Annotated in this window: 98 protein-coding genes, 1 tRNA gene, 1 pseudogene and 1 riboswitch; of the genes and pseudogenes, 47 read left to right on the top strand and 53 right to left on the bottom strand. The window is 41.3% G+C overall.

What is annotated here, in order from left to right; translation table 11 throughout:
• Window positions 1-119: 119 nt before the first annotated feature.
• Together H6G92_RS21260 and H6G92_RS21265 are read right to left on the bottom strand one after the other, a co-directional pair.
• Window positions 120-1,340 (bottom strand): filamentous hemagglutinin N-terminal domain-containing protein, encoded by a 1,221-nt coding sequence (locus H6G92_RS21260; protein WP_190895589.1) that lies wholly within the window; start codon window positions 1,338-1,340, stop codon window positions 120-122.
• A gap of 557 nt (window positions 1,341-1,897) precedes the next feature.
• Window positions 1,898-2,185 (bottom strand): hypothetical protein, encoded by a 288-nt coding sequence (locus H6G92_RS21265; protein ID WP_190895590.1) that lies wholly within the window; start codon window positions 2,183-2,185, stop codon window positions 1,898-1,900.
• 268 nt (window positions 2,186-2,453) lie between these two features.
• On the opposite strand from H6G92_RS21265, the gene H6G92_RS40410 reads away from it, so the two are divergent.
• Complete coding sequence (locus H6G92_RS40410; RefSeq protein WP_277926768.1) at window positions 2,454-2,576, top strand: hypothetical protein; 123 nt, start codon at window positions 2,454-2,456, stop codon at window positions 2,574-2,576.
• Here the strand turns inward: H6G92_RS40410 and H6G92_RS21270 are convergent.
• From H6G92_RS21270 to H6G92_RS21280, 3 genes are all read right to left on the bottom strand, one after another.
• Window positions 2,569-5,016: a filamentous hemagglutinin N-terminal domain-containing protein gene (locus tag H6G92_RS21270; protein ID WP_190895591.1), complete on the bottom strand. Its 2,448-nt coding sequence runs from the start codon at window positions 5,014-5,016 to the stop codon at window positions 2,569-2,571. The two genes, H6G92_RS40410 and H6G92_RS21270, sit on opposite strands and share 8 nt — an antisense overlap.
• Window positions 5,017-5,471: 455 nt before the next feature.
• Entirely contained in the window at window positions 5,472-5,780 is a 309-nt protein-coding gene (locus H6G92_RS21275; protein ID WP_190895592.1) for a hypothetical protein, read from the bottom strand.
• 173 nt (window positions 5,781-5,953) lie between these two features.
• The gene (locus H6G92_RS21280; RefSeq protein ID WP_190895593.1) at window positions 5,954-6,781 is read right to left on the bottom strand and encodes a carbohydrate ABC transporter permease; all 828 of its coding nucleotides are present in this window, start codon (window positions 6,779-6,781) and stop codon (window positions 5,954-5,956) included.
• A gap of 180 nt (window positions 6,782-6,961) precedes the next feature.
• On the opposite strand from H6G92_RS21280, the gene H6G92_RS21285 reads away from it, so the two are divergent.
• From H6G92_RS21285 to folE, 5 genes are all read left to right on the top strand, one after another.
• A complete protein-coding gene (locus tag H6G92_RS21285) occupies window positions 6,962-7,660 on the top strand; it encodes an aldehyde oxygenase (deformylating) (protein WP_190895594.1) in 699 nt (232 codons plus the stop codon).
• Window positions 7,661-7,811: 151 nt separating this feature from the next.
• Entirely contained in the window at window positions 7,812-8,831 is a 1,020-nt protein-coding gene (locus H6G92_RS21290) for a long-chain acyl-[acyl-carrier-protein] reductase (RefSeq protein ID WP_190895595.1), read from the top strand.
• Between the two features lie 164 nt (window positions 8,832-8,995).
• Entirely contained in the window at window positions 8,996-9,976 is a 981-nt protein-coding gene (locus H6G92_RS21295) for an acetyl-CoA carboxylase carboxyltransferase subunit alpha (RefSeq protein ID WP_190895596.1), read from the top strand.
• A gap of 354 nt (window positions 9,977-10,330) precedes the next feature.
• Window positions 10,331-11,056 (top strand): SDR family oxidoreductase, encoded by a 726-nt coding sequence (locus tag H6G92_RS21300; RefSeq protein WP_190895674.1) that lies wholly within the window; start codon window positions 10,331-10,333, stop codon window positions 11,054-11,056.
• A gap of 107 nt (window positions 11,057-11,163) precedes the next feature.
• Complete coding sequence (gene folE, locus H6G92_RS21305; protein WP_190895597.1) at window positions 11,164-11,871, top strand: GTP cyclohydrolase I FolE; 708 nt, start codon at window positions 11,164-11,166, stop codon at window positions 11,869-11,871.
• A gap of 74 nt (window positions 11,872-11,945) precedes the next feature.
• Here the strand turns inward: folE and H6G92_RS21310 are convergent, their stop codons facing one another.
• A complete protein-coding gene (locus tag H6G92_RS21310; RefSeq protein ID WP_190895598.1) occupies window positions 11,946-12,590 on the bottom strand; it encodes a phosphoribosylanthranilate isomerase in 645 nt (214 codons plus the stop codon).
• 111 nt (window positions 12,591-12,701) lie between these two features.
• Between H6G92_RS21310 and psaK (H6G92_RS21315) the strand changes: the two genes are divergently transcribed.
• The 11 genes from psaK (H6G92_RS21315) (at window position 12,702) to H6G92_RS21365 (ending at window position 25,566) form a co-directional block, all read left to right on the top strand.
• A complete protein-coding gene (gene psaK / locus H6G92_RS21315) occupies window positions 12,702-12,956 on the top strand; it encodes a photosystem I reaction center subunit PsaK (RefSeq protein WP_190895599.1) in 255 nt (84 codons plus the stop codon).
• A gap of 267 nt (window positions 12,957-13,223) precedes the next feature.
• Window positions 13,224-13,502, top strand: coding sequence for a photosystem I reaction center subunit PsaK (psaK, locus tag H6G92_RS21320; RefSeq protein WP_190895600.1), 279 nt, complete (start codon window positions 13,224-13,226; stop codon window positions 13,500-13,502).
• Between the two features lie 288 nt (window positions 13,503-13,790).
• Entirely contained in the window at window positions 13,791-15,035 is a 1,245-nt protein-coding gene (locus H6G92_RS21325; protein ID WP_190895601.1) for a site-2 protease family protein, read from the top strand.
• A gap of 336 nt (window positions 15,036-15,371) precedes the next feature.
• Entirely contained in the window at window positions 15,372-16,742 is a 1,371-nt protein-coding gene (gene der, locus H6G92_RS21330) for a ribosome biogenesis GTPase Der (RefSeq protein ID WP_190895602.1), read from the top strand.
• Window positions 16,743-16,921: 179 nt separating this feature from the next.
• Complete coding sequence (locus H6G92_RS21335) at window positions 16,922-17,839, top strand: energy-coupling factor transporter transmembrane component T family protein (RefSeq protein ID WP_190895603.1); 918 nt, start codon at window positions 16,922-16,924, stop codon at window positions 17,837-17,839.
• 124 nt (window positions 17,840-17,963) lie between these two features.
• A complete protein-coding gene (locus tag H6G92_RS21340) occupies window positions 17,964-19,427 on the top strand; it encodes an anthranilate synthase component I (RefSeq protein ID WP_190895604.1) in 1,464 nt (487 codons plus the stop codon).
• Window positions 19,428-19,909: 482 nt separating this feature from the next.
• Window positions 19,910-20,188 carry a transcriptional coactivator PipX gene (gene pipX, locus H6G92_RS21345; protein ID WP_109010971.1) on the top strand — a complete coding sequence of 93 codons (279 nt, stop codon included), beginning with the start codon at window positions 19,910-19,912 and terminating at the stop codon, window positions 20,186-20,188.
• Entirely contained in the window at window positions 20,185-20,853 is a 669-nt protein-coding gene (locus H6G92_RS21350; protein ID WP_190895605.1) for a YggS family pyridoxal phosphate-dependent enzyme, read from the top strand. Before pipX ends, H6G92_RS21350 begins: the two co-directional genes overlap by 4 nt.
• Before the next feature lie 366 nt (window positions 20,854-21,219).
• Window positions 21,220-21,822: a cell division protein SepF gene (locus tag H6G92_RS21355; RefSeq protein WP_190895606.1), complete on the top strand. Its 603-nt coding sequence runs from the start codon at window positions 21,220-21,222 to the stop codon at window positions 21,820-21,822.
• Window positions 21,823-21,928: 106 nt separating this feature from the next.
• On the top strand, window positions 21,929-22,747 hold the full coding sequence (proC, locus tag H6G92_RS21360) for a pyrroline-5-carboxylate reductase (RefSeq protein ID WP_190895607.1): 819 nt from the start codon (window positions 21,929-21,931) through the stop codon (window positions 22,745-22,747).
• A gap of 140 nt (window positions 22,748-22,887) precedes the next feature.
• Entirely contained in the window at window positions 22,888-25,566 is a 2,679-nt protein-coding gene (locus H6G92_RS21365) for a DEAD/DEAH box helicase (protein WP_190895608.1), read from the top strand.
• Window positions 25,567-25,787: 221 nt separating this feature from the next.
• Here H6G92_RS21365 and H6G92_RS21370 read toward each other — a convergent pair whose 3' ends face one another.
• Window positions 25,788-26,162 carry a hypothetical protein gene (locus H6G92_RS21370; RefSeq protein ID WP_190895609.1) on the bottom strand — a complete coding sequence of 125 codons (375 nt, stop codon included), beginning with the start codon at window positions 26,160-26,162 and terminating at the stop codon, window positions 25,788-25,790.
• A gap of 693 nt (window positions 26,163-26,855) precedes the next feature.
• Here H6G92_RS21370 and H6G92_RS21375 point away from each other — a divergent pair.
• The 8 genes from H6G92_RS21375 (at window position 26,856) to H6G92_RS40415 (ending at window position 35,972) form a co-directional block, all read left to right on the top strand.
• On the top strand, window positions 26,856-28,847 hold the full coding sequence (locus H6G92_RS21375; protein WP_190895610.1) for a heavy metal translocating P-type ATPase: 1,992 nt from the start codon (window positions 26,856-26,858) through the stop codon (window positions 28,845-28,847).
• Window positions 28,848-28,958: 111 nt separating this feature from the next.
• Window positions 28,959-29,636 carry a hypothetical protein gene (locus tag H6G92_RS21380; protein WP_190895611.1) on the top strand — a complete coding sequence of 226 codons (678 nt, stop codon included), beginning with the start codon at window positions 28,959-28,961 and terminating at the stop codon, window positions 29,634-29,636.
• Between the two features lie 230 nt (window positions 29,637-29,866).
• Window positions 29,867-30,853: a hypothetical protein gene (locus tag H6G92_RS21385; RefSeq protein WP_190895612.1), complete on the top strand. Its 987-nt coding sequence runs from the start codon at window positions 29,867-29,869 to the stop codon at window positions 30,851-30,853.
• The gene (locus tag H6G92_RS21390; RefSeq protein WP_190895613.1) at window positions 30,838-31,773 is read left to right on the top strand and encodes an AAA family ATPase; all 936 of its coding nucleotides are present in this window, start codon (window positions 30,838-30,840) and stop codon (window positions 31,771-31,773) included. Before H6G92_RS21385 ends, H6G92_RS21390 begins: the two co-directional genes overlap by 16 nt.
• Window positions 31,760-33,202: a hypothetical protein gene (locus H6G92_RS21395; protein ID WP_313889986.1), complete on the top strand. Its 1,443-nt coding sequence runs from the start codon at window positions 31,760-31,762 to the stop codon at window positions 33,200-33,202. Before H6G92_RS21390 ends, H6G92_RS21395 begins: the two co-directional genes overlap by 14 nt.
• A gap of 74 nt (window positions 33,203-33,276) precedes the next feature.
• Complete coding sequence (locus H6G92_RS21400) at window positions 33,277-35,298, top strand: CHASE2 domain-containing protein (RefSeq protein ID WP_190895614.1); 2,022 nt, start codon at window positions 33,277-33,279, stop codon at window positions 35,296-35,298.
• A gap of 354 nt (window positions 35,299-35,652) precedes the next feature.
• Window positions 35,653-35,790 (top strand): hypothetical protein, encoded by a 138-nt coding sequence (locus tag H6G92_RS21405; RefSeq protein ID WP_190895615.1) that lies wholly within the window; start codon window positions 35,653-35,655, stop codon window positions 35,788-35,790.
• Window positions 35,791-35,837: 47 nt separating this feature from the next.
• Entirely contained in the window at window positions 35,838-35,972 is a 135-nt protein-coding gene (locus H6G92_RS40415) for a hypothetical protein (protein WP_277926769.1), read from the top strand.
• Window positions 35,973-36,396: 424 nt separating this feature from the next.
• Here the strand turns inward: H6G92_RS40415 and H6G92_RS21410 are convergent, their stop codons facing one another.
• Complete coding sequence (locus H6G92_RS21410; protein WP_190895616.1) at window positions 36,397-37,485, bottom strand: aromatic ring-hydroxylating dioxygenase subunit alpha; 1,089 nt, start codon at window positions 37,483-37,485, stop codon at window positions 36,397-36,399.
• A gap of 338 nt (window positions 37,486-37,823) precedes the next feature.
• Between H6G92_RS21410 and H6G92_RS21415 the strand changes: the two genes are divergently transcribed.
• Window positions 37,824-38,249, top strand: a complete 426-nt coding sequence (locus H6G92_RS21415) for a heavy metal-responsive transcriptional regulator (RefSeq protein ID WP_190895617.1) — start codon at window positions 37,824-37,826, stop codon at window positions 38,247-38,249.
• Between the two features lie 241 nt (window positions 38,250-38,490).
• On the opposite strand, the gene H6G92_RS21420 is transcribed toward H6G92_RS21415, so the two are convergent.
• The 3 genes from H6G92_RS21420 to H6G92_RS21430 form a co-directional block, all read right to left on the bottom strand.
• Window positions 38,491-38,718 carry a hypothetical protein gene (locus H6G92_RS21420; protein ID WP_190895618.1) on the bottom strand — a complete coding sequence of 76 codons (228 nt, stop codon included), beginning with the start codon at window positions 38,716-38,718 and terminating at the stop codon, window positions 38,491-38,493.
• A 19-nt stretch (window positions 38,719-38,737) separates the two neighbouring features.
• The gene (locus H6G92_RS21425) at window positions 38,738-41,014 is read right to left on the bottom strand and encodes a heavy metal translocating P-type ATPase (RefSeq protein WP_190895619.1); all 2,277 of its coding nucleotides are present in this window, start codon (window positions 41,012-41,014) and stop codon (window positions 38,738-38,740) included.
• A 174-nt stretch (window positions 41,015-41,188) separates the two neighbouring features.
• Entirely contained in the window at window positions 41,189-41,386 is a 198-nt protein-coding gene (locus tag H6G92_RS21430; protein WP_190895620.1) for a heavy-metal-associated domain-containing protein, read from the bottom strand.
• 220 nt (window positions 41,387-41,606) lie between these two features.
• Here H6G92_RS21430 and H6G92_RS21435 point away from each other — a divergent pair, with 220 nt between their 5' ends.
• Both H6G92_RS21435 and H6G92_RS21440 read left to right on the top strand, forming a co-directional pair.
• Window positions 41,607-42,578: an RtcB family protein gene (locus tag H6G92_RS21435; RefSeq protein WP_242059264.1), complete on the top strand. Its 972-nt coding sequence runs from the start codon at window positions 41,607-41,609 to the stop codon at window positions 42,576-42,578.
• 3,586 nt (window positions 42,579-46,164) lie between these two features.
• Window positions 46,165-46,620, top strand: coding sequence for a response regulator (locus H6G92_RS21440; protein ID WP_190895621.1), 456 nt, complete (start codon window positions 46,165-46,167; stop codon window positions 46,618-46,620).
• A gap of 33 nt (window positions 46,621-46,653) precedes the next feature.
• On the opposite strand, the gene H6G92_RS21445 is transcribed toward H6G92_RS21440, so the two are convergent.
• The 4 genes from H6G92_RS21445 to H6G92_RS21460 all read right to left on the bottom strand — a co-directional run bounded on the left by H6G92_RS21445 (window position 46,654) and on the right by H6G92_RS21460 (window position 50,657).
• Window positions 46,654-47,778, bottom strand: coding sequence for a hybrid sensor histidine kinase/response regulator (locus tag H6G92_RS21445; RefSeq protein ID WP_190895622.1), 1,125 nt, complete (start codon window positions 47,776-47,778; stop codon window positions 46,654-46,656).
• Between the two features lie 35 nt (window positions 47,779-47,813).
• Window positions 47,814-49,148 (bottom strand): ATP-binding response regulator, encoded by a 1,335-nt coding sequence (locus H6G92_RS21450; RefSeq protein ID WP_190895623.1) that lies wholly within the window; start codon window positions 49,146-49,148, stop codon window positions 47,814-47,816.
• A gap of 284 nt (window positions 49,149-49,432) precedes the next feature.
• Window positions 49,433-49,666: a hypothetical protein gene (locus tag H6G92_RS41170; RefSeq protein ID WP_390625427.1), complete on the bottom strand. Its 234-nt coding sequence runs from the start codon at window positions 49,664-49,666 to the stop codon at window positions 49,433-49,435.
• 325 nt (window positions 49,667-49,991) lie between these two features.
• The gene (locus tag H6G92_RS21460) at window positions 49,992-50,657 is read right to left on the bottom strand and encodes a hypothetical protein (RefSeq protein ID WP_190895624.1); all 666 of its coding nucleotides are present in this window, start codon (window positions 50,655-50,657) and stop codon (window positions 49,992-49,994) included.
• Between the two features lie 321 nt (window positions 50,658-50,978).
• On the opposite strand from H6G92_RS21460, the gene H6G92_RS21465 reads away from it, so the two are divergent.
• The gene (locus H6G92_RS21465) at window positions 50,979-51,701 is read left to right on the top strand and encodes a response regulator transcription factor (RefSeq protein WP_190895625.1); all 723 of its coding nucleotides are present in this window, start codon (window positions 50,979-50,981) and stop codon (window positions 51,699-51,701) included.
• Between the two features lie 81 nt (window positions 51,702-51,782).
• Here H6G92_RS21465 and H6G92_RS21470 read toward each other — a convergent pair whose 3' ends face one another.
• The gene (locus H6G92_RS21470) at window positions 51,783-53,147 is read right to left on the bottom strand and encodes a lipid-A-disaccharide synthase-related protein (RefSeq protein ID WP_190895626.1); all 1,365 of its coding nucleotides are present in this window, start codon (window positions 53,145-53,147) and stop codon (window positions 51,783-51,785) included.
• A 139-nt stretch (window positions 53,148-53,286) separates the two neighbouring features.
• On the opposite strand from H6G92_RS21470, the gene H6G92_RS21475 reads away from it, so the two are divergent.
• The gene (locus H6G92_RS21475) at window positions 53,287-55,365 is read left to right on the top strand and encodes a BamA/OMP85 family outer membrane protein (RefSeq protein ID WP_190895627.1); all 2,079 of its coding nucleotides are present in this window, start codon (window positions 53,287-53,289) and stop codon (window positions 55,363-55,365) included.
• A 23-nt stretch (window positions 55,366-55,388) separates the two neighbouring features.
• On the opposite strand, the gene H6G92_RS21480 is transcribed toward H6G92_RS21475, so the two are convergent.
• Window positions 55,389-56,126: a DUF3598 family protein gene (locus tag H6G92_RS21480; RefSeq protein WP_190895628.1), complete on the bottom strand. Its 738-nt coding sequence runs from the start codon at window positions 56,124-56,126 to the stop codon at window positions 55,389-55,391.
• Between the two features lie 408 nt (window positions 56,127-56,534).
• Here H6G92_RS21480 and H6G92_RS21485 point away from each other — a divergent pair, with 408 nt between their 5' ends.
• Window positions 56,535-58,139 (top strand): serine/threonine protein kinase, encoded by a 1,605-nt coding sequence (locus tag H6G92_RS21485; RefSeq protein ID WP_190895629.1) that lies wholly within the window; start codon window positions 56,535-56,537, stop codon window positions 58,137-58,139.
• A gap of 114 nt (window positions 58,140-58,253) precedes the next feature.
• Here the strand turns inward: H6G92_RS21485 and H6G92_RS21490 are convergent, their stop codons facing one another.
• Both H6G92_RS21490 and H6G92_RS21495 read right to left on the bottom strand, forming a co-directional pair.
• A complete protein-coding gene (locus H6G92_RS21490) occupies window positions 58,254-59,426 on the bottom strand; it encodes a CapA family protein (RefSeq protein WP_190895630.1) in 1,173 nt (390 codons plus the stop codon).
• A gap of 192 nt (window positions 59,427-59,618) precedes the next feature.
• Window positions 59,619-59,703 (bottom strand) — tRNA-Ser (locus H6G92_RS21495).
• Window positions 59,704-59,942: 239 nt separating this feature from the next.
• Window positions 59,943-60,086: riboswitch (cobalamin riboswitch) on the top strand.
• Window positions 60,087-60,473: 387 nt separating this feature from the next.
• On the opposite strand from H6G92_RS21495, the pseudogene H6G92_RS21500 reads away from it, so the two are divergent.
• From H6G92_RS21500 to H6G92_RS21515, 4 genes and pseudogenes are all read left to right on the top strand, one after another.
• Window positions 60,474-60,716 (top strand): annotated as a pseudogene (locus H6G92_RS21500) (DUF1636 domain-containing protein); the annotation flags it as partial.
• 17 nt (window positions 60,717-60,733) lie between these two features.
• Window positions 60,734-61,198 (top strand): hypothetical protein, encoded by a 465-nt coding sequence (locus H6G92_RS21505; RefSeq protein WP_190895632.1) that lies wholly within the window; start codon window positions 60,734-60,736, stop codon window positions 61,196-61,198.
• A gap of 12 nt (window positions 61,199-61,210) precedes the next feature.
• Complete coding sequence (locus tag H6G92_RS21510) at window positions 61,211-62,077, top strand: class I SAM-dependent DNA methyltransferase (protein WP_190895633.1); 867 nt, start codon at window positions 61,211-61,213, stop codon at window positions 62,075-62,077.
• A gap of 212 nt (window positions 62,078-62,289) precedes the next feature.
• On the top strand, window positions 62,290-63,294 hold the full coding sequence (locus H6G92_RS21515; protein WP_190895634.1) for a 2-hydroxyacid dehydrogenase: 1,005 nt from the start codon (window positions 62,290-62,292) through the stop codon (window positions 63,292-63,294).
• Window positions 63,295-63,333: 39 nt separating this feature from the next.
• On the opposite strand, the gene H6G92_RS21520 is transcribed toward H6G92_RS21515, so the two are convergent.
• From H6G92_RS21520 to H6G92_RS21550, 7 genes are all read right to left on the bottom strand, one after another.
• The gene (locus H6G92_RS21520) at window positions 63,334-63,588 is read right to left on the bottom strand and encodes a hypothetical protein (protein WP_190895635.1); all 255 of its coding nucleotides are present in this window, start codon (window positions 63,586-63,588) and stop codon (window positions 63,334-63,336) included.
• 2 nt (window positions 63,589-63,590) lie between these two features.
• Window positions 63,591-63,776: a hypothetical protein gene (locus tag H6G92_RS21525; RefSeq protein ID WP_190895636.1), complete on the bottom strand. Its 186-nt coding sequence runs from the start codon at window positions 63,774-63,776 to the stop codon at window positions 63,591-63,593.
• Entirely contained in the window at window positions 63,776-64,519 is a 744-nt protein-coding gene (locus H6G92_RS21530; RefSeq protein WP_190895637.1) for a M50 family metallopeptidase, read from the bottom strand. The genes H6G92_RS21525 and H6G92_RS21530 overlap by 1 nt, the downstream gene beginning before the upstream one ends.
• 523 nt (window positions 64,520-65,042) lie before the next feature.
• Window positions 65,043-65,924 carry an FHA domain-containing protein gene (locus tag H6G92_RS21535; protein WP_190895638.1) on the bottom strand — a complete coding sequence of 294 codons (882 nt, stop codon included), beginning with the start codon at window positions 65,922-65,924 and terminating at the stop codon, window positions 65,043-65,045.
• A 271-nt stretch (window positions 65,925-66,195) separates the two neighbouring features.
• Window positions 66,196-66,918, bottom strand: coding sequence for a 6-phosphogluconolactonase (gene pgl, locus H6G92_RS21540; RefSeq protein ID WP_190895639.1), 723 nt, complete (start codon window positions 66,916-66,918; stop codon window positions 66,196-66,198).
• A 273-nt stretch (window positions 66,919-67,191) separates the two neighbouring features.
• Window positions 67,192-67,935: a ribonuclease PH gene (gene rph / locus H6G92_RS21545; RefSeq protein ID WP_190895640.1), complete on the bottom strand. Its 744-nt coding sequence runs from the start codon at window positions 67,933-67,935 to the stop codon at window positions 67,192-67,194.
• Window positions 67,936-68,130: 195 nt separating this feature from the next.
• On the bottom strand, window positions 68,131-68,754 hold the full coding sequence (locus H6G92_RS21550) for an adenylate kinase family protein (RefSeq protein WP_190895641.1): 624 nt from the start codon (window positions 68,752-68,754) through the stop codon (window positions 68,131-68,133).
• A 332-nt stretch (window positions 68,755-69,086) separates the two neighbouring features.
• On the opposite strand from H6G92_RS21550, the gene H6G92_RS21555 reads away from it, so the two are divergent.
• Both H6G92_RS21555 and dcd read left to right on the top strand, forming a co-directional pair.
• Entirely contained in the window at window positions 69,087-69,623 is a 537-nt protein-coding gene (locus tag H6G92_RS21555; protein ID WP_190895642.1) for a P-loop NTPase family protein, read from the top strand.
• Between the two features lie 86 nt (window positions 69,624-69,709).
• Window positions 69,710-70,279, top strand: coding sequence for a dCTP deaminase (dcd, locus tag H6G92_RS21560; RefSeq protein WP_199344915.1), 570 nt, complete (start codon window positions 69,710-69,712; stop codon window positions 70,277-70,279).
• A 96-nt stretch (window positions 70,280-70,375) separates the two neighbouring features.
• On the opposite strand, the gene H6G92_RS21565 is transcribed toward dcd, so the two are convergent.
• From H6G92_RS21565 to thyX, 4 genes are all read right to left on the bottom strand, one after another.
• A complete protein-coding gene (locus tag H6G92_RS21565) occupies window positions 70,376-70,711 on the bottom strand; it encodes a XisI protein (RefSeq protein WP_190895644.1) in 336 nt (111 codons plus the stop codon).
• On the bottom strand, window positions 70,699-71,115 hold the full coding sequence (locus tag H6G92_RS21570; protein ID WP_190895645.1) for an element excision factor XisH family protein: 417 nt from the start codon (window positions 71,113-71,115) through the stop codon (window positions 70,699-70,701). The genes H6G92_RS21565 and H6G92_RS21570 overlap by 13 nt, the downstream gene beginning before the upstream one ends.
• 497 nt (window positions 71,116-71,612) lie before the next feature.
• A complete protein-coding gene (locus H6G92_RS21580; RefSeq protein WP_190895646.1) occupies window positions 71,613-72,473 on the bottom strand; it encodes an Rpn family recombination-promoting nuclease/putative transposase in 861 nt (286 codons plus the stop codon).
• Window positions 72,474-72,575: 102 nt separating this feature from the next.
• Complete coding sequence (gene thyX, locus H6G92_RS21585) at window positions 72,576-73,298, bottom strand: FAD-dependent thymidylate synthase (RefSeq protein WP_190895647.1); 723 nt, start codon at window positions 73,296-73,298, stop codon at window positions 72,576-72,578.
• A 200-nt stretch (window positions 73,299-73,498) separates the two neighbouring features.
• On the opposite strand from thyX, the gene H6G92_RS21590 reads away from it, so the two are divergent.
• Both H6G92_RS21590 and H6G92_RS21595 read left to right on the top strand, forming a co-directional pair.
• Window positions 73,499-73,714, top strand: coding sequence for a chlorophyll a/b-binding protein (locus tag H6G92_RS21590; RefSeq protein WP_190895648.1), 216 nt, complete (start codon window positions 73,499-73,501; stop codon window positions 73,712-73,714).
• Window positions 73,715-73,855: 141 nt separating this feature from the next.
• Window positions 73,856-74,437 carry a thioredoxin family protein gene (locus H6G92_RS21595; RefSeq protein ID WP_100898998.1) on the top strand — a complete coding sequence of 194 codons (582 nt, stop codon included), beginning with the start codon at window positions 73,856-73,858 and terminating at the stop codon, window positions 74,435-74,437.
• Window positions 74,438-74,516: 79 nt separating this feature from the next.
• On the opposite strand, the gene H6G92_RS21600 is transcribed toward H6G92_RS21595, so the two are convergent.
• The 5 genes from H6G92_RS21600 to H6G92_RS21620 all read right to left on the bottom strand — a co-directional run bounded on the left by H6G92_RS21600 (window position 74,517) and on the right by H6G92_RS21620 (window position 78,330).
• Window positions 74,517-75,029 carry a hypothetical protein gene (locus H6G92_RS21600; protein ID WP_190895649.1) on the bottom strand — a complete coding sequence of 171 codons (513 nt, stop codon included), beginning with the start codon at window positions 75,027-75,029 and terminating at the stop codon, window positions 74,517-74,519.
• A 1,182-nt stretch (window positions 75,030-76,211) separates the two neighbouring features.
• The gene (locus H6G92_RS21605) at window positions 76,212-76,532 is read right to left on the bottom strand and encodes a YdhR family protein (protein WP_190895650.1); all 321 of its coding nucleotides are present in this window, start codon (window positions 76,530-76,532) and stop codon (window positions 76,212-76,214) included.
• A gap of 64 nt (window positions 76,533-76,596) precedes the next feature.
• Window positions 76,597-76,890 (bottom strand): Asp-tRNA(Asn)/Glu-tRNA(Gln) amidotransferase subunit GatC, encoded by a 294-nt coding sequence (gene gatC / locus H6G92_RS21610; RefSeq protein WP_190895651.1) that lies wholly within the window; start codon window positions 76,888-76,890, stop codon window positions 76,597-76,599.
• Between the two features lie 97 nt (window positions 76,891-76,987).
• Window positions 76,988-77,509, bottom strand: a complete 522-nt coding sequence (locus H6G92_RS21615; RefSeq protein WP_100902961.1) for a photosystem I assembly protein Ycf3 — start codon at window positions 77,507-77,509, stop codon at window positions 76,988-76,990.
• A 119-nt stretch (window positions 77,510-77,628) separates the two neighbouring features.
• Window positions 77,629-78,330 (bottom strand): SOS response-associated peptidase, encoded by a 702-nt coding sequence (locus H6G92_RS21620; protein ID WP_190895652.1) that lies wholly within the window; start codon window positions 78,328-78,330, stop codon window positions 77,629-77,631.
• Between the two features lie 197 nt (window positions 78,331-78,527).
• On the opposite strand from H6G92_RS21620, the gene H6G92_RS21625 reads away from it, so the two are divergent.
• Entirely contained in the window at window positions 78,528-79,139 is a 612-nt protein-coding gene (locus H6G92_RS21625) for a glutathione S-transferase family protein (protein WP_190895653.1), read from the top strand.
• Between the two features lie 123 nt (window positions 79,140-79,262).
• Here H6G92_RS21625 and H6G92_RS21630 read toward each other — a convergent pair whose 3' ends face one another.
• The 5 genes from H6G92_RS21630 to H6G92_RS21650 all read right to left on the bottom strand — a co-directional run bounded on the left by H6G92_RS21630 (window position 79,263) and on the right by H6G92_RS21650 (window position 82,360).
• On the bottom strand, window positions 79,263-79,490 hold the full coding sequence (locus H6G92_RS21630) for a DUF167 domain-containing protein (protein ID WP_190895654.1): 228 nt from the start codon (window positions 79,488-79,490) through the stop codon (window positions 79,263-79,265).
• A complete protein-coding gene (locus H6G92_RS21635; protein WP_190895676.1) occupies window positions 79,468-79,884 on the bottom strand; it encodes a ribosomal maturation YjgA family protein in 417 nt (138 codons plus the stop codon). Before H6G92_RS21635 ends, H6G92_RS21630 begins: the two co-directional genes overlap by 23 nt.
• Before the next feature lie 185 nt (window positions 79,885-80,069).
• On the bottom strand, window positions 80,070-80,621 hold the full coding sequence (locus tag H6G92_RS21640) for a DUF2231 domain-containing protein (protein ID WP_190895655.1): 552 nt from the start codon (window positions 80,619-80,621) through the stop codon (window positions 80,070-80,072).
• Window positions 80,622-80,656: 35 nt separating this feature from the next.
• Window positions 80,657-81,397: an LmeA family phospholipid-binding protein gene (locus tag H6G92_RS21645; protein WP_190895656.1), complete on the bottom strand. Its 741-nt coding sequence runs from the start codon at window positions 81,395-81,397 to the stop codon at window positions 80,657-80,659.
• Between the two features lie 387 nt (window positions 81,398-81,784).
• A complete protein-coding gene (locus H6G92_RS21650; protein ID WP_190895657.1) occupies window positions 81,785-82,360 on the bottom strand; it encodes a Uma2 family endonuclease in 576 nt (191 codons plus the stop codon).
• 485 nt (window positions 82,361-82,845) lie between these two features.
• Here H6G92_RS21650 and H6G92_RS21655 point away from each other — a divergent pair, with 485 nt between their 5' ends.
• The 3 genes from H6G92_RS21655 (at window position 82,846) to H6G92_RS21665 (ending at window position 85,541) form a co-directional block, all read left to right on the top strand.
• Window positions 82,846-83,382, top strand: coding sequence for a hypothetical protein (locus tag H6G92_RS21655; protein WP_190895658.1), 537 nt, complete (start codon window positions 82,846-82,848; stop codon window positions 83,380-83,382).
• A 220-nt stretch (window positions 83,383-83,602) separates the two neighbouring features.
• Entirely contained in the window at window positions 83,603-84,439 is an 837-nt protein-coding gene (locus tag H6G92_RS21660; RefSeq protein WP_190895677.1) for a CheR family methyltransferase, read from the top strand.
• A gap of 322 nt (window positions 84,440-84,761) precedes the next feature.
• Window positions 84,762-85,541: a hypothetical protein gene (locus H6G92_RS21665; protein WP_190895659.1), complete on the top strand. Its 780-nt coding sequence runs from the start codon at window positions 84,762-84,764 to the stop codon at window positions 85,539-85,541.
• A 132-nt stretch (window positions 85,542-85,673) separates the two neighbouring features.
• Here H6G92_RS21665 and H6G92_RS21670 read toward each other — a convergent pair whose 3' ends face one another.
• From H6G92_RS21670 to H6G92_RS21695, 6 genes are all read right to left on the bottom strand, one after another.
• Window positions 85,674-86,276 (bottom strand): cytochrome c oxidase subunit 3, encoded by a 603-nt coding sequence (locus H6G92_RS21670; protein ID WP_190895660.1) that lies wholly within the window; start codon window positions 86,274-86,276, stop codon window positions 85,674-85,676.
• Between the two features lie 108 nt (window positions 86,277-86,384).
• Window positions 86,385-86,690 (bottom strand): hypothetical protein, encoded by a 306-nt coding sequence (locus tag H6G92_RS21675; RefSeq protein ID WP_190895661.1) that lies wholly within the window; start codon window positions 86,688-86,690, stop codon window positions 86,385-86,387.
• Window positions 86,691-86,758: 68 nt separating this feature from the next.
• On the bottom strand, window positions 86,759-88,420 hold the full coding sequence (ctaD, locus tag H6G92_RS21680) for a cytochrome c oxidase subunit I (RefSeq protein ID WP_190895662.1): 1,662 nt from the start codon (window positions 88,418-88,420) through the stop codon (window positions 86,759-86,761).
• Window positions 88,421-88,433: 13 nt separating this feature from the next.
• The gene (locus H6G92_RS21685) at window positions 88,434-89,360 is read right to left on the bottom strand and encodes a cytochrome c oxidase subunit II (protein ID WP_190895678.1); all 927 of its coding nucleotides are present in this window, start codon (window positions 89,358-89,360) and stop codon (window positions 88,434-88,436) included.
• A 59-nt stretch (window positions 89,361-89,419) separates the two neighbouring features.
• On the bottom strand, window positions 89,420-90,037 hold the full coding sequence (locus tag H6G92_RS21690; protein WP_190727991.1) for a DUF2231 domain-containing protein: 618 nt from the start codon (window positions 90,035-90,037) through the stop codon (window positions 89,420-89,422).
• A complete protein-coding gene (locus H6G92_RS21695) occupies window positions 90,034-90,534 on the bottom strand; it encodes a DUF2231 domain-containing protein (RefSeq protein ID WP_190895663.1) in 501 nt (166 codons plus the stop codon). The genes H6G92_RS21690 and H6G92_RS21695 overlap by 4 nt, the downstream gene beginning before the upstream one ends.
• Window positions 90,535-91,289: 755 nt before the next feature.
• On the opposite strand from H6G92_RS21695, the gene H6G92_RS21700 reads away from it, so the two are divergent.
• From H6G92_RS21700 to H6G92_RS21710, 3 genes are read left to right on the top strand one after another with little or no spacing between them, the layout of a single operon-like run.
• The gene (locus H6G92_RS21700) at window positions 91,290-93,254 is read left to right on the top strand and encodes a Mu transposase C-terminal domain-containing protein (RefSeq protein ID WP_190895664.1); all 1,965 of its coding nucleotides are present in this window, start codon (window positions 91,290-91,292) and stop codon (window positions 93,252-93,254) included.
• Window positions 93,255-93,257: 3 nt separating this feature from the next.
• Window positions 93,258-94,064: a TniB family NTP-binding protein gene (locus tag H6G92_RS21705; protein ID WP_190895665.1), complete on the top strand. Its 807-nt coding sequence runs from the start codon at window positions 93,258-93,260 to the stop codon at window positions 94,062-94,064.
• Window positions 94,065-94,093: 29 nt separating this feature from the next.
• A complete protein-coding gene (locus H6G92_RS21710) occupies window positions 94,094-94,603 on the top strand; it encodes a TniQ family protein (protein ID WP_190895666.1) in 510 nt (169 codons plus the stop codon).
• Between the two features lie 74 nt (window positions 94,604-94,677).
• Here the strand turns inward: H6G92_RS21710 and H6G92_RS21715 are convergent, their stop codons facing one another.
• The gene (locus tag H6G92_RS21715) at window positions 94,678-94,980 is read right to left on the bottom strand and encodes a hypothetical protein (protein ID WP_190895667.1); all 303 of its coding nucleotides are present in this window, start codon (window positions 94,978-94,980) and stop codon (window positions 94,678-94,680) included.
• 263 nt (window positions 94,981-95,243) lie between these two features.
• On the opposite strand from H6G92_RS21715, the gene H6G92_RS21720 reads away from it, so the two are divergent.
• Entirely contained in the window at window positions 95,244-95,462 is a 219-nt protein-coding gene (locus tag H6G92_RS21720; RefSeq protein ID WP_242059265.1) for a helix-turn-helix domain-containing protein, read from the top strand.
• 606 nt (window positions 95,463-96,068) lie between these two features.
• Here the strand turns inward: H6G92_RS21720 and H6G92_RS21725 are convergent.
• From H6G92_RS21725 to H6G92_RS21750, 6 genes are all read right to left on the bottom strand, one after another.
• Entirely contained in the window at window positions 96,069-97,526 is a 1,458-nt protein-coding gene (locus tag H6G92_RS21725) for an ATP-binding protein (RefSeq protein WP_190895669.1), read from the bottom strand.
• A 198-nt stretch (window positions 97,527-97,724) separates the two neighbouring features.
• The gene (locus H6G92_RS21730) at window positions 97,725-103,061 is read right to left on the bottom strand and encodes a DEAD/DEAH box helicase (RefSeq protein ID WP_190895670.1); all 5,337 of its coding nucleotides are present in this window, start codon (window positions 103,059-103,061) and stop codon (window positions 97,725-97,727) included.
• Window positions 103,062-103,172: 111 nt separating this feature from the next.
• Window positions 103,173-103,355: a hypothetical protein gene (locus H6G92_RS21735; protein ID WP_190895671.1), complete on the bottom strand. Its 183-nt coding sequence runs from the start codon at window positions 103,353-103,355 to the stop codon at window positions 103,173-103,175.
• Window positions 103,356-103,394: 39 nt separating this feature from the next.
• The gene (locus H6G92_RS21740; RefSeq protein WP_190895672.1) at window positions 103,395-104,186 is read right to left on the bottom strand and encodes an Rpn family recombination-promoting nuclease/putative transposase; all 792 of its coding nucleotides are present in this window, start codon (window positions 104,184-104,186) and stop codon (window positions 103,395-103,397) included.
• A 16-nt stretch (window positions 104,187-104,202) separates the two neighbouring features.
• The gene (locus tag H6G92_RS21745; RefSeq protein WP_190895673.1) at window positions 104,203-108,027 is read right to left on the bottom strand and encodes an Eco57I restriction-modification methylase domain-containing protein; all 3,825 of its coding nucleotides are present in this window, start codon (window positions 108,025-108,027) and stop codon (window positions 104,203-104,205) included.
• 64 nt (window positions 108,028-108,091) lie between these two features.
• Window positions 108,092-110,863: a helicase-related protein gene (locus H6G92_RS21750; RefSeq protein WP_242059266.1), complete on the bottom strand. Its 2,772-nt coding sequence runs from the start codon at window positions 110,861-110,863 to the stop codon at window positions 108,092-108,094.
• Between the last annotated feature and the right edge of the window lie 98 nt (window positions 110,864-110,961).

The following is a 110,961-nucleotide window of genomic DNA, read 5'->3' on the forward strand; positions in this document are numbered from 1 at the left end:
TCTCCTTAAGAGCCTGCTGTAGCTGAGTAATTTGTTCCGAAGTTAAAAAGTTTTTGGCTGGTGGTGGCATAGTTAATTTCAATCTATTCTGCATTTATATTATGCAGCTTAAATGCCGATTAGCTTATCAATGCAATTGATGCTGTTTGTACCTGTCCTCCATCCTCGATACGCAACTTTCCAGTGGTGATTGTTATGTCACCGGCCTTTCCAGCAACAGCAGTTGAACTAGACAATGTACTACGTAGCTGGAAATTCTCGAATAAGCGAAAGCTACCAATCACCTTCACAGATTCAGAGGCGGTCACCGTTAAATTTCCCCCTTTCCCCTCAGATGTAGTAGCAGTACTTACTTGTGCACCATCCTTAACAATTAAGTTCTTGCTGGTAATAGTTAATTCTCCTCCATCCCCTCTACCCGTAGCACGAGTTGTCACTAATACATTTCCACCAATAATTTCTACGTTGTTACCCCGCATCTGGATATTGCCTGGACTACCATCTTTGTTACTAGCATCTACCCGAGATGGAATTTCAGAACCGTTAACAGTTCGCCGGATTAGTTGAATGTTCTTGAAATTTTGGATACCTTCATATCCCAAATGCCAACCTTGGTTTGTTGGTTTCAGCTGGACTAAACTATTACTACCAACACTTCCTAACTCAATTTGCCCCGACACTACTGTTAAATTTCCGCCCTCCAGTATTATGTCACCACCTACAAGTGCCAATGTGTTGCCTGGTTTAATTTGTAGACCAACAGGGTTCGTTAGGCCATCTGGATTTGCTTGAGATTGATTGCGGATCTCACCTACAACTGCTCCGAATTGTAAACCAGTGGGAGCACTAACTGTAAGCAGGGGTGTGGTTTGAGGCTCTGTGGCACTAAACTTTGTACCATCGGCAAAGCTTAAACTACTCGCCGTACTCGCTACAAATGAACCACCAATGCTTAAAGAAGCATTGGGACCAAAAATAATTCCGTTGGGATTAATCAAAAATAGGTTGGCTGTGCCATTAGCTTTAAGGATGCCATCAATATTAGAAATAGATTTACCTGTTACCCGGCTAATAATGTTCTGAACACTGCCAACATTTTTAAATTCAGCAATGCTATCTTTAATTACGGAAAATTCCTTAAAACTGTGGAATAGATTGCGTCCACCTTGGGATAGAGTTCCACCTTCAATAATTGTGATATTGCCCTGTAGTGTAACTTGAGAATTACTAGGTAGAGTAGCATCCTGAGTAATTTGTGCAATAGCAGAGTCTGTAGATAAAAGTATTGCACCACCTATTATAACTCCTAGACTTTGGAACCACGCCCAAATATTACTCATGCCAGATATCGCACCCTTTAAAAGTATTACTAGTTTCTGAATATGTTGAAGCTGTATCTATATTAAGCAGTACTTACACAATTTACGTCTTATCAAGTAGAATACATTGAATTTTGGAATCTACGTTTTGCTCTCAATAATTTTAAATGATAGATAGCTATTAAATTGATAAAACTTTCTACATTTAAGAATCCAGAGCTGCCAATAAGACAGTGGATAAACACAACAATAAATTGTGTTTATAATAAAAACCTCTATTAAAAGCAATTTGGTAGGAGTATAATCAGGAACATTTGCTGTAATGCCAACCTAATTGTTGCTAAGTAAACGTCACCATAAATCAGGTACGAAATTAACTTTTGGAATGAACAGTGTGTAATGTGATCGCAATTTTGATTTCCGACCCCTTCTTGCGGTGACGTGTACTAAATTTCTTTATTGAGAATAAGGTAAGCTTTCATGAAACTGCTAGCAATATAATTCAGTTTTGAGCGTAAGCTATTATCCTAATTCTCAATGAAATGATCAAGAAAATAGCAATTAAGTTGACAATACTATTAAGGCGAATCCTTACATATCGTTAGGCCTGTTTTCGGATCAATCCCACAAATTAACCCTTTTAATTTCTTTGGTTGATTTACTCCTAGAGAATTCTGAATCTCTTGCTGCTCAACAGGAACATTCAATTGAATTGCATCTGGGTCTATAGCACTCTGCAAGCCCAGAGAATTGTCTGCTGAAATACCGTCATTTTCGATCACAACACCCTCATCAGAGTTCTTCAGGTCTTCACTCAATTCGTTTTGAATATCATTTGTTAGTTGTTGGGTATTTTGAGAAGTCATAGTTTTCTCTCTCCTTGCAGATTGGTAAATATGTGAACTTATTTTGTAATGTACTAAATTAACCTGACTTCAATTAGTACAGTTTGGCAACAAATGAATCAAAGATACAGAGTCTAGAGTGGCACGAAAGCATTAGGTTTCTAACGCTCTTGCTAACTCCCATAATTATTACTTCAACTTGCCTAGTAATAATTACGCATTGTGTAACAAAACTTCATATATTTCTGCCGGATTTCCTTAAAGCATTCATTAATCTAGCTACTGACTTTTGATCACTTGCAAAGAAGCGATGTCTACGACGGGCTATGCTAACGCACCACACCTGAGTTTAGTAGAAGGAGCGATCGCATGTATGAAGGTTATTCTGAATAACCGATCGCACTTTAATTAGCAGCGCAAGATGTAGCGACGAGTGAGGAGTTATGGGGCGAGGCAGTGGGAACTTGAGCAACTAGAACCACGTTCCCATTAGCATCTATAATCCATCCTTGGGCTTCCACAATTTGAGTAGGTTCATTGACATAATTAACGTTCTGTGGTTTCTCTTCAGTGTTTCTCTGCTTGTGAACAACCACTCTGTTCTGGATACCCTCAGCACGATTCTGACTCTCTGGAGAGAGTGTGATCCAATCTGCTAGCACTGCATCAGCCATCAATGGCTCTGTCGGATCAGGTGCTAGTCCTCCACGCCCAGTTGCAATAAATGAACTTCTGGCTATTTTTCCACCAGAATTACAACCAGCAGCAATTTGCTGGGAAGTATCAACCAGATTTACGGGTAGTTCCACTAATCCTTTACTGGGGTCAGCATCTGGTGAGTTGATTTGTACCGTGCCATTTAATGAAGGGTTTTGTTGAGAAAATGCCGTGATGTCATTTGTTCGCAGGTTAGTCGGGTTTATTTCTTTTGGGTCAAGTTTCCCTACGTCTGCACGAGTGCGGGGCACAAATCCAAAAATGTTCTTACTGGTGATTGTGATTTTACCACCAGAGTCAGAGAAGGCATTGGCAGTGATATCGTTATTTCCGAAGGGGGCAGCGATTAGGAAGCCATTAGGTGCATTGATGATAATATTACCGCCATCTCCACCAAGCCTTGCTGTACCTGCATTAGTGGTTATTTGACTTTCGCGGCGCATCAATAATAAGTTTTGCACCTGTAGCCTAATATCCCCACCTCGACCTGACTCACTATTAGATGTGAATTTTCCTTTATTGTCCAGAAATATGGAGCGAGCGGTTATATTTAAATCGCCTGCTTTCCCTAAGTTATTTGGATCTCCGATATAGATTACATTTTTTCGAGCTTGGCTGCTCACACTGATTGCAGCCCCATCCTTAATAATCAATTGCCCTGTAGTTAGGGTCAAGTTTCCGCCATCTCCAGGCCCTTCAGTTCCAGAAAACAAGCCACTGAGCCTAGAACCATTTGGTGAGGTTCCAATTAGTTCTACCGACTCAGTAGCGTTCACCGTCAAGTTTCCTGCTTTTCCTGTATTTGTTGGTGTAAATTGATTAAGAATATACCTATATGTGCCCTCAGAACTTGTTGATATTCTTGCCCCTCCTAGGATACGCAACTTTCCAGTATTAATTGTGATGCTACCAGCGTTTTTATCGCCATAAGTTGCACTAAATAATCCACTGGATATTAAATCACTACCATCTCGGAAGAGAGGAATTAAGGTTCCACTGATTAGTTCCACGGAATCTGAGGCGTTTATGGTCAATTGGCCATAGAATTGTGCTCCACCTCTGACCACCAACTTCTTAGTAGTGACATTGATATTTCCAAAGTTTCCGGTGGAGAAACTTTGAGCTAACAGTTGTGCATCTTGTTCAACTACTAAAGACTCAGAGGCGTTCACTGTCAAATTCCCTCCTGATTGCCCTCCAAAGGGATCAACTACGGTTAGCAAACCGCCACCTACCCGCACAAGCCTGCCTTGCACGTGGATATTACCGCCAGCCTCTCCATGAGTATCTACAGTAGATCGAATTCTATTTAACTTGATTAGTTCGACATTCTGGAAATTTTGAACACCTTCATATCCCAATGCCCAACCTTGATTCGTTGGGCTTAAACTGACCAGACTATTACCAGCGACGCTTCCTAACTCAACTCTTCCTTCCTTTGCAGTTATATTTCCCCCCTCTAGCGTTATATCACCGCCTATAAGTGCCAATGTTTTGCCTTGCTGCACCTGTAGACCAACGCCTTGTCTAAAGATATTAACCGCACCATCTGGTTTGGCTTGGGATTGATTTCGGATGGGAGCCGCAGTTGCTCCAAATTGTAAGCCAATGGGAACGCTTAGTGTCAGTAGAGGTGTAGTTTGAGGAGATGTAGCACTAAACTTTGTACCATCAGCAAAGTTTAAACTATCGGCCGTACTAGCTACAAATGAACCGCCGATATTTAAAGAAGCATTAGGCCCAAAAACAATGCCGTTAGGATTAATTAGAAACAGGTTGGCTGTGCCGTTAGCTTTCAGAATGCCATCTATATTAGAAATCGAATTGCCACTCACCCGACTGATGATGTTTTGAATATCTATTGCATTATTAAAATGCGCTGTCCTTCCCGCAGAGACAGAAAACTGTTCAAAGCTGTGGAACAAGTTTGTACCACGAACTGCCCCACCATCAATCTGGTCTATAGGCTGACCATCGATTAGCTTTGGTGTAATAATTGAACTTTCAGATCCAAGTGTGCCATCTTTTTGTATTTGGGCTAAGGCAAAACTTTCAAAGAAAGTGAGCACTCCAGCAATTGCTAAAGTACTCACGATGCCTATCTCCAAGCACCAACTGCTTCGGTTTCGATACATTAAAAACTTGCACCCAAAAAATAAAAGTATATTGAAATACTGTTCCTTGCTAATTAGGTAAGTAAGTGGGTGAGAATAATTAAAGGTCTGTAGTAATGGCTTCAGCCCTATTTTTTTAAAGGCTGGAGCCGTTGAATACGAACCAATTTAATTAATTTTACATTGGGTAACATATAGGAATCATATTTGATTTCTGAAAAAATCTAAGTATTTGTAGGGTGTGTTAGGCGTAAGCCGTAACGCACCAAAGCCTTAAGAATGGTGCGTTACGCTGTCGCTAACGTACCCTACGTATCTTTTCAAAAATCAAATACTAGTCCTATAGTTTGATTTATTCTTGCCCACTGACTTATAGTGATACTGAAAACTATCTCAGTAGCCTAACTAGTAAATGCAAAGTTCAGCATTTTTATACTCACTAGAATAAACTCTTTGCAGTACGAAAACTAATTTATTTAGCAGTTACAGCCGAAAGGGTCGCCAGTTGAGGGGCAAGGGATACACCATGATTTTTGCACTAGCACAATTCCCTGTTCTGAGCCTCCTGAAATTGCTGGCAATAATTCATTAGGTTGCTGTTTATTAACTGCATCACCAAATTTTATTTTATTTGGGTCAAGATTGCACTGCCACTGAACGATCAAAGCTCTATCTTCTAATACTCCATACTTCTCAAGCACACTATATAAGTCAGCATTATTAACACTTTCAAACAGTTTCTGTTGAATCTCGTCTTGTAACTGCTGTAATGTTTCAGAGTCCATAACTGTTTCCATTTATTACAGGATGTATATAGTCTTGCTTCAGCTTTGCTAGTAAGAATTATGCTTAGTGTGATAAAACTTAATATTTTATTGCTGGATTTACTTTAAGCATTGATGAACTATAAGAGCGTACAACTTTGCCTACATTTCTATTCGCCGCCAGTTTCCCCCATTCAATTCTTAATTCCCGTCGCAGCAATACCCTGAATAAACTGACGTTGACCGATGAGAAATAATACCATCACTGGAACTGTCGCTATTGTTACTGCTGCCATCATCAAGGGCCAATTATTCGTAAATTGTTCCTGAAACTCAGCCAATGCCAATTGCACTGTCCTTAATTCGGGACGGGTTGTAAATACCAAAGGCTTAAACAAATCATTCCATTCGCCGATGAAGGTAAACAAAAACAGCGTCACCAAGGCCGGACGGGCTAAAGGTAACATCACCCGCCACAAGATTTGTAATCTGTTCGCCCCATCTATGGCTGCGGCTTCCTCTAACTCCACGGGAATTGTCTGGAAATACTGACGTAGCAAGAAAATGCCAAATCCGTTGACAGCAGTGGGTAAAATCAGCGCCCAGTATGTATTTATCAGGTGCCCCCACTTCAAAACCAAAAAGATGGGAATCACCAATAACTGAAAGGGAATCACCAAAGTTGCTAAAACGATCAATAGCAGTGCTTGGCGTCCCCGAAACTTCAGCCGTGCTAGGGCATAACCAGCCAAAGCAGAAGTGACAATCTGAAACGCCGTCACAGCGATCGCTACCAAGGTAGAATTAGCAAACGCCAGCAAAAATTTTCCCTGTTGCCATGCAACGCGGTAATTAGCTAAAGACCAGTTATTTTTGGACAAATTTTCTGGGCTGGCGGCCGTCGGTGCAAAGGAGGTGAGAAAGACCACAAACAAAGGTAGTAGAACGATAAATGCCCCTAGCAGTAACACTACTAGGCTCAAAAAATCGCCAGATTTCAGATTCGGGTTTGGTTTAAACATAACTTCAACTGCAAAGCATTTGTTTCGCTAGGACTAGAGCATCTTCCCCAGCAACAGTTAATCTATAAACATAGTTACTTGTTAAGTTAAATTAAACCACAGTGATTGTTACCCTCAGTTCATAGGGTAAATTGAATCCTGGTGTCAAATAATTCAGGTTTACAGGAGTAAACATAAACCATGCAGCAGCTTGCAGACCAATTTAAAGAATTAGATTTCAAGAGCGAAACATACAAAGATGCTTATAGCCGGATTAATGCGATCGTGATTGAAGGGGAACAAGAAGCCCATGAAAATTACATCACACTCGCCCAACTGCTGCCAGAATCTCATGATGAATTGATTCGCCTATCTAAGATGGAAAGTCGCCATAAGAAAGGATTTGAAGCTTGTGGACGCAATTTGCAAGTAACCCCAGATTTGCAATTTGCTAAGGAGTTTTTCTCTGGGCTACACCAAAATTTTCAAACAGCGGCCGCAGATGGGAAGGTCGTTACTTGCTTGTTGATTCAGTCTTTAATTATTGAATGTTTTGCGATCGCAGCATATAACATTTACATCCCTGTTGCCGATGATTTTGCCCGCAAAATCACTGAGGGAGTAGTAAAAGAAGAATACAGCCATCTAAACTTTGGAGAAGTTTGGTTGAAAGAACACTTTACAGAATCCAAAGCTGAATTAGAGCAAGCAAATCGCCAAAACCTACCTATTGTGTGGAGAATGCTGAACCAAGTAGAGGGTGATGCCCACACAATGGCAATGGAAAAGGATGCTTTAGTAGAAGACTTTATGATTCAGTACGGTGAAGCATTAAGTAATATTGGTTTCACGACTCGCGATATTATGCGCTTGTCGGCCTACGGACTCATCGCCGCTTAAAAAATAGTTAGGAGAAAAGCCGGAGACGCTTCGCCTCCGGTGAGGAATTATGAGTCGTAATGCCAACTCATAACTCCCAACTCCCAACTCTCAACTCCTAAAGCTATTAAATTCCACGCTCTCAAGACAGCATAAGCCTAATAATCACTACATGTTTGGTCTAATTGGACATCTGACTAGTTTAGAACACGCTCAAGCGGTAGCTCAAGAATTGGGATACCCAGAATATGCCGATCAAGGGCTAGACTTTTGGTGCAGCGCCCCGCCGCAAATTGTTGATAGCATTATTGTCACCAGTGTAACTGGGCAACAAATTGAAGGACGGTATGTAGAATCTTGCTTTTTGCCAGAAATGCTAGCTAGTCGCCGCATCAAAGCCGCAACGCGCAAAATCCTTAACGCCATGGCCCATGCACAGAAGCATGGCATTAACATCACAGCTTTAGGCGGATTTTCCTCAATTATTTTTGAAAACTTTAAGTTAGAGCAGTTTAGCCAAGTCCGCAACATTAAACTAGAGTTTGAACGCTTCACCACAGGAAACACACATACTGCCTACATTATTTGTAAGCAGGTGGAAGAAGCGTCAAAACAACTGGGAATTGATCTATCAAAAGCGACTGTTGCTATATGTGGAGCAACTGGGGATATTGGTAGTGCAGTTACACGCTGGCTAGATGCGAAAACAGATGTCCAAGAACTTTTGTTGATCGCCCGCGATCAAGAACGTCTCAAAGAGTTGCAAGGCGAACTGGGACGAGGAAAAATCATGGGTTTGACAGAAGCACTGCCCCTCGCTGATGTTGTAGTTTGGGTTGCTAGTATGCCCAGAGGCGTGGAAATTGACCCCACCACATTGAAACAACCCTGTTTGTTGATTGATGGTGGTTATCCTAAAAACTTAGCGACAAAAATTCAGTACCCTGGTGTACACGTGTTAAATGGTGGAATTGTAGAGCATTCCCTGGATATTGACTGGAAAATTATGAAAATAGTCAATATGGACGTGCCAGCCCGCCAATTGTTTGCTTGTTTTGCCGAATCAATGCTGCTGGAATTTGAGAAGTTATACACGAACTTTTCGTGGGGACGGAATCAGATTACCGTAGACAAAATGGAGCAGATTGGTCGGGTATCAGTAAAACATGGATTTAGACCACTGCTGGTTTAACTGTAAGGGTTAGGAGTTAAAAGTTAGGAGTTAAAAGTTATAACAGTTAAAAGCTAAGAACTTTCATCAGTACACTCCTTCTAATATCTAACTCATCACTCCTAACTCCTAACTCCTCACCCCTCACTCTGAAAAACCTATAACTCGTACCTATAACCCCTACGATGGCAACTACCGAGCGTAAACCGCTATTGTTAGATTTTGAAAAACCCCTAGCAGAACTCGCAACCCGAATTGATCAAATTCGGCAACTTGCAGAAGAGAATGGCGTCGATGTTTCTGGTCAAATTCGTCAACTAGAAGCACGCGCTATGCAACTGCGTGAGGAAATTTTCAGTAGTCTATCCCCGTCTCAGCGACTGCAAGTCGCTCGTCATCCGCGTCGCCCCAGTACTCTCGATTACATTCAGGCTATTAGTGATGAATGGATGGAATTGCATGGCGATCGCTGTGGTGGTGACGATCCGGCTTTAGTTGGTGGTGTCGGTCGTCTGAGTGGGCAACCCGTGGTGATGTTGGGTCATCAAAAAGGCCGTGATACCAAAGACAATATTGCCCGTAACTTTGGAATGCCCTACCCTGGCGGTTACCGCAAAGCGATGCGGTTGATGGAACACGCCAACAAGTTTAGTATGCCGATACTAACTTTTATCGATACGCCAGGAGCTTGGTCTGGCGTAGAAGCAGAACATCAAGGTCAAGGAGAAGCGATCGCCTACAACTTGCGCGAAATGTTCTGCTTAGATGTGCCAATTATCTGCACAGTCATTGGTGAAGGTGGTTCCGGTGGGGCACTTGGTATTGGCGTAGGCGATCGCCTACTCATGTTTGAACACTCAGTTTATACAGTCGCTACCCCCGAAGCCTGCGCCGCCATTTTGTGGAAAGATGCTGGCAAAGCTCCCCAAGCCGCTGTTGCTCTGAAAATTATTTCCCACGATTTGAAAAAGTTGGGAATTATCGACCAAATACTACCTGAACCCACTGGTGGTGCTCATTCCGATCCTTTAAAAGCTGCTACCACTCTCAAGCAAGTCCTGCTAGAAAATTTGGACGAACTCAATCGTTTAACAGCTCCAGAACGCCGTCAACTGCGCTATGAAAAATTCCGCAAAATTGGTGTTTTTACAGAAGTTGCCCACTAACAGCACTACATAATGATTGATTAGCCGAGCAGCAATGCTATAATTGCCTATGTGCTTAAAGATTTTTAACAATCTAGCCATAGGCATTTGCATGTTTGAGAAATCTACTCAATTTGATTGAGTGGGTTTTGTGTTATTAGGTAATCTAATTTGAGTGTACGGCGTGGTTTTCCAGGCGATGATTTGTTGTCTTCACTGGTAAAACCTACAATATGCCAACTATTGCACTGCATTATAGCAGTTGCTTAATGGAAATCATCAGATTTTTAGATTCCTTTAATATATCCAAACCGAGAAATGTAAATAATTGGGTGGTAATAGGCTTTGGGAACTGCCAAAAAATTGGGAGACACCATGAGTGTTGAGCAAAAACGACGCGCCCTGATTACTGGGGCAAGTAGTGGAATTGGGAAAGCAACGGCTTTAGCCTTTGCGAAAGCGGGAATAGATGTCGCCTTAGTCAGCCGTTCTTTGGATAAGTTGGAGGCGGTAAGAGAAGCAGTCGAGCATACTGGGGTGGAAGCGAAAGCTTACGCTGTAGATTTAGCGCGGATATCTGAAGTAAAAGAAAAGATCCAAGCGATCACTCTTGACTTTGGTGATATAGACATTCTGGTAAACAATGCGGGCCTTGCCTATACAGCTACTTTGAGTGAAACTCCTCTAGAGGACTGGCAGCAGGTAATTGACTTAAATCTCACCAGTGTGTTTCAGTGCATTGTGGGGATTTTACCCTCAATGCGCGATCAGGGTACAGGCACAATTATCAACGTCGCCTCAATTGCCGCCAAGCAGCCCTTTCCCGGTTGGGGAGCATACAGCGTTAGCAAAGCTGGTTTGATTGCCCTCTCTCAAACCCTGGCACAAGAAGAACGCACCCACGGCATTCGTGTTACAGCTATTTGTCCTGGCGCAGTCAATACCGAACTTTGGGACACAGAAACAGTCCATGCCGACTTAGACCGTTCCAAAATGTTAACGCCAGAAATTGTGGCTCAGTCAATTCTCCACACAGTTCTGTTACCACAACAGGCAGTTATTGATGAATTGACACTGATGCCCAGCGCTGGTGCACTCTAATTGCGAAGTTAGAAGTTAGGAGTTAGGAGTTAGAATTTTTAACTCATAACTCATAACTCATAACTCATAACTCATAACTAAATTAAAACCATAACCAAGACTGAATCATGACTATCGCTAGTTCCAACGGTTCCAATTTCTCTCAATCACCTCTGATTCCTGATTTGGCAGAAGCCATAACTCCTAGACCCGATCGCAATACTCATAACGGGCGACAAGCGGATGTGTTCCCGCCAAAAGAGGAACAGCTGGAGGACATGAAGGATGCCGTGCGGACACTAATATTGGGCGTTGGCGAAGACCCCGAACGCGAAGGACTCCTCAAAACACCCAAGCGAGTGGCCGAGGCAATGCGGTTTCTTACCAGTGGCTACAACCAATCCCTTGAAGAACTTGTTAACGATGCCATCTTTGATGAAGGGCATAGCGAGATGGTACTAGTTAGAGATATTAATTTCTTTAGCCTGTGCGAACACCATATGCTGCCATTTATGGGTAGAGCACACGTTGCTTATATCCCCAACCAAAAAGTTGTGGGACTGAGTAAACTCGCCCGCATTGTTGAGATGTATTCCCGTCGCTTGCAAGTGCAGGAGAGGTTAACCCGCCAAATTGCCGAAGCAATCCAGACCATTCTAGAACCTCAAGGTGTCGCCGTTGTCATGGAAGCTAGCCATATGTGTATGGTGATGCGGGGGGTTCAAAAACCAGGCTCTTGGACTGTCACTAGCGCAATGGTTGGTGCGTTCCAAGAGGAGCACAAAACCCGCGAAGAATTTTTTAACTTGATTCGCCACCAACCAGCGTTCTTTTAAGTGCTGAGTTAGGAGACGCGATTAATCGCGTCTGTACAGTTAGGAGTTAGGAGTTAATTCACAACTTATCACTCCTAACTTCTAGATAAATCAATGTTTTTTAGGCTCTGAAATAGAAGTGCTACTTTATCTAAATCCTTATCTCCAGGTGCGCGTTCCACACCACTAGATAAATCAACACCGCTGGGATTAACCTGACTCAGGGCTTCAACAATATTATCTGCTGTTAGTCCCCCAGCTAGAAACCAAGGGCAATTGGGGCTAAATTGCTCTAGCATTGTCCAATCTAAGGTTTTGCCTGTACCACCAAGTTGTTCGGGATGGTAGGCATCAAGTAGTAAAGTATCTACGTACTTTGTGTAATTAGCTGCTGTGTCAAGATGATCAAGACTCCGAATTCTCAGTGCTCTAATAATTTCGACATTGGGTAAAGCTTGACGTAACTGGTAGCAAAAATCTGGTAATTCATCTCCGTGTAACTGGACACCAGTCAACCCAGAATCAACAACTATCTTACTGATTTCAGGGACACTAGCATTGGCAAAAACACCAATTGTGTCAATATTAGCCGGAAGTTCTGCCACTGCTGCCCGAATTTGGGATGTAGTCACATAGCGAGGTGAGGTTGGTACACAAATAAATCCTAGTGCCGTTGCGCCTAGAGAGGCGATCGCTGTAGACTGCTGTGGTTGGGTAATGCCGCAAATTTTAACGCGCATGAAAATTTAACAAATTTAAAATAATCATCAAAAAAGTCTCAACTATCCGAAAAACTTTTGTGCCTTGGTAATTTTATAATTTTGTAGGTCTACATTTTAGGAGACAAAAGCTTGATTTCATCTATTTTACTAGCAGCAGCTGCAACTGTTCCCGCAACACCTGCGTGGAATCCTACAGTAGGCATCATCATCAGCATCAGCAGCTTAGTAATGGTTTTACTAAGTACTAGGATCGAAAAACCCCTAGTTGGCCCCAAGTTCCCCATCCTGCCGATTAGTATTCCAACATTCGTTGCAGCGATGGCTTTTGGTCATATTGTTGGTGTTGGCATCGTTTTAGGATTGACTAACATCGGTCGTCTGTAGTTTTGCAATGATCGCGGCGTTGCTTGGAACGCCGCGATCAATACAAAACTCCTAAAAACGATTTTGGTTCTTTCTCCAGCAAGACAACTCATAAGAATTAGCCATTCAGCCTCTGTGTAGTCACTCTAACTGAGGAGGGAGGTATTAACCTTCCCGTTGAGAGACGATCCAACTACTTCATCAGCGGAGGATTTATATGGCTTTAGAGACGGGATTAATTCCTTCTGGAAGGCTTATCTAAGTTAATTCATGTAGGAGAAAGAACCAATGATGTCATCAATATTATTAGCAGCCCAAGCCACTGTACCCAACAGTGGAACCACATGGAACTTAACTGAAGCGGCTATTATTACTGGCGCTTGTATATTATGTCTTTTGATTATTCCTCGCACAATTCGCTATCCTCACGTTGGGCCTAAGATGCCTTTGCCTTTTCCGTCGCTGTTCAATAATCCCAGTGCCGCTACATTCCTCGCTGCAATGAGCGCCGGTCACCTGATTGGCACTGGTACCGTCTTAGGATTAACTAATCTCGGCATTATCTAAATTTTATTTTTTCCATCTGACACACTCAAGAGGCGGGGTAGGGGAGTAAGAAAGAAGCAAAGATCAAAGGAGAATTTTCCCCTCAGCAAGAGCAGCACCCCGCCCCTTTGCCTCTTTTCAATGACCCACTCCAGAGTTTTGCTCACAGGCATTAATTGTCTATTCTAGAAATAAGAGCATTTCGTAACTCGACACTATCGAATTGATGCTCAGAAATATATGTATAAGTATATACGCAAATATTGCGGTATAGGAACTACTGGCAATATCTAGTTTTAGGACAATGTAATGCAAACAAATTGGAAAATTGGGTCTTTATTTGGAATTCCCCTGTTTTTAGACCCGTTATGGTTTGTGATTTTAGGGTTGGCAACTCTCAACTTTGGGGTAGCTTATCAGGAATGGGGGCCTGTTATAGCTTGGAGTGCTGGAATAGTTATGGCACTGTTGCTGTTTGGTTCGGTGTTGCTACATGAGTTGGGTCATAGCTTGGTAGCCCGATCGCAAGGCATTAAAGTTAATTCGATTACCCTATTTATGTTTGGCGGGATTGCTGCTATTGAAGAAGAGTCTAAAACTCCTTTCAAAGCCTTTCAAGTAGCGATCGCCGGACCTTTGGTGAGTATCGGACTCTTTTTCCTGCTTCGGTTGGGAGCTACCGTGATACCTGATACCAGTCCTCTCGGTGTTATGGTTGGAGATTTGGCCAGAATTAACTTGGTGGTAGCTCTATTTAACATGATTCCCGGCTTACCTCTAGATGGAGGGCAAGTGTTAAAATCAGCACTATGGCAAATAACAGGTAATCGTTTTCAAGCCGTACACTGGGCTGCAAAAGCTGGGCAAATATTGGGTTACAGTGCGATCGCCTTAGGATTTGTTGTAGATTTTGTGACAAAGGAATTAGTACTTGGTTTGTGGATTGCCCTGTTAGGTTGGTTTGCTGTCCGTAACGCCAACAGCTACGACAACGTAACAACATTGCAAGAAAGCTTGCTCAAGGTGGCGGCGGCCGATGCGATGACCCGTGATTTTCGAGTCATTGATGCTGACCAAACATTGCGATCCTTTGCCGATTTATACCTCTTAGAAAACTCTCCCTCACAAGTTTATTTTGCTGCTTCTGATGGACGTTACCGGGGTCTAGTTTCCATTGACGATTTTCGTTTAACCCAAAGGAGTGAATGGGAAACCCAAACCTTACACAGCATTGTGCATCCGCTGACAGAAATACCCACTGTTACGGAAGCAACATCGATAGCTGAGGTAATTAACAAACTGGAAAATGAGCAGTTACCTCGAATTACCGTGCTTTCTCCTGCTGGTGCTGTAGCTGGTGTAATTGATCGGGGAGATATTGTACGGGCGTTGGCACAAAAGTTAAATTTGCGGATCACAGATGCTGAAATTAAACGGATCAAAGAAGAGGCTAGCTATCCGCCTGGGTTGCAACTGGGAGTAATAGCGAAGTCAATTACAGAAATCAAAGCAGAAAGCCCATCGGCTTTTAGCCTTGGGAGCGTCAAAAACTAAACGTCATACCCTCGTCATAGTTTGGCAATAGATTCGTCAAAAGCTTGTGTGATATTGAATTTGGTATTTGGTTACAAAATGCTTTTTTTGGGTAAAAGGTAGGATTTCCTACCTTTTTTATTTTTTAAAGTAAGGTGAGATCACCTCTCCCTCTCTTAAACTCAACTTCAAGTCTTTCCCTCTCCGAGTCGGAGAGGGATAGTTTTACGTGGTAAAACCAGGGAGAGGTTTCTTTAACATCGCCTCATGATGATTGGGAAATTATTAAAACTTCAAGTTTAAAGCGAGTAAAATGTAAGTACGTGATATACTACGTCTCTCACTTACCCTGGTTTTATGGCACTGCCAATTGTTGCAATTATCGGACGCCCAAATGTGGGCAAATCCACCCTGGTTAATCGACTCGCCGGGGAACAAACGGCGATTGTCCATGATGAACCGGGAGTGACACGCGATCGCACTTACATGCCAGCTTTCTGGAATGGCCGCGAATTTTTAGTGGTAGACACTGGTGGTTTAGTTTTTAATGATGATACCGAATTTTTACCACTGATTCGCCAACAAGCAATGACAGCCCTTGCAGAAGCATGTGCCGCTATTTTTGTAGTGGATGGTCAAACAGGCCCCACATCGGCAGACCAAGAAATTGCCGAATGGATGCGCCAACAACCCGTACCTGTGCTACTAGCTGTAAATAAATGTGAATCTCCAGACCAAGGCTTAATGCAAGCCGCTGAGTTTTGGGAATTGGGATTGGGCGAACCTTACCCCATCTCCGCAATTCATGGCAGTGGTACAGGAGACTTACTCGACGAGTTAGTTAATCACATCCCTGCTGTTGAAGACATCCCAGAAACTAATGAAATCAAAGTGGCAATTGTCGGCCGCCCGAATGTAGGCAAATCGAGCTTACTCAATGCTTTTGTTGGGGAAGAAAGGGCAATTGTCAGCCCAATTTCCGGCACAACCCGCGATGCTATTGATACCGTCATCGAACGAGACGGACAAACCTACCGCTTGATTGACACCGCCGGTATTCGCAAAAAGAAACACATAGAATACGGCACAGAATTCTTTAGTATTAACCGTGCTTTCAAAGCGATTCGCCGCGCTGACGTGGTTTTATTAGTAATAGATGCCGTAGATGGAGTCACTGAGCAAGACCAAAAATTAGCTGGGCGGATTATCGAAGAAGGTCGAGCTTGCATCATCGTCGTTAATAAGTGGGATGCTGTCGAAAAAGACTCTTACACAATCTACGACTACGAAAAAACTCTGCAATCACGTTTACATTTTACCGAGTGGGCAGAAACAATTTTTGTAAGTGCCTTGTCAGGACAACGGGTAGAAAAGATTCTCGAATTAGTGAAAACTGCGGCTGAATCACACAAACGCCGTGTCAGTACATCAGTTATTAACGAAGTTTTAACAGATGCCGTCAGTTGGCATTCACCGCCAGCATCCCGTGGTGGGCGTCAGGGCAAAATTTATTATGGTACACAAGTAAGTAGCCAACCACCAACGATCGCACTATTTGTCAATGATTCCAAACGCTTCAACGACAACTACCGCCGCTACATTGAACGCCAATTCCGGCAACAACTAGGATTTAAAGGTACGCCAATTATCTTACTGTGGCGGAGCAAAAAAGTCCGTGATGCTGAAAGTGGTAACGTTAATAGAGCAACTCGCGTCAAATTAAGTTAGGAGACGCGATGAATCGCGTCTGTACAAGAGAGATGCCATTAATTGCGTCTGTACAGGAGTTATGAGTTAAAGCCAAAATTGTTAACTACAGAACCCTATCGACTTGAATTTGATAGCGGCACAAGGTAAAAGTTATGAGTTAAAGTCAAAACTCCTAACTCCTCACTCTTAACTTTCAAATGGATTTATTGCGATCGCTACCACTTGGACTTTATTTAGAACAACCCCAAACTTGGCTGCATAAAATCGATCCGCGAGTCAAGTTTGCTTGGTTGATGAGCTTTTTAACAAGCTATGTTTTGGCTAACAGCTTTTGGCGAGTGCTGCTGGTGGTAGTATTGATTCTTGCTACCTTGATTGCTAGGATTCCCCGACGAGTATGGCAGCAGCAAATGGGTTGGCTACTAATGTTATCGTTTTTTGTCTTAGCGATCGCAGCCGTAAGTCCTGATGGAATGGGTGTAAATTATCAGCCACGCCTGCCAGCTAACGAACAAATATTAACCCAGCCATCAAACTCCAATAATATTGTTCAAGAGCAAGCAAGTAATAACAAATACAGCTATGTGTTATTTCATAAAGGCCCAGTCAAAGTAACTCGCCGCTCCTTGGATTTGGCAATACGCCTGAGTACAATTATATTTACCGTAATTTACAGCACCAACCTGTATCTGCTGACAACCGCACCAGAAGAAATCACATCTGGCATAGAAAGCCTAATGCAACCCCTGCGACGTTTCAAGTTACCTGTCACAGAAATTGCTTTAACTTTAACCTTGTCTTTGCGCTTTATTCCCCTGGTTTTAGAAGAAGTGCAAAACTTATTTCGCTCCGTGATGACAAGGGCAATCAATTGGAAAAAGTTGGGATTGAAAGGAGCATTCAAAGTTTGGATGACAGTTGCAGAAAGACTGTTAGAAAATCTGCTCTTACGAGCCGATCAAATGGCGAATGCAATGATGGTGCGGGGTTTTACCAGTCCCAACGAGCATCGAGTGCAGTGGCACGACTTACGATTAAAAGGGCGTGACTGGCTTGCTATTGCAACTTTAATTTTATTCTGGGGAATACGGCTAGCCATAGGAACTCAGGTCTAATTTTGCACCGAGAAAATGGTAAGAGGTAATAGATAATTGCATTTTGTCAGTGGTCAGTAGTCGTAGTTATTTGTACTCACTGCTGAAAAATGTTAACTAATTATTGACAACGCTTTTAAAAAGTATGACCAAGGCTTGGTATTGGCGATCGCTACCCTTAGAAAAGCGCACAGGTTCAGAAGTTTTTGCTGCTCTTTTTCGCCCTACCGCCGCACCGGGAATTGCTACCCTAATAGAAAGCCCCTACCCAACGCCAATCGATCATCCTCAACTCAGCCGATATTCTATCTGTGCAGGTGCTCCTCGTATAGTCGATGGCATCCCCCAGATGTGGACACCAGAAGTAGGAGAAGTTTTTCCCTTCCTAGAAAAGTTGTTACAGCCAGGGGTAGGGCAAGATGAGAGGGATGAAGTAGTATTTTCTTCCCCTGCTCCCAATCTCCCTTTCACCGGTGGTTGGTTAGGTTGGCTAGGCTACGATGTGGCATGGGAAATTGAACAGCTACCCCGTCATAGAATTGATCCCCTGCCATTTCCCATAGCTTTTTGGTACGAACCAGATTGTTTTGCTGTTTTGGATCACGTGCAACAAATTCTTTGGCTAGCGGCCAGTGATGCAAGTGGACTTGATGAGTTACAGGAGAAATTAGTAAAGAAAGAATTATCTGTGTCTCCTTGTCCCCGCGTCCCAGTGTCTTCTTCGCTCCCTCTGTTTTTGACATCGCAATCAGATTATGAAACAGCTGTAAACCAGGCGAAAAAATATATTCAAGCTGGAGACATCTTTCAGGCAAATCTTTCGTTGCGATTTCAAGCGTCTACATCGGCTTCTGGTTGGGAAATTTACCAAGCCTTACAAAAAATCAATCCTTCTCCTTTTGCTAGCTATTGGCAAACGCCTTGGGGAGAAGTGATCAGTTGTTCGCCGGAACGGTTAGTAATGTTGCAAAATCGGCAAGCCGAAACCAGACCGATCGCCGGGACGCGATCGCGCGGTGCTACACCAGAACAAGATATGCAACTGGCACAAGATTTACTCAGCAACACCAAAGAACGTGCAGAACACATCATGCTAGTGGATTTGGAACGCAATGATTTAGGGCGAGTTTGTGAATGGGGAACGGTTACTGTTGACGAATTGCTGACAATTGAGCGATATAGCCATGTAATGCATCTTGTCAGCAACATCAAAGGTACTTTAAAAGCTGAACGCACCAGCATTGATTTGATTCGTGCCACGTTTCCAGGTGGCACAATCACAGGTTGTCCCAAAGTCCGTTGCATGGAAATTATTGAAGAACTAGAACCCGTGCGGCGCAGTTTGTTTTACGGTTCCTGTGGCTATTTAGATTGGCGTGGTCATTTAGATTTAAATATTTTAATCCGCACCCTGCTATTAGCTCCCGTGTCTCAAGAAGGTGGGGGAGCAAGGGAAGAACAGCTTACTGAGAACTCAGGACTCAACACTGTCTGGGGACAAGTTGGCGCGGGAATTGTTGCAGACAGCGATCCTGAGAAAGAATGGTATGAATCTCTGCACAAAGCTCAGGCACAACTTGCAGCACTGAAAATGCTAAATAATCAATAAGGCTAAAGGGTACAGGTAATAGGGAATAGTCTTCTTTCCAATCCCTTGTTCCCTATTCTGTTAGCTATTTTGTGCCATTCCGCGACAGTTGTGGCAGTATGGAAAGAAGTTGAAAAGTTCGCTGTCGCCGTTGGGAACTTCAAAGGGTGTTTTCCCTTGCCACGTCAAACTTTCAACAAGAGGATCAGGACTGCTTTGTGCCTTGTGCCGCTAGGTTGGTGTATTTGAGTTACCAAAGCACATGGCGATATCTATCAACAAAGCTCTACTCTTCGAGTCTACGCTTCGCGGGTCACATTATAAAATTTCGCCTCACTACCACTAGCTTCATCTGCCCATTAGAAACTAGATCAAGGTCTTCGTAACCGCAGTTTTGCATTTTAAGAAAATATTCTGACGAATGTTGGTATTATCGTCTGAATGTTTGGAATTCACTGCGAAAAGATATATAACTCCCACCTTGACTACACCTTGACTCTTAAATGAATCCAGAAAACGCAGAAACTTACATAAACCATCCAACTTGGGGTTTACTCTACAAAATCTGTATGGTTGATGAGAACCAGGATCTGTTCACCACACTTTATGCCCAGCGCTTATTTTTTTTGGTCGCAAATGACGTTAAAGGTGTTAAATTCCAGTCTCTAGGACGTACTGAGGCTAGAATGATGTTGGAAAATCGCTTACGTACCCTGCGGCGCAGTGGACAATCTCAGGAGTACGATCAGCTTCAGAGTGTTTTCCAACGCACCTTCCAATGAATAGTTCGATTTCCGAACGTATTGTTACCATTCGCTCCTCACTGCCAACTTCAGTCAAATTGATTGCTGTTAGCAAACAAGCTTCTGCCCAGGCCATTCGGTCTGCCTATGCCGCAGGAATTCGTGATTTTGGGGAGAGCCGTATCCAAGAAGCCGCCAGCAAACAAGCCGAGTTGCAAGACTTACCGGATATTACCTGGCACTTTATTGGACATTTGCAAAGTAATAAAGCCAAAAAAGCCATCGAGCAATTCCATTGGATTCACTCCGTCGATAACTTGAAGCTGGCACAGCGCTTAGATCAATTGGCGCAACAGCTAGGAGTGAGTCCCCAGGTTTGCCTGCAAGTGAAAATCCTCCCCGATCCCAACAAGTCTGGTTGGAGTGTGCCAGAACTGTTGGCTGATTTACCCATACTCGATCAATACAAAAGTTTACAAATTCAAGGTTTGATGACAATTCCGCCTTCAGGATTAAATGATCCCGAAATTTTGAATGTATTTAATCTCAATCGTGAGCTAGCAAAGAAAATCCGGGAGCAAAACTGGTCACATATTAAAATGCAGCACTTGTCTATGGGTATGTCAGGCGACTACGAACTGGCAGTGCAAGCAGGCGCAACGATGGTACGATTAGGAACAATATTGTTTGGCGATCGCTCTTAGCCTATTGGTCATCAACCTTGTAAGTCAGTATTAATACAGATCAGGATTTGATGACAACAATTTTGTAACAGACTGGTGCAATTGGAAACAAAGGATATAGTATTGACAAGAGCAATCGCCAAGGGAAAATAGGGTATAAAGAGCTTTCCTTCGGACAAACCTTAGGATATAATCTTGACTCATTATTATGTTTAGGCGATGCACAGACCTTTCCAAAAAGTGTCAGTTCATCGCCAAAACCAGTAGTATGGGTTACAAATAGCAAGAGACTTGCTGAAGTATCCACCGATGTAGCGCTTGCTCCTATCTCAATCAATCCTAAGCCAAGTCAATACAGGCTATTCGCACCAGGAGAGTACACACACTATGAACAATATATTTTCCAAACTCAGAGACTTTGTGGGTCTAAATGAGCAAGTGGAATACGAGTATTACGAAGAAGAACCAGAAACAGATAATAATTACCAAAACCTGTATCAGCAAGAAAATCCCCAACCACCGGCACCACAAGAGAGTACGACCGCTCAAAATCGACGCTGGCGGGAACCAGTGCCTACAATGGGAGATGATATAGCAGCAGGTTCAAAGCCAATGGGGAATGTGATTGGTATGCCAGGAGCAATTAACGGAATTTCGGAAGTTTTAGTCCTCGAACCACGCACTTTTGAAGAAATGCCCCAGGCAATTCAAGCGCTGCGAGAACGCAAGTCAGTAGTATTAAATCTGACAATCATGGACCCAGATCAAGCTCAACGAGCAGTAGATTTTGTTGCAGGTGGTACTTACGCACTAGATGGACATCAAGAGCGCATCGGTGAAAGCATCTTTTTGTTTACGCCAAGCTGTGTCCAAGTTAGCACCCAAGGTGGCGTTCTTCATGAAGTACCACAACCGCCAGCACGCCCTTCTCGTCCTACAGGTTCTTCAAATCAAACCTGGGGTAACGAAACTAACCGGATGGCACAATAAAGTTAAATTAGTTGTTAGTCCTTTGTCCTTTGTCATTTGTCCTGGGTTTTAATAATAGTGACAAATGACAAATGACAAACGACTAACGGCAAATGACTAACGATCAATGACTAGAAAATTTGGCTTAATTGGTGGTGGGGTAATGGGAGAAGCGCTCTTATCCCGCCTTATCGCGCGTGGAATTTATCAATCATCAGAAGTCATAGTTAGCGAACCGCTATCTTCACGCTTAGATTTTTTAAAACAGCAATACGATGTTGCTGTGACGACAGATAATAGCGAGGTTTTCACCGAAGCCAAAGAAGTTGTATTTTTGGCAGTTAAACCGCAGGTGTTTAGCGCGATCGCTCAAGAATTAGCAAATATTGATATTCTTAATAAAGAACACTCACCCCTAATCATTTCCATATTAGCGGGTGTACCTTTAAGCCAGCTAGAAGCTGCATTTTTGCAATTGCCAGTTATTAGAGCAATGCCCAACACCCCAGCAACAGTGGGAGCGGGAATTACCGCAATTTGTTCAGGTGCATACACTAATGCCAAGCACCACCAACTAGCACAGCGAGTTTTTTCTGCTGTGGGCGAAGTTGTGGAAGTCTCAGAAGGGCTGATGGATGCAGTCACAGGGCTATCTGGTAGCGGCCCGGCTTACGTGGCACTCTTGGTAGAAGCACTTGCTGATGGCGGAGTATCCGCAGGTTTACCTAGAGCAATTGCCAATCAACTAGCCTTGCAAACCGTACTGGGAACAGCGAAACTGTTACATGAAACCAAAATGCACCCAGCAGAACTCAAAGATCGCGTAACCAGTCCTGGTGGTACAACCATTGCGGGAATTGCCAAGCTAGAAAAGGCAGGATTTCGTTCAGCTTTAATTGAAGCAGTAAAAGCTGCCACAGAGCGATCGCAAGAGCTGGGAAAATAAAGTGAGGAGTGAGGAGTTAGGAGTTATGAGTTATGAGTTTTAACTTCTAACTCATAACTCCTCAATTCTAACTCCTAACCTAACGAAGTTGACAAAAGACTCGTTAGTATAGTAAACAATCTGGTTGCAAATGTGATTGAGTGAATTATCCTGCGCCGTCTCCAGAACTTGACTTAGGGTCTATATTTCCCTTTGATCTGGATCAGTTTCAAAAAGAAGCGATCGCGTCCCTAAACGCTGGACGCTCCGTTGTCGTATGTGCCCCCACAGGTTCGGGCAAAACATTGGTCGGAGAATACGCCATTTATCGCGCCCTGGCGCGAGGAAAACGTGTATTTTACACTACTCCCCTGAAGGCGCTGTCAAATCAAAAATTACGTGACTTTCGAGAAAAATTCGGGTTTGATCAAGTCGGACTGTTAACTGGAGATGCTTCCATTAACAGAGATGCACCGATTTTGGTAATGACCACAGAAATTTTCCGAAATATGCTCTATGGCACACCCATTGGGCAAATAGGCATCTCATTAGTAGACGTTGAAGCGGTGATCCTTGATGAGTGCCACTACATGAACGATCGCCAGCGCGGTACAGTTTGGGAAGAATCAATCATCTATTGTCCCCGTGAAGTACAACTGGCAGCCCTTTCAGCAACCGTTGCTAACAGCGATCAACTCACCGACTGGCTAAATCGTGTTCACGGCCCAACTGACCTGATTTACTCCGATTTTCGCCCAGTTCCCTTGGAATTTCACTTTTGCAATCCCAAAGGGTTATTTCCCCTGCTGAATGATAGCAAAACCAAAATTAATCCCCGCCTTCTTCAGAAAAAGAAGGGGAGAGGGGGAGACAGGGAGAGGGGGAAAAGTGGCAGACCGGAAGCTCCTGGCATAATTTATACCTTGAGCCAGTTAGAGCAACGGGATATGCTCCCAGCGATTTACTTCATCTTCAGCCGCCGGGGATGTGATAAAGCAGTGGCGGAAGTGGGTGATTTATGGCTGGTAAATAGTGAAGAGTCCCAAATTTTACGCGAACAGATTGATGACTTTTTAGCCCGCAATCCCGAAGCCGGGCGTTCTGGACAAATTGCACCCCTGTACCGGGGAATTGCTGCCCACCACGCCGGAATTTTGCCTGCTTGGAAAGCACTGGTAGAAGAACTATTTCAGCAGGGGCTGATTAAAGTAGTATTCGCCACCGAGACGCTAGCAGCGGGAATTAATATGCCGGCCCGAACAACCGTAATTTCTACCCTTTCCAAGCGGACTGATACTGGACACCGCCTATTGAATGCTTCCGAATTCTTGCAAATGGCGGGACGAGCAGGCCGCCGAGGGATGGATAAACAAGGTCATGTGGTGACAGTCCAAACTCCCTTTGAAGGAGCCAAAGAAGCCGCGTATTTGGGAACCTCCAAGCCAGACCCCCTAGTTAGCCAGTTTACGCCCAGTTATGGCATGGTACTAAACTTGCTGCAAACACACACCCTAGAGCAAACCAGGGAACTGATAGAACGCAGCTTTGGGCAGTACATGGCCACCTTGCATTTAAGACCAGAATACGATGAGATTGCCGAACTGCAAACGCAATTAGCTCAACTTCATGAGCAAATCGCCGCTGTTGATGAAAATGAACTGGCTGTTTATGAGAAATTGCGGCAACGCCTGAAAGTAGAACGCCAGATATTGAAAACCTTGCAAGAGCAAGCACAGGAAGACAGACAAGAAGAATTGGGGATGATGTTGGGTTTTGCAGTGTCAGGAACTCTGTTGAGTCTCAAGGGCAAAAATATCACAGTGTCTACACCCGTAACCGCAGTGTTAGTAGGAAAATCGCCTGGTTCTGGTCAAGCTCCTTACTTGGTATGCTTGGGGCACGATAATCGCTGGTATGTGGCAACGACAGGGGATGTAGTCGATTTGTATGCCGAACTGCCGCGAATTGAGGTGCCACCTGATTTACTACCACCGCCAGAGATGCCTTTGAAGCCAGGACAGTCGCGCCGTGGTAATCAAGAAACATTTGCGATCGCTGCGCGTATTCCCGATCCCTTAGAATCTTTGCATCTGGCACCAGAAGTAGCAGAACAACTCAGTCGCACTGCCGCCGTCCAAGAGCAATTAGAAGCTCATCCTCTACATCAATCAGGCAATGCTGCCACGCTTTTCAAGCGCCGGGCCCGCTATGTCGAATTAGAAGCCGAACTCGAACAGTTGCAAGGGCAAGTAGAGCAACAGTCACAACGTCATTGGGAAGAATTTATCAATTTAATCTCAATTCTGCAACACTTTGGCGCTTTAGATAACTTAGTACCCACACAATTAGGGCGAATCGCTGCTGCCATTAGGGGCGAGAATGAGTTGTGGCTAGGTTTAGTATTCGCTAGTGGCGAATTGGACAACTTAGATCCGCACCATTTAGCCGCCGCCGCCGCCGCTTTGGTGATGGAAACACCTCGTCCAGATAGCAAAGTTAACTACGAGCTTAGTAATGAAGTAGCAGAAGCCTTGGCAAAATTGCGGGGAATTCGCCGTCAAATGTTCCAACTGCAACGGCGGTATAACGTAGCGCTGCCTATATGGTTGGAATTTGAGTTAATTGCGATCGTGGAACAATGGGCGCTGGGAATGGAATGGACAGAACTCTGCGAAAACACCACTTTGGATGAAGGCGATGTGGTAAGAATTTTACGGCGGACGTTGGATTTATTATCGCAAATACCCCACGTTCCCCATTTACCAGACTCTTTCCAGCGTAATGCCTATCGGGCGATGCAGTTGATTGATAGATTCCCTGTGAATGAAGTAGTTGAATAAAAAGGATGCAGAGACGCACAGAGAGTATTTGATAATTTCTTTGCGTAAGTTTGAGGGGTTTATAGTACTACTGTAAACCCCTCAATCATGAATTTAGATTTGACCAAATAATAGTAGTGGTACGTAGTTTAAAATGCTTTTTTGGTTTCGTATATCTTCATATACGTCATTAATCAAATGTATCTAACAGAAGTTATAGTCGCTACCAGCGCTACTCAATCTTAGTACACCAAGTTTCCAGTACCGCGCAACTGCCGCAAAGAATTTACACAGTATGGACAGTCACAACCAAATGTCTTAATTGCAGCATCACTTTCCTCCTCAGTAAAGTTCAACATAGCAATATTATCATCTGATACTGATGTGACAATGGTTGAGGAACGTGTAGAGTCATACGGTTGCTTTCTCTCTGAATCTCGAATGCACACAAAATCTGTTCCACCATGTGGGTTAGTGATACAGGTACGACCGTCTTGTGTGTGCAGTAATCGCTGAGTAATACTAGCATGAGCAGGATTAAGTACTGCAAGCGTAGACATCAGCGACACAAAGATTGAGGAACTGGAAAGCAAATTCAGGATGATTTTTTTGTTCATAGATTTCCTTGAGAAAATTGTCTACTAGCTTAGGGTATTCGATTCACTTTCAAACTTCAAGTAAATTTTTCCTAAAATATAGCTAGCTTGACACTTGTTACCCAAGAAAGTTCCATATCTACCCAGTTTGATCACAAATTAATTGCTACAGCAGACTTCAAAGTTAAAACAGGCTTTATGTCTGGATTGGAAATCTCAGTTGTATAGTTCAGCAAATTTAAATCTGCTGTAAGTTAGTAAACGTGAATGATTGAATGTTTGTAGTAAGTGGCTCTAGCTGCTTACTATGAGCAAATTTAATTAATTTTATATTGCAGAACATAGTTTAATTTATTTTACCGAATTACTTTTATTCTTAAAATAGTGATTTTTTGCTTAATGTAAGTATAAAAGCTTAATTAAATTAAACCTTGTAGTCAGTGGCTCTAGCACTTTTAAATATTATGCAGAGTGAGAAATCGCTCACTACGAACAAAATTTATATCTTACATTATTTTATATAACTAAGAACCAATACAGCTATCTTTACAAGATTATAAAACTTAATTGTAACCAAAAGATAATTTAAATATATAGCAATAAATTTGATATAGATTCTCGTTCTTAAATTATCAACTTGTAAAAACTCTTTTTTTTCATTACATTTGTAAAAAGACTCATATATTAAGTAATTTACCAGCCTCAACAGAAAATATGAAGCGAAAACTACATTCAGAATCTTCAGGTTGTTGCAATGGTGAACATCATCATGAGAATCATAACCATGATCATAATCATAGTCATGATGAGAATCATAACCATGACCATAATCACGAACACGGTAGTGAATTCAATCTCAAAAATGAAGTATTGCCTTTGGTGGTAATTTTAAGTTTGTATGTGCCTGGTGTAATTTTTGAAGACCAATTACACAATACATTCTACTCTATAGGTGAATATCTGCTTTTCATCCCTGCTTATTTATTAAGTGGATGGAGTGTTTTAAAAACTGCTGGGCGCAATATACTTAAAGGCAGAGTATTTGATGAAACTTTTTTGATGACAGTAGCGACACTCGGAGCGATCGCAATTCATAAGTTACCCGAAGCTGTCGGAGTCATGTTATTTTATAAAATTGGGGAATTATTCCAAGATATTGCCGTTAGTCGTTCCCGTAATTCCATCAAAGCTTTATTAGAAGTACGTCCAGACTATGCCAATCTTAAAACAAAAGAAGGAATAAATAAAGTATCGCCAGAAACAGTAAATATTGGCGAAATTATTGTTGTCAAACCCGGAGAGAAGATTCCCTTAGATGGTGAAATTATAGATGGGAATTCGCAAGTTGATACGTCTGCATTAACTGGAGAGTCTGTACCGCGAACGGTGAGAATGGGAGAGACAGTTTTGGCTGGGATGATCAATAAAATGGGTGTTCTCAGCATTAGAGTAACAAAACTATTTGATGACTCTTCTATTGCTAAGATTTTAGACTTAGTACAAAATGCCAAAAGTAAAAAAGCAGAAACAGAAAAGTTTATTACTAAATTTGCTCGATATTATACGCCAATAGTAGTTTTTATATCTCTAGCAGTTGCATTATTACCTCCTTTATTGATTTCTGGCGCAACTTCATCGCAATGGGTTTACCGTGCCCTAATTCTACTAGTGATCTCCTGTCCATGTGGACTCGTTATTAGTATTCCATTAGGTTACTTTGGAGGTGTGGGAGGTGCTGCTAGACGTGGTATTTTGGTTAAAGGTTCTACTTTTTTAGATACGTTAAACGCAGTCAATACAGTTGTTTTTGATAAAACTGGAACGCTAACTCACGGGGTATTTAAAGTAGCACAAATAGTACCATCAAATGGCTACGATGAACAAGAATTATTACAATTAGCTGCCAAAGTAGAATCGCACTCAAATCATCCCATTGCTCAATCTATCCGTAAGGCTTATGGTGGAAAAATCGATGAATTTGAGGTGAGAGATTATGAAGAGGTAGCAGGCTATGGAATTAGAGCCAAAGTTGAAAATAAGGTAGTGATAGCGGGAAGCGATCGCTTATTACACAGAGAAAATATTGCTCATGATAATTGCCAGTTAGAGGGAACAGTTATTCACTTAGCAGTAGATAATATTTACGCTGGGTATATTGTCATTGCTGATGAACTAAAAGAAGATGCGAAACACGCTATTCAAGCACTTAAGAAAATGGGTATAGAGAGAACGGTAATGTTGACAGGAGATAATCAAGCGATCGCATCCCGCATTGCTCAACAGCTTGGCATAGATAGCTATGAAGCAGAGTTATTACCCGAAGAAAAAGTTAATGCCATTGAGAAGTTACTCAGCACCGCCGGCAAGTATGCTAAAGTTGCCTTTGTTGGTGATGGCATCAATGATGCGCCAGTGATTGCTAGAGCAGATGTTGGTATGGCAATGGGTGGCTTAGGCTCAGATGCAGCGATAGAAACTGCCGATATTGTCATCATGACAGATGCACCCTCAAAAGTGGCAGAAGCAATACAAATCGCCAGAAAAACAAGGCAAATTGTTTGGCAAAATATTGGGTTTGCATTAGCAATTAAAGGTGTATTTATTGGATTGGGTATTTTAGGCGTAGCGACAATGTGGGAAGCTGTGTTTGCGGATGTGGGAGTGGCGTTACTAGCAATTTTCAACGCAACTAGAGTAATGAAATAAAATTTTTGGAAAATCGGGAATCCGTAATTGGGAATTTGTAGTAGTTAAAACTGAAAAGCAATAATTGAATATATTAAACACTCCCAAATCGGATTCCCCTAGAGGTAGACTGTGAACCCATCTATTAAAGGTATCGCTACGGCTGCGTTAGCTTTACTATTAACTAATTCAGCAACCTTAGTAGTTGCATTACCCCAGAAAACTAATCAACCGCCAACCGATGCGCGTTCCCAACCGTTAAAAGACACCTTGATTATTCCTGGGGAAAGAGTTGGGCTGATAACACGCACAACCACCAGACAAGATTTAGTGAAGTTATTTGGTGCATCCCATCTCGTTGACAAAACCATTTCTGGCCCTGAAGGAATCGGTAGTTTTGCAGCTACTCAGGTAAATCTAAATCAGGGACGCTCTCTGCTAGTAGTTTGGAGTGATAATACTCGTACTAAACCATTAGATGTGCGTAACCTGGGTTCAGCTTGGAAAACCCGTGAAGGTATCGGTGTTGGAACGCCTTTAAGCGAGTTACGTAAGAAACTAGGTGATTTTAAACTCTATGGATTGGCGTGGGACTACGGCGGTACTATTTTGTTAGATAGTAGCCGATTATCTCGCTATCAGGGCAAACTTATCCTGCGAGTAGATACTGCTGCTAATGCTTACGAAAAGTTTCCCAATGACTACCAAGCGGTGTCTGGAGATACTACTTTTTCCTCTAGCAATACCCACTGGAAACCTCTGGGAATCAGGCTAGCAGAAATTATCGTTGTACTGAATACAAGTGAGTAGTGGTATGCTAAACATCTAGTTTGCTTGCTAGGACGTAGAGAGATTATGGAGACGACGTTCTTATACTAAGTCTGGAATTGGCAAATTACTGACAGAAGAAATTATATAAGTGATATCTCATGTCGTAATGATGTTTCAGCTACTGAAACCAAACACAGTAAACCAGATTGGTAGATCGATAATCTGGCTAGTCGTATTGAGTAAAGATTATTGACTCAAAAAGTACCTAGATGTCCTCCGAGCAGCATCTACAGCACAAACGCCATGCACTACAGGAACATTATGACCTGTTAGCCGAGAAGTTAAAAAGGTTGCGTCGTGATTATGCGATCGCAGCAGATACTCTCATTCGCTTCCAATTAGAAAAGCAAATTGAACAAACTGAAGCTGAACTAAACGAATTAGCTCAAAAGCTTGATGATTTAGAACTAGCTCTATCTAGTGGAAAAGTGTATCGTGCTTTGTTGAAATTGGGCTATCGAGAGCAGACGCGATCATTTCGGAGATTCATTGAGACTCATTCAGTAGGAGCCTTTCTAATCCACGGTTCACTTTACTATGGTCAACGCTGGTTATTGAATCGGTTAGTGGTACAAAATGTCCCTAATATCATGACAGGAAAAGTTGTACGAATTGAACTCAGTCGCATTGCTCGGAGGAGTGACAGTGCTGCTTTGTGGCGTGAACTTGGTGGTAGAGTTGGTCTGGGTAGGCAAAGCTCAATTCCTGAAATTGCTGAACGAGTTTATCAATGGTGGCGAACTCAGAATGTTCTGCTAATTTTTTATGATGTGGATTGTCTATCAGAAGCTTCTCTCGACGAAATTATCAGGGATTTCTGGCTACCACTGGCAACCAAAGTAAGGGAAACAACTTCGCAAGTTAGTCAATTTAAATTACTAATGTTTCTAGTAGATTATGACGGTTGTGCAGGTAGTTGGAATCTTCCTTTTGTAGAAAAGCTCGAACCAACATGGAAGCCACATAACCCTGTCAAGCTACCTGGGATTACCGAATTTTCTGAGTATGAACTGACTAACTGGCTGGAGCATGAGGCGGATGAACTGCCAACTAAGCTGATAGACGCAGTAGATGAAACGATACAAATTATACTAAAAAATAGTGATAATGGTATTCCAGAACGCGCGTTGGAAGAAATTTGTCAGCTGTCTGGCTTTAATTGGTATGACAAAGAAGAAAAATGGTTAAGGCTGTAGGGAGACAATTATTGGAATATACAGGTAAAATCCAGCCTCAACTAGGAGAAAGGGGGGCGAATGGACAGTTGTTATATCCCTATTTGCCTAATCCTGAACTGGTAGAAGCAGTCAACTTAGCAATTTACTTAGAACGACCGTTATTACTGAAGGGAGAACCAGGATGCGGCAAGACTCAACTTGCAAGTGCAGTTGCCTACGAGCTAGGTTTGAACTTGGAAGCTTGGTATGTCAAATCTACCAGTCGCGCAAAGGATGGCTTGTATAACTACGATGCTGTTGGACGTTTGCGGGATGCCCAGCTAGCTGCTTCCGGTCGCCTGACAGAAGAACAAATCCAGCGAATTGATGACCCAATTACCTATGTGCGCTGGGGGCCTCTGGGACGGGCATTTCAGCAAGAAAACCGCACTGTCGCGCTGATTGACGAAATTGATAAAGCTGACATTGACTTTCCCAACGACCTGCTGCTGGAATTGGATCAGAAACGATTTTCTATTGAAGAAACAGGTCAGGAGATTGAGGCAAAAGCAGCACCGATTGTTTTGATCACCAGCAATGATGAGAAAGATTTACCCGATGCCTTCTTGCGGCGCTGCTTGTTTCATTATGTTGAATTTCCTAGCCCTGAAAAACTTATTCAAATTATGAATACTTTGTTTCCAACGGCATCAGAGGTGTTGATTAATCAAGCGGTAAAACGTTTTTTAGAACTGCGAGAGGACATGGGAAAAACAAAAGGGGAGGCTGGTAAGAAGGTAAGTACTAGTGAATTAATTGATTGGTTTCGGGTTCTGCAACGCTATCCTCAAGACGAGGTTATGAAAAAATTAAATGGTAAGATTCCATACGCTGGAGTTTTACTCAAAAGTTGGGATGATCATATACGTTATCTAAAACAAAGCCGTGGACGTGAATGATATACCTTTACTGGAACTATTCACTAGGCTGAGGAAAGCAGGCTTACCACTCGGCATAGACGATTATCAATTAGTTTTGCAAGCTATGCAAGCTGGCTTTGGAATTGGTGACAAAGCAACTTTAAAACGTCTGTGTGAGACATTATGGGTAAAATCTACTGAGGACAAAAGGTTATTTGATTATCATTTTGAACAATTAATTGGTACTGGAATAGTTGCTAAAGACCCTAGAAAGTCTAAGTTTGACCTCATTACTAATTATTTAGCTGTGGTAGGTGCTTTGATTATCGGAGTATCGATTATTACTTTATTAGCTAATATATTTTTTATTAATAAAAATCAAAATCAGGAAAATAACACTCAGACAAGTCAGATTCCAGCACCAAGTTCAACTACCAACCAAACTCAAGCGCCTCAAAATACTGGAGTGAATCCAAGCCCGACTCAACAGATACAGATGAATCAAGACCAAAACCAACTCAATTGGAGTGGGATTTTTCAGATAGTTTTGACAATTGGATTAGTATCAGTTTCTGGGATAAGTCTGACTGCTTTTATATATAAGTTTTATATATGGGTAATTACGCTGTTTTATAAACCAACAGTTAGTGATGATAATGTCCTACCAGAAGCAATTCCGAATGCGCCTAGTTCCGTTCTACCCGCACAACTGACACAGGCAATAGAAGATGAAGTGCAAGTAGCACAAGCAGTGTTGCAAGCTACTAGCAAGAATGAGAGTATTCCTCACAACCCCTTTATTCTAACCAGCGAGTATTTTCCTGTTACTGAGCGACAAATGAAGCAGAGTTGGCGCTACTTACGCCGTCCGGTAAGGGAGGGAGCAGCAACAGAGTTAGATGTAGAAGCTACAGCAAACCAGATTGGTCGCCAAGGTTTATGGTCACAACCTGTATTAGTTCCACGTAGGGTAAACCGGGCAGAAATGTTGTTACTAATTGACCAAGATGGTTCGATGGTGCCTTTTCATACACTGTCACATCGGTTAGCAGCAACAGCTTTGCGGGGTGGACGTTTGGGTAAAGCTGGCATTTACTACTTTCATAATTGCCCTATCGATTATCTCTATCACGACCCCCATCATCAACAAGCAGTTTTAGTTAGTCATATCGTTACCCATGTTTGCTCTGAGCGCACGGCTGTATTAATTTTTAGTGATGCTGGTGCTGCTCGTGGTGGCTTTAGTGAGGAACGCTACCTTTTAACTGAGGCATTTCTTCAAAGCTTGAAACAACGGGTGCGTTACATTTCTTGGCTGAATCCTATGCCAAGAAAGCGTTGGCTTGGAACAACAGCAGGTGAAATTTCCCTTTTAGTGCCAATGTTTGAAGTTAGCCGCCCAGGTTTACAAGATGCTATTGGGGTACTACGCGGACGCCCAACAAACTTTGAGAATCGCAGAATATGAACAAAGTTAGACCTGAAGTTACCAACCGACGCATCGAGTCTTTTAGTAAACGCTTTGGCAAGGCGCACCTATATTTGGCTTATCATGCTGCTTTTCCATTGGCTCTCACACCCGATTTGTTATATCGTTTGTGGGCTAATTTCCAGCAAGATATTCATGGTGAGATGCTAGGCATTCCTTGGGTAGCAGTAGCAGATTTACTGCTTTCTAATCTGTGCGATGAAGTTGGGCATGAACTTTATGAGATAGATTTGGCAGTGCGAAATGAGCTGCTGAACCGATTAAAGGAAGATGAAAAGTTTGGTCAACAGCGCATTCAGGAACTTTCAAACTTCATGCTCTATTATGTACAACAGCAGATCCAAAGTGATGACCTTGACGTTAGAGATTTTGCCCAAACTCAAAGATGGATAGCTTTAGCATACACTCAACCTAGTCACGTTGCTAAAGAGATAGCATTAGAATTCTCAAAATTAGGAGAAAAAAATACAGCCGAACTAGTGCGGATAGCATCATTGACTGAAACACTGACTGAACAATTGGCTGGTTTTAAGCCGCTACTGAGTTATGTAGATGGAATAAAAAAGTTTGTTCGTGGTGATATAGATGCAGCAAAAGCTCAGTTTAGTGAAGCTATGGAAGGAGGAAATCAGATACAGGTTGCTGGTGTTAGTTTACCTATTCCGGAACAGTTGCAGGACTTGCGTAAAAATAAAAGTTCACCTTCACGGACTCTACTTTTAAGCTTCAAATGGTTAAAAGAATTAATTTCTAAGAGGCGAGAAAGCCCACCAATAGAATTTCAAAAACTTACTTGGCAAAAGTTTCGTACTATGCTGTTTAGTAGCTTAGGTTTAACTACTTTCATAGTAGTCCTACGCATATTAGGAGTGTTTCAAAACTCGGAGATTTCACTTTTTGATCAGATGATGCGACTTCGACCACTTGAGGAGCCAGATAAGCGTTTACTAGTCGTTAAGATTACTCGTGAAGACATTGAATATTATGCTAGAAATTCTACTCCTAAAAATGGAGCTTCCTTATCAGACGAAATTATTCATAAGCTTCTATCAGCACTGCTTAAGAACAGTCCACGAGTAATAGGCATGGATATTTATCGTTATGCTAAAGCTGAAGGAAAATTAACTGAGCTAATTCGTGAAAAGCAAACAGATAAACATTTAGTTTTTATTTGCAAATTTCCAGATTACATTTCAAATTCAGATGGTCGAGGCCGTAATCCCCCACCTGATGTTCCGCTAGAGCAAGTAGGTTTAAGCGATTTTATTTATGATGATGATGGAGTTATTCGTAGACAACTTATTCAAATGGGAACTCCGACTACTGAAGAAACTCAAAATTCAACTTGTAGAAATCCAGAACCATATGGTTTAATGAACTCCTTCAGCTTACAAGTAGCTCAAAAATATCTAAACGAGAATATGGAGTCTGGTTTCAGTGTTGTAAAACCATTTGATAATATCTTAAAACCACTTGACATAAGTAAGAAAGGTGGATACAGTTTAAAGAATTTAGATGGTTTTCAAATACTTTTAAATTATCGTTATACTCAAGCAATAGCTAACCCAAATAGTCATTCTCTTAGGAACATTGCTCCACAATTTACTGTTCAGCAGATATTGGAGGTTAATAGTATTGATGAAAGTTTTGTAAAAGATAAAATTGTTCTCATTGGAACGACGGCTGAGGGATATGACCAGATATTCAAGACTCCCTTTTCTAGCCCAGGATCAGATCAGGCTATGGAGGGATTATTTATTCAAGCACAAATGGTTAGTCAGCTTGTCAGTGCTGTTGAAGATGGGCGACCTTTAATACGAGTTTCGTCTCTTGAGTATGAGATACTTTGGATTCTTTTTTGGTCATTTATTGGAGCTATCTTAGCTCAGTTGTTTCGTACATCTATAAGATTAATTATATCGGGAGTAATTGCCTTAGCTAGCCTATACATTATATGCCTCATCTTATTTATTTCCCCCATACAATATTGGATACCATTTTATTCTCCTGCCATGTCATTCCTCACTACTAGTGGAGTAGTGTATATCAGATTTCAAAAACAGAAATCTTTGTAAATTTCTAAAAGTATAGAACTTACGCATTGACAAAAAATACTAAATATAGATCACTTGAAAAACCACATCTTTCGTAGGGGCACAGCATGGTCTATTTCCGATCGCAAGATAATTAAGAAAACTCTGAAACACGTATTTTCGTTAACTCACATTATGATGCATTTGTACAGTGCGTAAGTCATAAAGTAATATTTTGTACCCCCATTAGATTGTGGAGCAGTGAAAAGCGATCGCCTGATTGTTGAAATTAGCACATTAGTTAGTTAGAGTGCGATCGCACCTTCCCACAAGTTATACAGTATAAAAGGCGATGTCTAACGACAAGCTAGCAGCTACGCATTCCTCACCCACAGTATGACAAACCAAACTTTTACCAACGGTTATGCATTACTCATTGGCGTAGGTGCTGATTTACCAGTCACAGTCAAAGATGCAACGGCTATAGGAGATATACTGATTGATAGCGATCGCACCGATCGCAACAAAAACTAGACGCACTTCAGGCAGAATTTGACATCCGCAGCGAGAAGTTTAAGCAGATGAAGAAAGCTGTAGCAATTGAGGCTGGTACGGCAGTCAACTTTCAACTAGAACAGCAGTTTCTTGATGAAGAGGCAAAACTGGCACATCTTGGCGATGAACTGGATAAAATTGAGTCTGCATTGCAATCATGAGACTTATGTAAATATACAGTTATTTGGCAGATGGAAATCAGGATTTCCTTACCCAGAAAACAAGGAAAATCGGGATATTCTATTAATTGGTGTTTGTTTATACTATTTCAAATTTTTGTAGTGGTTATACTCATGACTTAGGTTCTACCTGGGAATTAGGAAGTGGCTTTGCCACTTCTTTTTATTGATATGGTAGCCCAGTAAAAAATATATTAAAAGTTAAAGTAATTTCGTTGAACTTTTAACCTTTATTAATTGTTATACTACTTGACAAAATACCTGCTATGCAAACATTGGTAAGGGCGTAGGCCTGTACGCCCCTACAGCCGATTCATTTGTTGCAAAGATTCTTGACAATTGGATGATTCGTGTCCGTTTAATTGACCAAGTAGTTTGACGGAATTCTGGTCATATAGACATGATATTAGTCATTACTCATTGTATCTTGCCATCTCTCACGCTTGGGCTTGCTCTCCACATCGCGCGATCGCGCTTCTTGCCAAGTCCCCCACATTAGAGCTTGTTGTCTTTCAACATGGTTAATAAACTGCATGATTGACTGATCTGCTTTGATGGGAGTTTTCAAATCAAACTGAATTGTTTGAAGAATCTTAATGTCACCCATGAGAAAGTACTTAGCTGCAATCTTAGTCAGCCATAGTACCACTCGATTGCATAACAAACCAAAAATTCCTTTACGTTTTTTAGTCATCAACAGAATTTTACCTTCAGTTTTTCCCCCTTCGTGGAGGCGAACTGCAACCATCATGTGGACATGGAAAAAATCGGGGCCAAGTGTCACAATGCCAATGCTACCGTACCAATAGCAAATACTATAAGTTATGGCATTTTTGTAGAAAAGACGGATGAGCTTAATCAAAAAGGAATTGTCTTTGATGGGTGTAGTGTTACTGAAGACAATCGCATTCTCGTTCAGTTCCTGTCTTTCAAAGATAATTTCTATTGGCAGCTTGTGAACTGTATTGAGGTGTTGAGCATCAATCGCATTAATCATCACCACATTGGGGTGACAGTTCATCACAAAGTGAGAATGGATGGCAACATCATACTCTTTTTGTTCCAACTCTGGAATAAAAGGTAGGGGTTGTTGTGGTATTTCTCCAGTCCAAACCCAAATCATCCCATACTTTTCAGCAGTCGGCCAAGTTTGTAACTTTAGGGAAGGCGGCGTATCTAAACATGGGATATCAATACACATCCCTTCAGCATCAAACTTCCAGTGGTGAAAAAAACAACGTAGTGCATTACCCTCAACTTTGCCTTCAGCAAGGTGAGCGCCCATATGCGGACAATAGGCATCAAAAGTAGTTACTCTTCTGTCTTTACCACGGTAAATTACTAGTTTTCTACCCAAAATGGTGACAGGTTTTACTTCACCCACCCGCAGATTTCGAGAGGGTATTACCCAATACCAGCCCTCAATAAAACGCTCTGGATTATTGAAAGTTTTAGGTTTACGGGTTGAGCTAGAAGCCTGCGAGTTGAGATTCATTTTTATGGTTTCACTTGAGGTGAAGCAGTTGATCTAGAAGTAACATGAGAACTATAAAAAAACAGTTACTTTCAGTACCATGACAAACAGTTACCCAATGAATAGCTCAAATTAAATAAGCAAAATATTGGCTGAAAAATATTAAAAATGTTAAAATTATGCTAGTCAAATATCAGCTTGTGTAAGCTAATATCTATTCTGAGTGGATATTTTAAAAATAAAAACTTAGTAATATTTTTAAGTAAAAAATTAAACTACTGAATTTGGCTCAACTCTTTAATGATTTAATAAACCAGAAAAATATGTAATAATAATTACAATATTTGGGAAAATCTGCCGTGTTAACTCAGGAGACAAAACTGCTTTTAATTGGTCAGGTAACAGATATGAGCGGAATCCCCATCAGGACAATTCGCTATTATGAGAGTTTAGGCTTAATCAAATCATCAAGACGAACAGAGGGAGGCTTCCGCCAGTTTTCATGGGATGTGCTAACTCGTCTAGGATTCATTAAAAGGGCACAAAATCTTGGTCTTAGCTTAGAGGAGATTGGAAATATTCTTCAGGTCTATGACCAAGGACAGGCTCCTTGTGGTGAAATAAAAGAAAAGCTCGAAGACAAGCTTTTGCAAATTGATCACCAAATAAATCAGTTGTTAACTTTACGGTCTGAAATAAAGGGATTACTTTCAGGCTGGAAGAATATCGGTGACCACCATGAAGATACAATTTGTCCCATTATTCAAAATACCAGTCAGTACTAAAGAACCATTATTTATGAAACTGCACAAACTCAAGCTTGGTGAAGCAAGGGGATTGAGCAACTGGTTTTGGAGCAATCTCATAGATAATCGGTATGAGTGCTGTTAAATAGAAATGAAGAAAAAAGATAAAGCAATTTCTTCATTATTTATTCCCAACACTTAACTCCTAGCCTCCTTAAAAAAGGGTCTAAAAGCATCTAACAGTCTTTGATACATTACTAACGACTGTTAAAACATCCTTTTAGGATTCAGGACTTTTATAGAGGAGAAACCACCACAACTCTAGTCCAATCAATGCTAAACCACCGATCGCAACACCAACTTTCAAGCCCAAAGGTTGCTCAATATGGTGAAATTGGCTGGTTTGTTCTGGCGAGTGGGCCGGCATTTCTGCTAATACTACACCCGATGTTCCAGTGAGCAGCACTAAAGCTGTAAGACTTCCCCAAAGCGTTTTTTTACTGAACATTTCCTTAATTACCCTGAAATTATGAGATAGCTTTTGGTTGAAAGTTACGCAATCTGAGGGCGTTGCTAACAACAGAGAGTGAAGAAAGAGCCATCGCAGCGCCGGCGATAATTGGATTGAGTAACCAACCAAAGATGGGGAATAGAATTCCAGCCGCAATCGGAATACCAATTACATTGTAAATAAAGGCAAAGAAGAGATTTTGCTTGATATTGTTGATGGTGGCGCGGCTAAGTTGGATAGCTGTCACAATTCCTTGCAAATCTCCAGAAATCAGGGTGATATCGCTAGCTGCGATCGCAACATCTGTTCCCGTCCCAATAGCAATTCCTACATCAGCTTGGGCTAGGGCTGGCGCATCATTTATGCCATCACCTACCATTGCGACAATTTTGGATTTGGGAAATTTCTCTATCTTCCCTTGTAAAGATTGGATAATCGCCGCTTTTTGATCTGGACGCACTTCGGCAAAGATTCGCTGGATGCCAACTTGCCCCGCGATCGCATCAGCAGTTTTACGATTATCTCCGGTCAGCATTACTACCTCTAAACCTAACTTCTGTAAAGCTTTCACTACTGCTGTTGATGAAGGTTTGAGGGCATCAGCAATACCCATTACCCCTTGTAGTTCACCATCTACAGCAATCAAAATGACTGTTTTACCAGCGGCTTCCCATGCATCTTTATACTGCTGGAGAGTTATGGTGTTAATTCCAAGTTCTGTTAACCAGCGTTGTGTACCAATTTGTACAAGCTGATTTGACACAACTGCTTGGACACCACTACCTGCGATCGCTACGAAGTTCTTTACTTCTATTAAACTCACCTCTTGAGACTGGGCGTATTTCACAACCGCTGCCGCCAAGGGATGTTCAGAATTGTGTTCCACCGTTGCTGCTAACTGTAAAAGCTTGATTTCATTACCATTCGCTGTACCGTTAACAGTCACAAAGTCTGTAACCGTGGGTTTCCCCTGAGTTAAAGTGCCAGTTTTATCTAGAACGATGGTTTGAATTTTGTGTGCTAGTTCTAAGCTGTCCGCACCCTTAATCAATATGCCATTTTCTGCACCTTTGCCCGTCCCCACCATTACAGAAGTGGGGGTAGCTAAACCCAAAGCACAAGGACAAGCGATAATTAGTACGCCTACAGTTGTCATTGTTGCTAAGGTGAGGTTGCCAGTGAAATTAAACCAAATGACGAAAGTGGCGATCGCAACGGCAATCACAGCTGGTACAAACCATCCTGTAACTTGATCTGCCAAGCGCTGAATTGGTGCTTTAGAACCTTGGGCCTGTTGCACTAGTTTGACGATTTGAGCCAAAAACGTATCATTTCCGACTCGTGTCACCCGAAACTGAAATGCACCCGCACCGTTAATCGTCGCCCCAATCACTTCATCTCCTGACTGCTTTTTGACTGGCAAACTTTCACCCGTCACCATCGCTTCATCTACCGTCGAAATGCCTGCAATCACTTCGCCATCTACCGGAATCTTCTCACCAGGGCGCACTAAAATCACATCGTTGATTCTGACTTCGGCTATGGGAACATCAATTTCTCTACCATCACGGATAACTCTGGCATCTCTAGCTTGCAATCCGATAAGTTTGCGGATAGCTTCAGAAGTTTGTCCTCTAGCGCGATTTTCTAACAACCGCCCCAACAAGATTAAGGTAATGACAATGGCGGCAACTTCATAATAAATATGAGGTATCAAGCCCTGAGCAATAAAAAATTTCGGGAAAACAGTCACAAACAAAGAATATAGATACGCTGCACTTGTACCCAAAGCAATCAGCGTGTCCATCGTTGCCGTATGGCGCTTGAGACTTTTCCAGCCATTACGGTAAAAAGATCCACCACACCAAAAGACGACGGGTGTTGTCAGCACTAACTGTACCCAAGAATTTTGCAGGAAACTTGGAATCAAGGGTAAATTCAGCCCAGTCATCATGGGCAACGACCCCAAAAGTAGGAAAATGCTGATTACACCTCCCACCACTACCTTGAGGGAGAGTTGGCGTTGTAATGCTTGCCTAGTCGCTTTTTCAACATCATCTTCTTCAGAGAGCAATTCTTCCTGGAGTGAGTAGGAAGAGTATCCCGCAGCAGCGATCGCAGCTTGGATTTTCTCTAAATTTGCTAGAGAGCGATCGTACCTGATGGCGGCTTGTTCTGCTCCAAAGTTAACGTTGCAGTCCCTTACCCCTGGTACAGAGCGAATTGCCTTTTCGATGTTGTTAGCGCAAGCGGCGCAACTCATCCCTCGAAGTTTGAGTGTGAGAGTATCCATAACTAGATGAACCACTGTGATTGATGTGGGAGGATCTTAAAGTAATTCGTAATTAAATTATTTGGGGATTTAGACCCCAACTAATTCAAAATCGCCAAGAAAGACAATTACACGCTAGTGCTTCGCCAATAATTACGAATTACGTTAGCGTAGCGGGGCGAAGCCCATTACGAATTAGTTAGCAACTGGATAGCCAGCAGCAGCCAACGCTTCTTTAATTGCTGTTTCTGATGCTTGAGTTTCTACACTGACAAGCTTGGTTGTTGGATCAGCCTGAACGTTAGCATTGGCATCGACTGCCTGAAGTGCTTTGGTGATGGTGCTTGCACAAACAGAACAAGCCATGTTGGGAACTGTGAGTTGGAGAGTCATAGATTTACGGGATAGAGTGGAAAAGCTAGCCAAACTAAAGTGGATGGCTAGGGCACATCCGTCAACAGTCAGAAATTTCTGGTTGAGAGTCGCCTTAAATTCATCCTAGACTCTCCAGTCGGCTGGAGAGTCTAGAGATTTTTAAAAGTTTTTAGCTAAACTTCAAATTTATTTATAGACGTAGTACAAAAATTGCTAATTTGGTACGCGTGATGTGAAAATGACTGCTGACGCAATGCGATCGCTATTTCAGTACGGAGTTCCCGGTTGGCTGGATGCCATGCTAGATCGGCCTACGGGGAGTGTAGTCAAATCTGATTTGCAGCAACTTGCCCAAGAGAGCGAACGCATCTTCTTAGGTGGTTCAATGGATGGTGACTGGAAACTTGCGCCTGAAGAATTGGTTCCCGATGCTGGACTGGTACGTGATGGCGGACTGGCAACCATTGGCGGCGGCAATCATTTTGTAGAAGTGCAGCGAGTTGATAAAGTCGAAAATCGCACCCTTGCCCACGCCTGGGGAGTGCGCGAGGGACAACTGGCTTTTATGATTCACTCCGGTTCCCGAAATGTGGGTAAGTATATTGGGGGAATGTGGCGAGATAAAGCTAAAGCGACTTGGCAAAAAGGTCTGAAGTACCCTGATTCTCAGATTTTTCCTCTCTCTACTTATTCTCACCCCGAACTTGTCGCCAGTTACCTACAAGCTGAAGCCACTGCTGCTAACTATGCCTTTGTCAATCGCCTGCTGTTAGCTGAACTGCTACGTCTGCGTTTACGAGAAGTATATAAAGATGTAGAAGCACCTCTAGTTTATGACTTGCCGCATAACATCACCTTGCCAGAAGGTCAAGGATGGTTAACACGCAAGGGCGCTTGTCCCGCTCATGTAGGGCAACCAGTGATTATTCCTGGTTCAATGGGTGCTGATTCTTATCTAATGGTGGGTAAAGGCAATCCAGCATTTTGTAATTCTGCCTCACATGGGGCGGGAAGAATTTATTCTCGTTTCGACCTCAACCGCAGGGGTGCATCTCAAAGTGAGGCGGAGCTGGGATTAACCGGGATAGACTGCATTACCCTGCGTCAAGAACGCCGAATTGAAGAAGCACCCGCCGCCTACAAACTGATTCAGTCTGTGATTGATGTGCAGGTTGAGGCAGAAATGGTGGATATTGTAGCGCGCGGTTGAGTCCGGTGTTGACGTTTAAGGCGTAGCTGCTAAATAAAAAGCCCCTGGTATTAGCCAAGGGTATCCATCTTTATTCCCTGATATTAGAATCGCATCTGTGAAGCTATGGTAAATCCGTATTAATGCAATTACTGCATAATTTCGATGATCATTTTGCAATCAGCTAGTTAGATAGGAATTTACTCAGCATCATCAATGAGAGCGATGTCTACGACAGGCTATAACGCTCGCAGACTCGCTAACGCCCTTGGTGTCTCCCCTTCTCTACGAGACGCTGCACAAAGGGAGAAGACTCGTTATCGGTGTCGCTTCTTTCTCTTCACTTGCTGACAAAAAAGGTTTAGCTGAGTGCTAAACCTCATATTTAGTGCTTGAGCAGACATCCCAAATTAATTTAGAATGACTTTTCTAGCAGTTCATCTTCCTATAGACTGTATCCAAATATCTTGAAAACTGATACATAATTACCTGATCAGTCATAATAAAAGGCTTGGTTAAACCAAGCCTCTATATATACCAAGCATTTACTACACCAAGATTAATTTAGACTGACTCATACTTTAGTTCATCTCCCTATAGACTGTATCCAAATATTTTGAAATTTGATATAACATTTCCTGGTTGTTTATTAAAAAAAGGTTTGGCTGTGAACCAAACCTCAATAATTGCTGTGCTTAACAACGTACTAAATTAATTTAGTTCTACTCTATATTACAGATCATCATCCTAGAGGATGTGTATAAATATTTGGAAATCTGGTATTGCTTTACTTGGTAAAAACATTCACTTTTTGATTTAAAAATTGATTAAAAAATATACAAAACATCTACCTAAAGTATGAAAAAGACTTGGCTTGAAGCCAAGCCTCCATATATACCAAGTGTTTACCACATCTAATTAATTTAGAATTAGGTTGACTTCAGCTCATTTTCCTAGAAGATGTATACAAACATTCTAAAAGCTGAAGCTCTCCTTATCCCAAAGCTAGGGTGTACACACAAGTAGACCCAGAGCCAGTTTCCAGGCTAAAAAGGTGGATTTTTCTCGTTCCCATGCTCCGCATGGGAACGAGTCAAGCCTTATCAAGCTAGGTTTTTAGGACTTGTGTGTACACCGTAGTTATTCCAAAGGGAGAAGCTAGCGCCTGCTGTAGGGGCCGTTCAAGCAAGCTACAGCGTCTCTTTTGTGAGAAGGGCTGTAGGGAAATGACTCGAAGAGGCTGGGCTATTTGCCCTTGGTCTCAGCCCTTCTCTATGAGGCGCTACTTTGCATTGAGTAATGGCTCTTTATCGCCAGATTTGAATCCCCAAGGTGGATTCTGACAATTAATACCTTTATTGTTTCTCATAAATCCAGTGGATAACAATCTCGACAGACAATTTACTTCTACTCCGATAAAAGTCTCTTTTCCACTTATCTAAATTTTTAGAAAAAACCCTGGGTATTATTCCAGGGCACATACACGTTTTTCAGGCATTAACAGGCTGAATAATAACTTTGTAAAATAGTTATTTCTACTATCCATAGAATGATACGAATATCGATCCATATATGGTAATGGTGTTTTTTTGTTGCTTGGTCTATTTATAGATGGTATTTTATAACACTAACCTATTAGATTTTGATGATATTTACTATTCCTTTAGTACCAGGTCAAACATTCTGTAATCTGATATTAATCTCTTAGTGATATAAGCTTAGATTCAAAAATTGTAGAGTAAGTATTTTACTAACTATTTATACATTTTACTTGCTGAGTGCTACTCACGAAAAAGGCATGGCTAAAAGCCACGCCCTATATATACCAAGTGTTTACCATACCTTGCTAATTTAGAATTACTTTGATTTCAGTTCATCTGTCTATAGTGTGTTTACAAAAAATCTACAACCTGTTGGCAAGTTAATAATATATTTATTGCTATAAAAAAGGTTTCTATAAACTTAGATATTAATCTGGCACCAGTGCTTTATATAATTTCTAATAAAATATACTTCATGATGACGTACTTAAATAAAAACATAGAGTGATAAGTATAATTTGTAAATTCGGTTAAGCTAGTTATATGAATAAAGGCTTGGTATTCAACGAAGCCTTAAAGGTTGCTTTAAAAGTGGTCAGATATGATTTAGGTATCTTATTGATCCTCCCAAGCACCACTTAAAAATAGGGGGTTTGGGAGAATATAAAAACATTTAATACATCAATATAAACTTTAAAAATATTCTCTTAGATAATGGTAAAGTCTATCAGCAGAATTTAGATATTTTAGTTTCTCAAGACATCTACCGTTAGGTACTATACAAATATTCTAGAAGCTGTTAGTACACGATGATAGTAGCCATGAAAAAGGTTTAGCACTCAGCTAAACCTCCATAGAAAGCAGTTATTCGACACACCAGAATTAATTTAGAGCTACTCTAACTTCTGGTCATCTTCCTCTAGGGTGTGTACAAGAATTATAAAATCTGATATCTAGCAACATAAACAATATAGGAATTAATTTAACCCCCCTTGGATAGAGAAAAATTTAAATATATGGGATTCAAAATAAAATATATCACATATCAAATCAACATGCAGTAATGCTCTAATTTAATAAAAAATTTGATTGCATAAAACTTCAAACAATGCTGTAATTAATTCATGTATTTCAGCTAATTTAAATCTCTTTTAAAGCATAAAAAATAACTAAAATTAAATGTAATTTATGGAAGAATCTTCTAAAGATAATCTTGCGATCGCTAGCAAGTAGATAAACCTAAACAAACAATACTTGGTAGTAAGTAATAAAATTTTTTACCTTTGGTTCTCTAATATTCACTATGAACCAGAGTTCGTATTGACCTACTTACCAATTTTATATAAGGTTATGCTTTATTCAATGCCTGGCTATTGCCGTCACTCTTACCTGTAAGGTTAAGGTTTAATTATCCTGTTTGTTGATATTTTGTAGCATACAATACTAAATAAAATATCAATAATCTATAAACAAATTTCTGCATCAGCCTAGCATGTCGTAGACATCGCACTATGCTAAAGTAGGAAGCATCCTTTGATAAACAATCATTGTCAACAAGGACACAATATATAATGAGCATCTGCTTCCTTTCTAGAAACTATCAAAATCAATCTCTTGGTTTGCTTACTAGTAAAAACTTAATTCAATCGCCTCTGTACAAGCAATTGAGATGGTGTTGAAATTTTATTCAGTACGCCAAAACCAGTACTGAATTTAACAGTTAATAACTTTGATTACTTACTTTATTCAGTATCTTTAAAACCTAAAATCGTACATAGGTCAAGTGATACTGTTATAAATAATCATATGATATTTATATATAAAGTTATTATGAACATACTGAGAAATTATTCTGTAATTTTGCGTATAATCAAAAAGTATCTGCTAAACCCATCAGCTTGAGGTTTTCTTATCTCAGCTATTTTTGCATGGGTTAGAGTTATCAACTAGGCAAAAGTAAAACACAAACCAATCTTAACTAAGCACTATTTTATTGTTCGCAGGAAGCCTCGTCTTTATCTCCCAAGTAAAGACGATGACTCCTAATAAAATCTTCTGGAGAAGAGATGTATTTGGCACATTCATTCATGAGTGATGAAAAGAAGCAAAACTCTCACCAGCCTTTGATTTTGGCAGTTGAAGACCATGATGATAGTCTTTTGCTGATTAGTTATGCTCTTGAGTCAATGGGTTGTAGATTTATTTGTCAAACAGATTCTTCTGCAACGGTTCTGGTGGCCAAAGAATATCAACCAGACTTAATCTTGTTGGATATTTTGTTACCAGGTCTTAGCGGTATCGATGTTGTGCGTCATCTGAAGCAAGAACCCTTAACTTGTACAATTCCAGTAGTGGCAGTCACAGCTTTAGCTACCACGGACGATCGTGAGCGTATTTTCAAGGCTGGATTTAATGATTACATCAGCAAACCCTATATGCTTGAGGAATTAGAGGCTATAATTCGCCGTGAACTGGGAAAAAAATTCGCCCCTTACTCAGCTTTTGAGCTTTGTCAGGATTAGCAGTTAATCAGAACAATATGAAGGTGGAAGAACTTAAATGTTTTTAGGTAGTTGGAGAGTGAACAGACTACCTTTACCTAGTTCAGAGGTAACGTGGATAGTTCCTGCGTGCGCTTCTACAATCCGGTGGGATAAATGTAGCCCTAAGCCACTACCTGAGCGTTTATTTTTGCCTTGGCGAAATCGCTCGAAAATTGTTGCCTGATCTTCAGGCGCAATCCCATACCCTGTATCTTCTATCTCAATTGTTACTGAATCTTGATTTGCTTGATTAGGTGATCCTTCAAAAATACGAATTGTTATGCCTCCGGTATCTGTAAATTTGATGGCATTTGCAATCAAGTTGTTTAGCACCCGCCGTAATTCCAAGCGATCGCCCATAATAATACCAGCATTTTTACGCTGTGAATCTAAATCACTGGTATCTATTTTCAGAATCAATCCTTTTTCACCAGTTAAAGGACTTAGTTCGCTGACTACTTCTTGAGATATCTCACGTAAATCGCATACTTCCCAATTCAACGTTTTTTTACCTGCTTCGAAGCGATACACTTCTAGGAGGGTATTTACCATGTCCATCAAATTTTGGTTACTGCGAATCATAACTGCGATCGCCTGTTTCATTTCCGGCGAAATTTTGCAGAATGTTTCCATCTCAAACAAACTCAACATGCGATCGGCCGCTACTAAGGGAGTTCGCAAATCATGAGTCAGACGAGAAACAAAGTCTTCTCGTTGGCGGGCCATTTTCTGTTGTTCATCCAGACTGTGCTTGAGACGCAACAGCGATCGCACCCTTGCCAATAGTTCATCAGTATCAAATGGTTTGCGAATAAAATCGTCAGCACCAGCATCCAAACCTTCGACAACGCTGGATTCATGAAAGGCTGTAATCAACAGAATTGGAATATAACTAATTGTTGGGTTCTTCCGAATCCGACGCGTGACTTCATAACCATCTATCCCTGGCATCATCACATCTAACAAAATCAGATCGGGCGGAGATTGTTCGACTTGACGCAAAGCTTTTATGCCATCTGAAGCCAAATCAATTTCATACCCCTCACTTTCTAAAATTGTTTGAACCAAAATAAGGTTATCTCGAGTATCGTCAACTGCGAGAATCCGATAAATTCTATTATTTTCAACTACAGACATAATTTATAAATTTTTATCGTTTTTTTGGAAGTAATTTATAGTTTAAATTTAGGATATCCTATTGGTGCTTGTCTAGCTTGGGAAGATAAATGATGTGGATTTTTCGCAGAGCAAAAAATCCCGTCACCATCTAAGTGCAAAGCTGGAGCATCATCTGTTATGTTCGGTAATGTTATTTGACGGGGCAATTCAATTTTAAACATAGAACCGATGCCCAATTTGCTCTCAAGAAAAATTTTCCCGCCCATCATTCGCACTAGCGAATCTATAATTGCCAAACCCAAACCTGTACCTGGATATTTGCGAGTAATAGTTTGATCGACTTGCCGAAATGCTTCAAAAATACGTTTAAAATCTCTGGGTGCTATGCCAATACCTGTATCCCGAACAATAATTGCCACTCGATTTGCAGGTAGTTCCTTAACCTCAACCCAAATCTCGCCAAACTCTGTGAACTTAATGGCATTGGAGAGCAGGTTAATTAAAATTTGTTTGACACGAACAGGATCATTAAATACCAAACTATTTTGCAAATCGATTTCCACTAACAATGAGAGATTTTTGGCATCAGCTAGGGAACGCATTTCACTTACAGCGAGATTGATTACCTTTGATACATCAAATATTTCCGCCTTTAAGTCTAATCGTCCCGCCTCCAGCTTGGAAAAGTCAAGCACTTCATTCAGCAGCATCAGCAAATGCTTTCCATTATTCAAGATGCGCTCAATCATATCTGCTTGCTGGTGAGTTAATTGACCGAACTTAGGACGCAGCAGTATCTGCGAAAAACCAATAATCGCGTTCATCGGCGTTCTGAGTTCGTGAGACATAGTTGCCAAAAAATGTGATTTTAGTAGTGATGCCTCCGATAGCTTGAAGTTTTGCATTTGAATCTGTTGCTGTTGTCTCTCCAATTCTTGGTTCTTATGAATGAGTTGTTCATGACTTTCTCGGAGCTGCTCTTTTACTAAAGCTGCCTGCGTTTCAGCCCGATAAATCCGAATTGCACTTCGCAATACCTGTGCCAACGTCTCTGGAGATATCCTAGACTTAGATAGATAGTCTGTAGCACCAGCTTTCAATAATTGCAAAGCAATTTGTTCATCTCCTTGACCAGTTAGGACTACTAAAGGTACTTTAATTTCCGAAGAACGTAACTGTTGAATCAAGGTTAGCCCGTCTTGGTCTGGTAAGCGATAGTCGAGGAAAACACAATCATAGGCAGTAGTGGATAAGGCAGAAAACGCATCATGGCCATCGCCTACTTCAGACAGTTCCATCTGAACACCTGCTTTAGTCAGGGCATGACGGACTGCCATCCGGTCTACTTCCTCATCGTCTACAACCAAAATTTTCAGCGTCTCTTCCATCGGTTTTTATTTTTGCCGCCAAACATAGGTTGATGTATATCATTTCTCTTTTCAGATTATCCAACTAAATAAAGAATATAAGATTTTCGGACATCTAAAATCTGTAACTTGATTGACTAAGACATTTCGCACAATATCTAATACTTGTTGAGCGTTGCCCTAATCTCTACAAACTTAGGGAAGGTTAAAGGCTTTAGAATATATTTAGCTAAATTTAAGTTTTCAGCTTTCACTCGCTGTTGATCTTGATTTGAGACCGTTATTATAACTCCAGAAGTTACTCTCTATTGCGGGTCAGAACGTAATTCTTGTGGGAATACGATGCCACCCATCTTTGGCATAGTCAAATTTAGCAAAACCAGGTGTTGCTTAGTGGTAACTTCGGGATGCTGTCCGTGATTGCTGTGCAACGTTATTAGTGCCTCTAGCCCATTTTTTGCAAGGTGAACCAGATTCATAGTATTAACTTTATTGAATGCCTGCTTGACATTCATCACATCAACTTCGTTGTCCTCCACTACTAGTATGTTAATAACTCTTTTAGGCCTTTTATTGGATTAAATTCAGTCTGTTGTATCCTAAATCTGGTAAATTAACCAGAGTATTGCAATTGAACTTCTAGCAATTGACCAATGATTCTAAATCAATAAGCAATTAACAAACCGAAAACTATTGCTCTGAAGACAGCAAACATAGCTGATATAAAGTAAAATAAAATACTTTACTAAGCTTAAAACAATTGTAAATGAGTGAGCTAGCGACCGTCGTCAGCCATTGGTGAGAGTTGCATACCATTATCGTGTACCATAAGCTTGAGCGGTTTTACTCATCAGATTGCTTAGATCAGGTAAACAAGAAAGTACTACCTATACCGATTTGTGAATTTGAAGTAATCCTACCTCCTGAAATTTCGACAATTTTCGTAACGATCGCCAGACTTGTGTTAGCATTTTCAGGGCGATCGCAGTCTCGCACTGTTTGGAAAATTACCAAAACCTTCTCGTAAATTTGAGGAAGAATACCAATTTCTTCCAATCCTTTTGGTGTTAAGAAGATTAGTTGTCCACTTTGATTGCTGAAGGGTTGAACTTGTAAGCCGTAAGTTACCCACCATCTGGACACACGAGTGATTACAGTTCTTAGTTGTGCTTGAATTCCTTTTGAAATTGTCGACCATCGAGCCTGACTTTTCACGTTATCTGGAAAAACCAACGCCAGACCCAAAACTCTTAACCCTACAAGGATTAAGGGAAAATTCCCAGCTTTTCTCCTTGAAGGGGAGAAATTTGCCAAATACCGTGAAAAGTCAGACCAGCAAGCTTCCCACAAAGAACGACGAATTACCTCGTTACTGGCGATTCCACCAAATTTTAAGGCCGTCCGATTTTCTTCCATGAGTATGTCTATTGGCTCCATCAATTCGATGAATCCAAAGGTTTGGTTAAAAATCGCTCGAAACCATCGTTTACTTTTTCGTAAGGCAACTTTGACTTTTTGTAATTTGTCCATTTTTGTAAGCTTTTTTGAAAGCTTTATACAAGAAAATAGCAATTAACTAATGGAACATGGCAGATGAAAGCTGAATTTTGAGCAAGGGAGAAGTAATTTGGCATTCGTCTCAATATTTCATACTTTTTATGCAAGTATCCATATATCTCCAGCTAGATATGTCCTCTATCTAAATATAAAAAAGTAGGATATTTATTATTTCTATCGGTGGATGCAGAGAGGTTGAAATATCATCTATCTTTGGTTTGGGAAAATATAGAGATAGTGCTTACAAAAGGTAATACTTTGAAAGATGCAAACAGCATAAGAGCGAGTGTAGCGATGAATGAAATTAGCATTATTTTAATTGAAGATCATGACTTAACGCGAATGGGGCTAAGAGCGGCATTACAATCCCACAGCGCCTTGAAAGTAATTGGCGAAGCGGCAAATGCTACCCAAGGACTAAAACTATTGGAAACGGCAAAACCAGATGTAGCTGTTGTAGACATCGGTTTGCCTGATATGGATGGCATTGAACTCACCCGTAAATTCAAACGCCACCAAGCTGAAACTGGACAGACGGGAACCAAGATTCTCATCTTGACAATGGATCACACAGAGGATGCTGTACTTGCAGCTTTCGCGGCGGGTGCTGATTCTTATTACATGAAAGAAACAAGTATCAGTAAATTAACTGAGGCAATTCAAGCAACTCACGGCGGTAATTCTTGGATTGATCCGGCAATTGCCAACGTGGTATTGCGGAAAATGCGGCAAGGTATACCTGGAGAAAGCCAAAATTCTGACAAACCGAAGACTGTAAAAATCGAGGCGCTAGCGTCAGAATATGAGCAAGTATTGGAAACATACCCCCTAACTCAACGGGAATTGGAAATCTTAGAATTGATTGTAGCTGGGTGTAGCAATGGGCAAATTGCCGAGAAACTCTACATTACAGTTGGTACTGTAAAGACCCATGTTCGTAATATTCTAAATAAATTATGTGCTGATGACCGTACCCAAGCTGCTGTAAGAGCTTTACGTTCTGGGTTGGTGGCTTAAGGAACTGGGGAGATGGGGGAGACAAGGGGACAAGGGGACAAGGGGAATAACCATCCCCAAAGCTTAATGCCCAATACCCCTTCAACCCAACCGTTCCTGCAAGCAATCAGCAATCCGTCGTGCTGCTCCCGATTTTCCCATGCGTCGCACACCATTTTCGGCGATAATTTGCAAAATATCAGGATCTTTGAATAGGGACTGTACAACCTTCGCAACTTCTGCTGGCTGCTCGACTAAAATCAAAGATGAACCTAAAAGGCGACTTTGAGCTTCTGCAAAGGCAGGATTATATTGGGGCCCATTACCGGAAATTGCGATCGCAGGTTTTCCTAAACCAATAAACTGTTCTGTGGCTGTACCTGCCATTGCGATCGCTATATCTCCCAAATGCAAGCAATCATTATAGGCTTGTTGTGTCAGCAGTAGATAAGCATTCCTTTGTTTAAATGTCAAGATATTTTGATCGGCAATTTGGATAGGACATGCTGATTCAATGCGCCAGCCTTGGGATTGGACGCTTTGGGATAAAATATTAGAGTCTAAACCTGGAGCGATCGCACCTAAAAACACCACTGTGCCAGAAGTGTAAAACACCGAATCTCGCTCTTGGAAACTTGCCAACAACGCAGATACGGCAATCATAATTGTTTCCCAGTTGCTGTATGCCTCCGGTGGACGGGAACCAGGAAGAAGAGTCACCATGAAAGGCCGAACTATCTCTTGCTGTTGACTATCCTGACTATAAAATTGTTGGCGTGAAAAGGTCGGTTCTAGACCATCCATCATGGGATTACCCAAATTAAAAGCTGGAATTGGCCATTGTTTTAAGGTTTCCGTCGTCAGCGCATCTCTAGGAAACACCGCCTTACAACGGCGACGACTCATTAACCAACGTTCCCAAGGATGGTAAACTGAACCGGAAAAGTTTTCCCAACGCGCGTTTTTAGATTTCCGTGGTAATAATCCAGCTTCATCCCGCACATAATATTCAGATTTCGCCGTACCAACAAAAGCATAATTAGCACCACTGAAAGTTGCAAACAACAGCGGGACAATATCTCCCACAGCTAAAATCGCTCTTTTATTACCTAATTTTTTTTGAGAACTCACCCAACGGCGGACAGCTTTAATCTGGCTGAGGGTAAGTTGCAATAAACCACCGCGGACATCGCGCACTAATTGGCGGTTATCCATATAAATAAAGCCGCCAGAAGGCATAGTGCGGACTGAACCAATGAGGGGGATATCCAACTCTTGGTAAGCACGTCCTTCACCCACCAGAGGTAAAGCAAATATCTCTGGTGGGTTTAATTGTCGTTGGAGTTCTTGCAAAATCCGAACTGCAATCATATCTTCCCCATGACCATTACTTAATACAAGTAACCGCAAAGGAGAAGTTGCAGCTTGGAAGTTAGAACCTAGAGATGATCGAGATACATTACTCATAAGAAACAAAATATCAAAATTAACTGTCTGTTGGGGTAAGAGGTATAAATAGGGAAATTGGCGAAGAAGCTGGAAGTTAGTATTATCCCTATTCGCCAGCCTCACTACAACTAACTCCCAGTTAATTAGGTTAAATATTATGCGAGTTTCTGCTACTGCTATTTTTACTTTAGCTACTTTAGCTGCTGCCAATGTTACTCAGCAAGCAACTGCTGCACCTGCTAAAATCGTTACTCCAACTGCAAAAGCTGGTAACTTGGTAGTGCCGATAATTGAAGACACTCCCGCACGGGTAGAGACAATTGCTTCTCCAGAAACTATAGTTGCACAACAATTTTCCCAAAATCCCGTCGCCGTGCAAACAGGTGCAAACAAAAATTCCACAGTAGTCTTAAAGTCAGCAAAAGAGTTAATTTCCCAAGTCACCCTCCCGATTTCCCCCGCCTCCCCTGCTCCCTCATCTCTCAAAACCCCTAATACTGAAAGCAATTTAGTAGTCACAGCTACAGATGTACAGGTAGTGGGAGCCAATCAAGAATTGCAGGATATCATTCGCAAAGTCATTAAAACTCAGGCGGGTGGAGAAACCAGTCAAAGCCAGCTACAAAAAGATGTAGCTGCAATTTTGGATACAGGTTTATTTAGCAATGTCAGTGTAAATAGCTTTAGCACACAGGCTGGATTGAATGTAGTTTATCAAGTGCAACCGGTGATTGTGCGATCGCTGCAATTATCTGGCGCTAAAGTCCTCACCTACCCAGTAGCTCAACAACGTTTGCAATCTCAGATTGGAACCATTATCAGTCCTGCTGGACTTCAGCAAGCAGTAGCACAAATTAATAAGTGGTACGCCGACAATGGTTATAACTTAGCACGGGTGTTATCAATTAAACCCAATTCTCAAGGTATTCTCACTGTGAATGTCGCTGAAGGCTTGGTGAGTGATATCAAGTTTCGCTTTGTCAACGACGAGGGTAAAACCATTGATAGCAAGGGAAATCCCGTGGGAGGACGCACCAAACCAGATTTCCTCCAACAGCAACTCAAGCTAAAACCTGGACAAATATTCCAAGAAAATGTCGTCAAACAAGACATACAACAGCTATATCGGACTGGTTTATTTGAGACTGTGAATGTTGCCTTAGAAGGAGATGCGACCAAACTAGATTTAGTCTACCAACTCAAAGAAACTGGGGCGCGAGGTGTTAACTTAGGTGGTAGTTACAATGCTGATCAGGGATTAACAGGTACAATTAGCTATCAAGATCAGAATGTCGGTGGTATTAATGATACTTTAGGTGTGAATCTTGCTGTAAGTAGCCGAGACTTGCAGTTTAATAGCAAATTTATCAGTCCCTATCGGACAACTAACCCCGATCGCTTGGGGTACACTGTCAATGGTTTTCGTAATCGGGAACTTTCGGAAACTTTTGATGACAAGATTACGCTAGCTAACGGCGACAAAGTGCGGGAAGGTCAAATTGGCGGAAGTTTCAGCTTACAGCGACCAATTGACGATTGGAACACCTCCTTAGGATTAAACTATACCCAAACTAGTATTCGCGATCGCCAAGGTAATATTACCTCAACAGATGCTCAAGGCAATCCCCTATCTGCGAGTGGAACTGGCGTTGATGACCTAACTACCGTATCCTTCACCGCCACCAAAGACCAACGAGATAACGCCACCAATCCAACTCAAGGTTCCGTTTTGAGTTTGAGTACAGAACAATCTGTCCCCATCGGTCAAGGTAATATTTCCCTAAATCGCCTCAAAGCCAATTACAGCCAATATTTGCCAGTGCAGTTATTTAACACTAAACAGCCGCAAGTATTTGCGGTGAATCTGCAAGCTGGTACTGTTATTGGTAATTTACCACCCTACGAAAGCTTTAACTTGGGTGGTACCAACTCAGTACGCGGTTACGATTCTGGAGATGTAGGGAGTGGTCGCAGTTATGTGTTAGCTTCCGCAGAATATCGTTTTCCCGTCTTACCAATAATAGGGGGTGTATTATTTGCCGACTTTGCCTCAGACTTAGGTTCTGGTGATACTGTATTGGGAGATCCAGCGGGTGTGCGAGATAAACCAGGGTATGGTTTTGGTTATGGGGCTGGAGTGCGATTAAATTCACCACTAGGCTTAATCCGGGCTGACTATGGTATTAATGACCAGGGAGAAAGCAAGGTGCATCTAGGCATCGGGCAGCGGTTTTAAGAGAATTTTTTCTATGTTTGCCATCAGCGATTGAATACTTCTAAGGTAAAGCTTGTAAACCCAGATATGTCGAAATGGCGAACACCTCGCAGCAATAAAGTAGAATTTACCAGCCATTCTGTCACCAGAAAAAACTCTGTTTCACTCTCTATATATTTTGGGATAGTGATTGATACGCCATCTTTCAACCGCAAGCTGAGATAATTCTTATTTAAATCTTCTAGTTGTATCCATGAAGTTGAAACTGTGGGTGACACTATACACTCAGGTGACATTTTGGTAATTATTCCTTGCCAACCACTTAATTGATTTGCAGGAGGTAGAAGAGGTTCATCGGCTTTTCCTCCCAAGCTTTCAGAAATTATCAAAATATCTAAAGTACCATTTTCGTTGTATCTGGCAACTGCACTCCTACGCCTATCTTGATGCTTAAAACCAGTCTCAAAAAAGAACACTGAGCCAGATTTTACTTCTTGAGAACCCCATGAAAAACTATCGCTCAAATGAAGCGATCTTATGTGAGGTTTTTTATGTGGGCCATAGGTTTCTAATTTGTTTGTTCCATCAGCATAAGTAGAATAATTATGATGATTCATTTCACTTCCATCACTGCTTAAATGAAAGCTTCTGACACATTGATGAGAGCGAATTAATTCGCCCTCCAAATTGTAAACGTTCCAAGTTCCATGCCAGTCTCCAATATGACTACAAAAATTCTCCCAGTTTTGCAGTTTGGCGTTTGTTATGGTGTCTGAATTCATTGCTAGCTGTTGTCTAGATTATTATTTGCTATCAACAGTAATAATCATATAGGAAGCCTAAATAATATGTTAAAAATTTTAGGTAATATAGGTTAGGTAGCTCTTTGGGATTGTAGCAACTAGCATGTAAAGTCGTACTTCCTCACTGATATCACGGACGTGGGAGACAGCTTGAGCCTGTTTGCTCCTTTAGGATTTCTTGTCTCTCGCGTTATCCTATGAAAAAGATAAAACTATTGCGATCAGGGGAAGGTTTTCCCGCTTAGGGAATTCCAACAACTAAATCATTCCGTAAGATAGACAAGCGAAAACCCTGCCCAAAAATATGGGAAAATTTTTTGGAAATTCCCCAAGATTCAAAACTCGCTATTTATCTGCTCACTCAGGACTCAGAAATCAGGACTCTTTATGTTAGCAGGCACAATTTTGCAGGATGGAAAATATACCCTAATTCAAGAAATAGGGCGGGGTGGCTTTGGCATTACGTTTAAAGCTACGCATCACTACTTAGGTCAGGAGGTAGTGATGAAAACCATCAATGAACGGCTGCGACAACATCCTGATTTTGCGAAATTCGAACGCCAATTCCAAGATGAAGCCAGACGATTAGCTACATGTATCCACCCAAATATAGTTCGAGTCAGTGACTTTTTTGTGGAAGCTGGACTGCCTTACATGGTGATGGAATACATTCCTGGCGAAACCTTGGGAGACGCATTTGTATTACCAGGGATACCTTTACCTGAAGCCACAGCAATTCATTACATCCGGCAAATTGGGTCAGCCTTGCAGGTAGTACATAACAATGGTTTGTTACATCGAGATATCAAGCCAGATAATATTATCCTTCGTAAAGGAACCCAGGAAGTAGTGCTGATTGATTTTGGCATTGCTAGAGAATTTAATGGCGGCGTGAGGCAGACTCACACTGGCCTGGTTTCTGAGGGCTATTCTCCAATTGAGCAGTACTTGACGCAAGCGCCGCGCACACCCGCCACGGATGTTTATGGTTTAGCCGCAACCTTGTATGCACTGTTAACAGCCCAAGTTCCTATGCCAGCATTATTGCGCGATCGCGAGCAAATGCCTTCCCCCCGCGAACTACAACCACACTTGAGTGCTTCTGTCAATCAGGCCGTAATGCGCGGTATGGCGGTAGAGTCTCGTTTTCGACCAGCGACAGTTGCTGAATGGTTACAACTGCTACCTGGAAATGGGGCGAATATGATACCGCAAGCCTTACCCACTTATGCAGTGCCAACTGTCAATTTATCTGCCCAACAGGCAGCAACTTTAATTGGGAAAACTGCCCAAAATCGCATTCATAAACCATCTGCGTTGGCGCAGCCCAACCCAGGCATCACCAAGGAAAATGTACTAACAAAAAAACTGGGGTCATCTAAAATATTTATAAGTTTAGGTGTAGCCCTGATTGCTGCTACAGCAGGTTTTGGCATCACTAGCATCTTACCTAAATCTCAGCCGCAGCCAACCGCAAAGCCGCTTTTTGAACAGCCAACTCAAGAACCAGCCGCGAAAGTACCTAGCCTAGAGAATGGTGAAGAGACTAACACCACCTCAAGAACCGAACCAGCACCTGTTTCTAATTCCAAGCAGCGTCGGCGTAATCGTCGTTCTTCTCCACAAGAAACTCCCAGCAGCCCTACACAAGAATCACAACGCGGCGATTCTGAACAATCCACACCTTCACCTAGCGTTTCCCCCACACCCTCGCTAGTCGAAAAACTACGGGCTATCCGTTCATCTCGTAACGCTTCCCCCACACCATTGCCACCAAAGAACTTACCCACTTCTAATCAGAATTCTGCTTCCCCTCAACCGGTGATTCCGTCAAATTCTGTGGTTATACCAGCAGTACCACCGACAGAATCTAAACAGTCAGATCCTTCTGCTGTAGTAGTACCAACACTGGAAAAGCAAAATTCTCCGACTGAGAGTCAACCCCTGAATGAGCAGAAATTTCAGGAAAAGCTAGAAGATGATAATAATTAGTCAATTAGTCAATTTTAGATTTTTCTTCAATATAAAATCCAAAATTTACAATCTACAATTGAACGCCTCTTGCCAATATAAGAGCATCTTTTTCTTGTTTCATCTTTGGCTAAATTATTTAAGCTTCTGTACAATAACTTCCCCTTTCTTATTAATCTTCAACGGATTTTTGGGAAAAGCTTGATTATTCAAATAACGCATAAGTTTCACAGTCTGAAAACGCTGATCAATTTGAGGGATTCCCTGCCGATCCATCCGCACAGGGATAATTTTACTTGATACCAAATCTCCCGCAGAGTTAAGTTTGACTTCTAGAATCATAGAGTCACCCGTCTGGGCATTTGTAGATAAAGTTCGATATCCCAAAAAGTTTCCTAAAGAATAGGCGATGATTTTTCCTTTGTAGATTTCCATCGCTCTCGGAACATGAGGCCCATGTCCTAGTACTAAATCTGCTCCCGCATCAATCATGTTTCGAGCAAACTTGATCGAATTACCTCGGTTTTCTCCATAAAAAAATTCTGTCTGATTCTTAACATGTAGTGCCTCCGTTCCTTCGGCTCCAGCGTGCATCGATACTACTACAATGTTGGCCTTATTTTTAGCTTCTGTTATGAGTGCTTGGGCTGCTCCTAAATTATGAATGGAATTATACATTTCATAAGGAGAAAACCCGACCATGGCCACGGGGATATTGTTAGCTTCTAAATAGAGAATTTGATTTTTATGACCTAATGTTGCAATGCCTACAGCCTCAAGATTTTTCTTTGTATCTTTGAACCCTACCGGGCCGAAGTCCATTGCATGGTTATTCGCCATATTAAACACATTAAAACCAGCTTCAGCAAATAGCTGGGCATATGCAGGTGGGGAACGAAAGGCAAAGACTTGTCCTCGACTAATATCTTTGGCAGTGTAGGGATAATTAGTTAAGCTACTTTCAAAGTTACCAAACAGGATATCAGATCCTTGCAAGTGAGTTCTCACTGACTTTGGTAATAATTGATCTCGAAACCGAGGTAATCTATGGTTAGGAAAATTAGTGCCGGGAATAATATCTCCAACGGCTTTGATAGTAATAGTATCTGGAAAGGTTTGTTCTTCTGTTGTTGATGGCGTAAGTTCAGGGATATCTAATGGAAATTGCACAGGCTCAGTGGGTGTAGTCGCAGCGTTTAATCGCTGTGATTGCCCAAGCCGGATAACGACTCCTATACTAATACCCAGATATAAACAGATGCTGATAAAACTAAATGAGAGCACTCTCGCCATGCTGCGATTTGCCATCGTTCACTCCTCACACAATGGCATTAGTTTATCCCAAAAATCTATACTAACGGTGTATATTTTAGTGTAGTTTGGGTAATATTTGGCTAAGTAAATACTGAAGTATAATCTCGTATACTTGCAAATAATCATACCTGCCAGCTATGAAGCCAAACATTATCGTTTTGTCCAGTTCTTTAGAAACCTTTTAAACGGAGAGGGGGGGATTCGAACCCCCGTTGGGTTTCCCCAAAACGCATTTCGAGTGCGTCACCATGAACCGCTCGGACACCTCTCCAGTTATATTATTCACACATTTGAGTATTCAAATGGCATCAAGTAAGGTACATTCTACCATATTTCCTATACTACTATAACATTATCGTTTTATCTGCGTAACGGAATGCTTCGGGAACGCCCAAACCAAAGACATTTACCATCATCGTGGTTACTGCAATTACCTAGTGAGTCAATGACACCCACAGATGTATTTATATAGAGCCATGAAAAAACTGTCTGAACTATTGAACGGTGATATACTTAAAAAATTCACTCGGTTCTAGTAGAGGTCAGCCACTAGAGGAAACGGGGAAAGTCCGGTGTAAATCCGGCGCTGTCCCGCAGCTGTGATGAGACTTATGTCTCAGAGTCAGAATGCCCGCCGAAGTTGACTTATAAGTTCTACACGTCTGCGAGGTACAGATGAACAAAAGTATAAATATTTCTACTATTAGTCAGTCTCACTTCTTTAAAGAGCCAGAGATTCGCTACAAATTATGGCTTGCTACGAGACGATAGACAGTTAATTTATGGCATAAATTGCACCTCTAAGTGTAGCTATCAATTGTGCTAGTTTTTCTAGGCATAAGTATTGGTACTACTAAGCTGTTACGCATTTAATTTGTACATTTACCTGATGACTGATGACTGTTAACCGTCAACAGTAACGACCATCAAGAGTGTTTATATACTTTAGACGCGCATCAGCTTAGTTAATTGTTGCTAATACAACTATTTTCATGTAAATAGCTCACGCTGTAAGGGGATAGTCAACTTAGAGCCAGAGCAAAATGCATGAGTGCTTGTAACAATTCTTGTGTTATTGCGTTTACAGCAGAAGGGAAATCAACCTATCTGTTTGGCGATTTACCCGTTGATGGCTGTGCATCTGCTGTACTGGAATGTGCAAGTCAATATTACACCAAGTCTAATGGTTTGCTGTCTTGCTCAGAACAACCTGAACCTTTGAAAACGGGTATTTTGGCAAAGATTCCACCACTAAATAAGTGGGCAAAATTAAACATAAGTTGTTCTATAGGAGGAAGCAAATGCGACCGGAAAAGAGTGTCTGGCAAGGAAATTTTGGCTACTGGCAAAACAGCTTTATTCACACTAATCTGCTGGTAATAGGTTACACAGCATGGAAAGGATTTCAGTCATTTGGGCGGGGGGTTGTAATTTGTGATGTTGATACTCAAGTTACTCATCCTTCAATTACAAGTCTCGATACGGTTCCCTTCACCCTCCAATTTCTTCCTTGTGATCTGATTGGGTTTTATTTGCGATCGCGTCAGGGTTGTGGGACAATCTCGCAATCAATTAGCTCATCAATGATTTCATCCATCCTCTCAGCAGTTGCAACATACAATCCCCATCAAGATATTCTTCTGGTGCTAAAGGCTGATCCTCAAATTGAGGTCAATTTCTTACACCAGCTAAAAATTACTCCACCCGATTGCTACGAACAAGTTTGCAAACGTTGGGAAGAATTTCAACCAAGCTTAATGCCTTAAAACTTAGCCTCAATGCAAAAACCAAAATCAATCAACATTTCCAAACCAACTCGCTACCAAAATGCGGCGATAGATTATTACATGGGACTCACAGATTCCTCTTATCTGCATTACGGGTATTGGGAGCCACTACCTACTGAGGGTGAGGAATTGACCCTAACTCGCCTGCGTGCGGCTCAAGAAGCCTATGCAGCGAAGCTTTTGAGTTTTATTCCAGAGGGAACCAAAACTGTGATTGATGTAGGTTGCGGTATTGGTGGTAACGCGGCATATTTGTGCGATCGCGGCTTTATTGTTGAGGGATTAGCACCCGATGCACTCCAACAAGAGAAGTTTATCAAGAATACGAACGGGCAAGTGCCTTTTTACTTAACCAGATTTGAAGATTTTCACACCTCACACTCCTATGACCTAGTTCTGTTCAGTGAAAGTAGCCAATATATTGCTGTTGACGATTTGGCTCAAGGTGCAGCTCGTTTATTAAATAGTGGTGGCTATCTATTGCTTGCGGATATGATGCGCTCTGATGCTGGATATAGAAAGGGCATTTTTTCTAATTGTCATGTCGCTAGCGAGCTTCAGGCGGCCTTGCAACAGGCTGGATTCAAGTTAATTAAGACTGAGGACATTTCCACCCAAGTTGCACCAACGATTGACTTGTGTGTTGATAACTTTCGAACTTTTGGGCTAACTACCGTTAAATATATTGCAGATTTGGTAGCGATCGCAGTCCCACCATTACATGCGATCGGTCGTTTAGCATTCAAACGCTGGCTGGAAAAGCCCATTGTCGAAGGGTTAGCAGCACGCACTATTTTTGATAGCCATCTCTGTTATAAAATCGAACTCTGGCAGTTATCAATTCATCAGGGGAATTGAGTGTTTGAGCTTAAATTAACACCACTCTCTACTCCCCATTCAATTTGAATTCTAAATTTTTGCTTTAGTTATGAAATCGCTTGCACAAGAAGCAATCCTAAAGACTGACATTCAAAAGTGCGATGCCAAATAGACCGTCGTAGACATTGCTTCTTTAACTGCCAAGGTATCATGTAGTCGAACATTGTGGAGCATACAGCTTGAGGTTTTGCATGAAAGTAGCAGTCTTCAGTACAAAAGTCTATGATCGGCAGTTTTTATCAGCTGCAAATTCTCCCACCCAACACGAATTAGTGTTTTTTGAACCGCGTTTAAATCGGGATACAGCTATCCTCGCCGCCGGATTTCCGGCGGTTTGCGTATTTGTGCATGACCAGGTTGACGCGCAAACTTTAGAGCTTATCGCCTCACGGGGAACTAGGCTGGTTGTCCTTCGCTGTGCAGGGTTTAACAATGTAGACTTACAAGCCGCAGCGGACTTAGGAATTACCGTTGTCCGCGTTCCCGCCTATTCACCATACGGGGTAGCAGAACATGCTGTAGGATTAATTTTAAGCCTGAATCGCAAAATTCATCGTGCCTATAACCGTGTCCGAGAAGGCAATTTTTCTCTAGATGGACTATTAGGATTTAACTTGTATGAGCGTACAGTCGGGATTGTCGGTACCGGCAAAATCGGTCTGATTTTAGGACAGATTATGAAGGGGTTTGGCTGTGAACTACTTGCCTATGACGTTTATCGCAATCCAGAATTGGAGGCGCTAGGTGGAAAATATGTAGAACTACCTGAGCTATTTGCCAACTCGGATATTATCTCCCTGCATTGCCCCCTGACTCCCGAAACGCATCACTTGATTAACGCTGAGGCTATAGAACAAATTAAGTCAGGCGTGATGCTAATTAACACTAGCCGAGGAGCGCTAATTGATACCCTAGCAGTGATTGAGGGATTGAAGTCTGGCAAGATTGGCTATCTTGGTGTAGATGTCTACGAACAAGAATCGGAATTGTTCTTTGAGGATTTGTCTGGCGAAATTATTCAAGATGATATTTTCCAACGTCTGACGACGTTCCCCAATGTACTCATTACCGGACATCAAGCCTTTTTTACATCAGAAGCTCTCCGCAATATTGCAGAAACAACTTTTGCTAATATTGCTGATGTTGAACAGGGTCGTTCCTGTCCAAATGAAATTCGCGCTCAAGCGTCAGCTTAGGTAATGCTTGGCGATCGCAATTTTAACTAAAATCACCAGTCAATCCTCATCATCGGGTAAATTCTCCATTTCCTCAATAATTAGCGTCTGAAAATCTTTGTCACAATGATTATGCAGATGAACCGCAGCAGCTAAAAGTTCTGCGAGAATTTCAGCTTGTTGGTTAACAGTTAAACTAGGTAACTGTAACTGGTTAACTAAGACTTGTACTTTTAGGCACTCTATACCTAATTCAGCAATCAAAATACTGAGGGTTGAATTGGTGACTGCAAGAGGGCGATCGCTAATCTGCATTTTTATTGTCCTAATCTTTTACGCGCTCGTTGGATTGCCTTGTCAAAAGCACGAATCTCTTTTTCCCAATGCTTAATCAAACCTTCGTCAGGAAAACTCTTCTCTGATTCCAGTCTAATCTTTTCTTGATGTTCAGTAATTCTTTGAGCTAAAGATTCAATCACCTTTTGATGGTGCTTCTTACTCATTACTCCGAACGATAGGCAACACGGAGACTTTGGACTAAAATCACCAGAGATGCGATCGCCATCAACCCGCCCCAAAACCAGTAAGGTAATAGCAAATACCTTTGCATTTGCGCTGTATCAGATAGTCCAAGAGAACCAGCAGAACTACTAAATAGATAATCAAGCTGATGGAACGTACTCACACAAGCTTGTACACCCAAGAATTGAATAGCAAATCCTTGCGCCCAACGGGGTGCTCTCAGAGCGATACCCAAGATTATTAAACCCAGCAAGGGAATTGCCACCAATCCAAACCAGGAACGTACCCAAATTAATGTGGAAAATAGCAAAAAACTCCCTAAAATTTTCAAACTTAGGGAAGCTGCTGTAAAACTGCGGGAAGCCAAAATCAAAGCTGCACCGGCAAGAGGTGGCCCCATTGGGCCTGCTGCTGCAACCATTGCCGGGCCAATTGGCCCCAATGACGACCGGATGCCATAAGTTGCGACACCGGAACCATTGCTAAAAATCTGTAATTTCTGAAACTGTCCCCCTAATAGGAGTGCCATTAAGCCGTGACCCATTTCATGAAACCAAGTTGCCAGGATCGTAAATGGATATAAGATATAATCACCTCCTGGTACTTGCCACAGTAAAGCAGTTGCGATCGCTGCTGCAATTAGCCACGTTAGCCCCATGCGTTCAACAACTGGCGGGGCTTCTTTGGTAAGCAAGGGTTCAAAATTTTTGCTTGGTTCCCTCATAAGTCGCTCTATTTTAGATTTTAGATTTTAGATTTTTTGGAAAATTCAAAGTTTAAAATTGACGTGTATTTTCTCTATCCTAATGTACTTAAACTTATAAGTTATAAGCATTTAAATTACATATAGTCAATAGCTAAAATACTTGCTGCGCTTGGATTTATCTTTTAATCTTTAACGAACTTTGGGGGTTTAAATCCCCTGCCTCTATAGGCAGCGCGTTTTGTGTCGGGGTTTAAATCCCCGTCACAAAACGTAATTGCGTTAGCGTAGCGGTAGCGAGTCCGCGAGCGTCATTGCGAATTGCGAATTGCGAATTGGTTTAATTGCTGATTGAGGTCATGCAATTGCTGAACAATGCAACAATTTGCACCTCGAAGCGACGGCTGTCAACTATGGCGCTATCAAGAACAACATAGTTATCCGTCGCTTGTTTGATGCAGTTGAGTTGTTTCTCCTCCAAAAGGGATACCGGAGGATGGGCAAAAATGCTTAGGCTGATGTCACACAATTGATACAGAATCAGTTAAGCAAGTTGAAAAAGGAATGTCATTAAGTCTCCTTTACCCAAGCTGATGCGATCGCCTGGTCGCAAACGATGACGATTCCCTGGTAAAAGCGGTGAATTATTAATGTAGGTACCATTAGAACTTCCCACATCCTCTACATAATGAGCATCTCCCTCGACGCGAATATCTGCATGAATCCGCGAGACAATTTCTGAATTAGGAAATCCTGAAACATCTATATCCGGGGGAATCCGGTCATTGGGCTTGCCGATATGAATCACAGAGAGATTTTGCGGCAATTCAATTAACCGATCAGTTTGAACGTGGATTAACCGCGCTGTGACCTGTTGCAATTGCGTTCTGGCAACTGTTGCAGTTGGTGCTGGTGCAGCAGCTGGTGGAGGTACTTCGGCTTCAGAGGCTGGCGCTGGTTCCAACGGTGGTGGAGTAGGAATACTTTGTCCAGAGACTACGGGTTGAGTTGCGACTATTGTCGGTGGCTCTGGGGGGCTGCTTTCTGTAGTAGATACCTGTGGCGGAGCTACTGGGGGAGCTGCCACCTCTGTTGCTGGTAAAGATGAGATGGGGGGATGGGAGTTAGTAGAACCGCTCATTCCCAAAGCATCTGGTTGTAAAAGTTCTAACAGGGGATCGGGTGGAACTAACGGCGGTACTTCCACAGGATTATCGGGAGTAACTGTAACAGCTGCCGCAGTATGAACGTGTGGAACTCCTGCGGAGTGAAGGTTATAGCCACACTGACCGCAGAATGCAGCATCTGCCTGCACAGTTGCTCCACAACTGGGACAATTAGTAGTCGCGGGTAACGGTGTATAGCAAGCTTCACACTGGACAGCGCCGTCAGGGTTGGGATGATTGCAATTAGGGCAGACGATCATCGATATTTAGCCTTTGTTCAAGATCATCATAAATATAGGTAGGACTGGCAAGCAGAAGGCGGCCCTAGCTTTAGATTCTAGCAATTACTGCTGATGGAACGGTTAGAATAATTCGTAATTGAGAATTCGTAATTCGTAATTGCTTTACACATAAATGCCCTGGTTTAAAGCCACGAATGTGTTTTTTTTCTTTTTCATAACCAAGGTTAGTTGCTTTAAAACCTTGATGAGTTAATTACAAATTACGAACTACGAATTACTAATTACTTGCTCAATGTTGGAGTTCCAAACCTGCTGCTGCATCTAGCAGCCACCAAAGTTCTCCTTGGGGCTGAATTAAGCGGGATGGATAAGTGAAGTCATCGGCTACAGGTGCAAAGACTTGCGCCAAAGCTGGTCGTTTATTAGCACCAGCAACCAGAAAAATCACGCTGCTCGCGGCGTTGATGAAGGGGTATGTGAAACTTATCCGGGGATTTCCGTCTTTGTTACCCACTGTAACTAGGCGATCGCGTACTTTGAGAGCCTCTGTGTGGGGAAACAAAGATGCGGTATGTGCATCATCACCCATTCCTAGTAATACTACATCCAACGCGGGAAACTCGACCCCAGAAGAATTGAAAAATTCTTTGAGATGTTGTTCATACTTAGCAGCAGCCAGTTCTGGACTGGCTTCCAAGGTTGGTACGGGGTGAATGTTAGCTGCGGGGATGTCAACATGATCTAGCCACGCACGACGCGTCATCAGTTCATTGCTATCGGGGTGATCTGGTGGTACGTAACGCTCATCCCCCCAGAATATATGAATTTTATCCCAAGGCAGTTTTTGATTTGCAATCGCTTCGTATAACGGTTTAGGTGTACTGCCACCAGATAAGGCGATGGTAAACCGCCCTTGCTGCTCAATGGCAGTTTCTAACTTGGACAGAATTAATTCTAGCGCTCGTGCAACCAGCGCTGCCTGATCCGGTAGAACTTGAACGGTTTTGTTCATGGCTTCATCATTATATTGCTGGCTTCTGGCAATACAATACCGAACTTATTACAATCCTCCTTTTTAACTTTTGAAACATTTAACATCGTGGATTAGGTAGGCTATAAAAACGTAGACGCTCCTTATCACCTTCAACGGTAAATTGTCAGTAGTCAGTCGTACTAACTACTAACTGCTCTCATGATTATTTTTATTTACACCCAGTTACTTGATACTTTGTTGATTAACGCCACAGAGGATACATTTATTAATTCTTATTAAAAATTAATAAAACTAATTAATCACAAAGAGTGCTTCCCAGTCAGCGATCGCTTCACGTTGGGCAATTAACAATTCCTGAATTCCTTTTTGGGCGACATCTAGCAGCTGATCCAACTGAGTGCGGCTAAAGCTGCCTTCTTCGCCTGTTCCCTGGACTTCAATGATTCCCAAATGTTGATTCATCACTACATTAAAATCTACGGTTGCAGCCACATCTTCGATATAATTCATATCCAAAAATGGCTCTCCCTCCAGTAATCCTACGGAAACTGCTGCTACCTGTCCACACAGAGGCGATCGCTCCAACACACCCTCTTGTAACAATTTAGAAATCGCATGAGCCAATGCCACAAACGAGCCTGTAATGGCTGTTGTCCGAGTTCCAGCGTCTGCTTGCAACACATCAGCATCCACAGTTAGCGTGCGTTCTCCCAGTGCCTCAAAATCTACTGCTGCGCGTAAGCTACGTCCAATTAAACGTTGAATTTCTTGCGTCCGTCCAGATAATTTCAATAATTCCCTTTCTTGCCGTTTTTGGGTGGCTGATGGTAGCATTCGGTACTCAGCAGTTAACCAGCCTTTACCAGTTCCTTCAAGAAACTTCGGAACCCCCTTATTAACGCTAACAGTACAAAGTACCTGAGTATCACCGCATCTTGCGAGAACAGAACCGGGGGCAAAACGGGTGAAACTGGGGTAAAAGCTGATCGGACGTAGTTCGTAAGGATGACGACCGTCAGGACGCTGCCAAGCCATTGGAGTTGCCTCAAGTTTTACAATACTGCCTTAAGATTACCTTAGTGTTGCAAATCATCTAATTGAGGGACATTGGGCATTGGGAAAGAGGAGGCAGAAGTTCTTTAATTTTGTTAGCGAGTCCGCGTTCGCGCAGCGTCTCGTAGAGAGCGTCATTTTGAATTTTGAATTGATTTTTCTCCCCTGCTTCTTTATCTAAGGAACTGAAAGCAGAGTCAAAATATTTTGCAGCACCATCTCTGGTGACTGGTCGCCGTTGATGGTCAACAAGCAGCGACGACGGTCGTAATATTCTAGGATGGGAATGGTGCGATCGTAGAATAATTCTACACGGCGCTGTACGATTTCTGGTTGGTCATCTGGTAGCGATCGCCCCAAAGAGCGGCTAACCATGACTGCTTCCGGGACTTGGAGATAAATTGCCCAATCTAGCTTTTGCCCTAAATCATCCAATAAAAAATCTAATTCTTCAGCTTGGAAGGCAGTACGGGGATAGCCCTCTAAGACCCAATCGCAGTTAATATCTGGTTGTCTGAGGCGTATTCGGATCAATTCAATGATCATTTCATCTGGAACTAACTCCCCTTTTTGCATATAGGGCCGTGCGTGGTAACCTAGTTCACTCAGGCTAGCGTAAACCGAAAGAGAAGTCCGGGGATCGGCTTCTAACCATCGAAATTCCCGCAGGGGCTGATTGCCTGATATTGCTTCCCGTAAAATCTCACCTGTAGAAATCAGAGGAATATCAAAGTATCTGCAAAGCCTTTGTGCTTGAGTGCTTTTCCCCGATCCTGAACCTCCCAGAATCACCAATCTCACAACAATTAACTCCTCATCCTGTCAAATTCACTACTTACTAAGTCTGTTTTGCCCAAACAACCGGAAAATCTAACATTTAGCAATTTTCAGCCGTTATGCCCAGCTTTTTTAAATAATTGGAACTCTAACTCATGTGTTTTCATTTTTACAACTCATTTCAGAGGAAAAACAAAAATAACTCTTGACTTCAGCACAAACGTAGTGTTTGACTAAGAATGCAATTTGCCAAATCCACCACACCTGTGAAAAACAGATAGATTATACAGGCAGATTTTTAATTATTACCGCCAGCACAAACCCTTAAGTTATTGTAAATTTTTGAACTTAACCCTATGGTTGCCCAGCTAGAAACTCCAAGTATAAATTCAACCCTAACCTTACCATATCCAGTTGAAGGACTAGTGCAAGTTTTCACTAGCTCCCACCGCAACTTTTTTACAACTGTTATGGCTCAAGCACTGAGAATAGCTGGACAAGGAACGCCAGTATTAATAGTGCAGTTTCTCAAAGGAGGTATTCGTCAAGGACAGGATCGACCTATACAATTAGGACAAAATTTAGATTGGATTCGCTGTGATTTGCCTCGTTGTATCGATACACCACATTTAGATGATACGGAAAATCAAGCCTTACAAAAGCTGTGGCAGTATACACAGCAAGTAGTATGTGAGAGTAAGTATTCTCTCGTTGTCTTAGATGAGTTAAGTTTAGCGATTAACTTTGGTCTAATTCCTGAAACGGAAGTTTTAGCGTTTCTGGCAAAACGCCCTCCCCACGTCGATATCATTCTCACAGGGCCAGAGATGCCTAAATCTCTTCTCGATGTGGCAGATCAAATTACAGAAATCCGTCGGAGTTATCGACCTTAAACAAAATGCTCAATTCAGGATATCCTAGTAATTCGGTTTGAATTAGCTGTGAAGTTGTGATTAAAAACGATATCTGGATTACTAAAATGGCTCAACAGGGTCTAATTTCGCCCTTTGAGCCGAGCTTAATCCGAAAAGTGCAAAAAGATGAGTCTGTAGCGGTTCAGTCTGTAATTAGTTACGGTCTGTCTTCTTATGGCTATGATATACGCCTTTCCTCGGCTGAGTTCCGCATTTTTCGCCACATTCCCGGAACTGTAGTTGATCCTAAAAACTTTAATCCCCAAAATCTGGAGCCAACAGCACTGCACACAGATGCCAATGGCAGTTACTTTATTTTACCCGCTCATAGTTATGGACTTGGGGTTGCTCTAGAAAGACTGGAGGTTCCTGAGAATATTACAGTGATTTGTATAGGTAAATCTACTTACGCGCGTTGTGGAATAATAGCAAACCTAACACCTGCTGAAGCCGCATGGCGAGGCCATTTAACTTTAGAATTTTCCAATTCTTCCAGCGCCGATTGTCGCATCTACGCCAATGAAGGTGTGGTGCAATTATTATTTTTAGAAGGTGAACCCTGCGCTATTAGTTATGAAGCTCGTCGGGGCAAATATCAGGATCAGCTAGAAATTGTTACATTGGCAAAGGTATAACTGAATATTTCTAAATAACTCAATTTAATTCATGTTCCTGTTGATCTGTGCGATCGCTCTAAATCATACCCAAAAATCGGAGTGCGATCGCTTGCTTTATCCCACTGCAAATTCTGTCAGCTTTCGCATATAAGGAGGCTGATATGCAAGCACTATATCTTGCTTAGGAATACCATACTCCACTAATTCATTAGCCACGCCAAACTCAGTCCCATCATACTGAATCCAAATCTTATGATCTCGAATATCTAGGTGAATTAAACAGCCATAAACCCGACGACGATTTTCCCAACCTGTATTCACAACTTGATAATGATCCTGTTGTAAATCAAAAATAGTTTGCCGTTCGATTTCACCATAGGCAGGTCTAATTTGAGCGTGACTTGTCAGAACTCGCTGGATGATTTGCCGATACTCAGCTAGTTTATCCATTGTACAATTACCTCATTTTCAGGGTCAAATACTAGCAGTTTCAATTGATATTCATGAATACTCAGTTGTGCTAATTGCCGTGAGAAAAAATCTTCATAAATTGCTAGCGGAACTGCTAAATAGAGAATTCTCTCTGGTTCCTTCAGTTTTAGCGCTACTCGATAATTTAAACATTGTCCCAAAGCTGTATGAAACTCAGAAACCGCAGAAGGAGCAACAAAACTCTTGATTTCTACAGCAATCAGTTCGTCTTGCTTTTGGGCAGCAATTAACCGTTCTGCACCCAGATCAATTTGTAATTGTCCATCTGCTAAGTCAATAGACAGTGGATCGTGTGTAATTGTCCAGCCATCTTTTTGTAAAGCGAATCTAACTAAATTATGGAAAATATCTCTTGCAGACATTCCTGAAAATTTAAAGTGTAATAACTAGAAAATTTTGCTGATATAGTAAGTTATTGCCTGATGTAAGAAACACATCAAAAGGATGTCTATCTGCTAAAGCCAAAAGTTTCTTATCTTTGACACCACGTCAGCCCATATCTTCTACATTTTGCACTGAATATCCTACATCTATGAACGGCTTCTTCAACTTCTTGCTCAGGAGATTTTCATCAAGCAGAATGAGCATAAATAATTTGCTCCTGATTCAGCATTGCTTTTGCAATCACCTCCAAAACTTGCAACACCTGAGTTTGCAAATGTGAAAAATCTTCCAAGAATTCGGTTAAACCTGCTTCACCTTCTAGATAGTCGAAAAAAGTCTGCGATGGAACTCATGTTCCAAGAAACACAGGAGTACCACTCATAATATCTGGATTAGAGGAAATAATTCGGCGATCGCGTAGAAATTTTTGAATATCCATCGTCTTGCAAATGTCTATATGAGATAGTCTAAACTTTCATCGCGTTTCTAGCCAAACCTGTAAATCGGCCAAACTAGTAAAATCTAATAGTGCTTCACTCAAATCTTCTAGAACAGCTAAAGGTAAACCAGAAATTGAGGAGCGTATTTCCTCAGAAAGTTCCCCAAATCGCTTAGTCAATTGTCGGAGAATAAGATTAGCTGTTGCTTCCTCACGTCCTTCCTCACGTCCTTCCTCACGTCCTTCTTCCTTAATTTCTCGGTAAACTCGCGTTTCCTTAAGCGTGATTCCTAACATAGACTCTACCTCTGCTTGAGTTAATTGTTCAAATCTGTACACCATGATCGTCGTTATTAATTCAATTATGGCGCGACTCGATGGTGATAGCACTTCTTGAGTAGTTCTTGTTAACAAATACCTTGCTTCTTCTGGTGCCTGTTCTTCATCCACTGTAGTTAAGACCATCAGCGCCACCCATATAGGTAGTTGGCGAATATCCCCTAATTCATCTAAATACACTCGATGTATTTGTTCGCCGTTCAGCAATGAGCGATGAGGATGAATATCGCTTTGTTCAATACTGCGCGACGGGTAAATTATCACTGCTTGCCAGTCGCTAAATCTGTCACGGTTGCGGTAGAAATATAAAGAAGATTCAGCCCATACTCTCTCATAGAGTTGTTCATCTTTTTGGAACTGCACCTCGCAAAAATATACAACTCCAGCACCATCGCTTTCAGGTGGTAGAAATACTCCATCAATTTCAAATTTGGGTTCTTTGACGGCGACTGAATCAAAACGATAACTATCTGCATTATTTGGAGGATTTGCCAGTAGTTGAAACAGCAAAGTGGGAGACTGTTGAAACAGTTTGTAAAATATTGAATCTCGACGCATGAAAGCATTTTACAAATTTTTTATAAGAAGAATTCAGAACTCAGGAGCAGAGCCGGAGACGCTCCGCCTCCGGTCAGAATTCAGTATTAATTGCCCCAAGATTTATGGTGCTAATCTTGCCTTACCTAGACGCTGCTTTTCATACCATTGTGCGATCGCAGGTGCCCAATCTTCAAAATGAGGCCACATCATTTCACACAACTTTTGAATTTCCAGTTGAGCATCTTTCTTATTTCTCAGGTCACAAAAATGCAAGAAAGACCTTAAATTAAAACTAACTACAAAATGCTGGCGATAATCAAAAGGCACTTTACCTCTTGCGTGTTCTTCAGACATTCCAGCCTCAAAATCAGCTTTGTATCGTTTAGCTGCTTCTAGACACCACTGCAAATCTGCTGCTCGTTGCTCTGGTGAATAATAGTACTTTTTGCCTTGTCTATCAGTGTAATAACCAACGGGACGTAAGTAAAAGACATCTTCTATGTCTTTTTTACCTTCTAATACATCAATAAATTGGTTGCCTGTGTACCTAAAAGACTGAACATCAAATGATACGCCTACACGATGAGTACGAGCCTGCTGCATGACACTGTGGGGAAAGTAGCCACAGTTGAAAACAATCTGGGGATGCTCTAGAGGCCCATAGTGTCCCCTCTCACCCGCTAAAAGTCGCTTAACAATAACTTCGCCGCTTTGTGACTCCGAGGGCCAGGAGTCGCGCTCATCAAACACGAACCCATCGGTATAGTCTTGGTGCATCGCGGCATAAATTACCTGCTGCGGGTTTGGTGTTTTGGCAATAACCTCTACTCGAAATCGATGCATTAGCTGTTGGGTAATGGATTTGTGACTGAAAGTGCTTACGGGCAAGGAGTGGAGCCTGCTTCTTAGACATGGCTTTAAACTCGATTCATCATCATATCTCTTCTCTGGCTTGGACTTCTACTTGATTAGATTAAAATACTTTACAAATATTAATAAGTTTGTTACAGTTGTTTACATAAAGAGAAGACGGGGAAAAATCCATGCGTACAAACACTGCTATAATTGACGACCAAGGCAAACTGAACAACTTTGCGATCGAGCCAAAGGTTTATATAGATGAGCAAGGTGATCGCACTGGTTTCACTGCCTATGCAGAAATGCTTAATGGTCGTTTAGCAATGATTGGTTTTGTCTCTCTGATAGCATTAGAAGTATTCACAGGACACGGTATAGTTGGTGTTTTGGCAAGTCTGTAAAAACTAATTTCTATAATTTAATTCTCAAAAAATATAAGAGACGGTAAATTTACCGTCTCTTAATTTATGGAAAACTTAGTGCTAGAGTAAAAATATACTGATAGCAAAAGCCTTTATCAGCGTAAAAATATTGGGTGAACTATGGCTTTAACTGCTTCAACTATGTTGCCACTTGGCACAAAAGCACCAGATTTTAATCTACCGGAAGTAGTATCTGGAAAGGCAACTTCACTTTCCACCTTTGCAGATAAAAAAGCTCTGTTGGTAATGTTTATTTGTCGGCATTGCCCATTTGTAAAGCACATTCAACAAGAATTAGTGCAGTTAGGAAAAGATTATTTTACAAGTGATTTAGCGATCGTTGCCATCAGTGCTAACGATGCAAAAAATTACCCAGATGATGCGCCAGAGTCGTTACAAGCATTTGCAACAGAACAAGGGTTTAATTTTACCTTATGCTACGACGAGAGCCAAGAAACGGCGAAGGCTTACACAGCAGCTTGCACACCAGATTTTTTTGTATTTGATGACCAACGGCAACTTGTTTATCGAGGACAATTAGATGATAGCCGCCCCAGTAATGGTAAACCCGTAACAGGCGCAGATTTACGTGCAGCCATTGAAGCAGTGCTGGCGGGTAAACCTGTTACGAGTGAGCAAAAGCCGAGTGTTGGTTGCAATATTAAATGGAAACCTGGAAACCAACCCAGTTATTTTGGTTAAAAGGGATTGAGCATTGGGGATTAGGCATTAGTTATTGATATTGGAAAAACTTTTCCCTACTTCCCATTCCCCATGCATATCAATGTTTAATTTCCAAATTCAGTATGTAACATCCTAATTGCACTTTTTCTGCCCACAATTCATATTGCAGACGCAAATGTTCTGGCAAGGGATGTCCGTTGAGAGTTAGGCTAGTAGTAAAATTTCGTAAACGAATAGGATCGTTAGGTTGCAACGACTCAGTTGGCAACCAATAGCGACTAATGCCATAAACGCCCTGTTCCCAAAAGTGACGGTAACTCACTTGAGCGTTACCTTGCATAGTCATGATGACCCGGTAAGGGGAAATCTCCAGCCACAAAATTCTGGGACTGTTGGGGGCGTAAGCTTTGCTCTTACTTTGAGGAAGTGTTTCCTCTGGACTTACCACACTCTCTACTTCGCAACTAATTAGAGGCGGTGCGGTCAATAGTAAATGAAACCTATTAGTATCTTTTTGATACAATGTCGCGGCAGTTTCGACAACAGACCAGATTGGTAGGTCAGTGGAAATAAGTGATAAGCACACGGGCTTGCGGTGATGGGTCAGCATGGGAGCGATAAGGGCTAAAAGCTATTGAACAAAGTGAAATGAACACTCTAGCTGTCTAATAGGTCAGAGTAAGAAACTAAATAGTAAAACAGGCTTAATATTAATGAATCCGCTGATTTGTTAAGCTACACAGATACCAACCAATAGAAATAGGTAGAATATCAGCTTAGACAGCCAAAACGGTACTTTCTCTAGAGAGAGCTAATTCGTAAGTAAAGCTTGTAAATATTCTAAGGCTATAGCCTCAAAACAGTGGGAGTCTTTTTAGATGTTAAGAAACCTTCTTGAGGGAGACTTGCCGTAGATTTGAGTAAGTTTCATACAGCAAAAAGCGATAGGATACTAGGCTGGAAGTCATTAGCAGCGACTTTGTTTATTGCTGCCGAACTTCAGGTGTATTCAAAAGCCAGTGTATCCTAATGTCACCTTCTGTTATAACCGTAGAAACTCACGAAGACCTTTCTCACAAGTTAATTATTTAACGGCCCCCTTTTGGCTGTCTTTACGGGGTCATATCTAGGTGGTTGAGGATCTTCGCCATCGTCTAATGTTGAGCGCTCTAGCCGAAGGTGAAACCGAAATTTCGTAACTTCTCTTAAAAGAAGAACTCAGCAGCATTGCTAGTTGTTTTCAAGCTATGGATGCCCAAATTTCGGAACTTTGGGACTGAATCGAGCATCGACCCAAAAACCAATAGTATTAGGGTTACTGGACTGGCTCAACTGTATGGGCAAATAAACTAATTAAATTCTACTGGTATATAGTGGCTTTGAGTATTTATACCTTATTAAGGTTGTTTTAGCAAAATCAACGTTTTTAAATTTTTGCCGACAGCCAAAAAAGAATTAACTTATACTCATTTTCCCATTCATGTTTCTGTATGTGTACTTATGTTTGTAATCAAATTTATCTGGATTTTTATCAAAACAAAATTTAGTTAGGTATTTTGAATGAAAAAAAGGATAGCGCAACGCCTTGTAAAGACTATCTGAATAAAGGGCGTTTTTGCACTCCCATCAAATCATAGGATTTGATGGTCAAATTTCGTAGTGGCGGGTCTGAATTCCCTACCGATAGACTAGAGCCAAGGAGTCTGTGAACATCAAAATTGCTGATTCCTGGATTCTGAATTATTCTTCAACACCACCAAATAGAGGCATGATGAATTCATGCAATGGAGAATTATTGAGAATCTGCCGCATAGAAAGGAGAACTCATGCCTATACTGGCTTCTTTAGTTGCATGACCATCGAAAAGCTTAACAGTAAGATTTCCATTTACCTGTTTTGTAAATGGAATCAATAAGCCATCAATATAATTTTGTGCATTCTCTACAGAATCAAATTCATAAAAACCACCAATAGTATTATTGTTTACACCATTTAACCAAGTTTTAGACCTCAATCCTGGAAATTTTTTCATTTCTATATTGATTGGAACCCAGTCAATCTGACTGAAAGGAATAGATACTTGATACTCGGCATATACGAATACTTTACTCATGGGGATTTTCGACCTAATCTTGAATTTTGTTGCAATGATTTTCTCGGCTCTTCAGTCTTTTTATTTATTCATTGCTGTTGAGGATTTTTGGAACTTTGAAAAATTCGCCTTCCTGTTCAGGTGCACTGTTGAGGATGCTTTCCCGGTCAGGATAAGGTTGCAATTCATCCTCTCGTGTGATGTTGCTGACATCAATCGCTCGTGTTGTTGGAGGCACATTACTAACATCAAGCTCATCCAACTGTTGAATATAATCCAGAATACTTCCTAACTGGGTAGTGAATTGTTCCTCTTCTTCTGGAGTCAACTCTAAACGAGCAAGATTAGCTACTTTATGAACTTGTTCTTGGTCAATCATATTTTTTAGTTAGGATTTAGGAGAGACGCGATTAATCGCGTCTGTACAGGAGTGAGGAGTTAGGAGTGAATGATTCATAGTTCCTAACTCATCATTTTTAGAAGAATACGTCAATTTGCGATCGCCCGGTGGTTTTCAACCAGTTTTGGGCTTCGATGTAGTTATTGGGAGCCATGCGAATAGCTCGAATCCAATAGTCTGCTGCTTGGTCAAAGAGTGCTTCGCCAGCCTCGTTATCTCCAGCTTCTTTCTCCTTTTCGCCTTGGTAGTGATAAATCACAGCGATGTTGTTCAAGGCTTGGGGCATACGTGGGTTTAACTCAACTGCCTGGTGATACAGTTCTAAAGCTTTGTTGTGGTCGCCATTGCTGGCATAGATTAGCCCCATATTGTAGAGAATATAGCCGCGATCGTTGGTATCTTCTTCTAGTGTTAGAGCTTCTTCATAATATTCCAATGCTTCAGCATATTCCCCTTCTGCTTGGGCTGACATGCCATCTCGATAATAAACAAACGCTTCTTTAGCTTTTTTGTTGGTTGGCAGAATCTTCAGAATAATATCCGCCATCACTGTAAAGGATTTGTCAACAAAATTATCGTTCTTTTGTGTTCTTGGCATAGTTGTGTCTGGGGATTGGGGAACTTGAGGCCCCTCTGGGAATAAGGGGCGATGAGGACTGGGTATTAGGTATTGGAAAAGCTCTTCCCTCATCATCTAATCCCCAGTCCACTCAATAGCTAATTTAACTGATTTGTGGGGGCATTCTTCTCACTGAGTGGGATGATGCACTCTGGACTATTATGCCGAGAGTTGTTTACCAAGGTGCTAACTGGATACGCAGTCATTGCTGGCGCTGGATAGGGAAGCAATAGCTGCTGTAGGGTTTGGGGCGTTTGCACTTGGGAATCTAGCCATAAATCGTAATCTTGTGGCTCTAGAATCACTGGCATCCGTTCGTGGATAGGTTGGAGTAATTCGTTAGCTGCCGTTGTCAAAATTGTACAAGAGATTATTTCTTCGTTAGCAGGCGAACGCCATTTCTCCCACAAACCTGCGAAGCCGAAGGGTTGCCCATCTTGAAGGCGAAAATAAAATGGCTGCTTTTTGCCTTGTTGCCGTTGCCACTCATAAAAGCCATCAGCTATCACTAAACAGCGTCGATGCTTAAAAGCCGAACGAAAAGCGGGTTTTTCGGCAACAGTTTCTGCCCTAGCGTTAATCAGCTTTGCCCCCATTCCTGCATCTTTCGCCCATGACGGAATTAATCCCCAATGCAACTGCTTAAATTCACGCTTTTCGCTTTCAGGATTTTGCAATACTGTTGCCACCATTTGCGTAGGTGCGATGTTATATCCGGCTGCTAAATCCACAACTGGCTCGACATGGAAAACTTGAGCTAAAGCTTCTGCTGACTGGTTTAGAGTAAATCTTCCACACATACTTTTAGTCTCAACCACTGACAAAACTAAACATCTCAATCTAGAAAGCAATAATATTTTTTTATTTTTTCAGATAATTTTCTATAGTACTCAGAAGCTCAATATTCAAAAAAATTATCCGGTTTTAGGAAAATCTTTTGGTAAGATATTGTATTTTGAACCTCTACTGTTCAACATATTCATAACTGCATTTTAGCATGGAACTACTGCGTTTGTACGATTTTTTACCTTCTGGTAATGGTTATAAGATACGTCTTTTATTGACACAACTAGGTATGCCTTTTGAGAGGGTAGAGCTTAACATTTTGAAAGGCGAGACTCGCACACCAGAATTTTTAAGTAAGAATCCCAACGGAAAGATACCTACTCTGGAAATCGAGCCAGGGAAATACTTGGCAGAATCAAATGCCATATTGGTATATCTGAGTGAAGGTACAGAATTTTTACCCTATGACCGCTTTTTACGAGCGCAAGTACTGCAATGGTTATGTTTTGAACAGTATAGCCATGAACCTTTTATTGCGACATCCAGATTTTGGATTTCTATTTTAGGTAAAACTGAAGAATATAGTGAAGCTATAAAGCAAAAACGTGAGCCAGCTTATGCAGCACTTAACCTGATGGAAAAACACTTAACTTCTCACACTTTTTTTGTAGGAGAGCGTTACACAATTGCTGATATCGCCTTGTTCGCTTACACTCATGTAGCGCACGAAGGTGGGTTCGATTTAACACAATTTCCTGCTATCCAAGCTTGGATAGAAAGAGTCAAAGCTCAACCAAGCTATATCAGTATTACACAAGCATAAAAAGTCGATTTTGCGAGTTTGTATCTCTCATTTCTTGGCTCTGGTAGAGGAGGTATTGGGTTGGACATCGCCTCACACTCAGCAGGAGGCAGAGTCTTCCCAGAAGATATTACTAAGCAGCAACTAGATATCTGTATCAATTTCTATCAGCTTTTGCCGAGAGGACAAACCTGACTTAATTCTGATATCAGATTTAGCTACATCAAATTTCTTTGCTAGAAGTTTAATTAATTCTTCATTAGCCTTACCATCTACTGGGGGCGATTTTAAATACACAGTCAAACTGCCATCAGGTTGTTCTTCAATTTTTTGCTGTTTTGAATTAGGTTTAACCTTGACTTTTTTTTGCATAACCTATTTTATGTAATTGTCGCAGCCACAACCAACCTAAAACACAACCCAATGCATAATGAGGAAAATCCCACCAAACAAAGGTAGTACCAAGTAACAATTTACCTATAAAAGTGGTGCGAATCTCCTCTAATAGTGGCGGATGCCAAAGTTGCAAGAATTCTAGTATACAAGTGATAATAAAAACCAATATAGGAATTTGGATAATCGCCGCCCGACTTCTGAAAAACCAAAATCCAAAAAGACACCAAAATATTTCGTAAAGTATGTCTCCTCCGTAGTCATTAAACCACTGATGGGCAGGCCCAGTGTAATACTTAAAGAAAAAGCCCATCGGTACAACGATGAGCACAGAAAGAATAATAAATATTGTTTGATTACGGTTTCGGCGCATTTTATCAGGCTTAAAGACTAAGCAAAATTTTAGCCTTTGCATAGTCGTTTCTCAATAATTCGTAATATTGAATGTTAATTTAATTACGAATTACGTTAGCGTAGCGGTAGCGAGTCCGCGTACCCTTACAGGGAAGCAAGCTACGCGCAGCGTCTCGTAGAGAGCGTCATTACGATTTATCTTAGTTATGGATATCTTCTGCTACCTGCGCCCACTACACCGATTTTGTGGCGATAGGAGAGTTCGGCACCGAACCAGCCGGAAATGCTGGTTAGTGTACCAACAACCAGCGAGATTAACAGTCCCCAAGGTACTATTCGGGATTCAGCGTCGCCCCAACGCAGGAGAAAGTTGACGAGTGATAAAACCAGGATAGAAACGTTAAGTATCAAATGCGCCCAACCGGCAGTGCGCTTGCGAACTCGTTCAATTTTCAAAAAGTCGCTCAGACCGATCGCAGCAGCGAGTAAGCCTCCAGCTAATCCGAGTCCGATTAACCATAGCGAAGCCCTAGCCCAAAAGAAATCACGAGTTAACCAGTAGCCGATATCACTTCCCAAGGCTGCGGCTAAGAAGGCGATGGGAAAGATTACGCTCAGGGGGTGTAGGGGATGTCCTGCGATCGCAACTGTACTAGGTACGCCCGTATCCCGATACTCACTGTCGTTACTTTCAATAACTGGTGGAATATTTGGGAAAGGTGTTGAACTTGTTTGCGTTGTGTCTGTAGTTTCCATTATTAGTATCCTGAATTTATTAGTGTCCTATATTGTTAAGCTGAAGGAATTTTTTCAACATAAGCTTCAGCTTGTAGGGTTAGTTTGCCTACTTCTACTTTTAGTTGGTTAACTTGCAGACTCATTCCTTCTAAATCAAAGTTACTCAAATTCAAAATTTCGCTAGTTTGATCTATCAAAGCTTTTGTCAGCTCTGGCGACATTTCCTCACTTTCGCCATACTCGACATTTTCCAGAGTAACAGTTTTCCCATTACCGCTGATCCTGGGTACTGCGGCAAAAGCAACTTGCTGATTTTCACCTGTTTCTAATAATTTTATGCTGGCATTTAATGCCACTTTCCCATCACCAGGTAGTCGAAAATCTACATGTTGAGGTTCAATAGTCCTCAGTTCGCCGTTAACGTGGATTTTTTGACTTTGCAGTTGCGATCGCACATATTCAGAGTTGAAGGCGCGATTGATATCACCTTCAGTTAATACAACCCGTGCATTAGCTTCAGTAGGTTTAGTGAGTTCAATTTTGCCAAAAGCCACATTCAAAGGATTAATGGCAACACTAGTCATTTGCATCTCCAGCTCCTCCATGCGGAGGTCTTTCTGCATCACCAAACCTTCGCCTTCAATTGTTACTGCATCTACCTCCCCTTGAACAAGTTTAAGCGGGTCTGTTTTGATGTCTACATCTAAATTTTTTACTTCATCTAATTGGCTAGATAATCCTATTTCTGCGGCTTTATTCAGGGCTTGCTCTCCTAAACCAGGATTGTCTGGCATTATTATATTAACTCCTACTTTTAATAGCATATCCTTGAGCTAATTTAATAAATTAGCGTCAGCTTTTTATCTATCTAGCGATGGAATATAGGCTTAAATATTGTCTATCCACAAGTATAATTACATTATTTATAATGAATAGAAAGTTTTGCTTTTCTATCCAGAGTTTTTAAGCCGTATATGCACAGAAGTTTTTAGTCAGATTTCACTCAAAAGAAAGATTTAAATATAAAAAATTTACTAGTTATATTATTTTTTATAAATTTTCGCTTAAATCTATTTAATAAAAAATTTCGCAACCTACTTTAGAATCGAATTTTGGATTGACACATTATCATATTAATTTTGGATAAAGTGCTTAGGTTTAGCCAGCCGGAGGTAGCGTTTTTACAATAATTTTTTCAAAGGCAATATAAACCCAGGCACAACATCTTCACCGCTTAATATTGCCGTAGCTAGATATTGAGTAATTGAACCATCTCGTCGATAAACTAAAGCTTGCTGATTTTTACTATCAATTAACCATCCTAACTGAACACCATTGCTAATATATTCTTCCATTTTGGCTTTGAGTTTTGTCAAGCTGTCATTTTTAGAACGAATTTCAATTGCAAAATCTGGTGCTAAGTTAATAAATTTGTCCTCTTGTTGATCCCAACCTTCTGGTAAGCGTCCTTTAGCAACAAAAGCAGCATCAGGTGATCGCACTGCCGTATTTGCTAATTTAAAACCAGTAATCGGCCTAAAAACTTCACCAAGCTCCTGACTTTCTACCCAATTGAACAGATAGGCTCCTGCTTTTATTTCTCGATTACCAGAAATTCCACCAGTTGGAGGCATAGTTTCTAAAGTTCCATTAGCATTGCGTTCAAACCGCAGTTCTGGATTTTGCGAACTGATCAGCATTAATTCTTCATCAGTGACAGTATACAAAGACTGCACCGTTATTTTTTCGCTGGTCATGATAATGCCATAGCAAGCTTGATAGATATTTCAATTTTAGCTCTGTACTCCTTTGATCCTTGGCGACCTCTGCGTCTGGAGTAGTTTGTTATAAAATTGGCACAAACGCTTTATTTGGTGGAGTTCTCCTAACCGGAAACGGAGCGTCTCTGGCTTTGCTCCTGAATTTTCAGGGGGAAAATGAGTAACTATTTGGTATTATCGGACGCTTGTAGATGCCGTCCCGCAGACTAGAAGCACTGTAATCATTGAGGAATTGAACGGATCGTTGCACAAATTGAGGTATTAGTATCTCAATAAAAAATTTTATTTACCCATAAGTAGATAAAAGTTTCATAAGAACTAGACAAATGGCTTTTTTACAGACACGATATAATCATGTGTCTCACGAACAAATTTTGGCTTTTAGATTATTTCTCTAGATAAAAAATCTTTCTCTCGGTAGATAGGTGTACTTATATTATTATGGCTGCTATGTTACTAATATGACGATAGTAAGACAAAACGCCTTAAATACAACCGTAAGTCCTTCAGTAAATTCTCCAGAAACCTTGGCAGAAAAGGTTATTGAAGCAGAGCGTATGCACGATGTTCTGCTTTTACTGCAAAACTTGATTAACAGTGAAGAAGCCACTGTGAAGCTAATTCTGGATTGTCTCTATGACGTTGGCTCAGTCAATCTGATCAACCAAAAGCTTCGCCTGAAACCCGTCAACAGGGTGATGAAATTAATTGCCCGAATGTCCAAACCAGTTTTTAGAACTTTGGCTTTAAATTGGTTTAAAAAAAACTGTCCTCAACTCATTACTAATTGGCTACATTTGCAGGTAACTTTTGGAAGTATCCAAAATATAGCCCAAGAAGTACCTATTGAAGTTGCAGAACTTCAACCATACTCCATACCACAGAGAGAAAATCTGAGCCAAGAGGTTAAAAATCTGCGCTATCAGGTAAGATTGCTCGCTGGGATTTCAATCATAGCGATCGCTGTTTTAGGAGTAACAGCCGCTAGGTTAAACTGAAACCCATAAGTAGCACCATTATTCAATCTAATAGATCCAGTAGGCTCATTTCGGCGTAAGATGCATTTGGGTTCTAAAAACCCTGACAGCCTAAAGTGGGAATAATTTTTTTCCATCAGGTATTTTGGGAAATATTTGTTTGGCTAACCCCAAGCAGTTTAACTCGTTGTATTGCCAGCATATTTAAATAACTGGCTCAACATATATGCTAATTCGTACTATGACTTTGCCCAAGCCTACCTTGGAGGATATAGAAATACATCTGCTGTTAGAAGGTGTATATCAATACTATGGTTATGACTTTCGCAATTATGCTCTTTCCTCACTCAAGCGCCGCATTCAGAGCTTCATGCAATTAGAAGGGTTCGCAAATGTTTCTGCATTACAAGAACAGTTACTCCACAACCGTGCTTATTTGGAAAGATTTTTACTTGCTCTGACGGTAAACGTAACATCAATGTTTCGTGATCCCAGCTTTTATAACACCTTCAGAAATCAAGTTATCCCCTTCTTGCAAACTTATCCATTTATTCGCATATGGCACGCTGGATGCTCTACCGGTGAAGAAGTTTACTCAATGGCGATTATTCTGCAAGAAGAAGGACTTTATCACCGTTGTCGCATATATGCCACTGATACTAATGAGAAAGTATTACAAAGTGCCAAAAGTGGTATTTTTTCCCTGAAAATGATGCAAGAATATACTCATCTTTACCTGAAAGCAGGCGGTAAGAAGTCATTTTCAGAATATTATACAGCAGCTTATGACAATGCGATTTTTCGAGCATCTCTAAGAGAAAATGTTGTTTTCGCCCAGCATAATTTAGCAACTGATAGCTCTTTTAATGAGTTTAATGTCATCCTTTGTCGTAATGTCCTGATATATTTCAATCAGGTACTTCAAAAGCGGGTACACGAACTGTTTTATAATAGTCTCTGCACCTTTGGCATCTTGGGATTAGGAAAACAAGAATCAATCCGGTTTACCCCTTATGAACAGCACTATGAAGAGATAGTCAAAGGTGAAAAACTATATAAGAAAATAGCTGGTGCTTAAAATCCAGGTCTTTTGAATTAGGTGAATTTAACCGGAAATATAGAGAGAATCTAACTAAAAGTGTATTCAAATTAGCACTAAGTATTTTTCAGCAAAAATATTATGAATAAAGTTGTGTAGGTGCAGCCCGTCGTAGACATTGCTGTCAAAAGACAGTCTGTCAAACATTTTTAATTGTGTTCAGAAGATAGATACAGCGTAGACGCATTAGCGAAGCGGTAGCGACGTTCGCGTAGCGTCTCGCAGGGAAGGAGCGTCAGCGGCTTGTCGCTAGACATCACTTAAGGTAAATTATACATTAAAGCCTTAAAGGAGATTGTCGATGCAGCTTCTCGAATGTCCTCCTGTTGCAGTCATTGCTGGAGAAAATGCGGTTCACGTTTCTCAACTACCTTCTACATGGCAAGACATTGCTAGAGGAACCACGAGTGTCGGACTTTCTCATCCCCAAAGCTATGTTGAGATGGCACAGTTGTTCTTATATAAATTAGAGCATGGTGATGTTGACTTGTTTAGCGATCGCCCCCAACTAGCTCACTTAATACCGTCATTCTCCCAGCTATTTACACAACTGGCATGGGAAACCCTAGAGTTTTTTGGGCAAGACTTTCTCAAACACAGCTATCCAAACTTTACAGAAATTCTCCGTAATGTGGAGTTAAAAGGGACAGAGTATGCTGATGAGGTAAAAGTCGCTCGCATTGGCATAGATTTGTTCAACGAGTTTGGTTATGAACTACCTGCCAGTTTCTATCATGTGCATCTAGCGCCGATTTACCGCGATCATGTTTTTGAAGAACGCGCCTTAAGATTTGATCAGCGCGATATCGAACACAAACGGGCTTGGGATGCCATACTCCATGCAGGTAAGGTATTTGCGATTCAGATGAAGGTGCAAAGTATTGCTTCTAAATACGGTTTTACTTATCAACACGGCTGTGGTTGTAACTCTCACCTATCTTCCATTGATGTATCTAGTGGCGCGTTTGAATATGAATTGAGTCCCGAAAAGCGCCAGCGATGGATTCGCAGTTTTATTTGGACTGCTTGGTATGAGTATGCTTTCTTTGCGATCGTGCCAAATACGAGTTATTTAGTCTAATACCAATTTAAAAAAGAATACGACAAATAGACCATTTGTAGAGACGCGATTCATCGCGTCTTTACTTCATCATTAATTGAATTAGTCTAGAGAGAAAATAAGTAGAGGGAGTAATTTCTCCCTCATTCTCATTTACTGCCAAACGTAGATGAGGATAAACAAAATAATCCAGATAACATCGACGAAGTGCCAAAACAGTGAAGTTGCATTCACACCAAAGTGCCCTGTGTCGTAGTTGCCAGGGATGAAAGAACGTACCAAAATAATCGACTGCAACAGAATGCCAGTGAAAACGTGCAAACCGTGGAAACCTGTTAGCAGGTAAAACGTTCCACCAAATACCCCTGAAGTGAAGCCAAAATCGAGGCCGTTCCATTCAATCGCTTGTCCAACCAAAAAGTAAGTTCCCATCGCCATTGTTGCTAAGAGAAACAGGCGAAATTTCACTAAGTCGTGGCGTTGAAGGGCGCGTTCTGCTAAGTAAATTACAAAGCTACTGGCGACAAGAATTATTGTATTGATTGTCGGTTCTTTTACTTCTAATCCAGAAACACCAGCTGGTAGCCAGTTAGGGGTTGTTGTTTTGTAGATGGCATATCCGGCGAAAAAACTCAAGAAAATGACGCTTTCTGAGAGGAGGAAGACAATGAAGCCAAACATCTTGTTGCCTTCTTCGTCGTGGGTATGTTCTGCGGCTGTGTGCTGCAATTCATCTGAATTGATATAACTGTCCATTGGTGGAGTTTTGCTTTTAGCTTGAGGGTTGAAATTAAAACGCAAAGGAGACGTAGTTCGTTGTGCTACGGTATACACCAATACGCTTGGGTTAAGAAAATTTATCTGTTAAGGCAGGCAGGGGGAGAGAAAAAAGCTTAACTGAACGGGATTACGGTATACACACAAGTCTTTTGACCTTACCTCTATTGCATTGACCTGCACCTTTATTGCATCGACCTGCACCTTTATTGCATTGACCTGCACCTTTATTGCATTGACCTGCACCTTTATTGCATTGACCTGCACCTTTATTGCATTGACCTGCACCTTTATTGCATTGACCTGCACCTTTATTGCATTGACCTGCACCTTTGTTGCATCGACCTGCAAGTTTGTTACATCGACCTGCAAGTTTGTTACATCGACCTGCAAAAATTAACTTACCCTAAGTTACGGAGTAACCTAAAAGATTTGTGTGTATACGGTAGGATAGCCTTGGGTTATTCTGAGAGGTTAGCTGTCAAGGGTTCCGATTTGCCGTAGCCGTAGGGTTCGGAGATGATGATGGGGATTTCTTCAAAGTTTTCTACTGGGGGGGGTGAAGAAACTAACCACTCAAGTCCGATTGCCCGCCAAGGGTTAGCGGGTGCTTTCTCGCCTTGCATCCAAGAAATCACCATGTTGAATATGAAGGGCAAGGTGGACATTCCTAATAGGAATCCGCCCAGGCTGGCGATGATATTCCAGGATGTGTACTCTGGGGCGTAGGAAGCGACTCGGCGTAACATCCCTTGCAATCCTAATGGGTGCATGGGCAAAAAGTTGAGGTTAGTGCCGATGAAAGCTAACCAGAAATGGATTTTACCCCAGCTTTCGGAGTACATCCGCCCAGTCATTTTGGGGAACCAGTGATAGATGGCAGCATACAAGCCCATCGTCACAGTGCCGTAGAGGACGTAGTGGAAGTGTCCCACTACAAAGTAAGTATTGTTAACGTGGACATCAACTGGCACTGAGGAAAGCATAATGCCTGTGATGCCAGCGAAGACAAACATAACTAATGCACCAAGGGCAAACAGCATGGGGGTAGTTAGCCGCAGTTTACCGCCCCAAATAGTTGCTACCCAAGCAAATACTTTAATTCCTGTGGGGACAGATACAAACATCGTCGTCAGCATGAAAATCAACCGCATCCAGCCGGGTGTACCACTGACGTACATGTGGTGTACCCAAACAATACCGCTAACTACGGCAATCAAGATGGATGAAACGGCAACTACTTTGTACCCAAATAAGGGTTTACGTGAATAAACTGGAAAGATTTCCGAGAAAATGCCGAAGATGGGCAAAATAATCACGTAAACGGCGGGGTGGGAGTAAAACCAGAAGTAATGCTCAAACATTACTGGATTACCACCCTTGGCAGGATCGAAAAAGGCAGTTCCTGCTGTGAGGTCGAGTAGTAGCATCACCGCACCTGCTGTCAATGCAGGTAGTCCGAATAGTTGGATGATTTGGGCGCTAAATACTGCCCAGACAAACAACGGCATTTTGAAGAAACCCATTCCTGGGGCCCGCATCTTCACGATTGTGGTGACAAAGTTCACTGCCCCCATAATTGAGGATACGCCGGATATTGCCACCGCTAAGAGCCAGAGAACTTGACCATTAATCAAGTTACCTGTGGGATTCTGAAGACTGACTGGTGGATAAGACCACCAACCCGCTTGGGCTGGGCCACCAGGGACAAAGAAGCTACCCATCATGATAATGCCGACTACTGGCACCATCCAAAAGGCAACGGCGTTGAGGCGGGGAAATGCCATATCTCGCGCCCCAATCATCAGGGGTACTAAATAGTTGGCAAAACCAACGAGTGAGGGAAATGTCCACAAAAACAGCATCACAGTGCCGTGCATGGTGAACATACCGTTGTAGACGGTGCGATCGACTAAATCTGATTCGGGTGTCATCAGTTCTCCCCGCATCACCATCGCAAAGATACCGCCGATGAGAAAGAAGAAAAATGAAGTAACGAGATACTGGATACCAATTACCTTGTGGTCAGTACTAAAGCTGAAGTATTCTTTCCAGTTAGTTGGAGATTCGTGGTTAGGCTTCTCATTAGGGAGAAGCATACCTTCAATAGGAACATTAGTCATGGTTACTTTCCTTTCAACCAGGTGAATTGACTAGAGGAGGTGCAGCAGGTGGAACTGTAACCCAACCAGTTTGGACTGATTGATTGGATGTTTGGGCATACTCAGAAGCCGCCTGATTTTTTGCAACGGATGGCTTTTGGGTTGCAGCTTGTGCTAGCCACTGCTGATAATCTTCAGGAGATTCGACAACCACATTCGCCTGCATCGTCGCAAAGTATGTACCGCTATATTGGGAATCGGTCAATCGATATTTGCCAGCGCGGATGGGAGTAAATTCAAAGTCGATCGCATGGTTGGGAATAATATCCTGCTTAAGGCGAAATGCAGGTATATAAAAGCCGTGGAGAACGTCTTGGGATTTCAGCGCTAAACGTATCCGGCGATCGCTTGGTAAATGCAATTCGGTACTGGTAATATCTCTTTCGGGATAATGAAAAACCCACGCCCACTGTTTAGCTAGTACGTCGATTTTTTCTACAGGTTCTGCTAAACCGTTAGCTGGGGCATCTTTTGGTTCTGCATAAGCCGATTCCATTCCCAACGGATTATGCAGGTGAACTATTTCCGATGGGCCTTGAATTCCCATTTGTTCATAAACTTGATAGCTGTAGCCTGCAATCCACAAGACTAACAGAATTGGGATTGCTGTCCAGACAACTTCTAGGGTGATATTACCTTCAATTGGAGGGCCGTCGGTGAAATCATCTTTGATAGCCCGATGGAAGATCACAGAATACATTAAAGTACTTGTTACTCCCAAGAAGATGAAGGAACCGAGGGTTACTAAGAAGCTAATCAAATCATCAATTAGTAGGGATTCGGCTGCTGCTTGGGGGGGAAGCCAGGAGTAAGCCTGCTTCCCAATCCAGAGACTGGTAATAGTCACTGCGATCGCGCCTGTAAGCAGCGTCAAAATATTTAAAATCTTCTGGATTTTCATGGTCATTAGTCATTAGTCATTAGTCATTGGTCATTGGTCATTAGTCAAATGACTAATACTTACTTGAGTGTTGTATTGAGGTCTTGGTGCGATCGCAGCAAATTATCTGCTGTATTGTGTACGCCAAACTCGGCAGCCATTTGCGCCCCTAGTGTCCCGTGGACGTACAGAATGAACATGATTGCTATGCCTGCCAACAGATAGATCCATTGCACTTCTCTATCTGTCTGTTTATATTCTTGTTTGGCCCAAACGAAGCGCTGCCATCCTCTCCAAATGGTCAGGACAACAATCAACGCTAACAAGAACACACCACCCACACCATGCCAAAGCATAGTTTCCATTGCCTGCAATCCCCAGGCACTTTTCATATCAGCTGGTGGTGTTGCCAACAGCATTTCATAAAAGCCTGCTGCCACTGTGAAAAATGTGATGATGCTGGCACCTAGCATGTTGTACCAGCCAACATCAAATAAGTTGTCACGTTCCACAGTAATTGCTAAAAATTTGAAGACCCATTTTTCAAAGGGGAACAGAACACCGACAATATCAAAGGTCATTCCAATGATGAACAAACCTATTGTCAGATGGACTAAGTTAGGATGAATGGGAATTGTGTAAGGTAATCCGTTTGCGCCTAGAGAGCCGCTCAATTGATCAATTAATTCTGAGTTCATCGCAACAGACCATCCTTTACTGCTTCCACAACTGGCACTGTATGCAATCCATACACCCAAACAAGTTCATCTCCGAGATATACCTGCAAGCCAACTATCAGGGTCAAAATTAACCCGGCTCCCAAATAATAAATTGATATTTTTTGCGGGTTGCGGGCACGAATTACATAGCGCCAAGCTGTAATCGCCGTGATGATTCCCGAAAGCGACCAGCCAATCAGCGTATGTAAATTCAGCACTGATTTAGCGAGGCTGTAAGGCTGTGCTAAACCTGCTTCAAACTGACCAAAAATGATCGCGACGAAGATGGCGATCGTCGCAACTAACATATTCCACCAACTCACTTCAAAAAGACTGGTTTTACCAGTAAAATAGCCAACGACATCGCAGAAAAAGGAAAACAATACCATCGCAATTACGAAGTGGACAACGATGGGATGAATCGTATCTGGATAGGGTAAATTGTGGTCGTTCAAAGATGTCAAATACTCAAGCATTGTTTCTCCTGGACATATCTACCGCACTTTGGTCAAACTTCAATAATCGATGGATACTCGCTAACATCACCACAAGTATCTATCCATAATTGACTAGAATCTGTTCAATATCTGCGCGGTGCAATACGCTTAATCATGTCTTAGCTTTTGGTAGACAAATCTAGTAAACTTGCCTACGGGAAATAATTTTGGTTGCGATTAATTTCCTCATGCCAATAGTCTGCAACAGCAATTTTTGATGTAGCTAAACCAAATCGCTGTCGTTTGTTGATTTGCTTAACCTATCTTTTAGCTTAAGTAAATTTTTATGAATTGTCAAAACAATAATAATTAAAATTTTAAAAGTTACTTATTTAGCAGTAAATTATTCTCGTAATGTAGCGATTTTGGCATTAATTAAAATATTAAAAAGTCTAAATTAAATATTTTTTTGTAACCTATTTCACAATCCTAAAATATTTATTTGTAATACAAATGACATTGCAGGTGTTTTTGTAGAGCGACAAATTATTTGACCAGAGCGACAAATTATTTGTCAAAAGACTTTATTAACTACGAATCCCTATATATCAAGGCTTTTGGGAATTAAATGCGTAGAAAGCTAATTCAAGCTTTGGCGACAAATTAAGCGTCTTTTTTTAAGTTTTTCGACTAATTAGATGACAATTCTTAATTTAGCGAAGAATTAAATGTCAATTCTTCGCAGCTTCATAGTAGTATAAATGTACCCAAATAATTAATGAAAAATCACATCTATGAGTCCTTTAGATGTAGATGACCAATTTGAACTAGAAGATCAAGACAGCTTCCTCTCGGATGACGAGTATACAGACACACTCGACTTTTCAATGGAAGTTGAGCCATTGAGTGAAAATGATAACTCTGTAGAAGAAGACAAATCTGTTGAGTTTTTAGATCAGAGATTTTTAGAGGACTCAAAACTCAGACTCTCAGGTGAACAAAGACTTAAGCTGGAGATAATTCGCAATCTACGTGAACCTTGCGATCGCCTAACTTACGGCAAAAGGTTGGAAGAAGCAGCCAAAAAGCTTGGTAAATCTGAACGAACCGTTAGACGTTTGATTAAGTCTTGGGAAGAAAAAGGTATGGCTGCTTTAGCGGAAGTTCCTAGAGCAGACAAAGGACAGGTGCGAAAAAGTGAATACTGGTATAACTTGAGTCTCAAAATTTATAAACAAGGAAATAAAGGAAGCGATCGCATGACTCGCACTCAGGTCGCCGAGAAGATTGAGACTAAAGCTTATGAGTTCGCCAAAAAAGAATTAGAAGCAGAAATATCAAGGTTAGAAAGTCAGGGATTTCGGGGAGAAGACTTAGATCGGCAGTTAAAGAAGCTGATAAAAATAAAGGAAAAAGCAGAAGGATTTAAGTATTGGTCAAAGTATGGAAAACCTCCCAGCACTAGAACAGTAGAAAGATGGCTCAAACCAGTTGAGGAGAAAAGGCATAAATCTCGCATTAGCCGTAGCCCAGGATGGCACGGTTCCGAACATATAATTAAAACCCGTGATGGTCAAGAAATATCTATTAAGTACAGCAATCAGGTTTGGCAAATTGACCATACCAAAGCTGACATTTTATTAGTGGATGAGGATGGTGAGGAAATAGGCCGTCCTCAATTAACGACGGTTATAGATTGTTACTCTCGCTGCATTGTTGGATTGCGTCTAGGCTTGGCTGCACCCAGTTCTCAAGTTGTAGCTTTGGCGCTGCGTAATGCAATTATGCCGAAACGGTACGCCTCGGAGTATGAACTCAGATGTAAGTGGAGTGCTTATGGTGTACCTAAATATGTTTATACCGATGGTGGTAAAGATTTTCGCTCGAAACATTTAGTGGAATGGATTGCTAACGAATTAGATTTTGAACCAATCCTGCGAAGTCAACCATCAGATGGCGGCATTGTGGAACGACCCTTTAGAACCATGAGTGGGCTGCTTTCTGAAATGCCCGGTTACACGGGGTCAAGTGTTAAAGACCGTCCAGAGGGAGCTGAAGATAAAGCTTGTATAAGTCTTCCTGAACTAGAAAAACTAATTATTGGTTACATCGTCGATAGCTATAACCAAAAGCCTGATGCCCGAAGTCAAGCCAACCCTCTAACTCCAAAACAAAGTCGGATTGAGCGTTGGGAAAAAGGACTGCAAATGACTCCTACTTTGCTGAACGATAGAGAACTTGATATTTGCTTAATGAAGGCAGCAGAACGGGTGGTGTATGACAATGGCTATCTGAATTTTTCTGGCCTTCGTTACAGGGGAGAGAATTTGGGGGCTTACGCAGGCGAAAAGGTTGTCTTAAGGTTTGACCCCAGAGACATAACTATGATGTTAGTGTATGGTCGCAAAAATAATAAAGAAATATTTTTAGCTCGTGCTTATGCTGTTGGTTTAGAAGCAGAAAGGCTGTCAGTTGAGGAAGTTAAATACGCACGTAAAAAAGCAGAAAATAGTGGTAAAGGTATCAATAACGTTTCAATTTTAGAAGAAGCAATTAGACGCAGAAACTTTTTAAAACATAAAAAAAGTAAGACTAAAGCTGAACGTCGCCGAGCCGAACAAGAACGTATAGAGCCTATACCACAAAGATATGAAGAGAAGGGAAATGAACAGATTGAGAGATTAGTGTTTGAAACTGAAGCAGATGAGCCAATAGAAAAAGTAGATTTCAAATTATTGCGTGAAGAATTAGGGTTGTAAACTATGACTAACGAAGAAATACAGTTAGAAATTGAACGTCTAAGACAACCAGATATTTTAAATATTGAACAAGTAAAAAGATTCAGTGCTTGGCTAGATGAAAGGCGGAAGTTACGAAAACCTGGTAGGGCAGTAGGAGATTCAGGTTTGGGCAAAACGACAGCTTCTCTATTTTATACTTACCAGAATAGAGCGGTTAAAATACAAAATCAAAATCCAGTAGTTCCCGTATTATATATAGAGTTAACGGGTAGCTCTTGCAGTCCATCGCTTTTATTTAAAACTATTATTGAAACTCTAAAATTTAAGGCGAAAGGAGGTACTGAAAATCAACTAAGAGAAAGAGCATGGTATTTCATTAAGCAATGTAAAGTAGAAATATTGATTATTGATGAAGCTCATCGTCTTCAATTTAAAACACTCGCAGATGTTAGAGACTTATTTGATAAGGTGAAGATTGTCCCCATATTGGTAGGGACAAGTAGTAGACTAGATACTTTAATTAGTAAAGATGAGCAGGTTGCTGGGCGTTTTGTATCTTACTTCAGTTTTGAAAAACTTTTAGGAGCCAACTTCACAAAAACGGTAAAGATTTGGGAACAGCAAATTCTGAGACTACCTGAGCCATCAAATTTAGCAGGTAATCAAGGAATCATAACTCTTTTACAGGGAAAAACAGATGGTCAAATTAGATTATTAGATCAAATTCTTAGAGATGCAGCAGTTAAAGCATTAGAATCTGGCGTTAACAAAATAGATAAATCGCTTTTAGAGAGTATTGAAGGAGATTATTCATTACTAGCGAGCTAAAAGATACATCGTCAAAATTATAAACTCAGATGTTAAACGAAATCTATAATTTTGAAACTTGGATCAATACAGTTGAACCATTACCAGGGGAAAGTATAAGTCACTTTTTAGGTCGCTTTGAAAGGGCTAATTTGTTGACTGGGTATCAAATTGGTAAGGAAGCCGGAGTCGGCGCGATAGTAACAAGATGGAAAAAACTTTACCTCAATCCATTCCCAACTCAACAAGAATTAGAGGGATTAGCAAAGTTTGTTGAGGTGGAAGTTGAAAAAATCACGCAAACTTTGCCCTTAAAGGGTATCACGATGAAGCCCCGACCAATTAAATTATGTGCTGCTTGCTACGCAGAACAACCTTGTCATCGAATAGAGTGGCAATATAAGGAGAAAGTGAAGTGTGATCGCCACCAGTTGGGTTTATTAACAAAATGTACTAACTGTGAGACACCATTTCCAATCCCTGCTGATTGGGAGCTAGGGGAATGCACCCATTGTTCCCTGCCTTTTGCAAAAATGGTGAAGCGTCAGAAGCGCTATTAAAAAAACTCTAAATAAGAAAAAGACGTGATTAAGTTCACGTCTTCAGGTAGTGGAAAATTAATGCATGAAAGTTATTAGGCTACATCCGCTACTAGCAAACCGTTGACAGCGACGATGAAAATCTGTGCTAACTCAGGAGTGTTACAACAAGGTCTTTCATCTCTATTACAGGGTTGTGCTACCCATTTGCCCTCAAAATTTTGATAAAAAGTTCCGAGAAGCTGAGAACCATACCAAACTCGGTACATTTCTCCAAGATCATCTGGCACTGAGTCGATTTCAATTTCTGGTGCTACTGCATCAGATAACTCCTCAACGTATTCCTCGAACTCGGATTGTGCCAAACTTTGGTTATCAAATACTTCTTGTGTAATCATGTGAATGACCTCATCAATGGGGTTTTGCAAAAGGCGATCGCAGTCTCTTCCCGGAGTGGCGATCGCTTTTGTTTTTTCTATAACTTAATCTACGTGACACGTAGATTTACGTCAAGTGTAGATTAATAAAACTTAGAATGTTATAAATCTACTTGTAAGCATAGATACTGATAAGTAGAGAAATCTACGTCTAGCAGCTACTAAACTGAGGATGTAGTGATATGCCTTTGGATAAAGTGATTCGTTGGAAATTAAATGAAGTGATGGCGCGAAAGCGGGTTAGAAACAAGGACTTGGCAGAGGTGCTAGGGATAACAGAAAATTCGGTTTATAGACTTCGCAAGGTTGACGAGATGCCGCGATTAACACCAGAACGCTTAAACGGGATTTGCAGGGCGTTGAATTGTCAGCCTGGTGAGCTTTTGGAATATGCCCCGGATGGTGGTGATGATAAAGTTGTTTCTATTGTTGATGTGGCGTGAGTGCGATCGCCACCAGTTGGGTTTATTAACAAAATGTACTAACTGTGAGACACCATTCCCAATCCCTGCTGATTGGGAGCTAGGCGAATGCACTCATTGTTCCCTGCCTTTTGCAAAAATGGTGAAGCGTCAAAAGATTTATTGACCTCTAAATTTCTTGGAGGAGATGGTGGTGTTGAAGCCTAAGGGCGGCTTGCTATTTTTATTCCTGCAAATACTGGAATGTAGTAAAAAGAACATTTATTGCATTAGCAAGGTATTCACTTTACGTAAGTACATTTTTTCTGAATACCATCACTAATTACGCCTATTGTAAAATGTGCTAACTGCGGATAGTGTTCCCCCTAATCAATGGAGGTATGAAGAAAGCTCACATTTTTTATACTTTGTGCAGGAATGGCAAAGCGTCAGAAGAAGTGTAGACAATTCCTACTTTTAACTTTCATCTAAGCCAAGCGTGGATATGCCAGTCACATAAGCATAATGAATTAAAAAATAGCTGAAAACCAAGCTGGTTAATAGTTTCAGCAATTTAAGATTTTGCAATTTTACAGATAACCTCTCATTCAGTCACATGACAGTCACATAAGAATTGTAGAAGACGAATCATGCCCAGAATGGTACATACTTAGCATGTTTGCGAGACATATTTTCTGGATCGTAAGGTTTTATCAAGCCCGTATCGATTGTGTCTGATATGATTCGGGATGCCATTGAGTAGTTCTCATCTTTGATAGAGAACCGCTCTCGTAGTGATGAGTTCGTCATGCGATCATTGGATACATAGCGCAAACAGGCATGTTGGTAGCAAGCTCGGACTCGATCAGCTTTGTCCATATCGGCCAACTTCTTATAAGCAAAAAGTGTGACTTTTGTGTGATTAGTTGTAACTTGAAATTCGGGGGCAGGTAACTGGAAAAGCTCTACCATTAGGATAACTTTATCAATACCGCTTCCCCGCTCCTCACAGATGTTAATACGGCGCATAAAAGCAGCTAAATCCTCGTTACGAGAACGAGGTGGTTGATCAATAAACCGCATTGTATCAATAAGCGGTACACCTGGATTAGTAATCTCAATTCTATCAGTGAAAATTTCAATGAGCGGCCCCGTACCACTTATATTAAAATCTTGGTGAATAATTGCATTCGCAACTAATTCTCTAATAGCTAGTTCTGGGTACATCCGTTGTTCTCTGCGAAATGCTTGACCAATCTGCTCATTTTTAGGTAGTTGGTCATTAATAAACCCTAGCATTCCTTCAAAATCAGTAGCATAACCTTTGATGCCAGTTTGCTCTCGCTGGCTCTCAACCCTATTCTTACCCTTGTAGATTACTACTCTAATAGCCTTTCGAGACAAGCGTTCAAAGTTTCGTAAATCTTTTGCAAAAAGAATACCTCCTAGATTTGTTACATCAAAGATATTACCTGTTCTTTGTACAATAAGTCTTTCGGAGATTAATCGTTGTATTATGCCATCCCGATTATCTGGTAGACTTTGTTTTGTCAAATCGAAATAAGCTGGATAATTTAGATTTGTTATGACCTCATCCGCCGCTAAACTTTCTAAAGCTATACTTTTTTCAAATGGCTCAAGCGAAAATAAAGCCCATAATTCCCGCTCTTTCTCAAGAAAATCTTTAAGCAACTGTTTGTAACTACCTACACGGATATACTCAACTCCTTTGAAGCGAACAGGAACATGGTTTGCTTTAGGTATTTCAAAAAAAACTATATTTTTTTCTTCAAAAGTGAACTCATAGATTTTAAAGTTTATTCGAGGAGATAATTGGGTTGCTAGCCAATTTTCTAGTTCTTGATTTCCAATTTTTTCTAACCGAGGTTTAAATTTAGTACCTAATATATCGTGACTAATATCATCCACACCCCACACAATATAAGCGGTATTTTTTCCATGTAAAGTTGCAGAGTTAGATAAAGCTGATAAGTATTCCCCTATATCTTCTGGGCTACTATTATTTACTTTAAATTCAACCCACTCTGTTTCATGAGGTAATGATGTTAGTGCGAGTAATATTGATTTTAAATGAACTGTATCCATATTGCTGCTTCAGACTGGTAAGAACGCTATATCAAATTAGAAAAAGTATATAATAAATACAAAAATGAACTTTTTAATTGATTTTCATCTAATTCTCCTGTTTCCTATTTAAATTCAATATCGTAATTTTACAAATTAATTATACTATCTGCTCAGTATATTTTGGGTCAAATAAAAGCAATCGCACTCTAAAGCCACTCACAAACTTGCTAGCTTTGTCAACTCTCTTCGCCAATCTTCATCATGCCGTAGAGTAAGGATATGGTAGCTGGTATTGTGCTTCAGATTATCCCGTTCTATTTGGTCTTGCTTACGTTTTTCAAGGCTGTCATGAACTGAACCGTCGCAGAAAACAGCAATGCAATTTTCTTTATAAAGAAAATCTGGCTTACAGTTTGACTCTGGAATCAATTCCTGTGCAGTATCGGGTAATTTATATCCACGGTGATAAATTTCATGTAAAACTACGCGTTCAAATTCGGAATTGGGGTCTGTTTGTTGCAGCAGTTGTTGATACTGTTCATCACGGCATATTCCTTCTATCTGCACTGTACTTTTTTGTAGTTCGTCAAGTAAGGGTTTGATGAGATGGCGATTTATCAAAGCATGGTCGAACTGGTTACGGTAAGAAAGCAAGCATTCATAGCAAGCTTGGACACAGCTATCTTTAGGTTCTTTGAAATGGCAGATATCTAAAGCTGCATCGGCTATTTTTTGAAAAGCATTAGGTTTTTCTAATAGTTGAGAAAGGACACCTGCACCGCCTTCTGTAGCCTCCCAGAACAGCAAATATTTCCCGTCTCCCAGGCGTTCGGAGTCGAGTTCATCGGCTTCTAATTTGTACACTGCTTGGATGGCAGTTTCCAATACATATTGCAGGGTGGCAATAAAAGCTTCTCTTTCGTCTGTGGGTACGCTTAATGGTTCAACAACCAGAATATTGCAGGTGTTTTTCACCATTAAGTTAACGTCGGCGTGAATGCTATCTTTTGCTAAGTCGTTTTTGGCATCGCCCCAAGTACCAGTTTTGATGTCGAGTTTAAATCCTCGTTCCTCACTTTTTTTCTTGTTCAGTCCGCGATTAATATGCCAGATGTCTGCCGTAGCGCCATAGGTTAAACGTAATAATTCTGTACCATCGGCAGTCTGTACTGTTGCTGATTGGCATTTTTGCTGGTCATAACGGAAATGGGTGGTGATGTTGTAACCGTATTTCAGGCGTTCTTCTTCATCACAGGTAATGCGTTCTCGTCTCCAAGCGATCGCAGTTTCCATTGATAATAAGCGTGTAAGTAAAGCCTTATTATTGTTATTATCGACAAGTTTTGCCCCGCAGTTCTCACAAGTATCGCGGTTACTGGTTGCCCCTTCATGGAAATAACCACATTTAAAGCAGACATTTACCCGTTGATAGTCAGCGCCACCAACAGGGATTTTGGTTTTAGCCACCATAAATTTACTACCCTCATAGTAAATAACATTACCAGGAGCAAATTCTCTCAAAGCCACGCTACGGAGGCGGGAAATAAATTCGCCACTTTCTTCTGTGGGAATAAATGCCCGGACTGGTAAGCGGGGGAAGTTAAACCCAGGTAAAAATCCCTCCGCAGCAAAGTAACGATAGGGGTAAAATTCAAACTGATTATTGCTTTTACCTTGGACTTGTCCCACTAACAGGTCAATTTGTCGCAGTGCTTCTTTTTCTTGGGCTTTAGCGATATCCCGTTCTTCTTGGGTTGCATAGCCTCTGGTATAACGACTTGTGCTTTCGCGGGCTTTTTCTAATTGTTCAACTGCATCCTTGTATAGTCTACGCCAGCGATCGCAAGCTTGATCAAAGGCATTATCTGCATTTTCTAGGGTAAAATGTAACCAATTTTCAGAATACCAAGAGGTTTTGTTCAGATCGTTTTGGCAGAAGGTATCAGATAAAATCAGTTTTGTAGCTGCCAGACATTTGGCTAATTTTTCCTGACTCATCTTGATTTTCTGAGTGACATCTTCTTTTAGCGGACAGTCCGGCGAATCTAACTCCAGAATTTGGTTCATGGAATTTTCCAAGTATAAGCCAGTGTGTGCCAGCCAAATTGAATACACATGAGATTTAATTAAATCCTGGTTTGCTAGTTCTAATTTGGGTGGGGCGACGACACCAGCAACCATTTGACTTTGACGTTTAAAGAAATATTGGTCGTGACCGCTACCAATGGAGGCATAAGTAATTACTAAAGCTTCCTGTCCACTTCTGCCGGCGCGACCACTGCGTTGGGCGTAGTTGGCTGGACTGGGGGGAACATTCCGCAGATGGACAACGCTGAGGTCGGAAATGTCTATCCCCAATTCCATTGTCGGGGAGCAAAATAAAGTTGCTAATTTGCCATGACGGAATGCGTCTTCTCGTTTCTGGCGGTTTTCGTTTTTTACCTGTCCGGTATGTTCTCGCCCTTCTAGTGCTTTAATTTGATGAGCGTTAGTTTGGTAGAAGTCTTGAAAAAATTGGTTGACAGAAGTATTTCTGTCGCTACCCTGCAAACGACGGGAGGTTAAAGGGTCGGGGGGAATTTCACTTAATTTTGAGGCTACCCAGACCATTGAATTAATTTTTAGTTGGACTTCTTCTTCCTTCTTGTATAAGTAACCTGCGTCTGCCAAAGCATTTACCAGAGCATTAATTAATTGGTTATAATCCGACTCTGGCAAAGGTTTTTGCAACCAATTCCATGCCCGATTAGAACGCAGAAAGCGCCCGATTTCACCGCGAAATGTCAGTCTAATTGTATTCCGCCGTGATTTACCTTTTTTCTCTGTGGGGCTGAGGCTTGCCCAACTAGCTTCGTGTAAATATTCAAAATTATCAATAGTCCAAGGGTCTTTTAGTGCTTGAGATACTTCCTTTTTCAGTTGTTCTGTACCCTCTCGTTGTAGAATTTTCGCATCAATTACCAATTTTTTTCTGAGGTGGTCGAGGAAGGTTTTAACAACAAAATATCTTTGTGACGGTGAGGCTTGCAGTAAAATTGGATGGCGGTATTTTTGCCAGAGTTGAGTATTTTCACAAGTTGCTAATAGTTCGGCGTATTCTATGGTTAATAAACCGCATTGTTCTAGATTAGGCTGGACAATTCGCCAACCGCGACGCAAATCTTCGTATAGCCGATATTCAATTAAATTGCTAAAAGCTTCTTCATTCTTGCGTTTACCAAAGCCAAATTCTGCGGCTTCGATTGCATAATCTGCTTGAGATAAAGCCATCTGTTTGACAACTTCCGCCGCCAGTGCTTTGTGAGTTAACTTTTCATTTTCTTGAATAGCACTATTCAAAGCTGCTCGTAAGAAACTGGTTTGGACAAAATCATTGAAATGTCCTGCCTGTAATGAAGCATCTTGACGGTTATCAGTAAAGCTGAGGATTTTTGCGGCTTTGGCTTTCTCGCCAGTGAAAACTTGCTTGAGGCGACTGACGGTAGAAAGACAAAGTAGAGTTGTTGCGGTACTACGTCCTTCGCTACTTAGACGAGAGAGTTTAGTAAATTCGTTTTTCTTTTGGTCGTACAATACACCACAGTGGAGACAGGTAAGAAAGGGTTTAGGAATAAACCAACAGGTAGTTCCCTGTAATACAGAGTTTATGACTTTACCGTTGGGTAAAACTTGCAGTTTGTGGGGAATAAAAGGTGCATATTTTTTTTCGGGAATACGCCCTTGCCTTTTAGTTTCTTTAAACCATGAGTCGGGAAGTCTCTCTTCGTCTTCTTTATCCCAAAGTCCGGGTTCATCAAGGGTTAGGTAGCCTTCTTTGATATCTTCATTGTCAAGACTATCTAAGGCTGTAGGTAATTGGGGCAGTACAATGTCTTTTTCAGAATCGTAGCGTACCACATAATAATCCTGTCCGCATTCCCGACAAAAGACGAGGGGATAAAGCAGGCGGTTTTCGGTGGTTGTGTACTGGCCTTCTAGGGTGAGAAGTCGTTTGTCTCGATTTTCAATCGTGGCGTAAACACTACCGCCTTGGGAAATAAACTGATGCAGGCGGAATGCCAATCCCTTTGTTTTGCTTCCCCAAAGAAATATCTGTTTGAGGATATTTAAGCAAGTTTGCTCGTTGAGTTGGGTTTCATTTGCGAGTTGATTTGCACCTGTTTCTAGGGTGATGGGTGTGCGGCGGACGAGATGTCCTTGTTTGTCTTCTAAACCAAAGTTCATCTCTACCCAGTGGCTAAGGGAATGCTGTTTAAAAGCGTCTAAGGTTTGTTCGGACTTTGGGGGTAAACCTTGAATAATGCTTTCCTGCAATTTTTCGGTGGTGGGTGCAGCACTTTTGATAGAACGTTCTAAAGTTTCATCGATGACGTTGCTGGGTTGAATTTCTACGCCGAATAATTTACTAGCAACATCTGCGACTACCTGACGGCGTTGCTGGCGGGAACCTTCGGAAGACATGGTGGCGCTAGTGCCAATACACAGAAGTTTCTGGCCGCAGCGTTGCCGAAGTTTGCGAATTAAGATGGCGACATCTGCACCTTGCCGTCCTCTGTAAGTATGCAGTTCATCTAGTATGAGAAATTTTAAATCGGGGGATGCTACTAATTTATCTTCGTGAGTGCGAGACAGCATTAACTCTAGCATCACGTAATTTGTGAGCAAGATTTGGGGCGGGTTGTTTTGAATTTCGGTTTTCTTCTCTAGTTTTTCTTGCCCAGTGTACTTTTCAACGCGAATATGGGTGTTAGGGACTTGTTTGAGAAATTTTCTTAATTCTTCTTCCTGAGAATTAATTAGGGCATTCATGGGATAAACCAAAATAGCCCTAACTCCTTTGATTTCAGGATGGTGTAGCAAATCATCAATGATGGGGACAACATAAGTTAGGCTTTTACCGGAACCCGTTCCTGTGGTGACAACGTAGGGTTCTTGACGTTGTGCTGTTTCAAAGGCTTCTTTTTGGTGGTAGTGGAAGGTAAAAGGTTTACCATCTTGTGAGAAGTAGCGTGTACAGTCTGGATGGAGAAGACGTTGCTGTACTAATGTAGTGACTGATGCGCCAGGACGATATTTAGGGTTAAGTTGCACTAAAGGGTCAGTCCAGAGTTGACCTTTTTCTAACTCGTTATCGACAAATGCTTTTACTTTTTCGTCGCGGATTTTGAGGAAGCTTTCAATATAGCGGCGGTAGTCGCCAATTACTTCGTTGCGGAAATTAAATATATCAAGGAACTGAGAATTGGTGAGAGAGGATGAACTACTGTTTACTGGTACTTGAGGATTTGTTCGATCTAAGCGTTGGTCAATCGATTCTTGAAGTTGGTAATTAAAGCTTTGAGTAATAGTAGAAAAATCGAAGATTTCTGCAATTTCTTGTATATCCCAATTTTGAGGAATACTTGTAAATAACAAAGTTAATTGTTCTGGCGTAACAGCTATTATTCCTGTACAATCTAGGAATGCTAATTTTTGACTTAATAAATTGCTAATAGGTAAAATTCCATTCTCATGCTGCTGTAATAATTCCTGTAGTTTTATAGTAATTTTCATAAAATTTAATTCTAGATTTTAGTAGATAGGGTGCATTAGTTCGTTAACGCACCCTATCTACTATATTTCCCGTTATAGACACGAGAAATAACAAAATACGTGTTGATATTTTTACATCTCTTCTAAAACTTTTCTTACTTCCTCCATATCTAGTTCTAAACGTTCAGCAATTTCTTGAACAGTTAACCCTAGTTCCAGCAAAATTGGTATCATTTTCAATTTGATTTCTAGTTTTCCTTCTTCTTTTGCTTCTTGATAAACTCTAGTTTCTTTAAGTATGTTTAAGTTCAGCATGGTTTCTCTGTACTCCAGAGTAAATCATCTAATTTAAGACTACTCTCCCAAAGCTTGTCTAATGGTGTCATTATCCAATTCTAATAACTCTGCTATCTCCTGAACACTGAGTCCCCTTTGCACCAGCTTTGGCAAAATTTTTAACTTAGCTTTTAGTTCACCTTCTTCTTCACCTTCTGCTTTTGCTTCTTGATAAACTCTAGTTTCTTTAAGTATGTTTAAGTTCAACATGGTTTCTATCTCCTCGCGGCTTAAGTTAGGAAACTTGTAGACTACGATTGTCTCTATAAATTCTAAAACTTTTCTTTGAATAAGAGTGTCTGTCAATTCCTCTTTAGCTTTGTCAATTAGGTTTTTGGCCAATTCTCCGGCTTTATTTTGACTCTCTATAACCAAGCGTACAATTCCTATTCCCAGAGAATCATCTGGTGCGTCGTCAAGTTCATCTAGGTAAAAGCGACGTAGATGAGGTTCTAGCAAGGAACGATAACGTTGGGGATAGCTACGTTCATTGCTGCGTTTGTCATAGATAACTATTGCAAACCAGTCAGGGTTAGGTGGCTGATATTGTGTAAAGTAAAGAAAAATACTTGTAAATAGTCGGTCATAAAATTCTTCATCTTTGTAAAACTGAATCTCTACAAAGTACAGTGGTTGATTAGGAAATTCTTTTAATGGAGAAAATAATCCATCTAATCGGAAGCTTGTTTGTTTAATTTCTGGTGCGGTAAACTCGTAACTATTGGTGCTAATATCTGGTTTACCAATGATTTCAAAGAAGATGTTAGGAAATTCTTTCAATATTTCATAGAAAATTGCATCTGTTTTCATAATTACGAATTACGAATTATTTAAACATTCTATCCCATGCTTCCAGCACTAACCTTTGTGTGCGATATTCACCAAATTGTTTAATTTCGTTATTCTTCAAAACGCGGAATGTTTCGCTGGGGAAGTCTGCGCCGTAGACATCAGCAGGGTCTAGAATATATCGCAGTTCATCACGGGTGAGTCCGTAGAGTTTCGCGTAATATGCGTCTAATTCTGCTCTTAATAATGCGCGTCTGTTGGGGTTCCAAATGAAGGGTTCGCCGTTGTATCCCATATCTTTGGCGAAGGGTTGCATATCCCAGGCGGTGTAGACTAATTCGAGTACGCGATCGCTAATAAATTTGATATCTTCTGGGGTGTATAATTCTGGGGGAAGAACAGGGAGTTGTTTGAGAATATAAAAAGCTAGATGAGTACCACCAACTTTCTGTTTAGCTACAAAATCAAAAACTAAACTATTGAAGTTACCTATTAAACATAAAACCTTGTGAGAATTATTAGATTTTATAAATAAAATATGTGCAGGGTTAGCAGTAGCAATTTTAGGTAATATTGTAAAAATAGCAGTACGTTCATTTCTCGAATCTGTTATATCACGAACAGCTATTAACCATTCTTTATCCCATTTATTTGCTAAACGATTTTCAACTTCTCTATGATTTACCCAATAACGAGGTGTTACAAAAGTATTAACATTAGTTTTATCTATATCGGTTAAGTTTCTTACTTCTCCATTATCATAGGTTGCCCACCGATGATCAAAATGATAAAACATCTTAGCTTCATAAAGCGGAAATAAGTCATCACCGACTTCATACTTGAATAAATCACAATCATTTGCCATATCAAACATTCGCATAAATGAAATACTCCAAGGATTGCTTTTTGTGAACTCATTTTCTAAAACCGGAGCATTTTGATAGATTTTTTTAGTAATTTCCGCATCAGTAAGACTCCTGAAAATCGGGCAATTACCTGTATTGGGATTAAACAATAATATATCTTTTAAAGAAAGATTAAATACTTGCCTGTTATCTTTCAAATCTTTTATTTTAGTTAGCATAAAAGAAAAAGAAATATTTTGCTTATAACTATTAGATATGGTTAATAAACAAAATTTAGTTTTTGTGTGCAAAGCAGTAAATAAATGTTCTCTATTTTCAAAATCATACAGGCTTGCTAAAGCTTGTTTCTGTGTCAAATCTCCAAAAAACTTTTTACAAGTGTCATCAGTTGCAATTCCGGTAGGAACAATTATCCCAACTCTTCCATCAGATGAAATCAATGTTCTCGTAGTCTCAGCAAATACAGCGTAAGTATTAATGTCTCCCACCGCAGTTAAAGGAAATCTACCTGACTCTCGAATAAATTTCCCTTGTGCCTCAGCATCATGCTTTGCTTCTTCAAAAGCTTGTGCTAATTCAGGATTTTTCTTGGGTAATTCCTTAATCAACTTCTCCCGCGCCGCCTTATTTACAGCGTTAGCAATTTCCGCACTTTGAGAGGCAAAAAATTCTTTCTCTTGTAACTTAATTCTTTCCCAAGGTGGATTGCCCAACACACAATTAAATCCGCCTTGTTCAAACACTTCTGGGAATTCTAAACACCAGTGAAAAAATTGCTTTTCTTCAGCCAAATTATTTGCTGCATCTACAACCTTTTGCGTTGATACATTCCCTTTTAATAGCTGAGATAAAGCCGCCGTAGTTGGTAATAACTGTAAATTCTCTTCAGTTAATAGCATAAAAAATGCCGCAGTCCACAAATTACACGCTGAATAGTCTTGCCACCAACCCGGACTTTTACGACTTTGCTGATACTGCGCCTGCTTGTCTTTTACTTGTTGAGGTGAAGTTTCAGGAATTTCTCCTAACTCTCGAAAACTTTCAATATATTGTGTACGTTTCAGTTCTAAATTATTAAATATTGATAATTGTCCTTGTAAATCTGTCTCACGTTGATTTTTATTTTCCTTCTTGCGACGGCTTGCTAAAGCCTTATCATCACCTGTTACTGGCTTAAATGCTTCATCTGGTATTCCTTCATCTAAACAACTCAAATCCATCACTCCCACAAGGGAATTACCGCACTTAATCCTATGATCTAAAAAGTTAAGAGGTAAGCCGCGAGAAAAACCTTCAATCCATAATGCTACTTTACACAAATCAATAGCCAAGGGATTAATATCTACCCCATAAATGCAATTTTGGATAACATCTCGAATCGCTAACTTTAAAGGTTCACTGCCTGGTTCAGGTTCACCAGTACGAATTTTAGCTAGTTCCTTTCCTAACCGACGTGCTGCGGCTAAGAGGAAATGACCAAAACCACAGGCAGGATCTACAATTTTGAGGTCAAGAAGTACTTTTTCTAATTCGTAATTATTTTCTGCGTTCCGAAGCTTTTCTTCAATTACAGGTTCTAAGGCTGTTTTTATCAGTTGTCCTACTAGCTGCGGTGGCGTATAGTAAGAGCCTGTAGTTTTCCTCTCACTACCAAATACTAATTTGAATTCGTAATTTTTAGGAGATATTTCTGGGTGAAAATCAAGCAGACTTTCATATACGCTACCTAATTCTTCCACATCTAAGGCAGCATAATTTACCCGTCGTAATTGCCCCTTATCTTGATATAATGATAACTCCCGAATTGCTACTAGCAAGTCGTGATTATCAATAGCACAATCATCTAAAGCTGGTAGAGTAGACGAACCAAATAAATCGCCATTTAATGGTGATAATCCTAAATATTTTCCCCGCCAATTTTCATCAAATAGCAAAAATGTAACCCACAAACCCTGCCATAAATCTTCAAAGCCTTCCCGCCGCCAATGGGGACGCTCGGCTAACTCTCGCAGGCGCTCAATGCTGTAATATTCTCGGTAGATTCGCGCTTTCTCGACATCTTCACCAATTATTAATAAATTACGGGACTCTGCCACCATCAAAAACAGCAGGCGATAAATCAGTCGCAACAGTTGGCGATAATATCCGATATCTGTTAATTCTTTACCAGCAGCAAGCTTCTGCCGCAAGTTTTCATTACTGGGATGTTGTAGAAAACCTGTGCCTAACTGTATTAGTGCTTTTTCTACCCCATCTCGGAGTCTGTCGCGTACCCGTCCGCCCTGTTGCAGTGCCTCTTGGTGGTAATATTCCAGCAAGCACTTATCGGCATCATCCATACCTTCAGGCAAGCGGGAACGGTGAAATAACCGATAAAATAGCCCAAATTCGGCAAAGTTCTCACCGTTGAGAATCTGTTCTAAGTCAAATTCAACGTAGGTAAGACGAGTCATCAAGGAAGAGTCGCGCAGTAACCGCCAGCGAAAACCATTAGTTGCGATCGCCCACAGATGTTCCGTCTTGTTAAGATACTCCTGCACCAGTGCGTGTGCTGATAACCTGGGTGTGCCACTGGGAGGACGATGATCTACCTTGATTCGACAACCAATAATGTGGATAGGTGGCTTGTTTTCGCCTAATTCCGCACGATGAGAAATCGCATAGGTTTGTCCCTCCACTACTTCGGCTTTAGCAGTGTAAACAGGGTTATATCCGAGACTTCGTAGCAAGGGAACTACCCACAGTTCGCGGGTGACGCTGGTAGCGGTATCATCTGCATCTAACCTGTCTAATTGCCGTTGAAATGCAGCCCAATAAGCTTTAGCATCACCCCAAGCGATCGCAATTTCATCTGCTAGCTTGTCAGTTTTCGTAAAACCAAAATCCTCTGGTGCTTGCCCTTTGATATTACCTGCCAACAATTCGGCAGTTATATCTGCTGCTAGCAAATTCCCTTCAATCTGAACGCCTGCTAAAGTAATCCTTGTTACACTCATCTTTGACGCACCTAATATTAAAAATTGTCTAAAAAATTACGTAGCTTGCTTCCCCGAAGGGGTATTACGAATTACGAATTTTCCCAGGCTGGAGAATATAAACCCCTAGAATATCCATTGGTAGCTGGGGTTTAACCTGAATCTGTCCTTCTTGGGTGATTGCTCTGACTCGTCGATGTGATTGGGAAAGAGAATGCGATCGATCTCTGGCAAATAGTTCTAAATCAGGCTCAATCTCTGTAATTTTGCTGAGTAACTCTTCAATTTCCGCCTGTTTGATGCCTAGAGGCGCATCACCCACAGGGTTAGCTTGTTCCAGCAAAGATTTTGCATCCTCCGGTGTCAGCCAGATGGGATTTGATGGAGGGCCAGTAAATCCAACTACTGCACATTCCTCCGCCAGCAAACTTTGGTGTTTTGGGCTGTTTAACAAATGCCGTAGCCGCAATAACAGCAAAGTCGTGCGCTTGGTGACAGTATCCGTCGTAGTAAAACCACACCGCGCTGCTATGGGTTCTTGATTATTCGAGAGTGCATCTTCAATAATGTGACGCGCTAAACCTTCTACCAAAGGGTGATTCCGCCCTACATATTCCACCCCTTCTGGTGCAGGGGTTGTAAAGGTGAGCAAGCGCGGCTTATCCCCCAGTACAGGCTGGAGAAAATTGGGAATTGTGGATAGTAGCCAACCCTGTTTTTTCTTACTTAACGAACAAGATAGGCGATTTGCTGCTGACAACACGAACCGTTTCACATCCTGTTCATTACCTAGAATTTGGTCAGATTCAATCAGTTCTTGCTGTACCTCCACAGGTTTGATTGAACGTTGAGCAAAGCGGGTACGGCTAGTTTTTTCTCGCTCTACTGCTTTGTCCCAATTTTTATGAACTTGGTCAACAGCAGATTCTTTTTCATCGAATAAATCCAGTAGAGACAATTGCACCGCATCTTGAGCGCGGTCAAATAAAGATTTAAAAACAGCTTCCGACACTGTGGTGCTGTCCATTGGTACGGGGACAGTAATTCCCAAGGTCTTGTGAATTTGTACAGCCTTGCGAATTAGCACATCTAAAACCGCGCCATCCACCGGATTATCTGAACCGTAAAGCAACAAAGTTTTAACTTGACTTGCAGTTTGACCATAGCGGTCAATACGTCCTTCCCGTTGTTCCAAACGATTCGGATTCCAGGGTAAATCGTAGTGAATCACCGCACTGAAGTGAGATTGCAGGTTTACCCCTTCACTCAAACAATCAGTAGCTACCAAAACTCTTTGAGGATATGACTTTAACTCTTGCAGACGTATTTCTCTTTCATCTTCTGAAAGTTCCCCAGTAATGGCAATGACTCGAATTTGACTCCCCTTCTTTTCTAGTTTTTGCTTGAGAGTATCAGCAACATAATTTGCTGTAGCAATATAGCGACACCAGATAATCGGGTTAAAACTTTCTGAAAGCAGGGTTTGTATAGAAGCGATACATGATTGTAATTTTTGGTCTTTCTCACCCTGTAATTTTTGGGCTGCTTGCACAAAAGCTCGGAGTTTGCGTTTATCTGTATCGCCATAGCTTTGCTGTCCCTGTTCTACAACCACAGTCGGAGTTGCATCAACAGCTTGCTCCTGGTCTGTGGAGTCGTAAACGTAAGAACTCATTAAATCTTCGTCTAAATCAGCAAGCAAACTATCGTCACCGGATTTACTCACCTGACGGTTTAACGTTGCTACTGCGGCGGCGGGAGAAGACATTACACAACGAATCAACGCCAAGGCCGACCAATAACGTCCCCGACGCTGGGCATAGCTCATGTCTTGCGTTGTAGTTTTTACTAACCCACGAGCAAAGTTGTAGACATCATCAAATAATTGCTTATATTCCTTCGATAACTTGTAAGGCTTTTCTTCTGAATCTCTTTCAGGAAAAGGCGTTTCATTCCCTAACCACTGCTTAACATCTGCCCGCCGACGCTGGATAAAATGACTTGCCAGTTTATCTCGCTGTTTCTCTGTTAGGCGGTCTAGGGTTAATTGCTCAAACTCCGGTTGGAGTAATCCTAGCAGGGATAAAAACGACTCTTCAATGCCACTGTGAGGAGTAGCCGAAAGTAATAATAAATGGCGATCGCTTTTCTCGGCAATCTGCTGAATTAATTGGTGGCGTTGCTGCTGAAATGTACTCTTGCTGCTGGGACGGGTACAAGTATGCGCCTCATCCACAATTACAAAATCAGGACAGTGTGTAATAAAACTTGCACGACGGCGTTCTGCTTTGGCATAGTCCAAGCTAACAATCAGGTGTCGATAGTAACTAAATATATGAGAACCATTCGGGATTGCTCTCTCCAATTTAGAAGCTGTTCCAGAACGGACTACCACAGCATCAATATGAAACTTTTCGCGTAATTCTTGCTGCCACTGGTCGCATAAATGAGGAGGGCAAAGGACAGCTATCCTCTTTACTTCACCTCTATCTAAAAGTTCACGAGCAATTAATCCACCTTCAATGGTTTTCCCAATTCCCACGTCGTCTGCAATGAGTAGACGCACTGTTTCTAATCGCAACGCCATCAATAAAGGCACTAACTGATAAGGACGAGGACGCAAAGATAAACGTCCCAAACACCGAAATGGCCCTGCTCCACTTCGCAGCAAATGACGTGCTGCATCCATCAGTAGGATTGCTGCTGTATGGTCTTTAATACTGATAGCGTTTGGTAAGGGAAAGGTTGCTGGTTGCAGAGTTTCTATCCCCAACTCCTGAAGCTTCTGATAAATTCCCGCAATTTCCTCTTCGTTCCCTGAGAGAGGATATTGGTGACAACTTAAGGCGATGGTCAAAATGTCAAGCAGGATATGGAGATAAGTTCAAAGTGGGTTGTTGTCGGGATTTGGGTTGAGATTTAACAATGCCCAAATCTCGATTTTTGGGAGAAGTA

The organism is Nostoc foliaceum FACHB-393, from assembly GCF_014698505.1.
In the GTDB taxonomy this organism is placed as follows: Bacteria; Cyanobacteriota; Cyanobacteriia; order Cyanobacteriales; family Nostocaceae; genus Nostoc; species Nostoc foliaceum_A.

What these genes read in the sequence shown, in the direction of transcription:
- H6G92_RS21260 (WP_190895589.1), bottom strand. Translation starts at nt 1,340, where the DNA reads ATGAGTAATATTTGGGCGTGGTTCCAAAGTCTAGGAGTTATAATAGGT.
- H6G92_RS21265 (WP_190895590.1), bottom strand. Translation starts at nt 2,185, where the DNA reads ATGACTTCTCAAAATACCCAACAACTAACAAATGATATTCAAAACGAA.
- H6G92_RS21270 (WP_190895591.1), bottom strand. Translation starts at nt 5,016, where the DNA reads ATGTATCGAAACCGAAGCAGTTGGTGCTTGGAGATAGGCATCGTGAGT.
- H6G92_RS21275 (WP_190895592.1), bottom strand. Translation starts at nt 5,780, where the DNA reads ATGGACTCTGAAACATTACAGCAGTTACAAGACGAGATTCAACAGAAA.
- H6G92_RS21280 (WP_190895593.1), bottom strand. Translation starts at nt 6,781, where the DNA reads ATGTTTAAACCAAACCCGAATCTGAAATCTGGCGATTTTTTGAGCCTA.
- H6G92_RS21285 (WP_190895594.1), top strand. Translation starts at nt 6,962, where the DNA reads ATGCAGCAGCTTGCAGACCAATTTAAAGAATTAGATTTCAAGAGCGAA.
- H6G92_RS21290 (WP_190895595.1), top strand. Translation starts at nt 7,812, where the DNA reads ATGTTTGGTCTAATTGGACATCTGACTAGTTTAGAACACGCTCAAGCG.
- H6G92_RS21295 (WP_190895596.1), top strand. Translation starts at nt 8,996, where the DNA reads ATGGCAACTACCGAGCGTAAACCGCTATTGTTAGATTTTGAAAAACCC.
- H6G92_RS21300 (WP_190895674.1), top strand. Translation starts at nt 10,331, where the DNA reads ATGAGTGTTGAGCAAAAACGACGCGCCCTGATTACTGGGGCAAGTAGT.
- folE (WP_190895597.1), top strand. Translation starts at nt 11,164, where the DNA reads ATGACTATCGCTAGTTCCAACGGTTCCAATTTCTCTCAATCACCTCTG.
- H6G92_RS21310 (WP_190895598.1), bottom strand. Translation starts at nt 12,590, where the DNA reads ATGCGCGTTAAAATTTGCGGCATTACCCAACCACAGCAGTCTACAGCG.
- psaK (WP_190895600.1), top strand. Translation starts at nt 13,224, where the DNA reads ATGATGTCATCAATATTATTAGCAGCCCAAGCCACTGTACCCAACAGT.
- H6G92_RS21325 (WP_190895601.1), top strand. Translation starts at nt 13,791, where the DNA reads ATGCAAACAAATTGGAAAATTGGGTCTTTATTTGGAATTCCCCTGTTT.
- der (WP_190895602.1), top strand. Translation starts at nt 15,372, where the DNA reads ATGGCACTGCCAATTGTTGCAATTATCGGACGCCCAAATGTGGGCAAA.
- H6G92_RS21335 (WP_190895603.1), top strand. Translation starts at nt 16,922, where the DNA reads ATGGATTTATTGCGATCGCTACCACTTGGACTTTATTTAGAACAACCC.
- H6G92_RS21340 (WP_190895604.1), top strand. Translation starts at nt 17,964, where the DNA reads ATGACCAAGGCTTGGTATTGGCGATCGCTACCCTTAGAAAAGCGCACA.
- pipX (WP_109010971.1), top strand. Translation starts at nt 19,910, where the DNA reads ATGAATCCAGAAAACGCAGAAACTTACATAAACCATCCAACTTGGGGT.
- H6G92_RS21350 (WP_190895605.1), top strand. Translation starts at nt 20,185, where the DNA reads ATGAATAGTTCGATTTCCGAACGTATTGTTACCATTCGCTCCTCACTG.
- H6G92_RS21355 (WP_190895606.1), top strand. Translation starts at nt 21,220, where the DNA reads ATGAACAATATATTTTCCAAACTCAGAGACTTTGTGGGTCTAAATGAG.
- proC (WP_190895607.1), top strand. Translation starts at nt 21,929, where the DNA reads ATGACTAGAAAATTTGGCTTAATTGGTGGTGGGGTAATGGGAGAAGCG.
- H6G92_RS21370 (WP_190895609.1), bottom strand. Translation starts at nt 26,162, where the DNA reads ATGAACAAAAAAATCATCCTGAATTTGCTTTCCAGTTCCTCAATCTTT.
- H6G92_RS21375 (WP_190895610.1), top strand. Translation starts at nt 26,856, where the DNA reads ATGAAGCGAAAACTACATTCAGAATCTTCAGGTTGTTGCAATGGTGAA.
- H6G92_RS21385 (WP_190895612.1), top strand. Translation starts at nt 29,867, where the DNA reads ATGTCCTCCGAGCAGCATCTACAGCACAAACGCCATGCACTACAGGAA.
- H6G92_RS21390 (WP_190895613.1), top strand. Translation starts at nt 30,838, where the DNA reads ATGGTTAAGGCTGTAGGGAGACAATTATTGGAATATACAGGTAAAATC.
- H6G92_RS21405 (WP_190895615.1), top strand. Translation starts at nt 35,653, where the DNA reads ATGACAAACCAAACTTTTACCAACGGTTATGCATTACTCATTGGCGTA.
- H6G92_RS40415 (WP_277926769.1), top strand. Translation starts at nt 35,838, where the DNA reads ATGAAGAAAGCTGTAGCAATTGAGGCTGGTACGGCAGTCAACTTTCAA.
- H6G92_RS21410 (WP_190895616.1), bottom strand. Translation starts at nt 37,485, where the DNA reads ATGAATCTCAACTCGCAGGCTTCTAGCTCAACCCGTAAACCTAAAACT.
- H6G92_RS21420 (WP_190895618.1), bottom strand. Translation starts at nt 38,718, where the DNA reads ATGTTCAGTAAAAAAACGCTTTGGGGAAGTCTTACAGCTTTAGTGCTG.
- H6G92_RS21425 (WP_190895619.1), bottom strand. Translation starts at nt 41,014, where the DNA reads ATGGATACTCTCACACTCAAACTTCGAGGGATGAGTTGCGCCGCTTGC.
- H6G92_RS21430 (WP_190895620.1), bottom strand. Translation starts at nt 41,386, where the DNA reads ATGACTCTCCAACTCACAGTTCCCAACATGGCTTGTTCTGTTTGTGCA.
- H6G92_RS21435 (WP_242059264.1), top strand. Translation starts at nt 41,607, where the DNA reads ATGACTGCTGACGCAATGCGATCGCTATTTCAGTACGGAGTTCCCGGT.
- H6G92_RS21440 (WP_190895621.1), top strand. Translation starts at nt 46,165, where the DNA reads ATGTATTTGGCACATTCATTCATGAGTGATGAAAAGAAGCAAAACTCT.
- H6G92_RS21445 (WP_190895622.1), bottom strand. Translation starts at nt 47,778, where the DNA reads ATGTCTGTAGTTGAAAATAATAGAATTTATCGGATTCTCGCAGTTGAC.
- H6G92_RS21450 (WP_190895623.1), bottom strand. Translation starts at nt 49,148, where the DNA reads ATGGAAGAGACGCTGAAAATTTTGGTTGTAGACGATGAGGAAGTAGAC.
- H6G92_RS21460 (WP_190895624.1), bottom strand. Translation starts at nt 50,657, where the DNA reads ATGGACAAATTACAAAAAGTCAAAGTTGCCTTACGAAAAAGTAAACGA.
- H6G92_RS21465 (WP_190895625.1), top strand. Translation starts at nt 50,979, where the DNA reads ATGAATGAAATTAGCATTATTTTAATTGAAGATCATGACTTAACGCGA.
- H6G92_RS21470 (WP_190895626.1), bottom strand. Translation starts at nt 53,147, where the DNA reads ATGAGTAATGTATCTCGATCATCTCTAGGTTCTAACTTCCAAGCTGCA.
- H6G92_RS21475 (WP_190895627.1), top strand. Translation starts at nt 53,287, where the DNA reads ATGCGAGTTTCTGCTACTGCTATTTTTACTTTAGCTACTTTAGCTGCT.
- H6G92_RS21480 (WP_190895628.1), bottom strand. Translation starts at nt 56,126, where the DNA reads ATGAATTCAGACACCATAACAAACGCCAAACTGCAAAACTGGGAGAAT.
- H6G92_RS21485 (WP_190895629.1), top strand. Translation starts at nt 56,535, where the DNA reads ATGTTAGCAGGCACAATTTTGCAGGATGGAAAATATACCCTAATTCAA.
- H6G92_RS21490 (WP_190895630.1), bottom strand. Translation starts at nt 59,426, where the DNA reads ATGGCAAATCGCAGCATGGCGAGAGTGCTCTCATTTAGTTTTATCAGC.
- H6G92_RS21505 (WP_190895632.1), top strand. Translation starts at nt 60,734, where the DNA reads ATGCGACCGGAAAAGAGTGTCTGGCAAGGAAATTTTGGCTACTGGCAA.
- H6G92_RS21510 (WP_190895633.1), top strand. Translation starts at nt 61,211, where the DNA reads ATGCAAAAACCAAAATCAATCAACATTTCCAAACCAACTCGCTACCAA.
- H6G92_RS21515 (WP_190895634.1), top strand. Translation starts at nt 62,290, where the DNA reads ATGAAAGTAGCAGTCTTCAGTACAAAAGTCTATGATCGGCAGTTTTTA.
- H6G92_RS21520 (WP_190895635.1), bottom strand. Translation starts at nt 63,588, where the DNA reads ATGCAGATTAGCGATCGCCCTCTTGCAGTCACCAATTCAACCCTCAGT.
- H6G92_RS21525 (WP_190895636.1), bottom strand. Translation starts at nt 63,776, where the DNA reads ATGAGTAAGAAGCACCATCAAAAGGTGATTGAATCTTTAGCTCAAAGA.
- H6G92_RS21530 (WP_190895637.1), bottom strand. Translation starts at nt 64,519, where the DNA reads ATGAGGGAACCAAGCAAAAATTTTGAACCCTTGCTTACCAAAGAAGCC.
- H6G92_RS21535 (WP_190895638.1), bottom strand. Translation starts at nt 65,924, where the DNA reads ATGATCGTCTGCCCTAATTGCAATCATCCCAACCCTGACGGCGCTGTC.
- pgl (WP_190895639.1), bottom strand. Translation starts at nt 66,918, where the DNA reads ATGAACAAAACCGTTCAAGTTCTACCGGATCAGGCAGCGCTGGTTGCA.
- rph (WP_190895640.1), bottom strand. Translation starts at nt 67,935, where the DNA reads ATGGCTTGGCAGCGTCCTGACGGTCGTCATCCTTACGAACTACGTCCG.
- H6G92_RS21555 (WP_190895642.1), top strand. Translation starts at nt 69,087, where the DNA reads ATGGTTGCCCAGCTAGAAACTCCAAGTATAAATTCAACCCTAACCTTA.
- dcd (WP_199344915.1), top strand. Translation starts at nt 69,710, where the DNA reads ATGGCTCAACAGGGTCTAATTTCGCCCTTTGAGCCGAGCTTAATCCGA.
- H6G92_RS21565 (WP_190895644.1), bottom strand. Translation starts at nt 70,711, where the DNA reads ATGGATAAACTAGCTGAGTATCGGCAAATCATCCAGCGAGTTCTGACA.
- H6G92_RS21570 (WP_190895645.1), bottom strand. Translation starts at nt 71,115, where the DNA reads ATGTCTGCAAGAGATATTTTCCATAATTTAGTTAGATTCGCTTTACAA.
- H6G92_RS21580 (WP_190895646.1), bottom strand. Translation starts at nt 72,473, where the DNA reads ATGCGTCGAGATTCAATATTTTACAAACTGTTTCAACAGTCTCCCACT.
- thyX (WP_190895647.1), bottom strand. Translation starts at nt 73,298, where the DNA reads ATGCATCGATTTCGAGTAGAGGTTATTGCCAAAACACCAAACCCGCAG.
- H6G92_RS21590 (WP_190895648.1), top strand. Translation starts at nt 73,499, where the DNA reads ATGCGTACAAACACTGCTATAATTGACGACCAAGGCAAACTGAACAAC.
- H6G92_RS21595 (WP_100898998.1), top strand. Translation starts at nt 73,856, where the DNA reads ATGGCTTTAACTGCTTCAACTATGTTGCCACTTGGCACAAAAGCACCA.
- H6G92_RS21600 (WP_190895649.1), bottom strand. Translation starts at nt 75,029, where the DNA reads ATGCTGACCCATCACCGCAAGCCCGTGTGCTTATCACTTATTTCCACT.
- H6G92_RS21605 (WP_190895650.1), bottom strand. Translation starts at nt 76,532, where the DNA reads ATGAGTAAAGTATTCGTATATGCCGAGTATCAAGTATCTATTCCTTTC.
- gatC (WP_190895651.1), bottom strand. Translation starts at nt 76,890, where the DNA reads ATGATTGACCAAGAACAAGTTCATAAAGTAGCTAATCTTGCTCGTTTA.
- H6G92_RS21615 (WP_100902961.1), bottom strand. Translation starts at nt 77,509, where the DNA reads ATGCCAAGAACACAAAAGAACGATAATTTTGTTGACAAATCCTTTACA.
- H6G92_RS21620 (WP_190895652.1), bottom strand. Translation starts at nt 78,330, where the DNA reads ATGTGTGGAAGATTTACTCTAAACCAGTCAGCAGAAGCTTTAGCTCAA.
- H6G92_RS21625 (WP_190895653.1), top strand. Translation starts at nt 78,528, where the DNA reads ATGGAACTACTGCGTTTGTACGATTTTTTACCTTCTGGTAATGGTTAT.
- H6G92_RS21630 (WP_190895654.1), bottom strand. Translation starts at nt 79,490, where the DNA reads ATGCAAAAAAAAGTCAAGGTTAAACCTAATTCAAAACAGCAAAAAATT.
- H6G92_RS21635 (WP_190895676.1), bottom strand. Translation starts at nt 79,884, where the DNA reads ATGCGCCGAAACCGTAATCAAACAATATTTATTATTCTTTCTGTGCTC.
- H6G92_RS21640 (WP_190895655.1), bottom strand. Translation starts at nt 80,621, where the DNA reads ATGGAAACTACAGACACAACGCAAACAAGTTCAACACCTTTCCCAAAT.
- H6G92_RS21645 (WP_190895656.1), bottom strand. Translation starts at nt 81,397, where the DNA reads ATGCCAGACAATCCTGGTTTAGGAGAGCAAGCCCTGAATAAAGCCGCA.
- H6G92_RS21650 (WP_190895657.1), bottom strand. Translation starts at nt 82,360, where the DNA reads ATGACCAGCGAAAAAATAACGGTGCAGTCTTTGTATACTGTCACTGAT.
- H6G92_RS21655 (WP_190895658.1), top strand. Translation starts at nt 82,846, where the DNA reads ATGACGATAGTAAGACAAAACGCCTTAAATACAACCGTAAGTCCTTCA.
- H6G92_RS21660 (WP_190895677.1), top strand. Translation starts at nt 83,603, where the DNA reads ATGACTTTGCCCAAGCCTACCTTGGAGGATATAGAAATACATCTGCTG.
- H6G92_RS21665 (WP_190895659.1), top strand. Translation starts at nt 84,762, where the DNA reads ATGCAGCTTCTCGAATGTCCTCCTGTTGCAGTCATTGCTGGAGAAAAT.
- H6G92_RS21670 (WP_190895660.1), bottom strand. Translation starts at nt 86,276, where the DNA reads ATGGACAGTTATATCAATTCAGATGAATTGCAGCACACAGCCGCAGAA.
- ctaD (WP_190895662.1), bottom strand. Translation starts at nt 88,420, where the DNA reads ATGACTAATGTTCCTATTGAAGGTATGCTTCTCCCTAATGAGAAGCCT.
- H6G92_RS21685 (WP_190895678.1), bottom strand. Translation starts at nt 89,360, where the DNA reads ATGAAAATCCAGAAGATTTTAAATATTTTGACGCTGCTTACAGGCGCG.
- H6G92_RS21690 (WP_190727991.1), bottom strand. Translation starts at nt 90,037, where the DNA reads ATGAACTCAGAATTAATTGATCAATTGAGCGGCTCTCTAGGCGCAAAC.
- H6G92_RS21695 (WP_190895663.1), bottom strand. Translation starts at nt 90,534, where the DNA reads ATGCTTGAGTATTTGACATCTTTGAACGACCACAATTTACCCTATCCA.
- H6G92_RS21700 (WP_190895664.1), top strand. Translation starts at nt 91,290, where the DNA reads ATGAGTCCTTTAGATGTAGATGACCAATTTGAACTAGAAGATCAAGAC.
- H6G92_RS21705 (WP_190895665.1), top strand. Translation starts at nt 93,258, where the DNA reads ATGACTAACGAAGAAATACAGTTAGAAATTGAACGTCTAAGACAACCA.
- H6G92_RS21710 (WP_190895666.1), top strand. Translation starts at nt 94,094, where the DNA reads ATGTTAAACGAAATCTATAATTTTGAAACTTGGATCAATACAGTTGAA.
- H6G92_RS21715 (WP_190895667.1), bottom strand. Translation starts at nt 94,980, where the DNA reads ATGATTACACAAGAAGTATTTGATAACCAAAGTTTGGCACAATCCGAG.
- H6G92_RS21720 (WP_242059265.1), top strand. Translation starts at nt 95,244, where the DNA reads ATGGCGCGAAAGCGGGTTAGAAACAAGGACTTGGCAGAGGTGCTAGGG.
- H6G92_RS21725 (WP_190895669.1), bottom strand. Translation starts at nt 97,526, where the DNA reads ATGGATACAGTTCATTTAAAATCAATATTACTCGCACTAACATCATTA.
- H6G92_RS21730 (WP_190895670.1), bottom strand. Translation starts at nt 103,061, where the DNA reads ATGAAAATTACTATAAAACTACAGGAATTATTACAGCAGCATGAGAAT.
- H6G92_RS21735 (WP_190895671.1), bottom strand. Translation starts at nt 103,355, where the DNA reads ATGCTGAACTTAAACATACTTAAAGAAACTAGAGTTTATCAAGAAGCA.
- H6G92_RS21740 (WP_190895672.1), bottom strand. Translation starts at nt 104,186, where the DNA reads ATGAAAACAGATGCAATTTTCTATGAAATATTGAAAGAATTTCCTAAC.
- H6G92_RS21745 (WP_190895673.1), bottom strand. Translation starts at nt 108,027, where the DNA reads ATGAGTGTAACAAGGATTACTTTAGCAGGCGTTCAGATTGAAGGGAAT.